The 114,089-nt window shown below is 72.1% G+C and carries 98 protein-coding genes, 3 tRNA genes and 3 pseudogenes (1 of these 104 only partly in view); 46 read left to right on the forward strand and 58 right to left on the reverse strand.

Going from position 1 to position 114,089, the window contains the following annotated elements:
• Window positions 1-263 precede the first annotated feature (263 nt).
• Both ACIPYQ_RS18125 and ACIPYQ_RS18130 read left to right on the forward strand, forming a co-directional pair.
• A complete protein-coding gene (locus ACIPYQ_RS18125) occupies window positions 264-923 on the forward strand; it encodes a response regulator (RefSeq protein WP_401252105.1) in 660 nt (219 codons plus the stop codon).
• A 174-nt stretch (window positions 924-1,097) separates the two neighbouring features.
• Window positions 1,098-1,514, forward strand: coding sequence for a pyridoxamine 5'-phosphate oxidase family protein (locus ACIPYQ_RS18130; RefSeq protein WP_401252108.1), 417 nt, complete (start codon window positions 1,098-1,100; stop codon window positions 1,512-1,514).
• Window positions 1,515-1,617: 103 nt separating this feature from the next.
• Here ACIPYQ_RS18130 and ACIPYQ_RS18135 read toward each other — a convergent pair whose 3' ends face one another.
• Window positions 1,618-3,204 (reverse strand): protein kinase, encoded by a 1,587-nt coding sequence (locus ACIPYQ_RS18135; protein ID WP_401252111.1) that lies wholly within the window; start codon window positions 3,202-3,204, stop codon window positions 1,618-1,620.
• Between the two features lie 230 nt (window positions 3,205-3,434).
• Between ACIPYQ_RS18135 and ACIPYQ_RS18140 the strand changes: the two genes are divergently transcribed.
• From ACIPYQ_RS18140 to ACIPYQ_RS18185, 10 genes are all read left to right on the forward strand, one after another.
• Window positions 3,435-5,117, forward strand: a complete 1,683-nt coding sequence (locus tag ACIPYQ_RS18140; protein WP_401252114.1) for a protein kinase — start codon at window positions 3,435-3,437, stop codon at window positions 5,115-5,117.
• Window positions 5,118-5,267: 150 nt separating this feature from the next.
• Window positions 5,268-5,795, forward strand: coding sequence for a hypothetical protein (locus tag ACIPYQ_RS18145; RefSeq protein ID WP_401252117.1), 528 nt, complete (start codon window positions 5,268-5,270; stop codon window positions 5,793-5,795).
• A gap of 86 nt (window positions 5,796-5,881) precedes the next feature.
• A complete protein-coding gene (locus ACIPYQ_RS18150) occupies window positions 5,882-6,535 on the forward strand; it encodes a PadR family transcriptional regulator (protein ID WP_401252120.1) in 654 nt (217 codons plus the stop codon).
• A 25-nt stretch (window positions 6,536-6,560) separates the two neighbouring features.
• Window positions 6,561-7,313: an ABC transporter ATP-binding protein gene (locus ACIPYQ_RS18155; RefSeq protein ID WP_361752734.1), complete on the forward strand. Its 753-nt coding sequence runs from the start codon at window positions 6,561-6,563 to the stop codon at window positions 7,311-7,313.
• A gap of 5 nt (window positions 7,314-7,318) precedes the next feature.
• Window positions 7,319-10,171: an FtsX-like permease family protein gene (locus ACIPYQ_RS18160; RefSeq protein WP_401252715.1), complete on the forward strand. Its 2,853-nt coding sequence runs from the start codon at window positions 7,319-7,321 to the stop codon at window positions 10,169-10,171.
• An 82-nt stretch (window positions 10,172-10,253) separates the two neighbouring features.
• Window positions 10,254-10,790, forward strand: a complete 537-nt coding sequence (locus ACIPYQ_RS18165) for a bacterial proteasome activator family protein (RefSeq protein WP_361752736.1) — start codon at window positions 10,254-10,256, stop codon at window positions 10,788-10,790.
• A gap of 240 nt (window positions 10,791-11,030) precedes the next feature.
• Window positions 11,031-11,921 (forward strand): NTP transferase domain-containing protein, encoded by an 891-nt coding sequence (locus ACIPYQ_RS18170; RefSeq protein WP_401252123.1) that lies wholly within the window; start codon window positions 11,031-11,033, stop codon window positions 11,919-11,921.
• Complete coding sequence (locus ACIPYQ_RS18175) at window positions 11,918-13,213, forward strand: molybdopterin molybdotransferase MoeA (RefSeq protein ID WP_401252126.1); 1,296 nt, start codon at window positions 11,918-11,920, stop codon at window positions 13,211-13,213. Before ACIPYQ_RS18170 ends, ACIPYQ_RS18175 begins: the two co-directional genes overlap by 4 nt.
• Window positions 13,201-14,301 (forward strand): potassium channel family protein, encoded by a 1,101-nt coding sequence (locus tag ACIPYQ_RS18180; protein ID WP_401252129.1) that lies wholly within the window; start codon window positions 13,201-13,203, stop codon window positions 14,299-14,301. Before ACIPYQ_RS18175 ends, ACIPYQ_RS18180 begins: the two co-directional genes overlap by 13 nt.
• Window positions 14,302-14,328: 27 nt before the next feature.
• Window positions 14,329-15,306: an NAD(P)H-quinone oxidoreductase gene (locus ACIPYQ_RS18185; RefSeq protein WP_361752744.1), complete on the forward strand. Its 978-nt coding sequence runs from the start codon at window positions 14,329-14,331 to the stop codon at window positions 15,304-15,306.
• Here the strand turns inward: ACIPYQ_RS18185 and ACIPYQ_RS18190 are convergent.
• The 4 genes and pseudogenes from ACIPYQ_RS18190 to pdhA all read right to left on the reverse strand — a co-directional run.
• Window positions 15,296-15,610 (reverse strand): annotated as a pseudogene (locus ACIPYQ_RS18190) (TetR family transcriptional regulator C-terminal domain-containing protein); the annotation flags it as partial. The gene ACIPYQ_RS18185 and the pseudogene ACIPYQ_RS18190 sit on opposite strands and share 11 nt — an antisense overlap.
• A gap of 135 nt (window positions 15,611-15,745) precedes the next feature.
• Window positions 15,746-17,068, reverse strand: coding sequence for a dihydrolipoamide acetyltransferase family protein (locus ACIPYQ_RS18195; RefSeq protein ID WP_401252132.1), 1,323 nt, complete (start codon window positions 17,066-17,068; stop codon window positions 15,746-15,748).
• Window positions 17,068-18,036 (reverse strand): alpha-ketoacid dehydrogenase subunit beta, encoded by a 969-nt coding sequence (locus ACIPYQ_RS18200; protein ID WP_361752941.1) that lies wholly within the window; start codon window positions 18,034-18,036, stop codon window positions 17,068-17,070. Before ACIPYQ_RS18200 ends, ACIPYQ_RS18195 begins: the two co-directional genes overlap by 1 nt.
• 50 nt (window positions 18,037-18,086) lie before the next feature.
• Window positions 18,087-19,223 (reverse strand): pyruvate dehydrogenase (acetyl-transferring) E1 component subunit alpha, encoded by a 1,137-nt coding sequence (pdhA, locus tag ACIPYQ_RS18205; RefSeq protein WP_361752748.1) that lies wholly within the window; start codon window positions 19,221-19,223, stop codon window positions 18,087-18,089.
• 205 nt (window positions 19,224-19,428) lie between these two features.
• On the opposite strand from pdhA, the gene ACIPYQ_RS18210 reads away from it, so the two are divergent.
• A complete protein-coding gene (locus tag ACIPYQ_RS18210; protein WP_401252135.1) occupies window positions 19,429-20,010 on the forward strand; it encodes an Lrp/AsnC family transcriptional regulator in 582 nt (193 codons plus the stop codon).
• 66 nt (window positions 20,011-20,076) lie between these two features.
• Here the strand turns inward: ACIPYQ_RS18210 and ACIPYQ_RS18215 are convergent, their stop codons facing one another.
• The 3 genes from ACIPYQ_RS18215 to ACIPYQ_RS18225 form a co-directional block, all read right to left on the reverse strand.
• Window positions 20,077-21,759, reverse strand: a complete 1,683-nt coding sequence (locus ACIPYQ_RS18215) for a hypothetical protein (protein ID WP_401252138.1) — start codon at window positions 21,757-21,759, stop codon at window positions 20,077-20,079.
• Window positions 21,760-21,884: 125 nt separating this feature from the next.
• Entirely contained in the window at window positions 21,885-22,472 is a 588-nt protein-coding gene (locus ACIPYQ_RS18220; protein WP_361752754.1) for a TetR/AcrR family transcriptional regulator, read from the reverse strand.
• A complete protein-coding gene (locus ACIPYQ_RS18225) occupies window positions 22,469-23,980 on the reverse strand; it encodes a 3-hydroxyacyl-CoA dehydrogenase (RefSeq protein ID WP_401252141.1) in 1,512 nt (503 codons plus the stop codon). The genes ACIPYQ_RS18220 and ACIPYQ_RS18225 overlap by 4 nt, the downstream gene beginning before the upstream one ends.
• A 124-nt stretch (window positions 23,981-24,104) precedes the next feature.
• Here ACIPYQ_RS18225 and paaN point away from each other — a divergent pair, with 124 nt between their 5' ends.
• Window positions 24,105-25,787, forward strand: a complete 1,683-nt coding sequence (gene paaN, locus ACIPYQ_RS18230) for a phenylacetic acid degradation protein PaaN (protein ID WP_401252144.1) — start codon at window positions 24,105-24,107, stop codon at window positions 25,785-25,787.
• 10 nt (window positions 25,788-25,797) lie between these two features.
• Here the strand turns inward: paaN and ACIPYQ_RS18235 are convergent, their stop codons facing one another.
• A complete protein-coding gene (locus tag ACIPYQ_RS18235) occupies window positions 25,798-26,457 on the reverse strand; it encodes a MerR family transcriptional regulator (protein ID WP_401252147.1) in 660 nt (219 codons plus the stop codon).
• A 108-nt stretch (window positions 26,458-26,565) separates the two neighbouring features.
• Between ACIPYQ_RS18235 and ACIPYQ_RS18240 the strand changes: the two are divergent.
• Window positions 26,566-27,510 (forward strand): annotated as a pseudogene (locus ACIPYQ_RS18240) (hypothetical protein); the annotation flags it as partial.
• Here ACIPYQ_RS18240 and ACIPYQ_RS18245 read toward each other — a convergent pair.
• From ACIPYQ_RS18245 to ACIPYQ_RS18255, 3 genes are all read right to left on the reverse strand, one after another.
• Complete coding sequence (locus ACIPYQ_RS18245; protein ID WP_401252149.1) at window positions 27,466-28,245, reverse strand: TrmH family RNA methyltransferase; 780 nt, start codon at window positions 28,243-28,245, stop codon at window positions 27,466-27,468. The pseudogene ACIPYQ_RS18240 and the gene ACIPYQ_RS18245 overlap by 45 nt on opposite strands.
• A gap of 189 nt (window positions 28,246-28,434) precedes the next feature.
• Window positions 28,435-29,607, reverse strand: a complete 1,173-nt coding sequence (locus ACIPYQ_RS18250) for an HTTM domain-containing protein (protein ID WP_401252152.1) — start codon at window positions 29,605-29,607, stop codon at window positions 28,435-28,437.
• Complete coding sequence (locus ACIPYQ_RS18255) at window positions 29,595-30,257, reverse strand: DUF5819 family protein (protein ID WP_401252154.1); 663 nt, start codon at window positions 30,255-30,257, stop codon at window positions 29,595-29,597. Before ACIPYQ_RS18255 ends, ACIPYQ_RS18250 begins: the two co-directional genes overlap by 13 nt.
• 135 nt (window positions 30,258-30,392) lie before the next feature.
• Here ACIPYQ_RS18255 and paaA point away from each other — a divergent pair, with 135 nt between their 5' ends.
• From paaA to ACIPYQ_RS18285, 6 genes are all read left to right on the forward strand, one after another.
• Window positions 30,393-31,442 (forward strand): 1,2-phenylacetyl-CoA epoxidase subunit PaaA, encoded by a 1,050-nt coding sequence (gene paaA / locus ACIPYQ_RS18260; RefSeq protein WP_401252157.1) that lies wholly within the window; start codon window positions 30,393-30,395, stop codon window positions 31,440-31,442.
• On the forward strand, window positions 31,439-31,723 hold the full coding sequence (paaB, locus tag ACIPYQ_RS18265; protein WP_030009045.1) for a 1,2-phenylacetyl-CoA epoxidase subunit PaaB: 285 nt from the start codon (window positions 31,439-31,441) through the stop codon (window positions 31,721-31,723). Before paaA ends, paaB begins: the two co-directional genes overlap by 4 nt.
• Window positions 31,720-32,493 carry a 1,2-phenylacetyl-CoA epoxidase subunit PaaC gene (gene paaC, locus ACIPYQ_RS18270; protein WP_401252160.1) on the forward strand — a complete coding sequence of 258 codons (774 nt, stop codon included), beginning with the start codon at window positions 31,720-31,722 and terminating at the stop codon, window positions 32,491-32,493. The genes paaB and paaC overlap by 4 nt, the downstream gene beginning before the upstream one ends.
• The gene (paaD, locus tag ACIPYQ_RS18275) at window positions 32,487-32,993 is read left to right on the forward strand and encodes a 1,2-phenylacetyl-CoA epoxidase subunit PaaD (protein WP_401252163.1); all 507 of its coding nucleotides are present in this window, start codon (window positions 32,487-32,489) and stop codon (window positions 32,991-32,993) included. The genes paaC and paaD overlap by 7 nt, the downstream gene beginning before the upstream one ends.
• Window positions 32,994-34,097: a 2Fe-2S iron-sulfur cluster-binding protein gene (locus tag ACIPYQ_RS18280; protein ID WP_401252166.1), complete on the forward strand. Its 1,104-nt coding sequence runs from the start codon at window positions 32,994-32,996 to the stop codon at window positions 34,095-34,097. It begins immediately after the preceding gene.
• 93 nt (window positions 34,098-34,190) lie between these two features.
• A complete protein-coding gene (locus ACIPYQ_RS18285) occupies window positions 34,191-35,333 on the forward strand; it encodes an acyl-CoA dehydrogenase family protein (RefSeq protein WP_401252169.1) in 1,143 nt (380 codons plus the stop codon).
• A gap of 31 nt (window positions 35,334-35,364) precedes the next feature.
• On the opposite strand, the gene ACIPYQ_RS18290 is transcribed toward ACIPYQ_RS18285, so the two are convergent.
• The 6 genes from ACIPYQ_RS18290 to ACIPYQ_RS18315 form a co-directional block, all read right to left on the reverse strand.
• Window positions 35,365-35,709 (reverse strand): rhodanese-like domain-containing protein, encoded by a 345-nt coding sequence (locus ACIPYQ_RS18290; RefSeq protein WP_319721992.1) that lies wholly within the window; start codon window positions 35,707-35,709, stop codon window positions 35,365-35,367.
• Between the two features lie 81 nt (window positions 35,710-35,790).
• Window positions 35,791-36,639, reverse strand: a complete 849-nt coding sequence (locus ACIPYQ_RS18295; RefSeq protein WP_401252172.1) for a hypothetical protein — start codon at window positions 36,637-36,639, stop codon at window positions 35,791-35,793.
• A 108-nt stretch (window positions 36,640-36,747) separates the two neighbouring features.
• Window positions 36,748-38,148 carry a DUF2252 domain-containing protein gene (locus ACIPYQ_RS18300; RefSeq protein WP_401252175.1) on the reverse strand — a complete coding sequence of 467 codons (1,401 nt, stop codon included), beginning with the start codon at window positions 38,146-38,148 and terminating at the stop codon, window positions 36,748-36,750.
• Window positions 38,149-38,200: 52 nt separating this feature from the next.
• Window positions 38,201-38,860, reverse strand: a complete 660-nt coding sequence (locus ACIPYQ_RS18305; RefSeq protein WP_401252178.1) for a response regulator — start codon at window positions 38,858-38,860, stop codon at window positions 38,201-38,203.
• 8 nt (window positions 38,861-38,868) lie between these two features.
• Complete coding sequence (locus ACIPYQ_RS18310; RefSeq protein ID WP_401252181.1) at window positions 38,869-40,557, reverse strand: sensor histidine kinase; 1,689 nt, start codon at window positions 40,555-40,557, stop codon at window positions 38,869-38,871.
• Window positions 40,558-40,842: 285 nt separating this feature from the next.
• Window positions 40,843-40,925 (reverse strand) — tRNA-Leu (locus ACIPYQ_RS18315).
• A gap of 294 nt (window positions 40,926-41,219) precedes the next feature.
• Here ACIPYQ_RS18315 and ACIPYQ_RS18320 point away from each other — a divergent pair.
• The 6 genes from ACIPYQ_RS18320 to pknB all read left to right on the forward strand — a co-directional run bounded on the left by ACIPYQ_RS18320 (window position 41,220) and on the right by pknB (window position 49,308).
• A complete protein-coding gene (locus ACIPYQ_RS18320; protein WP_401252183.1) occupies window positions 41,220-42,074 on the forward strand; it encodes an FhaA domain-containing protein in 855 nt (284 codons plus the stop codon).
• 10 nt (window positions 42,075-42,084) lie between these two features.
• The gene (locus ACIPYQ_RS18325) at window positions 42,085-42,582 is read left to right on the forward strand and encodes an FHA domain-containing protein (RefSeq protein ID WP_215014477.1); all 498 of its coding nucleotides are present in this window, start codon (window positions 42,085-42,087) and stop codon (window positions 42,580-42,582) included.
• 138 nt (window positions 42,583-42,720) lie between these two features.
• Window positions 42,721-44,178 (forward strand): PP2C family serine/threonine-protein phosphatase, encoded by a 1,458-nt coding sequence (locus tag ACIPYQ_RS18330; protein WP_361752786.1) that lies wholly within the window; start codon window positions 42,721-42,723, stop codon window positions 44,176-44,178.
• A gap of 34 nt (window positions 44,179-44,212) precedes the next feature.
• A complete protein-coding gene (locus ACIPYQ_RS18335; RefSeq protein ID WP_401252185.1) occupies window positions 44,213-45,637 on the forward strand; it encodes an FtsW/RodA/SpoVE family cell cycle protein in 1,425 nt (474 codons plus the stop codon).
• Complete coding sequence (locus ACIPYQ_RS18340; protein ID WP_401252188.1) at window positions 45,634-47,097, forward strand: peptidoglycan D,D-transpeptidase FtsI family protein; 1,464 nt, start codon at window positions 45,634-45,636, stop codon at window positions 47,095-47,097. The genes ACIPYQ_RS18335 and ACIPYQ_RS18340 overlap by 4 nt, the downstream gene beginning before the upstream one ends.
• Window positions 47,098-47,292: 195 nt before the next feature.
• Entirely contained in the window at window positions 47,293-49,308 is a 2,016-nt protein-coding gene (pknB, locus tag ACIPYQ_RS18345) for a Stk1 family PASTA domain-containing Ser/Thr kinase (protein WP_401252191.1), read from the forward strand.
• 182 nt (window positions 49,309-49,490) lie between these two features.
• On the opposite strand, the gene ACIPYQ_RS18350 is transcribed toward pknB, so the two are convergent.
• From ACIPYQ_RS18350 to ACIPYQ_RS18375, 6 genes and pseudogenes are all read right to left on the reverse strand, one after another.
• Window positions 49,491-50,213, reverse strand: a complete 723-nt coding sequence (locus ACIPYQ_RS18350; protein ID WP_361752794.1) for a class E sortase — start codon at window positions 50,211-50,213, stop codon at window positions 49,491-49,493.
• Window positions 50,214-50,227: 14 nt separating this feature from the next.
• Window positions 50,228-50,905 (reverse strand): annotated as a pseudogene (locus ACIPYQ_RS18355) (class E sortase); the annotation flags it as partial.
• 143 nt (window positions 50,906-51,048) lie between these two features.
• On the reverse strand, window positions 51,049-51,687 hold the full coding sequence (locus tag ACIPYQ_RS18360; protein WP_401252194.1) for an aminodeoxychorismate/anthranilate synthase component II: 639 nt from the start codon (window positions 51,685-51,687) through the stop codon (window positions 51,049-51,051).
• On the reverse strand, window positions 51,684-51,860 hold the full coding sequence (locus ACIPYQ_RS18365) for a hypothetical protein (protein ID WP_030707621.1): 177 nt from the start codon (window positions 51,858-51,860) through the stop codon (window positions 51,684-51,686). The genes ACIPYQ_RS18360 and ACIPYQ_RS18365 overlap by 4 nt, the downstream gene beginning before the upstream one ends.
• Window positions 51,861-51,949: 89 nt before the next feature.
• Window positions 51,950-52,714 carry a class E sortase gene (locus ACIPYQ_RS18370; protein ID WP_401252198.1) on the reverse strand — a complete coding sequence of 255 codons (765 nt, stop codon included), beginning with the start codon at window positions 52,712-52,714 and terminating at the stop codon, window positions 51,950-51,952.
• Window positions 52,686-53,459, reverse strand: coding sequence for a DUF881 domain-containing protein (locus ACIPYQ_RS18375; protein WP_361752799.1), 774 nt, complete (start codon window positions 53,457-53,459; stop codon window positions 52,686-52,688). Before ACIPYQ_RS18375 ends, ACIPYQ_RS18370 begins: the two co-directional genes overlap by 29 nt.
• Before the next feature lie 91 nt (window positions 53,460-53,550).
• Here ACIPYQ_RS18375 and crgA point away from each other — a divergent pair, with 91 nt between their 5' ends.
• Window positions 53,551-53,805, forward strand: a complete 255-nt coding sequence (gene crgA / locus ACIPYQ_RS18380) for a cell division protein CrgA (RefSeq protein ID WP_030383881.1) — start codon at window positions 53,551-53,553, stop codon at window positions 53,803-53,805.
• A gap of 115 nt (window positions 53,806-53,920) precedes the next feature.
• Here the strand turns inward: crgA and ACIPYQ_RS18385 are convergent, their stop codons facing one another.
• A complete protein-coding gene (locus ACIPYQ_RS18385; protein WP_401252201.1) occupies window positions 53,921-54,799 on the reverse strand; it encodes a rhomboid family intramembrane serine protease in 879 nt (292 codons plus the stop codon).
• A 150-nt stretch (window positions 54,800-54,949) separates the two neighbouring features.
• Window positions 54,950-55,477, reverse strand: a complete 528-nt coding sequence (locus ACIPYQ_RS18390) for a peptidylprolyl isomerase (RefSeq protein ID WP_361752947.1) — start codon at window positions 55,475-55,477, stop codon at window positions 54,950-54,952.
• 174 nt (window positions 55,478-55,651) lie between these two features.
• Here ACIPYQ_RS18390 and ACIPYQ_RS18395 point away from each other — a divergent pair, with 174 nt between their 5' ends.
• Window positions 55,652-56,344, forward strand: a complete 693-nt coding sequence (locus ACIPYQ_RS18395) for a DUF5324 family protein (RefSeq protein ID WP_361752803.1) — start codon at window positions 55,652-55,654, stop codon at window positions 56,342-56,344.
• A 63-nt stretch (window positions 56,345-56,407) separates the two neighbouring features.
• Here ACIPYQ_RS18395 and ACIPYQ_RS18400 read toward each other — a convergent pair whose 3' ends face one another.
• Window positions 56,408-56,959 carry a LysM peptidoglycan-binding domain-containing protein gene (locus tag ACIPYQ_RS18400; RefSeq protein ID WP_401252203.1) on the reverse strand — a complete coding sequence of 184 codons (552 nt, stop codon included), beginning with the start codon at window positions 56,957-56,959 and terminating at the stop codon, window positions 56,408-56,410.
• Between the two features lie 207 nt (window positions 56,960-57,166).
• Here ACIPYQ_RS18400 and ACIPYQ_RS18405 point away from each other — a divergent pair, with 207 nt between their 5' ends.
• Window positions 57,167-58,072, forward strand: a complete 906-nt coding sequence (locus tag ACIPYQ_RS18405; RefSeq protein ID WP_401252205.1) for a hypothetical protein — start codon at window positions 57,167-57,169, stop codon at window positions 58,070-58,072.
• Window positions 58,073-58,161: 89 nt separating this feature from the next.
• Complete coding sequence (locus tag ACIPYQ_RS18410; RefSeq protein WP_401252208.1) at window positions 58,162-58,326, forward strand: hypothetical protein; 165 nt, start codon at window positions 58,162-58,164, stop codon at window positions 58,324-58,326.
• Window positions 58,327-58,407: 81 nt separating this feature from the next.
• On the opposite strand, the gene ACIPYQ_RS18415 is transcribed toward ACIPYQ_RS18410, so the two are convergent.
• Window positions 58,408-61,665 (reverse strand): AfsR/SARP family transcriptional regulator, encoded by a 3,258-nt coding sequence (locus ACIPYQ_RS18415; RefSeq protein WP_401252211.1) that lies wholly within the window; start codon window positions 61,663-61,665, stop codon window positions 58,408-58,410.
• Between the two features lie 747 nt (window positions 61,666-62,412).
• Window positions 62,413-63,999, reverse strand: coding sequence for a SidA/IucD/PvdA family monooxygenase (locus ACIPYQ_RS18420; protein ID WP_401252719.1), 1,587 nt, complete (start codon window positions 63,997-63,999; stop codon window positions 62,413-62,415).
• Between the two features lie 151 nt (window positions 64,000-64,150).
• On the opposite strand from ACIPYQ_RS18420, the gene ddaH reads away from it, so the two are divergent.
• Entirely contained in the window at window positions 64,151-65,017 is an 867-nt protein-coding gene (ddaH, locus tag ACIPYQ_RS18425) for a dimethylargininase (RefSeq protein WP_401252214.1), read from the forward strand.
• Window positions 65,018-65,069: 52 nt separating this feature from the next.
• Here ddaH and ACIPYQ_RS18430 read toward each other — a convergent pair whose 3' ends face one another.
• Both ACIPYQ_RS18430 and ACIPYQ_RS18435 read right to left on the reverse strand, forming a co-directional pair.
• Window positions 65,070-65,846 (reverse strand): MGMT family protein, encoded by a 777-nt coding sequence (locus ACIPYQ_RS18430; protein ID WP_361752821.1) that lies wholly within the window; start codon window positions 65,844-65,846, stop codon window positions 65,070-65,072.
• Window positions 65,843-66,448, reverse strand: a complete 606-nt coding sequence (locus ACIPYQ_RS18435) for an RNA polymerase sigma factor (RefSeq protein WP_361752823.1) — start codon at window positions 66,446-66,448, stop codon at window positions 65,843-65,845. The genes ACIPYQ_RS18430 and ACIPYQ_RS18435 overlap by 4 nt, the downstream gene beginning before the upstream one ends.
• Before the next feature lie 434 nt (window positions 66,449-66,882).
• On the opposite strand from ACIPYQ_RS18435, the gene ACIPYQ_RS18440 reads away from it, so the two are divergent.
• A complete protein-coding gene (locus ACIPYQ_RS18440; protein ID WP_401252219.1) occupies window positions 66,883-69,072 on the forward strand; it encodes a BTAD domain-containing putative transcriptional regulator in 2,190 nt (729 codons plus the stop codon).
• Between the two features lie 17 nt (window positions 69,073-69,089).
• On the opposite strand, the gene ACIPYQ_RS18445 is transcribed toward ACIPYQ_RS18440, so the two are convergent.
• From ACIPYQ_RS18445 to ACIPYQ_RS18525, 17 genes are all read right to left on the reverse strand, one after another.
• Window positions 69,090-69,716 carry a LysE family translocator gene (locus tag ACIPYQ_RS18445; protein ID WP_401252222.1) on the reverse strand — a complete coding sequence of 209 codons (627 nt, stop codon included), beginning with the start codon at window positions 69,714-69,716 and terminating at the stop codon, window positions 69,090-69,092.
• A gap of 23 nt (window positions 69,717-69,739) precedes the next feature.
• Window positions 69,740-71,017: an ATP-grasp domain-containing protein gene (locus ACIPYQ_RS18450; RefSeq protein WP_401252225.1), complete on the reverse strand. Its 1,278-nt coding sequence runs from the start codon at window positions 71,015-71,017 to the stop codon at window positions 69,740-69,742.
• Complete coding sequence (locus tag ACIPYQ_RS18455; RefSeq protein WP_401252228.1) at window positions 71,004-71,960, reverse strand: alpha/beta hydrolase; 957 nt, start codon at window positions 71,958-71,960, stop codon at window positions 71,004-71,006. Before ACIPYQ_RS18455 ends, ACIPYQ_RS18450 begins: the two co-directional genes overlap by 14 nt.
• A 41-nt stretch (window positions 71,961-72,001) precedes the next feature.
• Window positions 72,002-73,354, reverse strand: a complete 1,353-nt coding sequence (locus ACIPYQ_RS18460; protein ID WP_401252231.1) for an MFS transporter — start codon at window positions 73,352-73,354, stop codon at window positions 72,002-72,004.
• On the reverse strand, window positions 73,351-74,601 hold the full coding sequence (locus ACIPYQ_RS18465; protein ID WP_401252234.1) for an acetyl-CoA carboxylase biotin carboxylase subunit family protein: 1,251 nt from the start codon (window positions 74,599-74,601) through the stop codon (window positions 73,351-73,353). The genes ACIPYQ_RS18460 and ACIPYQ_RS18465 overlap by 4 nt, the downstream gene beginning before the upstream one ends.
• Window positions 74,602-74,742: 141 nt before the next feature.
• The gene (locus ACIPYQ_RS18470; RefSeq protein WP_401252237.1) at window positions 74,743-75,120 is read right to left on the reverse strand and encodes a Rieske 2Fe-2S domain-containing protein; all 378 of its coding nucleotides are present in this window, start codon (window positions 75,118-75,120) and stop codon (window positions 74,743-74,745) included.
• The gene (locus ACIPYQ_RS18475) at window positions 75,111-76,526 is read right to left on the reverse strand and encodes an iron-containing redox enzyme family protein (protein WP_401252239.1); all 1,416 of its coding nucleotides are present in this window, start codon (window positions 76,524-76,526) and stop codon (window positions 75,111-75,113) included. The genes ACIPYQ_RS18470 and ACIPYQ_RS18475 overlap by 10 nt, the downstream gene beginning before the upstream one ends.
• Before the next feature lie 64 nt (window positions 76,527-76,590).
• Window positions 76,591-77,682: a 50S ribosomal protein L11 methyltransferase gene (locus ACIPYQ_RS18480; protein ID WP_401252242.1), complete on the reverse strand. Its 1,092-nt coding sequence runs from the start codon at window positions 77,680-77,682 to the stop codon at window positions 76,591-76,593.
• A gap of 250 nt (window positions 77,683-77,932) precedes the next feature.
• Complete coding sequence (locus ACIPYQ_RS18485; protein ID WP_401252244.1) at window positions 77,933-78,748, reverse strand: 2OG-Fe(II) oxygenase; 816 nt, start codon at window positions 78,746-78,748, stop codon at window positions 77,933-77,935.
• A gap of 28 nt (window positions 78,749-78,776) precedes the next feature.
• On the reverse strand, window positions 78,777-79,331 hold the full coding sequence (locus ACIPYQ_RS18490; RefSeq protein WP_401252246.1) for a methylated-DNA--[protein]-cysteine S-methyltransferase: 555 nt from the start codon (window positions 79,329-79,331) through the stop codon (window positions 78,777-78,779).
• A gap of 197 nt (window positions 79,332-79,528) precedes the next feature.
• Complete coding sequence (aroC, locus tag ACIPYQ_RS18495) at window positions 79,529-80,746, reverse strand: chorismate synthase (protein ID WP_401252249.1); 1,218 nt, start codon at window positions 80,744-80,746, stop codon at window positions 79,529-79,531.
• Window positions 80,743-81,975 (reverse strand): FAD-dependent oxidoreductase, encoded by a 1,233-nt coding sequence (locus ACIPYQ_RS18500; protein WP_401252252.1) that lies wholly within the window; start codon window positions 81,973-81,975, stop codon window positions 80,743-80,745. The genes aroC and ACIPYQ_RS18500 overlap by 4 nt, the downstream gene beginning before the upstream one ends.
• Window positions 81,972-83,249 carry a 3-phosphoshikimate 1-carboxyvinyltransferase gene (gene aroA / locus ACIPYQ_RS18505; RefSeq protein ID WP_401252254.1) on the reverse strand — a complete coding sequence of 426 codons (1,278 nt, stop codon included), beginning with the start codon at window positions 83,247-83,249 and terminating at the stop codon, window positions 81,972-81,974. The genes ACIPYQ_RS18500 and aroA overlap by 4 nt, the downstream gene beginning before the upstream one ends.
• Window positions 83,246-85,414 carry a transketolase gene (gene tkt / locus ACIPYQ_RS18510; protein WP_401252257.1) on the reverse strand — a complete coding sequence of 723 codons (2,169 nt, stop codon included), beginning with the start codon at window positions 85,412-85,414 and terminating at the stop codon, window positions 83,246-83,248. The genes aroA and tkt overlap by 4 nt, the downstream gene beginning before the upstream one ends.
• A 142-nt stretch (window positions 85,415-85,556) precedes the next feature.
• Window positions 85,557-87,452 carry an anthranilate synthase family protein gene (locus tag ACIPYQ_RS18515; RefSeq protein ID WP_401252260.1) on the reverse strand — a complete coding sequence of 632 codons (1,896 nt, stop codon included), beginning with the start codon at window positions 87,450-87,452 and terminating at the stop codon, window positions 85,557-85,559.
• Entirely contained in the window at window positions 87,449-88,117 is a 669-nt protein-coding gene (locus ACIPYQ_RS18520; RefSeq protein ID WP_361752857.1) for an isochorismatase family protein, read from the reverse strand. The genes ACIPYQ_RS18515 and ACIPYQ_RS18520 overlap by 4 nt, the downstream gene beginning before the upstream one ends.
• A 94-nt stretch (window positions 88,118-88,211) precedes the next feature.
• Window positions 88,212-89,384, reverse strand: a complete 1,173-nt coding sequence (locus ACIPYQ_RS18525; RefSeq protein WP_401252263.1) for a 3-deoxy-7-phosphoheptulonate synthase — start codon at window positions 89,382-89,384, stop codon at window positions 88,212-88,214.
• A 245-nt stretch (window positions 89,385-89,629) separates the two neighbouring features.
• Here ACIPYQ_RS18525 and ACIPYQ_RS18530 point away from each other — a divergent pair, with 245 nt between their 5' ends.
• The 7 genes from ACIPYQ_RS18530 to ACIPYQ_RS18560 all read left to right on the forward strand — a co-directional run bounded on the left by ACIPYQ_RS18530 (window position 89,630) and on the right by ACIPYQ_RS18560 (window position 94,960).
• Window positions 89,630-90,118 carry a PhzA/PhzB family protein gene (locus ACIPYQ_RS18530; protein ID WP_361752861.1) on the forward strand — a complete coding sequence of 163 codons (489 nt, stop codon included), beginning with the start codon at window positions 89,630-89,632 and terminating at the stop codon, window positions 90,116-90,118.
• 1 nt (window position 90,119) lies between these two features.
• Window positions 90,120-90,455 (forward strand): hypothetical protein, encoded by a 336-nt coding sequence (locus tag ACIPYQ_RS18535; RefSeq protein ID WP_401252266.1) that lies wholly within the window; start codon window positions 90,120-90,122, stop codon window positions 90,453-90,455.
• Window positions 90,456-90,499: 44 nt separating this feature from the next.
• Window positions 90,500-91,333, forward strand: coding sequence for a PhzF family phenazine biosynthesis protein (locus tag ACIPYQ_RS18540; RefSeq protein ID WP_401252269.1), 834 nt, complete (start codon window positions 90,500-90,502; stop codon window positions 91,331-91,333).
• 10 nt (window positions 91,334-91,343) lie between these two features.
• Window positions 91,344-92,006 (forward strand): phenazine biosynthesis FMN-dependent oxidase PhzG, encoded by a 663-nt coding sequence (phzG, locus tag ACIPYQ_RS18545; protein ID WP_401252272.1) that lies wholly within the window; start codon window positions 91,344-91,346, stop codon window positions 92,004-92,006.
• A gap of 14 nt (window positions 92,007-92,020) precedes the next feature.
• Window positions 92,021-93,298, forward strand: coding sequence for a flavin-dependent oxidoreductase (locus tag ACIPYQ_RS18550; RefSeq protein WP_401252275.1), 1,278 nt, complete (start codon window positions 92,021-92,023; stop codon window positions 93,296-93,298).
• Window positions 93,295-93,648, forward strand: coding sequence for a nuclear transport factor 2 family protein (locus ACIPYQ_RS18555; protein ID WP_401252278.1), 354 nt, complete (start codon window positions 93,295-93,297; stop codon window positions 93,646-93,648). Before ACIPYQ_RS18550 ends, ACIPYQ_RS18555 begins: the two co-directional genes overlap by 4 nt.
• A 166-nt stretch (window positions 93,649-93,814) precedes the next feature.
• Window positions 93,815-94,960, forward strand: a complete 1,146-nt coding sequence (locus tag ACIPYQ_RS18560; RefSeq protein WP_401252281.1) for an IS701 family transposase — start codon at window positions 93,815-93,817, stop codon at window positions 94,958-94,960.
• On the opposite strand, the gene ACIPYQ_RS18565 is transcribed toward ACIPYQ_RS18560, so the two are convergent.
• On the reverse strand, window positions 94,936-96,906 hold the full coding sequence (locus ACIPYQ_RS18565) for a helix-turn-helix domain-containing protein (RefSeq protein WP_401252284.1): 1,971 nt from the start codon (window positions 96,904-96,906) through the stop codon (window positions 94,936-94,938). The genes ACIPYQ_RS18560 and ACIPYQ_RS18565 overlap by 25 nt on opposite strands.
• Window positions 96,907-97,226: 320 nt before the next feature.
• Here ACIPYQ_RS18565 and ACIPYQ_RS18570 point away from each other — a divergent pair, with 320 nt between their 5' ends.
• Both ACIPYQ_RS18570 and pabB read left to right on the forward strand, forming a co-directional pair.
• On the forward strand, window positions 97,227-97,862 hold the full coding sequence (locus ACIPYQ_RS18570; protein WP_361752878.1) for a class I SAM-dependent methyltransferase: 636 nt from the start codon (window positions 97,227-97,229) through the stop codon (window positions 97,860-97,862).
• 32 nt (window positions 97,863-97,894) lie between these two features.
• Window positions 97,895-100,048: an aminodeoxychorismate synthase component I gene (gene pabB, locus ACIPYQ_RS18575; protein ID WP_401252288.1), complete on the forward strand. Its 2,154-nt coding sequence runs from the start codon at window positions 97,895-97,897 to the stop codon at window positions 100,046-100,048.
• A gap of 60 nt (window positions 100,049-100,108) precedes the next feature.
• Here the strand turns inward: pabB and ACIPYQ_RS18580 are convergent, their stop codons facing one another.
• Window positions 100,109-101,062, reverse strand: coding sequence for a helix-turn-helix transcriptional regulator (locus ACIPYQ_RS18580; RefSeq protein WP_401252291.1), 954 nt, complete (start codon window positions 101,060-101,062; stop codon window positions 100,109-100,111).
• A gap of 106 nt (window positions 101,063-101,168) precedes the next feature.
• On the opposite strand from ACIPYQ_RS18580, the gene ACIPYQ_RS18585 reads away from it, so the two are divergent.
• Window positions 101,169-102,650: an MFS transporter gene (locus tag ACIPYQ_RS18585; protein ID WP_401252294.1), complete on the forward strand. Its 1,482-nt coding sequence runs from the start codon at window positions 101,169-101,171 to the stop codon at window positions 102,648-102,650.
• A gap of 49 nt (window positions 102,651-102,699) precedes the next feature.
• Window positions 102,700-103,800, forward strand: a complete 1,101-nt coding sequence (gene aroB, locus ACIPYQ_RS18590) for a 3-dehydroquinate synthase (protein WP_401252297.1) — start codon at window positions 102,700-102,702, stop codon at window positions 103,798-103,800.
• Window positions 103,801-103,945: 145 nt separating this feature from the next.
• Here the strand turns inward: aroB and ACIPYQ_RS18595 are convergent.
• Window positions 103,946-104,018: transfer RNA gene (locus tag ACIPYQ_RS18595), tRNA-Ala, on the reverse strand.
• 162 nt (window positions 104,019-104,180) lie between these two features.
• On the opposite strand from ACIPYQ_RS18595, the gene ACIPYQ_RS18600 reads away from it, so the two are divergent.
• A complete protein-coding gene (locus tag ACIPYQ_RS18600; protein ID WP_030707692.1) occupies window positions 104,181-104,729 on the forward strand; it encodes a transcriptional regulator in 549 nt (182 codons plus the stop codon).
• Between the two features lie 43 nt (window positions 104,730-104,772).
• Window positions 104,773-106,053, forward strand: a complete 1,281-nt coding sequence (locus ACIPYQ_RS18605) for a protein kinase (RefSeq protein WP_401252300.1) — start codon at window positions 104,773-104,775, stop codon at window positions 106,051-106,053.
• Here ACIPYQ_RS18605 and ACIPYQ_RS18610 read toward each other — a convergent pair.
• The 7 genes from ACIPYQ_RS18610 to ACIPYQ_RS18640 form a co-directional block, all read right to left on the reverse strand.
• On the reverse strand, window positions 106,040-107,365 hold the full coding sequence (locus ACIPYQ_RS18610; RefSeq protein WP_401252303.1) for a hypothetical protein: 1,326 nt from the start codon (window positions 107,363-107,365) through the stop codon (window positions 106,040-106,042). The two genes, ACIPYQ_RS18605 and ACIPYQ_RS18610, sit on opposite strands and share 14 nt — an antisense overlap.
• 122 nt (window positions 107,366-107,487) lie before the next feature.
• Window positions 107,488-107,622, reverse strand: coding sequence for a DLW-39 family protein (locus tag ACIPYQ_RS18615; RefSeq protein ID WP_208809277.1), 135 nt, complete (start codon window positions 107,620-107,622; stop codon window positions 107,488-107,490).
• A 144-nt stretch (window positions 107,623-107,766) separates the two neighbouring features.
• Window positions 107,767-107,840: transfer RNA gene (locus tag ACIPYQ_RS18620), tRNA-Ile, on the reverse strand.
• A gap of 117 nt (window positions 107,841-107,957) precedes the next feature.
• Window positions 107,958-108,509 carry a DUF3566 domain-containing protein gene (locus tag ACIPYQ_RS18625; protein WP_401252306.1) on the reverse strand — a complete coding sequence of 184 codons (552 nt, stop codon included), beginning with the start codon at window positions 108,507-108,509 and terminating at the stop codon, window positions 107,958-107,960.
• 114 nt (window positions 108,510-108,623) lie between these two features.
• Complete coding sequence (gyrA, locus tag ACIPYQ_RS18630; protein WP_362234677.1) at window positions 108,624-111,239, reverse strand: DNA gyrase subunit A; 2,616 nt, start codon at window positions 111,237-111,239, stop codon at window positions 108,624-108,626.
• Window positions 111,240-111,282: 43 nt separating this feature from the next.
• Window positions 111,283-113,307, reverse strand: a complete 2,025-nt coding sequence (gene gyrB, locus ACIPYQ_RS18635) for a DNA topoisomerase (ATP-hydrolyzing) subunit B (protein ID WP_361752894.1) — start codon at window positions 113,305-113,307, stop codon at window positions 111,283-111,285.
• Between the two features lie 467 nt (window positions 113,308-113,774).
• Window positions 113,775-114,089: the 3' portion of a DUF721 domain-containing protein gene (locus tag ACIPYQ_RS18640; protein WP_361752896.1), read on the reverse strand. It continues 222 nt past the right edge of the window; only the last 315 of its 537 coding nucleotides appear in the window; its start codon lies beyond the right edge, outside the window; it ends in the stop codon at window positions 113,775-113,777.

Genomic DNA, 114,089 nt, shown 5'->3' on the forward strand with positions numbered 1-114,089 from the left:
GTAACGAGCGCACGGGGTGTGTGCGCGTCGCGTTCGGGATTCAGGCGTGACAGGTGCCCCGGCGAGTGCCCTGCGCAATGCACGTTACCCAGTGCGCCGCATAACTGCGAAACCCCGTTTGACCTGCGTTTTTGCTTGGATTTCCAAGTAAATCCGCGGCAGCGGGAACAACCACTGGTCACAGCCTTGCAGGGGCCGGGAACAACGGCACGTTATCCCGGGTAACTCCGGCAGGGAAGGGGTGAGTGTGTGAAACTGACTTCGTGCACGAAGACGGAAAAATCAAGGTATTCCTCCTGGACGACCACGAAGTGGTGCGTCGGGGCGTCCACGAGCTCTTGTCGGTCGAAGAGGACATCGAGATCGTCGGCGAGGCCGGCACGGCCGCGGACGCGATGGTCCGCATCCCCGCCACCCGCCCCGACGTGGCGGTCCTCGACGTCCGGCTGCCCGACGGCAGCGGTGTGGAGGTGTGCCGCGAGGTGCGCTCCCGGAACGAGGACGTCAAGTGCCTGATGCTGACCTCCTTCGCCGACGACGAGGCGCTGTTCGACGCGATCATGGCCGGCGCCTCGGGCTACGTGCTCAAGGCGATCCGCGGCAATGAGCTGCTCAGCGCGGTGCGCGACGTCGCCGCCGGCAAGTCCCTGCTGGACCCGGTGGCCACCGCCCGCGTGCTGGAGCGGCTGCGCGACGGCAAGAACGGCAAGCGCGACGACCGGCTCTCCAACCTGACCGAGCAGGAGCGGAAGATCCTCGACCTGATCGGCGAGGGCCTGACCAACCGCGTCATCGGCGAGCGGCTGCACCTGGCCGAGAAGACCATCAAGAACTACGTCTCCAGCCTGCTGTCCAAGCTGGGCATGGAGCGCCGCTCCCAGGCCGCCGCCTACGTGGCCCGCCTGCAGGCCGAGCGGCGCTAGACGGCCCCCACGGCCCGGGCGCGGGCCGCCCCCGGCCCCCCTCCGTCACCTGCCGTGACGCCCTGTGGCCGCGTGGTTCCCCGGTGCGCGCCGTGTCATTCGGGACCAACGTCCCCGGTCATCGGGGCGGGCTCCTCTTTTCCGGCGGGATGCCGGTGGCGGACAGTGGAGGGCATGTCCCCCGAGGAACTCCACGCCATCGAACTGCTGCGGCGGGTGCCGTACGGCCGAGTGGCCACCAGCATGCGCGCGCTGCCCTTCCTCGCCCTCGCCCGCCACATCGTGGTGGACGGCGGGGTCGTCCTGAGAATGCACTCCGGCTTCGGCTACCACCAGGCGTGCAACGGCAGCGTGGTGGCCTACGGGGCGGACAACTTCAATTCCGGGGACCCCCGGCTCTGGTCCGTGCAGTTCACCGGAACGGCCCAGCTCGTCGAGCCGACCACCACGGAACTGGAGCTATTCGGTCCGGGTCCGCATTTCGTGGACGGCGCGGTCTTCGACCCCGTCCACATGCGCATCGAACCCCAGTTCATCACCGTGCACTCGCTCGCCGTGAATCCGGAACGGCAGTACCAGCACGCGCTCTGAGCACTTCTGACCGGGTATGACGCGGATACGGGAACGGGCCCGGCGGAATTGATTCCGCCGGGCCCGTTCCCGTACACCCGTACCGTCCGTCAGCCCTCGTCCGTCACTCGTCGAACAGGCCGCCGGCGCCGCCCGTCTCCGGGGGCTTCGTCGCCGGAGTCGTCGCGGGCTTCGTCGGCGGGGTCGTCGCGGGCTTCGTCGTCTGCGTGGCGGACGGCGAGGCCGAACCCGTCGGCGACTGCGAGGCGGTCGGCGAGTTCGTGGGACTGAAGCTCTGCGTCCGACTGCGGGTCGGCGCGGGCTGGTTGTCGTTGTTCGAGGGCGTGTTCTCCGTGACCTGGTGCGAAGGCTGGGCGTCCGGGGACTTGGACGCGGACGGCGCGACGCTGGAGCTCTGCTTGGTGCTTGGCGTCTGCTTCCCGTCGCCCTTGCCGCCCACGCTGTTGACGGCGAAGGCCACGCCGCCCGCGATCGCGACGATCGCGAGCACCGCGAACAGCCACATCTTCCAGCGGCTGCCGCCGCCACGGTCGTCGTAACCGTCGTAGCCGCCGCCGTTGCCGCCGGGGCCGCGGCCGCCGGGGAAGGCCGAGCCGTCGTCCGGGTTCAGCGGCGGCACCATCGGCTGCTGGAACTGCGAGGTCGAGGCGTGCGAGGGGTACTGGTGCTGGCCGCCGGTCCCGGCCACCGGCATGACCGTGGTGGCGGAGGCCCCGCCCCGGCCGTGCGGCAGGGCCATGCTGACCGGACCGGTGTTCCAGGTGCCCGTGTTCGGCCCCTGGTCGTGCAGCATCTGCAGCGCGTACTGGACCAGCCCGCGCATCTCCTCGGCGCTCTGGAACCGGTCGTCCGGGTCCTTGGCGAGGGAGCGCATGACGAGCCCGTCGAGCTCCTGCGGGATGTGGTGGCCCTCCGGCAGCTGCGAGGGGGGCACCGGCGCGTCCTGGACGTGCTGGTAGACCACCGACAGCGGGGTCTCGCCGGTGAACGGGGGTCTCAGCGCGAGCAGTTCGTAGAGGAGACAGCCGGTCGCGTACAGGTCGGAGCGGTGGTCCACGGCCTTGCCGAGGGCCTGCTCGGGCGACAGGTACTGCGGGGTGCCCATGACCATGCCGGTCTGGGTCATCGTCGACTGGACGCCGTGCAGGGCGCGGGCGATGCCGAAGTCCATCACCTTCACCGCGCCGGTGTCGGTGATGATGACGTTCGCCGGCTTGATGTCACGGTGCACGATGCCGTGCTGGTGCGAGTACGCGAGGGCTTCGAGCACGCCCGAGGTGATGATGAGCGCCTGCTCGGGGCCCGGCGCCTCGGCGCTGACCAGCAGGTCGCGGATGGTGCGGCCCTCGACCAGCTCCATCACGATGTAAGGGACCGTGTTGGGGCCGACCCGGTCCTCGCCCGAGTCGTACACGGCGACGACGGCGTGGTGGTTGAGCCCGGCGACGGACTGTGCCTCGCGGGTGAAGCGGGCCTTGGACACCGGGTCCTCGGCCAGGTCGGCGCGCAGCAGCTTCACCGCGACCGTGCGGCCCAGCCGTACGTCCTCGGCCGCGAAGACCTCGGCCATGCCGCCCCGGCCCAGCCGGTGCGTCAGCCGGTAACGGCCGTCTCCCACCAGGCCGCCTGCGCCCCAGTGCTCAGGACCATCGGTCATCCCGGCGCCGTTTCCCTCGGGTTCGGGTGCCATCAGTCCTCGCCGTCGTCTCTCTCGGCCGCCGCTCAGCGGTAGTCCTCTTCCATCGTGCTCCGACGAACGCTACAGCCTCGGAACCGGTCACCGTTCGGACAAGACCACCCTGTGCCCATGTGGTCGCGGAACGGGCACCTGGCTTGACGTGTGCTTGCCCTCGGGCAGACTGGGCGCCATATGCGCCCGGCCAGAGGCGTGGGGACACATCCCGAGGGGAAGCAACAGTCATGAGCCAGGACGGCACTCAGGGCCAGTACGCGGGCGGCTCTCTGGCCGGTGGCCGTTACCAGCTAAGGGACTTGCTGGGTGCGGGCGGCATGGCCTCCGTGTACCTGGCGTACGACTCGGCCCTCGACCGGCAGGTCGCCATCAAGACCCTGCACAGCGACCTCGGCCGCGAGCAGTCGTTCCGCGAGCGCTTCCGCCGCGAGGCCCAGGCTGTAGCGAAACTGTCGCACACGAACATCGTCTCGGTGTTCGACACCGGTGAAGGCGAGGTGACGTTCGCCGGCGCCGGCGCGGGCGACGGCGCCGTGATGCCCTACATCGTCATGGAATACGTGGAAGGCCAGCCCCTCGGCTCGGTCCTGGAGGCGGACATCCGCCAGTACGGGGCCATGCCGGCGGACAAGGCCCTGAAGGTGACGGCCGATGTGCTGGCCGCCCTGGAGACCAGCCACGAGATGGGGCTCGTCCACCGCGACATCAAGCCCGGCAACGTCATGGTGAACAAGCGCGGCGTGGTCAAGGTGATGGACTTCGGCATCGCCCGCGCCATGCAGTCGGGGGTCACTTCGATGACGCAGACCGGCATGGTCGTCGGCACCCCGCAGTACCTCTCGCCCGAGCAGGCGCTGGGGCGCGGGGTCGACGCCCGCTCCGACCTGTACTCGGTCGGCATCATGCTGTTCCAGCTGCTGACCGGGCGGATCCCCTTCGACGCGGACTCGCCGCTGGCCATCGCGTACGCCCACGTGCAGGAGGAGCCGGTCGCCCCGTCCTCCATCAACCGTTCGCTCACGCCGGCGATGGACGCGCTGGTGGCGCGGGCCCTCAAGAAGAACCCGAACGAGCGCTTCCCCACGGCCGCGGCCATGGGCGACGAGGTGGCGCGCGTGCTGGGCTCCGGGCAGACCGGGGCGCCGGTCATCGTGCAGGGCCAGGGGCCGCTGAGCAGCGGTGCGGGTGTGAGCTCGGCCGTGTTCCCGCCGGTGGACTCCGGGTTCCAGGCGCCGCCGCAGTCGGTGCAGCAGCCGTACCAGGCTCCGCACACCCCGACGCCCGCCCCGTACGCGCCGACGCCGGCCCCGCAGGCGCCGCAGGCGCACGCCCAGGGCGGCTACGCCTACCCGCACACGCCCCCGCCGCAGCAGTACGCCCCGCAGACCCCGCCGCCGTACACGATCTCCCCGATGGCCACGGCGAGCCAGTCCGGGGCGGCCGGCGGCGACAAGCGGAACATGCCGGTGGTCGCGGGCGCGATCGCGGTGGCGCTGCTGGCCATCGGCGGTCTGATCGCGGCGATCGCGATGAACGGTGACGACGACAAGGGGGACCCCACGGCGAACCCGGGGAGCTCCACGGGCGCCTCCGCCTCCGCTTCCGCCTCGGCCAAGGCCGGGTTCAAGGGGCCCGACACCACGCGCACGATCGACCCGAAGAAGTGCTCGGAGCCGGTGAAGCACTACAGCGAGGCCGGCAAGTACTCGGCGCCGGACCTCAAGTACAAGAACCTGCTCTCCGTGAAGGAGTGCATCCAGGCCTCGCGCGGCAAGTACAAGATCGAATACAAGGACGAGGCGGTCTACGGCAAGGACACGGTGCTGGTCCAGTTGCCCGCCTCCGGCGACAAGATCGACAAGGAGGGCACGGAGTACACGCTGACCGTGTCCACCGGCAATCCGGAGTAGTCCGCAGGAGCGACTCTTCACGACACACCGGCATCCCGGGCACCCCGATGGGGCGCCCGGGATGCCGGTTTTGTCCCACTATGTAAATCTGAGCCCATATCTCCGACGCTGAGCGAGCGTCTCGGCCGCTCGGGACGGGAGGGGCTCCCCGTGATCCAAGGATTCCGCCCGCCCCGCTGGCTGGCCTGTGCCGCACTGCTCGCCGCCGCCCTCGCCCCCGCCGCCTCCGCGTTCGCGGGCCCCTTCGCCCCGGCCTCCGGCGCCGCCTGGCGCACCCCGCATGCCCCTCCCACCCCGTCGGGCGACGACTTCCGAGAGCTCGCCGGCAGCGCCGCCGGGGTCGGGCGGGAGCGGCCCGGCCGCCCGGCCGGCGAGCCCGCCAACCCGGAGCTGGTCGTGGCCGCCCGGCCGCTGCCGGTCCGCCCGCAGGCCCGGCCCACACCCCCGGTTCCACCGCCGACCCCACACCCGCCCACGCCCCCGCCCCCGCAGGCACACCCGCACGCACAGCCGCCGGTCGCGGTGCCGAGCCCGCCCGGGAGGATCACCGCCCTCGGCACCGAACCGAACGACCGGGCCGCCGATCTGGCCGCGCACATACTGCCCCTCGGCACCGGATTCGCCCTGATGGGACTGGGTTTGGGCTACCTCGGCGTACGCCTGCGCCGGAGCATCTAGCCGGACGGCACAGCCGGGGGTCCCCCTTCCGACGTACGCCCGAGGATGGTTGCCGAGCGTGAACATACTCGGTATACATACTCAGTATGTCGATCCGTCACGGGCTTCTCGCCCTGCTGGAACGGGGTCCTCGGTACGGCTCCCAGCTGCGCACCGAGTTCGAATCCCGCACCGGCTCCACCTGGCCCCTCAACGTCGGGCAGGTGTACACCACCCTCGCCCGCCTCGAACGCGACGGTCTCGTCGCCCCCGACGGCGAGGACACCGCCGGGCACACCCTGTACGCCATCACCGACTCCGGGCGCACCGAGCTGCGCGAGTGGTACGAGCGCCCCGTGGACCGGGCCAACCCGCCCCGCGACGAGCTCTCCATCAAGCTCGCGATGGCCGTGGGCGCGCCCGGAGTGGACATCCGCGCCGTCATCCAGTCCCAGCGCCACGCCACGATCAAGGCGATGCAGGACTACACCCGGCTCAAGGCCACGGCGCTCGCCGCGGTCGAGAGCGGGCAGTCCCGCGAACGCGACGACGTGGCCTGGCTGCTCGTCCTGGAGCAGCTGATCTTCCAGACCGAGGCCGAAGCCCGCTGGCTCGACCACTGCGAAGCCCGGCTCGTCCGGCTCTCCCTGCCGGCCGACCGGAGAGCCGACGAACCCGAACCGACCCAGGCCGCCGCCGCCGAGACCCCGGCCCCGACCGCCACCCACCGGCTCCGTCCCGCCCGCACGCGGCGCGGCTGAACCACCGTCCCAGGGGGGACCCTTGATGCCTGATCAGCCCCAGCCCCAGCGCCAGCAGCCCGTACTGCAGTTGGACCAGCTCGTGCGCACCCACGGCAGCGGCGCCACCGAGGTGCACGCCCTGCGCGGGATCAACCTCTCCGTCTACCCTGGCGAGCTCGTCGCCGTCATGGGCCCGTCCGGCTCCGGCAAGTCCACGCTGCTGACCCTCGCGGGCGGGCTCGACACCCCGAGCAGCGGCCGGGTCGTGGTCGAGGGAACCGACATCACCACGGCGAGCCGCAAGCAGCTGGCCGCCCTGCGCCGCCGCAGCATCGGCTACGTCTTCCAGGACTACAACCTGATCCCGGCCCTCACCGCCGCCGAGAACGTGGCCCTGCCCCGGGAACTCGACGGGACCTCCGCCCGCAAGGCGCGGGTGTCCGCGCTCGCCGCGCTGGAGGAGATAGGCCTGGCCGCGCTCGCCGACCGCTTCCCCGACGAGATGTCCGGCGGCCAGCAGCAGCGCGTGGCCATCGCCCGCGCCCTCGTGGGCGACCGCCGCCTCGTCCTCGCCGACGAGCCCACAGGCGCCCTCGACTCCGAGACCGGCGAGTCCGTCCTCTCCCTGCTGCGCTCCCGCTGCGACGCGGGCGCGGCCGGGATCCTCGTCACGCACGAGCCGCGGTTCGCCGCCTGGGCCGACCGCGTGGTCTTCCTGCGCGACGGCACCGTGGTCGACGAGACCCTGCGCAGCCGGCCCGACTCGCTCCTCTCCGGGCAGGCGGCCGGCCAGTGACCTCGATCCAAGGCTGGTACCACTCCTGGGTCGCGGCCCTGCGCATCGCCCGCCGCGACGCCTGGCGCGCCAAGGGCCGCAGTTCCCTGGTCCTCGCGATGATCGCCCTGCCGATCATCGGCGTGAGCGCCGCCGACCTCACCCTGCGCAGCGCCGAACTCTCCCCCGAGCAGACCCTCTCGCGCCAGATGGGGATCGCCGACGCCCGGTTGACCTCCTCGCACCTGGGGCTGCCCATCTACCAGTTGCCCGACGGCTCCAACTACGCGCCCGTCGGCGGCTACGACAAGTACGACCCCTCGTCGACCTCGCGGGACGAACCGCAGGAGCCGGACATGTCCACGCTCCCGGCCGGGACCCAGGTCACCAAGGACTCCGTGGGCTACGGCAAGGTCCGCACCAAGCACGGGCTGCTCGGCACCGACCTGCGCGAACTCGACACGCAGAGCCCGCTGGTGGCCGGCATGATCACACTCGACCGCGGCCGGCTGCCCGAGCGCGCCGGCGAGGTCATCGCCACCACCGCCTTCCTGGAGAACTCCGGCCTCTTCGTCGGCTCCACGGCCACCCCGCGCGGCGCGACCACCTCGTACAAGATCGTCGGGGCGTACGAGCGTCCCAGCGAGCTCGGCAAGGACGAGATCATCGCCCCGCCGGGAACCCTGATCGCCCCGCTCGACCAGGCACTGCAGGCCTCCGGGGCCTTCGGGATCCGGCCCAACGTCAGCTACCTGGTCAAGGTCGGCGGCGATGGTTTCACGTGGAACATGGTCAAGGCGGCCAACACCAAGTCCCTGGTGGTCGTCTCCCGCACCGTCCGCCTGAACCCGCCCGCCGACGCCGACGTACCGCTCTACCAGCAGGAATCCAAGGAGCAGTACCAGCTGGGCGCGAGCAGCACCTCCGAAATGGCCGTCCTGGCCACCGTGGTGGGCCTCGCCATGCTGGAGATCTGCCTGCTCGCCGGACCGGCCTTCGCGGTCGGCGCCCGGCGCTCGCGCCGCCAGCTCGGCCTGGTCGGCGCCAACGGCGGCGACCGGCGCCACATCCGCTCCATCGTGCTCTCCGGCGGCCTGGTCATCGGCGCCGTGTCCGCCGTCATCGGCACCGCCGTCGGCGTGGTGCTCACCATCGCGCTCCGTCCCGTGCTGGAGGACCAGCTCGGCGTCCGCTTCGGCGGCCTCGACTTCCGCCCGCTGGAGCTGGCCGGCATCGCCCTGCTCGCCGTGGTGACCGGCCTGCTGTCCGCGATCGTCCCCGCCGTCACCGCGTCCCGGCAGACCGTGCTGGCCTCGCTGACCGGCCGCCGCGGAGTGCGCCGCGCCAACCGGGTGCTGCCGGTCCTCGGCCTGCTCGCCGTCGCCGGCGGCGCCATGATCGCCCTGTACGGCACCGCGTCGAAGATGGGCGCCACCGTCGTCGCGGGCGGCAGCGCCATCGCCGAGCTGGGCATCGTCGCCCTCACCCCGGTCCTGGTCGGCCTGTTCGGCCGGCTCGGACGCTGGCTGCCGCTGTCACCGCGGCTCGCGCTGCGCGACGCCGTGCGCAACCGGGGGCGTACGGCACCCGCCGTGGCCGCGGTCCTGGCCGCCGTCGCCGGCACCGTCGCGGTGGCGACGTACGAGCACAGCCGGGACCTGCAGATGCGCCACGAGTACGTCGCCGAGCTGCCGCACGGCACCGGGGTGCTGGAAGCCCGTGAGAACAGCGCCCACAAGGAGGTGCCCGCCCTGCGCGAGGCCCTCTCCAAGGGGCTCCCCGTGGCGGTGCGGGCGGACGTCGACCGGCTGGTCGTCGGCAAGCCGAGCTGCGAATCGTTCTCCAGGGATCCCGGCTGCGGCCGCGTCGAGGTCATCACGCCCAAGGAACAGCGCTGCCCGTTCAACGACACCCCCGGGGGACGTTCCGCCTTCACCGATGCGCAGGCCCGGGAACTGAGCCAGGACTGGCGCTGCGCGGAGAACAGGCGCGGCATCCAGCACTCGCTGGTCGTCGCCGACGAGAAGCTGCTGAAGGTGCTGGCGGTCACCGACCCGGGCTCCGTGGCCGCCCTCAAGGAGGGCCGGGCCGTCTCCTTCGACAAGCGTCAGGTCAAGGACGGCAAGCTCACCCTGCGGGTGATCACGGCCACGGAAGGCGTCAACGCCTTCCCCCAGCCCGGCGAGGACCCGCCCGGCGACGACAAGGTCCTGCCCGTCCACCAGGCGCCCGACACCGCCGACGGCTGGGGCATCGAAGTGGTCCTGCCGCCCGCCGCGGCCAAGACCGCCGGACTGACCACCGCCGCGTCCGGTTCGTACTTCACCCTCGACGGGACGGCGAGCAGCGAACAACGGCAGAAGATCGACGGGGAGATCGACCGGATGGGCGTGGAGGCCACCATGCGCATCGAAGCGGGCTACCAGGGCAAGGACAGCCTGGGGCTGCTCGCCCTCACCGTCTTCGCGGGCCTGGTCACCATCGGCGCGGCCGGCATCGCCACCGGGCTCGCCCAGGCCGACGCCGAGGCCGATCTGAAGACCCTCACGGCCGTGGGCGCGGCGCCGCGGGTGCGGCGGACGCTGAGCGGCTTCCAGTGCGGGGTGGTCGCCCTGATGGGCGTCGTCCTGGGCTCGGCGGCCGGGATCCTGCCCGCGGTCGGGCTGCGCATGGTGCAACGACGGGAACTGGACGCGCTGTACCAGCACTCCCTCAACAAGGGCTACGTGTCGGTGCAGGAGGCCGTGCCCTACGTGCCGATCTCGGTGCCGTGGGAGACCCTCGCCCAGCTGATCATCGTCGTCCCGCTGGGCGCGGCCCTGCTTGCGGCGCTCGTCACCCGCTCCAGCGGCGCCCTGGCCCGCCGGACCACGGGCTGATCCTGGTGCCCCCGTACAGGGTGGATCACGACTGTACGGGGGCACACCGTGTGAGAACGAAGGTGTGCGAGAGAATGACGGCATGGAGATGCCGAGGAGTGAACGGTCGCAGGACAGCCCCCCGCACGTCCTGATCGTGGGACAGGACGGGACGGCGGTCGGCGACGCCGATGACGAGTCGCGCGAGGTCCCGGTGACGGAGATGGTCGAACAGCCCGCCAAGGTCATGAGGATCGGCAGCATGATCAAGCAACTCCTGGAAGAGGTACGTGCCGCGCCTCTCGACGAGGCGAGCCGGGTCCGGCTCAAGGACATCCATGCCGCCTCGGTGAAGGAGCTGGAGGACGGTCTGGCCCCGGAGCTCGTGGAGGAACTGGAGCGCCTGTCCCTCCCGTTCACCGAGGAGGCCATTCCCTCCGAGGCCGAACTGCGCATCGCTCAGGCTCAGTTGGTGGGCTGGCTGGAGGGCCTCTTCCACGGCATCCAGACGGCCCTGTTCGCGCAGCAGATGGCGGCGCGGGCCCAGCTGGAACAGATGCGGCGCGCCCTTCCGCCTGGCGGCCCCCACGACGACGACGATGACGGCCACGGCGCAATCCGCTCGGGCCCGTACCTCTAGCCTTCGGCGGTCCGCAGATACAGCGGGTCCGGCCCACGCCCCCGGCGCGGCCCGGACCCGCTTCTTTTCCGGGCCCGCCGGCGCAATCCAGCCCGGCCGGCCCCAAACCCAGCCCCGCCGGCGTTTGAGGCGCGGGGTCCGGGGCGGAGCCCCGATCTTTTCGGCCGCGGCTGCCCGCCGGATAAGCCCGAGGTAAGTGCAGCCCCCCGCAGGGGACATGGTCCGCGCATACTCATGGGCATGAGCTACGACGCGATCGTCCTGGCCGGCGGCGCCGCGCAGCGACTCGGCGGGGCGGACAAACCCGCGCTGAGCGTCGGCGGCCGCGCCCTCCTCGACCGCGTCCTCGACGCCTGCCCCGACGCCCGGACCACCGTCGTCGTCGGCGGCCGCCGCCCCACCGCGCGCCCGGTCCGCTGGACCCGGGAGGACCCGCCCGGCGGCGGCCCCGTGGCCGCGCTGGACGCCGGGCTGCGCGGGACCACCGCCGAGCTGGTCCTCGTCCTCTCCGCGGACCTGCCGTTCCTGGACCGGGAGACCGTACGGGCCCTGCTCGACGCGCCCGGCCCGGACGGCGCGATGCTGCGCGACCCCGACGGCCGGGACCAGCCGCTGGTCGCCGCCTACCGCGCCGAGCCCCTGCGCCGCGAGATCGCCCTGCTGGCCACCGAGCACGGCCATCTGGCCGGGCTCCCGCTGCGCGCGCTCACCTCCGAACTGGACCTCGCCCGCGTCACGGCGCAGCCGCTCGCCTCCTTCGACTGCGACACCTGGGACGATCTCGCCGCCGCCCGCGCCCGGATCAGGGAGCATGGGACCGTGCTGGACCAATGGATCACCGCCGCCAAGAACGAGCTGGGACTCGACCTCGACGTCGACGTCAAGACCCTCCTCGATCTCGCCCGGGACGCCGCCCACGGTGTCGCCCGGCCCGCCGCCCCGCTGACCACCTTCCTGGTCGGCTACGCGGCCGCCCAAGCCGCCGCCACCGGCGCCGACCCCGCCCAGGCCGTCGCCGAAGCCTCCCGCAAGGCCGCCGACCTGGCGCTGCGCTGGGCGGCCGAGGCCGAGGCCGACGCGGGTACCGGCGCAGGGGGCGACGCCGCCGCCGAACAGAACGGCTCCGGATGACCCCCGCGAACTCCGCCGAGGAGGCCCTCGACGAGGCCCTGGCCCTGGTCAGCCGCGCCCCCGGGGGCGGCGGGGCGGGCGGCCACCGGGCGGTCTCCTGGCCGCGCGCCCGGGAGGCCGCGGTCCGCGCCGGGGCCGGGGTGCAGGCCCGTACGCACCGGGTTCCGCTCGCCGACGCCCTCGGCGAGGTCCTGGCCGCGCCCCTGGACGCGCTGACCGACCTGCCGTCCTTCGACACCTCCGCCATGGACGGCTGGGCCGTCGCCGGTCCCGGCCCCTGGAGCGTCCGTACCGGAACCGGGGTCCTGGCCGGTGCCGACCGTCCCGAGCCCCTCGCGGACGGCGAGGCCGTACGGATCGCCACGGGCGCCCGGATCCCCGCCGACACCACCGCCGTCGTCCGCAGCGAGCACTGCCGCGAGGCCGGCGCCCAGCTCTTCGCCGACCGGCCCGTCCTCACCGGCCAGGACATCCGCCCGCGCGGCCAGGAGTGCCGCTCCGGAGACCTGCTGCTGCCCGCCGGTTCCCTGGTCACCCCGGCCGTGCTCGGGCTCGCCGCCGCCGCCGGGTACGACGAGCTGACCACCCGGCCCCGGCCCCGCGTGGAGGTCCTGGTCCTCGGCGACGAGCTGCTCACCGAGGGCCGCCCGCACGACGGCCTGATCCGCGACGCCCTCAGCCCGATGCTCGGCCCCTGGCTCGCCCGGCTGGGCGCCGAGGTCATCGGCACGCGAAGGCTCGGCGACGATCCCGCGGGGGCCACGGCGCTGCTGGAGGCCGTCGCCACCTCCACCGCCGACGTGCTGGTGACCACCGGCGGCACCGCTTCCGGACCGGTCGACCACGTCCACCCCGTCCTGCGGAAGGCGGGCGCCGAGCTGCTGGTCGACGGGGTGGCGGTACGCCCCGGGCACCCGATGCTGCTGGCCCGCATCGGAGGCCGGGCCGACGGGCGGCACCTGGTCGGGCTGCCCGGGAACCCCCTGGCGGCCGTCTCCGGGCTGCTGACCCTCGCCGAGCCCCTGCTGCGCGCCCTCGCCGGCCGCCGCAACCGCCCCCGCTACACGGCGCCGGTCCAGGGCGACGTACCGGGCCACCCGTACGACACGCGCCTGGTCCCGGTCCTGCTGAGCGACGAGCACGCGGTGCCGCTGCGCTACCACGGACCCGCGATGCTGCGCGGGGTGGCGGCCGCCGACGCGCTGGCCGTCGTACCGCCGAAGGGTGCGCGCTCCGGGCAGGACCTGGAGATCCTCGATCTGCCGTGGGCCTCCGGGGGATGTTTCACGTGAAACTTCACGGTCAGGACGCGATGGCCCGCGAGGCCGACGAGAAGCTCGTCTCCCGCCGCATCAAACTGCCCAAACGCATCGTCGAACAGCCGCTGAGGCAGGTCACCAAGCGTCTGCTGATGGCCCTCTTCGTGCTCTTCCTGACGGTCTTCATCGTGTGGCTGGACCGCGACGGCTACCACGACAACGCCAACGAGCAGGTCGACCTCCTCGACTGCTTCTACTACGCCACCGTGACGCTGTCGACGACCGGCTACGGCGACATCGTCCCGTACAGCGACAGCGCGCGGCTGATCAACATCCTGCTGATCACGCCGCTGCGCGTGCTGTTCCTGATCATCCTGGTCGGCACCACCCTGGAAGTCCTGACGGAACGGACGCGGGAAGAGTGGCGGCTGAAGCGCTGGAGGAAGAACTTGCGTGACCACACGGTCGTCGTCGGCTTCGGCACCAAGGGCCGCTCGGCCCTGCAGACGCTGCTGGCCACCGGCCTCTCCAAGGAGCAGGTCGTCATCGTCGATCCGAGCGCCAAGGTGATCGACACGGCCAACGCGGAGGGGTTCACCGGGGTGGTCGGCGACGCCACCCGCTCCGAGGTGCTGCTGCGCGCCGAACTGCAGAAGGCCCGTCAGATCGTCATCGCCACCCAGCGGGACGACACGGCGGTCCTGGTCACCCTGACGGCCCGGCAGCTCAACCGCGGAGCGAAGATCGTCGCGGCGGTGCGCGAGGAGGAGAACGCCCCGCTGCTGCGCCAGTCCGGCGCCGACGCCGTCATCACGAGCGCGAGCGCGGCCGGCCGGCTGCTGGGCCTCTCGGTGCTCAGCCCGAGCGCGGGTGCCGTGATGGAGGACCTGATCCAGCAGGGCACCGGCCTCGACCTCATCGAACGGCCCGCCCGCAAGTCCGAGGTCGGCAAGTCGGTACGGGACACCGACGACCTGGTGGTGAACGTGCTGCGCGGGCACCGGCTGCTCGCGTACGACGATCCGCACGCGAGCCCGATCCAGCTGACGGACCGTCTCATCACCATCGTCCGGGCGACGCCGCCGTCTTCACCCCACGTGACGCTCGGCTCTGCCGAATAGGGGGCGAGGTGGCGTAGCCTCCGGGCCATGCATGCGATCACCATCGAGCAGCCCGGCGGCCCCGAGGCCCTCGTCTGGACCGACGTACCCGATCCGGTGGCGGGCGACGGCGAGGTCCTCGTCGAGGTCGCGGCGAGCGCCGTGAACCGCGCCGACCTCCTCCAGCGGCAGGGGTACTACGACCCGCCGCCCGGCACCTCGCCCTATCCGGGACTGGAGTGCTCCGGGCGGATCGCCTCGATCGGGCCGGGGGTGTCCGGCTGGTCGGTGGGCGACGAGGTGTGCGCCCTGCTCGCGGGCGGCGGTTACGCACAGCGGGTGGCGGTTCCGGCGGGCCAGCTGTTGCCGGTCCCGGCGGGCGTGGACCTGGTGACGGCGGCCGCGCTGCCCGAGGCCGTCACGACGGTGTGGTCCAACGTGTTCATGGTGGCCGGGCTGCGCCCCGGCGAGACCCTGCTCGTGCACGGCGGGTCCAGCGGGATCGGGACGATGGCGATCCAGCTCGCGAAGGCGGTGGGCGCGACCGTCGCCGTGACGGCGGGCGGCCCGGAGAAACTGGCGCGCTGCAAGGAGCTGGGCGCGGACCTCCTGATCGACTACCGCGAGCAGGACTTCGTGGCGGAGCTCAAGGCGGCGACAGGCGGGGCCGGCGCGGACGTGATCCTGGACATCATGGGCGCGAAGTACCTCTCCCGGAACGTGGACGCCTTGGCCGTGAACGGCCGGCTCGCGGTGATCGGTCTCCAGGGCGGTGTGAAGGCCGAACTGAACCTCGGCGCGCTGCTCTCCAAGCGGGCGGCGATCACCGCCACCACGCTGCGGGCCCGCCCGCTGGAGGAGAAGGCGGCCATCGTCGCGGCCGTACGGGAGCACGTGTGGCCCCTGGTCTCGGCGGGCCGGATCCGCCCGGTGGTCCACGCGTCGTTCCCCATGACGGCCGCCGCCGAGGCCCACCGGGTCCTGGAGTCGAGCACCCACGTGGGCAAACTCCTGCTCACGGTCTGAGCGCGGCGGCCACCAGCCCCTCCAGCGCGTCCCGGGAGACGGTCTCGGAGCCGGTGAGCAGGTGGTCCAGGATCAGACCGTCCACGCAGGCGAGCAGGGTGTCCGTGCGGGCGTCGGGATCCGCGCCGGCGCCCTGCGCGGCGAGGAAGGCCCGTACGACGGCGCGGCCGGCGTTCTCGCGGGGGACCAGGATCTCGCGCAGCTCGGGATCCCGGACGCTCTCGACGGCGCAGGTGTAGCGCGCGAGGGAACGGAGCCGGCCCTCCCCGACGAGCCGGCGGCGGGCCAGGGCGGCGAAGCCGTCGGCCTGGACCCCGCCAGTGCTGCCGTCTCCGTGATCCGCGGCTCCACTGCCGGGGCTCCGCCCCGGACCCCGGCCCTCAAACGCCGGGCAGGCTGGATTTTCCAGCCTGCCCGGCGCTTGAGGGCGGGGGCGGAGCTACAGGCTGCGCAGGAGGACCGCCGGGGATTCCACGCAGTCGGCTACGTAGCGGAGGAAGCCGCCCGCCGTGCCGCCGTCGCAAACCCGGTGGTCGAAGGTCAGCGACAGCTGGACGACCTTGCGGACCGCCAACTGCCCCTCGTGGACCCACGGCTTGTCGATGATCCGGCCCACCCCGAGCATCGCCGCCTCCGGGTGGTTGATGATCGGCGTGGAGCCGTCGACCCCGAACACCCCGTAGTTGTTCAGGGTGAAGGTGCCGCCCGTCAGGTCGGCCGGGGCCAGCTTCCCGGTCCGCGCCAGCTCCGTCAGACGGGCGAACTCCGCCGACAGGGACTCCGGGTTCCGGTTCTGCGCGTCCCGGACCACCGGAACCATCAGGCCCCGCTCGGTCTGCGCGGCGAAGCTCAGGTGCACGGCCGGGAGCCGGACGATCTCCTTCGCCTCCAGGTCCACCATGGAGTTGAGCTCCGGGTACCGGGCCAGCGCCGCCGTGCAGATCCGGGCCAGCAGTGCCAGCACCGAGATCTTGGGGCCGCCCACCGCGTTCATCGCGGCACGGGCCGCCATCAGCTCGGTGGCGTCCGCGTCGACCCAGCAGGTGGCGTCCGGGATCTCCCGGCGGCTGCGCGACAGCTTCTCGGCGACCGCGCCGCGCACGCCCTTGAGCGGGATCCGCTCGCCCTGCGGAGCCGGGGCGGCCGGCGCCGACGCCAGTGCCGGAGCCGGAGCCCGCAGCGCGGCCAGCGCCGCCTCGACGTCCGCCCGCAGGATCAGCCCTTCCGGGCCCGAGCCGTGCAGGGCACGCAGGTCGACCCCGTTGTCCTTGGCCAGCTTGCGCACCAACGGCGAGATGACGGGCACCGGCCCGGCGGGAGCCACCGGAGCCACCGGAGCGACGGCAACGGGAGCCGGGGCCGCCACGGGCGCCGACACCGCGGCGGTGACGGGTCGCACCCGTCGCCGACGCGCCGGGCGCGAGTGGTCCGAGCCGTAACCGATCAGCGGCCGGGGCGCGCTGCCGGAGCCTTCGGCCTCGGCCGCCGGAGCCGCAGGGGCCTCGGGGAGCGACGCCGCACCCACCGCCACGGTGATCAGCGGAGCCCCGACCGGCAGTTCCTGCCCCTCCTCGCCGAAGCGGGCGGTGACCACTCCGCCGTACGGGCAGGGCACCTCCACCATCGCCTTGGCCGTCTCGACCTCGACGACCGGCTGGTCGATGGCGACGACGTCGCCCACCGCCACCAGCCAGCGCACGATCTCGGCCTCGGTGAGGCCCTCGCCGAGGTCCGGCAGCTTGAATTCCATGACCTGCGGCATCAGTTCTCCCACTGCAGGCGTGCCACGGTGTCCAGGATCCGGTCCACTCCCGGCAGGTGGTGCTTCTCCAGCATCGGCGGCGGATACGGGATGTCGAAGCCCGTCACCCGCAGCACCGGCGCCTCCAGGTGGTGGAAGCAGCGCTCCGTGACGCGGGCGGCGATCTCCGCGCCCGGTCCGCCGAAGCCGTTCGCCTCGTGGACGACCACCGCGCGCCCGGTGCGGCGTACGGACTGCACGACCGTCTCCTCGTCGAAGGGGACCAGCGAGCGCAGGTCCACGACCTCCAGGTCCCAGCCCTCCTCGCGGGCCGCCTCGGCGGCCTCCAGGCAGAGCGGCAGCGAGGGCCCGTAGGTGATCAGCGTCGCGCTCGTGCCCGTCCGGCGGACCAGGGCCTTGCCGATGCCCGGTACGGCCGCCGGCGCCTCGGGGGACCAGTCGGACTTCGACCAGTAGAGCCGCTTCGGCTCCAGGAAGACCACCGGGTCGTCGCTCGCGATGGAGGCGCGCAGCAGCCCGTACGCGTCCTCGACCGTCGCCGGGGTCACCACGTGCAGGCCGGGCGTGGCCACGTAGTACGCCTCGGAGGAGTCGCAGTGGTGCTCCACGCCGCCGATCCCGCCGCCGTACGGCACGCGGATGGTGATCGGCAGCGGCATCGCGCCGCGCGTCCGGTTGCGCATCTTCGCCACGTGCGAGATCAGCTGCTCGAACGCCGGGTACGCGAACGCGTCGAACTGCATCTCCACCACCGGCCGCAGCCCGTACATGGCCATGCCGACCGCCGCGCCCAGGATCCCGGCCTCCGCGAGCGGAGTGTCCGTGCACCGGTCCTCGCCGAACTCCTTGGCGAGCCCGTCCGTGATCCGGAAGACCCCGCCGAGCGTCCCGACGTCCTCGCCCATGACGTGGACGGTCGGGTCCTCGGCCATCGCGTCGCGCATGGCCCGGGTCAGGGCCTGCGCCATCGTCGAGGGCTTGGCCCCCGGCTTCGCGGACTTCGCCGCCGCCACCGTCGTCACGCCTGGTCCTCGGCTTCCAGCTCTGCACGGAGCACGGCCGCCTGCTCGCGCAGCCGGTCCGTCTGCTCCGCGTACACGTGCGCGAACAGGTCCATCGGGTCCAGGACCGGGTCCGCGTTCATCCCCTCGCGGAGCGCCGCCGCCATCACTTCGGCCTCGTCGCGCGCCGCCTGGATGCCCGCCTCGTCGAGGATCCCGCGCGCGGTCAGCTCGCGCTCCAGGAGAACGATCGGGTCGTGCGCCTTCCAGGCCTCGACCTCGGCGTCACCGCGGTAGCGGGTCGCGTCGTCGGCGTTCGTGTGGGCTTCCATCCGGTACGTCACCGCCTCGATCAGCGTCGGACCGCCGCCGGCCCGGGCCCTGCGGACCGCCTCGGCCAGCACCTCGTGCACCGCCGCGATGTCGTTGCCGTCGACCAGCCGGCCGGGCATCCCGTACCCGACGGCCTTGTGGGCCAGCGTCGGGGCGGCGGTCTGCTTGGCGAGCGGGACGGAGATCGCGAAGCCGTTGTTCTGCACGAGGAAGACCACCGGGGCCTGCCAGACGGCCGCGAAGTTCAGCGCCTCGTGGAAGTCGCCCTCACTGGTGCCGCCGTCGCCGACCAGGGCGAGGGCGACGACGTCGTCCCCGCGCAGCCGGGCCGCGTGCGCCAGGCCCACCGCGTGCGGCAGCTGGGTGGCGAGCGGGGTGCACAGCGGGGCTATGCGGTGCTCGCGCGGGTCGTAGCCGGTGTGCCAGTCGCCGCGCAGCAGGGTCAGCGCCTGCACGGGGTCCAGTCCGCGGGCCACGGCCGCCAGGGTGTCGCGGTAGCTCGGGAAGAGCCAGTCCTGGTCCTCCAGGACCATGGCGGCCGCGATCTCGCAGGCCTCCTGGCCGACGGTGGAGGGGTAGACGGCGAGCCGGCCCTGCTTGGTGAGCGCCGTGGCCTGGGCGTTGTAGCGGCGGCCGCGCACCAGCTCGGCGTAGCAGCGCCGCATCAGCGCGGGGTCCAGCCGGTCGGCCGCCTCGGTCCCCAGGACCCGGTAGGGCTCGGGGTCCGGCAGCAGCGGAGCGGCGTCCGTACGGGGCCTCCAGGCGGGCGGCGGGGTGGGACGGTGGGATGCACCGGCACCGGGCAGCTCTTGGACCGTCATGGCGGCGTACACCTCCTCGTGGGAAGCGGGCTGGGGGTCCCCCCAGCGGTAGCTGGGGGAGGGGTGCCCCGGGTGTGAGGCCCCTCACCTACCGATTGTTCGGTTGTCCGCGCAATTTGGCTACAGGCGACTCCAGGCTGTGGACAAACGGGCGCCGGGGCCCTGGGATGGATGCAGGACGTCCAGGAGAGGGAGGCATCGGGCAATGCCGGATGAACAAATGGCCGGAGCTGGTTCCGCACCGGTTCCACCGGGGGGCGCACCGGGCACACCCGGTGCCCCGGGAGTCCCTCCGGTCGCACCCCGCCCCCTGGACCCGATCGACCGGTCGATCATGCGGCTGCTGCAGGCGGACGGCCGCGCGTCGATACGGTCGGTGGCGGAGCAGGTGCACGTCTCGCGCGCGAACGCCTACGCCCGCATCAACCGGCTCATCGACGACGGGGTGATCCGTGGGTTCACGGCCCGCGTCAACCACGAACGCGCGGGCCAGGGCGCATCCGCCTACATCACCCTGAAGATCGTCCAGAACTCCTGGCGGACGGTCCGCGAGCAGCTGCGCGAGCTTCCGGGGGCCGCCCACATCGCCCTGGTCAGCGGGGACTTCGACGTGCTGCTGCTGGTGCACACGCCGGACAACCGGACGCTGCGCGAGCTGGTCCTGACCCGCCTCCAGGCCATCCCGGAGGTCCTCTCCACGCGCACCCTGCTGGTCTTCGAGGAAACGGATCTCCTGGACTCGGGGCCGGGCCCTGGCGGCGGGGCCCCGGCGATCGCCGAGGAGTAGGCCGTACGTGCGACAGCGCCCCGGGAAGGGCCGTGAGGGCCGTTCCCGGGGCGCTGTGCGCGGCACCTACGGCTTGATCACCGGGTTCTCGTAGTAGCCGGAGATGTCGACCACGAGGTCGGTCTTCTCCCAGCCCTGGTTCCAGAAGTCCACGATCCCGTGCTTGCCCCCGCTCGCCTGGACCAGGTTCGGGACGGTCTTGCCCTTCGTCCAGTTCAGGGTCGAGGCGCCGGGCCGCGCCGGCGTGACCGCGGTGCCGTTCTCGTACTGCTCGGCCGAGTTCGGGTCCGGGGCGACCGAGAGGAAGCCGCCGCCGGCCGTGTTGGTGACGGTGGTGTTCAGCACGTACGCGGTGAAGACGGCGTCGTCCTCGGTGAAGAACGGCACGGCGGCGTAGCCGCGGCCGGCGATCGGTCCGCGGAGCGGGATGATCGCGCCGTCGGGGTTGCGCGTGTCAACGAACCGCATCGGCGAGAGCGGCATGAAGGCGCCCTGGCCGGCCGGGCTGTAGTAGCCGACGACGTCCACGATGACGTCGGCGCCGGCCCAGGCGCTGTTGCGGATGTTGATGGATCCGTCGGCGCCGACGGGCACGATCACCGAGTTCGCGACGGTCTGACCGGCGGTGAAGTTCACGTTGGACGCGAGCGGGATCTTGCCTCCGCCCGGGTAGACGATCAGGTGGCCGGCTTCCTTCGGGCCGGTCACCGTCACGTTGAGCGCCACGGCCTTGACGCCCTGGGGCACCCCGCGCAGGCCGGCGATCTGCGTGCCGAAGCTCGTCTGGCCGGGGACCTGGCCCTTGTTCGTGCCGAGGCCCTCGCGGGTGTCGACGAAGCGGGTCGGGTCCATCGGCGTGTAGCCGTTGGCCGCCTTCGGCATGAAGTAGCCGGTGATGTCGGCGATCAGGTCGACCGACTCCCAGCCGCCGTTGTAGAGGTCCACGGAGCCGTCGTTGCCGACCGGTACGACGACCAGGTTCGGAACGGTCTGGCCGGGCTCGAAGTTGATGTTCGAGGCGTTCGGCCGCACGTTGCCCGTGTCGTAGGCCGTGATGTGCCCGCCACTGGTCGTGTTGGTGACGGTGACGTTGAGGACCACGGCCTGCACGCCGGCCGGGATCGTGCCGTAGCCGCCGACCTTCACCCGGGCGGAGCTGTACGGGGCGACCTTGGCCTTCGGCGCGCGGAACCCCTCGCGGGTGTCCAGCAGACGCGTGGGCTCGTACGGCGTGAACTCGGAACCCGAGGTCACGACCTCGAGCTCGTTCTCGATGGACACCTTGTTGGCGACGTCGTTCACGACGACCTTGATCTTGTACTCGCCGACCTCGGCGTAGGTGTGCAGCGGCAACAGCTGGGCGGAGCCGGAGGCGGCGAGCTTGTCCACCTTCCCGTCGCCCCAGGAGACGGTGACCTCGAGTGCGGCATCGGCGCTCGTGATGTCCGCCCACAGCTGGAGGGAGTGCGCGCCGGTGTTGGTCGCGCTCAGGGCGACCTTCAGATCAGGATTGCCCGCGACGGCGACGTCCGCCCGGGCGGCGGCGGACGCCCCGACCCGGCGGGTCTTCTCGGCGCCGCTCTTGAAGGTCTTGATGTTCGACGCTCCGGCCTTCTTCAGGTCCGGAGCCTTCGCCGCGGGGCGGGCCACGGGCGCGGACGGATCCGCGGCCTGGGCCGTTCCGGGCAGGAAACCCACGCTGGCCGCGACGATGGCGGCAGCGGAAACTACGAGACGGCGACTACGCACCGGCCCCCCCATTTTCGTTTCGAACATGATTGTCCTGAACACGCCGTTTTGAACGTGCTCAAGACCGAAATCATGATCAGAGTACAGAACCGTCCGACGGTCCGTCGGGGGGGTTTACCCGCTGGTCAGCGGGTGGTGCGCAGGCCGTCCAGGGCCATGCTGACCACCGCGTCCGCGAGCTGGTCCTGGCTGGTTCCCGGGTGCGGGCGGTACCACTCGACGAGGGAGTTGACCATGCCGAAGAGCAGGCGGGTGGCCAGCCGGATGTCCACGTCCGCCCGCAGGTCGCCGTCGGCCGCGGCGGCCTTGAGCAGGTCCGCCACCTGGTGGTCGAACTCGCGGCGGCGTTCCAGCGCCCAGCGCTCGGTCCGGGTGTTGCCGCGCACGCGCAGCAGCAGCGTCACGTACGGCAGCTCGGAGACCAGCACCTCGACCGTGCGGCGCGTGACGTACTCGACGCGGTCGACCGCCCGGCCGCGGACCGCCCCCGGCTCCTCCAGCACCGCGAAGAGCCCGTCGAGGGCGCGGCTGACGGCGCGCCGCAGCAGCTCCTCCTTGCCCGTGACGTGGTGGTAGATCGAGGATTTCGAGATGCCCGCGGCCTTGGAGAGGTGCTCCATCGACGTGCCGTCGTAGCCGCGCTCGTTGAAGACCTGGACGGCCACGGACAGCAGCGTCTCGGGAGTGTACGTGTCGCGCTTGACCGTGGTCATTCGGCCTCCTCCTCGTCACCTGCGGCGTAGCCCAGCTTGAACAGCGCCAGCGAGGGCGCGTACCGGCCGCCGGGACAGCGCTCGTCGAGGTGGTGGAGCAGGTCGTAGGCCCAGTCCCGGCCGAGCCGGTCGTGCCATTCGGCGGGGCCCACCGGGTAGTTGACCCCGAGCCGCATCGCCGTGTCGATGTCCTCGGCGGAGGCCACACCGCGGGCCACGGCGTCCGCCGTGAGGTCGATCAGCATCGCGACGGTCCGGGCGACGATCATGCCGGGGACGTCGCCGATGACGGAGACCTGCTTGCCCAGCTTCTGGAAGAGGCCGATCGCCTCGGCGAGGGTCCCCTCGCTGGTGTCCTCGCTGGCGGAGAGCGCGATCCGGGTGGCACCGCGGTAGTCGAACGCGAGGTCGAAGTACACGACGTCCGCGAACTCGACCGAGGTCTTCCCGTCCGCCAGGACCAGCTGGCCCTCGCCGGGCAGCTGGATGTACGGACCCCCGTGCTCGGTGGCCGTCACCGCGATCCCGGCCTCCTCCAGCAGGTCGGCCAGCTCCGCCGCGGGCCCGAGGTCGCCCACCACGGTGACCTTGTCCGGGGCCTCCTCGGGTCCGGCGGTGTGCGGCTGCGCCGCGACGGCCTCCGGGCCGTACGGGAACCAGCCGTGGCCCGACTTGCGGCCGAGGCGGCCCGACTGGACCAGCCGGCGCTGCGCCAGGGAGGGGGTGAACTTGGGGCTGCGGAAGAAGGACTCCCACACGGAGCGGGTCACGGCCTCGTTGACGTCCTGGCCGATCAGGTCGGTCAGCTGGAACGGGCCCATCTTGAAGCCGCCGCTCTCGCGGAGCACGGCGTCGATGGTGGCCGGGTCGGCGCCCTGCTCCTCGTACACCGCGAAGGCCTCGGCGTAGAAGGGGCGGGCGATCCGGTTGACGATGAAGCCGGGGGTGTCGGCGCAGCGGACCGGCGTCTTCCCCCAGCCGAGGACGGTGCGGTACGCGCGCTCGGCGGCTGCCGGGTCGGTCGCGAAACCGCTGACCACCTCGACGAGCGGGAGCAGCGGGGCCGGGTTGAAGAAGTGCAGGCCGAGGAAGCGGCCGGGGTGCGCGAGCCCGGCGGCGAGCTCGGTGACCGAGAGGGAGGAGGTGTTCGTGGCCAGCAGCGCGTCCGGCGCCACCACCTCTTCGAGTGCGGCGAAGAGCGCCTGCTTGACGGTGACGTTCTCGACCACCGCCTCGATGACGAGGGCGGCCCCGGCGAGGTCCCCGAGGGCGGCCGCCGCACCGATTCGGCCGATCGCGTCCTCGGCCTCGGCCCGGTCGAGACGGCCCTTGGCGGCCATCCGGTCGACGCGGTCCTGCACGAAGCCGACGCCGTCGGCGGCGAGGTTCGCGTCGATGTCGTAGATCAGCACGCGGTGACCTGCGAGAAGGGCGACCTGGGCGATGCCCTGGCCCATGGTGCCCGCGCCGACGACCGCCACAGTGCGGGACCGCTCGATTGCTGTCATGTCCTGATCCTCCCGCACCGACTTATCCACAGGCCCGCCGGGCCCTCTTGTCCCGACCGATCGTTCGGTTACTCTAACTCCAGTCTGCTGTTCTTCGCCCGGCTCAACGAGGAGTTGGTCCCTGATGGCCGCCGAGCTCACCGTCCCCCAGTTGTCCGCCAAGCACCGGCCCACCCTGGACCAGGCCCTGTCGGCGATCCGCAGCCGCGCCTACTGGTCCCCGCATCCCGAGCACCCCAAGGCGTACGGCGAGACCGCGCCGGCCGACGGGCTCGCCGCCTTCGAGGCCCTGCGCGGCACGCGCCTCGACCTCGGCCAGCCCGGCACCGACGGCTGGACGGGCGCCGAGGTGTCCCCGTACGGCCCGGAGCTCGGCGTCGAGTACCCGCACGCCGACCCGGACGTGCTGCTGCCCGCCATGAAGGCCGGCATGGCCGCCTGGCGCGACGCGGGACCCGAGGCGCGCGCCCTGGTCTGCATCGAGATCCTGGCCCGCATCTCCGCCCGCACCCACGAGTTCGCGCACGCGGTCATGCACACCAGCGGCCAGGCGTTCATGATGGCGTTCCAGGCGGGCGGCCCGCACGCACAGGACCGCGGCCTGGAGGCGGTGGCGTACGCGTACGAGGAGCAGACCCGGGTCCCGGGGCAGGCCGACTGGTCCAAGCCCCAGGGCAAGAAGGACCCGCTGAACCTCGGCAAGAGCTTCACGGCGGTCCCGCGCGGCATCGCCCTCATGATCGGGTGCAACACCTTCCCGACCTGGAACGGCTACCCCGGCCTGTTCGCCTCCCTCGCCACCGGCAACGCGGTGCTGGTCAAGCCGCACCCGCGGGCCGTGCTGCCGCTCGCGCTCACCGTCCAGGTGGCGCGCGAGGTCCTGGCCGAGGCGGGCTTCGACCCGAACCTGGTCGCGCTCGCGGTCGAGCGTCCGGGCGAGGGCATCGCCAAGGCCCTCGCGGTCCGCCCCGAGATCAAGCTGATCGACTACACCGGGTCCACGGAGTTCGGCGACTGGCTGGAGGCCAACGCCCGCCAGGCGCAGGTCTACACGGAGAAGGCCGGCGTCAACACCGTCGTCCTGGACTCCACCGACAACTACAAGGGCATGCTGGCGAACCTCGCGTTCTCCCTGTCCCTGTACAGCGGCCAGATGTGCACCACCCCGCAGAACCTGCTGATCCCGCGCGACGGCATCGCCACGGACGCCGGCCACAAGACGTACGACGAGGTCGTCGCCGACCTCGCGGCCTCGGTCGGCGGCCTGCTGGGCGACGACGGCCGGGCCAACGCGCTGCTCGGCGCGCTGGTCAACCCGGACGTCAAGGCCCGGCTGGACGCGGCGGCCGGACTGGGTGAGGTCGCGCTGGCCTCCCGTGAGGTCGTGAACCCCGAGTTCCCGCAGGCCGTGGTCCGCACCCCCGTCCTGGTCAAGCTGGACGCGGCCAAGCCCGACCCGGAGGCGCCCTACCTCTCGGAGTGCTTCGGCCCGGTCTCCTTCGCCGTGGCCGTGGACACCACCGCCGACGCCCTCGACCTGCTGCGCCGCACGGTGCGGGAGAAGGGCGCCATGACGGTGGGCGCGTACACGACGTCCGCGGACACCGAGCGGGCGATCGAGGAGGTCTGCCTGGAGGAGTCCGCGCAGCTCTCGCTGAACCTGACCGGCGGGGTGTACGTCAACCAGACCGCCGCGTTCTCGGACTTCCACGGCTCGGGCGGCAACCCCGCGGCCAACGCCGCGCTGTGCGACGGCGCCTTCGTCGCGAACCGCTTCCGGGTGGTGGAGGTCCGCCGCCAGGCGTAGTCCCCTCCGATCAGGCCCTGGACGCCTCCTCTCCGAAGGTTCGGACGGAGGCGTCCACCTGGGCCATCCTGCGCAGGGCGGCGAAGACCGCGTCGCCCAGCACCGTGCCGACGACCACCGCCTCCACCAGGTCCTCGCGGGCCACCCGGCCGGCGGTGTAGTCCAGGTCCGCGCGGCCCACGCGCTCGGCCGCCTCCGCGTAGTCGTCGAGCACGTCCACGAAGCCTCCCTGCCCCACCCGGTCGAGCGAGGCCAGCGCGGCCACCAGCGCCTCGACCGCCTTGTTGCCGGGATCGATGTGCCAGCCGCGCGACGCGACCAGCCGCGTCACCCGCTCCCGGGCCAGGACGGTCTCCGCGTCCTCCGTACCTTCGCTGCCGCCGGCTTCGCCGTATCCGGGCACCAGGCACCGGGTCGCCGTGCCCAGCAGTTTGTGCACCGGCTGCTCCTTGTCGTCGACGGCCACGAGCACCTCGCCGATGGCCGCCACCGAGAGTCCGCCGACCTCCAGCAGCGCACGGACCAGCCGGAGCCGGCGCTCGTGCACGTCCCCGTAGCTGGCCTGGTTGGGGCTCGTCAGCTCCCCCGCCGGGAGCAGACCCTCCCGCAGGTAGTACTTGATCGTCGGTACCGGCACCCCGGTCCGCCGGCTCAACTCACCGATGCGCACGTGTGTTCACCCTGTTTTCGCTTGCCCTGTCCACCCCCATCATAGATAGTGGCACTATCAGATAGCGGAGAGTGTCGCTATCCATTCATGACGGGGGTATGAATGCTGATGTCCTCTTGGCGTACCTGGCACCGTCCGCTGGTGCTGTTCGCCCTGGTGATGGCCTTATGGGCGGCCGGCTCCGCCGTCGGACTCCTGGTCGACGACCGCGTGCTGACCGGGGCGCCGATCTGGGCCAAGCCCTTCAAGTTCTCGGTCTCGTTCGTCGCGTACTGCCTGAGCCTGGCCTGGATGATCTCGCTGCTGGGCGAGGACCGGCGGCGGCTGCGCCGGGCCGCCTGGTGGGCCGGCACGGTCGTGGTCGCCGCGAGCGCCGGGGAAATGGTGCTGATCACCCTCCAGGTCCTGCGCGGGGTGCGCAGCCACTTCAACAGCGCGACGCCCTTCGACACCCAGGTCTACTCGCTCATGGGCAACACCGTGGTGGTGCTGTGGCTCGCCACGCTCGTCATCGCCGTGCTGCTCTGGCACGCCGGGACCGCCGACCGGGCCACGACCTGGTCGATCCGGATCTCCACGGTCCTCGCGCTGACCGGTGCCGGACTCGCCGTCCTGATGACCCTGCCCACCGACGAGCAGCAGCGCCTCGACGCGGCCGGCGCCGAGGTCCTGGAGAACGGCGGGCACAGCGTGGGCGTGCCCGACGGCGGCCCCGGGATGTTCCTCACCGGCTGGTCCACCACCGGCGGAGACCTGCGCATCCCGCACTTCTTCGGCATGCACGCCCTGCAGCTGCTCCCGCTCCTCGTGCTCGTCCTGGCCGCGCTCGCCCCGCGCTTCGCCCGGCTGCGCGACGCACGCGTACGGGTGCGGCTGGTCTTCGTGGCCGGTGCGGTGTACGCGGCCGTGCTCGCCCTGCTGACCTGGCAGGCGCTGCGCGGCCAGTCGCTGGTCCACCCGGACGGGACGACGCTCGGCGCGGCCGCGCTGGTCCTGGCCGGGGGCGCGCTAGGCGTGCTCGCCGCCCTCTTCGCCGGCCGGCGGGCCGCCCCAGTGGAAGAGGGTCATGGCGACGCTGGTGGCGAGGTTGTAGCTGGAGACCTGCGGGCGCATGGGCAGGGAGACGAGGTGGTCGGCCCGGTCCCGGAGCTCCGGTGAGATCCCGTGGCGCTCCGAGCCGAAGGCGAGCAGGGCGTCGTCCGGGAGGGTGAGGGCACGGATGTCCACGCCCTCCGGGTCCAGTGCGTAGAGCGGCCCGGGCGGCAGCTCGTCCAGTGCGAGGCGCTCGACGGTGGTGGCGTAGTGCAGACCGGCCCCGGCCCGGACCACGTTCGGGTGCCAGGGGTCGAGGTCGCCGCGGGTCACCACGCCGGTGGCGCCGAAACCGGCGGCGAGGCGGACGACGGCGCCGACGTTGCCGAGGTTGCGGGGGTTGTCGAGCACGACGACGGGCGCGGGCCGGGGCATCCGCCCGAGCGCGGCGAGGCCGGCCGCCCGGTCGGGCCGTACGGCGAGGGCCGCGACGCCGGTGGGGTGCACGCGGGGGAGCAGCCCCTTGAGCGTGGCCCGGCGCACCAGCCGGGCCACGTCGGCCTCCACGTCGGGGGCCAGGGTGGCGGCGAGCGCGCGGATCTCGGCGGGGTCCTCTGCGAGGGCCATGCGTACGTCGGCGCCGAAGCGCAGGGCGTGCTTCAGCGCGTGGAACCCGTCGAGCAGCACGAGGTCCGCCCGCTCGGCGGCCTCCCGCCACTCCCGCACCGTCTCGTCCACACCCACCCGCTCACCCATCCCCCGACCCTAAGGCCCACCGCACGTACCGCTGCGCGGAGCCTCTCCCCGCCCCGCCCTTCCACCGTTCCCCGGGCTCTGCCCGGACCCGCTCCTCAAACGCCGGAGGGGCTGGATTTCCAGCCCGTCCGGCGTTTGAGGACCGGGGGTCCGGGGGCTGGTCCCCGGCAGCGGCGCCGCGGGGCGGGCTCAGCGGGGGACCGGCTCGGGTTCTGCCGTTGCCGGGAGCGGCTCGGCGGAGGCCGCGGCGCGGGTCGGGCGCAGGGCCGTGGCGCGGGCGCCCAGCCAGGTCAGGAAGACCGTCGGCAAGAAGACCGCGTCGGCGGCGATCATCGCCAAAGAGAAGAACGGCAGGCCCAGCAGCACCGCGATCCCCGCATGCTCCAGCATCATCACGGCCAGCAGCACGTTCTTGATCCGCCGGTTGAACAGCGTGAACGGAAACGCCACCTGCACCGCCACCGTCCCGTACGACAGCAGCATCACCAGCGTCCCGCTCCCCGCCACCAGCGCCGACAGCCCCGGCCACGGGGTGAAGTAGTCCAGCCCCAGGGGGTAGTACAAGGCCGTCCCGTCCTGCCACCGCGACCCCTGGATCTTGTACCAGCCCGCCGTGGCGTAGATCAGGCAGACCTCCGCCATGATCACCAGCAGGCCCGCGTTGTGCAGCAGGTTGGCCAGGACGTCGAGGACCGCCCGCCCCTCCCCCTCCGGCTCGTGGCGCTCCACCACCCACCACAGCCCGCAGACCACCCACACCGCCGCGAAGGCCGCCAGCCAGCCGTAGCCGAACCCGCCGGTCGCCGCCCCGTAGGCGAACACGAGCCCCAGCACGCCCCACAGCACCGGCCCGGCGGCTCCCGCGGAGGCGGACCCCCGCAGCCGGGCCCGCCGCGCGTCCAGCGACCACACCTGCGCGCACCGGGTCAGCACCAGGTAGATCGCCATCAGGTGGATGACGTTGTCCCCGCCGTCGCCCATGAACACGCTGCGGTTCTGCAGCGACAGCACCCCGACCATGAACACCACGGACGTCGCCCGCGTGCGCCAGCCCAGCAGCAGCCCCACGCTCGCCAGCACCGAGACCGCGTAGACGATCTCGAACCACAGCGTCGAGTCGGACCACATCAGCACCGTGAAGGCACCGTTGGAGTCGGTCAGCCGCTCCGCGAGGCGCCAGCTCCACGGCCCGTCCGGCCCGTAGAGCTCCGCGCGGACGGGGAACTCGCACAGCAGGAAGAAGAGCCAGGTCCCGGCGAAGCCGATGCGCACCACGGCGCTCTGGTACGGGCCCAGCGCCTGCCCGGTGACCTTCGCGGCCGCACGCCCGAGAGCCGCCCGGGCCCGCCTCACACCGTCCACCACGGCAGCTCCCGGTAGTAGGTCTGGGTGTCGGTGGTCTCGGTGCTCCACTCCGGCGCGGGCACCGCCGTGGAGGCCGAGCGCAGCTGGATCCGCAGGATGTGATCGCCCGCGTACCGCGGGGAGAGCCGGTTCACCGCGATCCGCCGCAGGTACTCCTCGGAGAGCTCGCCGCGCTCCCCGGTCGGCTTGTTGTCCTCGTCGTGGGAGCCGGTGAAGAAGTCCCAGGCCCGGCGGAGCTCGTTCTGCCGGGTGTGGCTCGGCAGCAGGCTGTGCCGGATGGCGGCGGTGTCCTCGGCGCTCAGGTCGCGCCAGTCGGTGGTGATCAGCTCGCCGGCGGCGGTCCGCACCTCCGCGCGCACCTCCACGGCGATGTTCTGCTGGAGCGGATTGGGGGCGAAGAGCTTCCAGTTCTGTTCGAACTCGGGATAGATCCAGCTGTCGATCGTCCGCGCGTGCTGCTTGCTGACCGTGTTGGACGGCGCCACGTGGAGGAAGACGAACGCGAGGTGCGTGCAGGCCGCCACGGCGACCGCCCCCAGGGCCAGGGCCGTCACGACGCGGTACGGGGCGGACAGACCGGCTATTCCGGGCGCTCGGGGCGGTGGCGGAGCGGCCTCTTCGGCGAGCTCGTGCCCGTTCGAATCCATCCCGCCCCGATCGTCCGGCGTCCACAGGGTTGACCACAGAGGTTGACACCCTACGGGCCGCCGTCTCACCATTGAAGCGGATGAACCGAACGATCGGTCGGTCGGGCGGACGGAAGACACTGACAAGGGGCCGGAATGGTGGCAGTGACCCCGGAGACGGGACCGGACACGGCCCTCGGGGCAGACAGGACGGACGGGACGGGCATGACTGCTGACCTGGGCACACAGCTCGCGGCGGCGTTCGACGCCGCCGTGGCGGCGGACGAGCGCGTGGAGCCGCGCGACTGGATGCCCGACGAGTACCGCGCTTCCCTGGTCCGTCAGATGGCACAGCACGCCCACTCCGAGATCATCGGCATGCAGCCCGAGGCCAACTGGATCACCCGCGCGCCCTCGCTGCGCCGCAAGGCGATCCTGATGGCCAAGGTGCAGGACGAGGCCGGCCACGGGCTGTACCTCTACAGCGCGGCCGAGACGCTCGGCACCAGCCGCGACGAGCTGCTCGACAAGCTGCACTCGGGGAAGCAGAAGTACTCCTCGATCTTCAACTACCCCACCCTGACCTGGGCGGACGTCGGCGCGATCGGCTGGCTCGTGGACGGCGCGGCCATCACCAACCAGGTGCCGATCTGCCGCTGCTCCTACGGGCCCTACGCACGCGCCATGGTCCGCATCTGCAAGGAGGAGTCCTTCCACCAGCGCCAGGGGTACGAGCTGCTCCTCGCCCTCTCGCAGGGCACCGAGACCCAGCACGCGATGGCGCAGGACGCGGTGGACCGCTGGTGGTGGCCCTCGCTGATGATGTTCGGCCCGCCGGACGACGAGTCGGCGCACTCGGCGCAGTCGATGGCCTGGCGGATCAAGCGCCACTCGAACGACGAGCTGCGCCAGCGGTTCGTGGACATCGCCGTCCCGCAGGCCGAGTCCCTCGGCCTGACCCTGCCCGACCCGGACCTGAAGTGGAACGAGGAGCGCGGGCACCACGACTTCGGCGCCATCGACTGGGCCGAGTTCTGGGACGTGCTCAAGGGCAACGGTCCCTGCAACGAGCAGCGGATCAGCCAGCGGCGCACGGCCCACGAGGAAGGCGCCTGGGTGCGCGACGCCGCCGCGGCGTATGCGGACAAGCAGGCGGCAAGGCAAGCGGCGGCGAACGCCGAACAGAACGAGGAGGCACGGGTATGACGCAGAACTGGCCCCTGTGGGAGGTCTTCGTGCGCTCGCGCCGCGGCCTCTCGCACACGCACGCGGGAAGCCTGCACGCCCCCGACGCGGAGATGGCCCTGCGCAACGCCCGCGACCTCTACACGCGGCGCGGCGAGGGGATCTCGATCTGGGTGGTGCCCTCCACCGAGATCACCGCCTCCTCGCCGGACGAGCGGGACCCGTTCTTCGCCCCGTCCGCCGACAAGCCGTACCGGCACCCGACCTTCTACGACATCCCGGAGGGGGTGAGCCACCTGTGACCAGCACGGACACCGGCACCGGCACGACCGGCACCGCCGGCACGACCAGCACCACCGGCACCACCGCCGCGGCGGCTCTCGCGCTCGGCGACGACGCGCTGATCCTCTCCCACCGCCTCGCCGAGTGGTCCGGGCACGCCCCCGTCCTGGAGGAGGAGGTCGCCCTGGCCAACATCGCCCTCGACCTGCTCGGCCAGGCCCGCATCCTGCTGTCCATGGCCGGCGACGAGGACGAGCTGGCCTACCTGCGCGAGGAGCGGTCCTTCCGCAACCTCCAGCTGGTCGAGCAGCCGAACGGCGACTTCGCCCACACCATCGCCCGCCAGCTCTACTTCTCCTTCCACCAGCACGAGCTCTACGCGGAGCTGGCCCGCGGGGACGGCCCGTTCGCCCCGCTCGCGGCCAAGGCCGTCAAGGAGACCGCGTACCACCGCGACCACGCCCAGCAGTGGACCCTGCGGCTCGGCGACGGCACCGAGGAGAGCCGGCTCCGCATGCGGACCGCCCTGGACGCCCTGTGGAAGTACACCGGGGAGATGTTCCAGCCGGTCGAGGGGATCGACGGCATCGACTGGGCCGCCCTGGAAGAGCGCTGGCTGACCGCGCTCACCGGCGTACTGGAGCGGGCCGGTCTCGCTCTGCCCGAGGGACCGCGCACCGGCGCCTGGGCGGCCGGGGCCGGCCGGCAGGGCCTGCACACCGAGCCGTTCGGGCGGATGCTCGCCGAAATGCAGCACCTGCACCGCAGCCACCCGGGGGCGTCATGGTGACCACCGACGCCGGAGTGACCCGCCTGGAGGCGGAGCTGGCCGAGCTGGCCGGTTCCGTCCCGGACCCCGAGCTGCCCGTGCTCACCCTCGGCGAGCTCGGCGTGGTGCGCGGCGTGCGGATGCACGAGGACGGCCATGCCGAGGTCACCCTCACGCCCACCTACACCGGCTGCCCGGCCATCGAGGCCATGTCGGCGGACATCGAGCGGGTCCTGATCGGCCACGGCATCCCCGAGGTGCGCGTGAGCACCGTGCTGGCCCCCGCCTGGTCGACCGACGACATCAGCGCCGAGGGCCGCCGCAAGCTCGCCGAGTTCGGCATCGCCCCGCCCCGCCCGCACGCGGCCGGCGGACCGGTCCCGCTCACCCTGTCGGTCCGCTGCCCGAACTGCGGATCGACCGACACCGAACTGCTCAGCCGGTTCTCCTCCACCGCATGCAAGGCGCTGCGCCGCTGCACCGCCTGCCGCGAACCGTTCGACCACTTCAAGGAGCTCTAGATGGCCGCCCCCCGCCACGGCGCGTTCCACCCGCTGACGGTGGCGGCTGTCGACCGGCTCACCGACGACTCGGTGGCACTGACCCTCCGGGTTCCCGCGGAACTGCGCGAGGAGTACCGGCACGCCCCCGGCCAGCACCTGACCCTGCGGCGCGCCGCCCCCGAGGGCGGCACCGAGGTCCGCCGCACCTACTCGATCTGCTCCCCCGCCCCGGCGCCGCAGGGCCCGGGCCCGGCGGAGCTGCGGGTCGGGGTGCGGCTGGTGGAGGGCGGGGAGTTCTCCACCTTCGCCCACAAGGAGATCGCGGCCGGGGACGTCCTCGACGTCATGGTCCCGGCCGGCCGGTTCGTGCTGGAGCCCGCCGCCGCCCCGGCCTCGGGGCACTATGCGGCGATCGTCGGCGGCAGCGGCATCACGCCCGTGCTGTCCATCGCCGCGAGCCTGCTGGCCGCCCGGCCCGACGCCCGGTTCTGCCTCGTGCGCAGCGACCGTACGGCGGCCTCGACGATGTTCCTGGAGGAGGTCGCCGACCTCAAGGACCGGTACCCGGCGCGGTTCCAGCTGGTGACGGTCCTCTCCCGGGAGGAGCAGGAGTCCGGGCTGCCCTCCGGACGCCTGGACGAGGAGCGGCTGGCGGCCCTGCTGCCCGCGCTGCTCCCGGTGGCGGAGGTGACGGGCTGGTTCCTGTGCGGCCCCTACGGTCTGGTGCAGGGCGCGGAGCGGGCCCTGAGCGTGCTCGGCGTCGTACGGACCCGGGTGCACGAGGAGATCTTCCACGTCGAGGAGCCCACGGCGCCGGACCGTACGGCGGCTTCGGCGGCCGCCGCGCAGGGGCGGGTCACCGCGCGGCTCGACGGCCGCTCCGGCACCTGGCCGGTCCAGGACGGGGAATCCCTGCTGGACGCGGTGCTGCGCAACCGCGCGGACGCCCCGTACGCCTGCAAGGGCGGGGTCTGCGGCACCTGCCGGGCGTTCCTGGTGTCGGGCGAGGTCCGGATGGACCGGAACTTCGCGCTGGAGGCCGAGGAGACGGAGGCCGGGTTCGTGCTGGCCTGCCAGTCGCACCCGCTGACGGAGGAAGTGGAGATCGACTTCGACCGCTAGGGCCCACGACTCGTGAAGCTGCTCTGTCCAATTTCCAGAACGTGTTCTATCTTGACGCACCGTCAGACCTGAATGCGCGCGGGAGGACAGGCAGTGGACTTCACCTTCACCGAGGAGCAGCAGGCCGCCGTCGAGGCGGCCAGGGCCGTGTTCGCGGACGTCGCACCCGACGGCGTGCCCAGCCCCGCGCTCACCCCGGGCGCCGTCGCCGAAGACTTCGACCGCCCGCTGTGGGCCGGGCTCGCCGGGTCCGACCTGCTGAGCCTGGTCCTCGCCGAGGAGCACGGGGGCGCCGGCCTGGACGCCATCGCCCTGTGCCTGGTGCTGCGCGAGGCGGGCCGGGTGCTGGCACGGGTTCCGCTGCTGGAGCACTGCGCCGCCGCCATGGCCGTCCAGGCCCACGGCAGCCCCGAACTGGCCGCCGCCCTGCTGCCCGCCGCCGGATGCGGCACGCTCGTGCTCACCGCCGCCGCGCACGGCCGCTCCGGCCACGACCCGGCCGAACTCGCCGTCACCGCCCGCCGCGAAGGCGCGGACTGGATCCTGGACGGCACGCAGACCGCCGTCCCCTGGGCGCAGAGCGCCGACTGGATCGCCGTACCGGCCCACACCGGCGAGGGCGACGCCGTCCTCGCGCTCGTCCCGCGCACCGCCGAGGGCCTCGCCCTCGCCGAGCAGGTCTCCACCAGCGGCGAGCGGCTCGCCGAACTCGCCCTGGACGGCGTACGGGTGGACACCGCCCACCTCATCGAAGCCCCGGAAGCCTGGGAGCGGCTCCGCCAGCTCCTCGCCACCGGCACCTGCGCGCTGGCCCTCGGGCTCGGCGAGGGCGTCCTCACCATGACCAGCCAGTACACCGGCAAGCGCGAGCAGTTCGGCTTCCCGGTGGCCACCTTCCAGGCCGTCGCCGTCCAGGCCGCCGACCGCTACATCGACCTGCGCGCCATGGAGGTCACCCTCTGGCAGGCCGCCTGGCGGCTCGACGCCGCGACCGGCGGCGCCGGCGGGCCGCTGCCGAGCTCCGGTGACGTCGCGGTCGCCAAGATCTGGGCCTCGGAGGGCGTGCGCCGGGTCGTGCAGACCGCCCAGCACCTGCACGGCGGCTTCGGCGCCGACACCGACTACCCGCTGCACCGCTACCACGCCTGGGCCAAGCAGCTGGAGCTCCAGCTGGGCCCGGCCGCCGCGCACGAGGAGGCCCTGGGCGACCTGCTGGCCGCCCACCCCCTCGGCTGAGCAGGGACCACAGGGCTTCAGGGCCACAGGGCTACAGCACGAAGGCCGGGCTCCCGCTGTCCGTCACCATCGGGCGTCCGGCACCGTCCCAGGCCTGCATCCCGCCGTCGACGTTCACGGCGTCGATCTCCTGGCGCACCAGATACTGGGTGACCTGCGCGGAACGCCCGCCGACCCGGCACATCACGTACACCCGGCGGCCGTCCTCGACGGCCTCCGTCAGCTCACCGAAGCGGGCGACGAAGTCGCTCATCGGGATGTGCAGCGCACCCTCGACGTGACCGGCCGCCCATTCGTCGTCCTCACGGACGTCGAGGACAAAGCCTTCGGAGGGCACCGCGGCGGCGTCCACCGAGGGAAGCGGTCCGAAGTTCATACGTCGCCTTCTCTCATCGCAGATGGTCCTTCCAACCTATCCGACGGGTGCGTCGTGCCCCGCCGGCGCCGGCCGGCCCGGTCACTCGGCGGCGAGCACCGCCGCCAGTTCCGCCTCGCGCTCGGAAACCTGCGCCAGCAGCTGCTCCGCGATCTCCTCCAGCAGCCGGTCCGGATCGTCGGGCGCCATCCTCAGCATCGACCCGATCGCACCTTCCTCCAGCTCCCGGGCCACCAGCGCCAGCAGCTCCTTGCGCTGCGCCAGCCACTCCAGCCGGGCGTACAGCTCCTCGCTCTCGCTCGGGGCGGCCGCCTCCGGGACCGGGCCGGCCGCCCACTCCTCGGCCAGCTCGCGCAGCAGCCCCTCGTCGCCCCGGCCGTACGCGGCGTTGACGCGCGCGATGAACGCGTCGCGCCGTTCCCGCTCCGCCTCCTCCTGGGCGAGGTCGGGGTGCGCCTGGCGGACCAGCTCGCGGTACAGACGGCGCACCTCCTCCGAGGGCCGCACCCGCTCCGGCGGCCGCACGGGCCGGTCGGTGAGCATCGCGGCGGCGTCGTCGGAGATCCCGTCCGAGCCCAGCCAGTCGTGGAACAGCTCGTCCACCCCCGGCATCGGCATGACCAGCGCGCGCGCCTCCTTGGCCCGGCGCAGATCGTCGCGGTCCCCGCTGCGGGCCGCCTTCGCCTCGGCGATCAGCGCGTCCAGCTCGTCGAGCCTGGAGTACATGGGGCCGAGCTTCTGGTGGTGCAGGCGGGAGAAGTTCTCCACCTCCACGCGGAAGGTCTCCACCGCGATCTCGAACTCGATCAGCGCCTGCTCGGCGGCCCGTACGGCCCGCTCCAGGCGCGCCTCGGGGCGCTCCTCACCGGTGGAGGAGTCGCCGGAACCACCGGGGACTGTCTGCTCGGGCTGCTCGGTCTGCTCGCTCACCCGGCCAGCCTACGGCCCACCCGCACGGGCGACGTCTTCACCGGGGGCACCTCCCGGCGGCGGCCCGGAAAGGGACGCCGCCCGCCCGCACCACGGTCCGGCACGGCCCTAGACCCCGGCTTCCGCGGCGATCCGCCCGCCCCGCACGGCCGCCACCAGGTCGGCGTGGTCGGCCTCGGTCCGGTCGGCGTAGGCCACCGCGAAGGCCGCCATCGCCTCGTCCAGCTCCTCGTTCTTGCCGCAGTAGCCGGCCAGCAGCCGCGGGTCGGCGCTGTGCGCGTGCGCCCGGGCCAGCAGGGCGCCGGTCATCCGCCCGTAGTCGTCGATCTGCTCGACGGCCAGCGCCGCCGGGTCCACGCTGCCCTTGCGGTTGCGGAACTGCCGCACCTGGAACGGCCGGCCCTCCACCGTGGTCCAGCCCAGCATGATGTCGGAGACCACCTGCATCCGCTTCTGCCCGGCGACCACCCGGCGGCCCTCGTGCTCCTCGGGCGGCGAGGTGAAGCCCAGCGCGGGCAGGTGCGGCAGCAGCACCGAGGGCCGCGCCTCCTTCACCTGGAGCACCAGCGCCTCGCCCCGGTGGTCCAGCAGCAGCACCACGTACGAGCGGGTGCCGACGCTCCCGGTGCCCACCACGCGGAAGGCCACGTCCTGGATCGCGTACCGGGCCAGCAGCGGCAGCCGGTCGCCCTGCAGCGTCTGGAGGTAGGTGCCGAGCGAGGCCGCCACGGCCGCCGCCTCCTCGTCACCGACGCGGCGCAGCACGGGCAGCGCGTCGACGAAGCGCAGGGCGCCGTCCGGCCCCGTCACCGCCGACTTGGCGGCGAACCGGGCGGAGGTGTTGTTGCGGGCCTTCTCCGAGACCCGCTCCAGCGTGCCCAGCAGATCGCGGGCGTCCGTGTGCGAGACGAGCTCCTCGTCCGCGATGGCGTTCCACGCGTCGAGGGCGGGCAACTTGGCCAGCAGCCGCATGGTCCGCCGGTAGGCGCCCACCGCGTCCAGGGCGGCCGCCCGGCAGGTGTCCTCGTCCGCGCCGGCCACCCGGCCGGCCAGCACCAGCGAGGTCGCCAGCCGCTTGACGTCCCACTCCCACGGGCCGAACACGGTCTCGTCGAAGTCGTTCAGGTCGATCACGAGCCGCCCCTGGGCGTCCCCGTACAGGCCGAAGTTCGCCGCGTGGGCGTCACCGCATATCTGCGCGCCGACCCCGGTCACGGGACCGCCCGACAGGTCGTGGGCCATCAGCCCGGCCGCCCCGCGCAGGAACGCGAAGGGGTTCGCGGCCATCCGGCCCACCCTTATGGGAGTCAGCTCGGCGACCCGCCCCGCGTTGGACTCCTCCACCGCCCGGACCGCGTCCGGCCGCCCGGCGGGCGCCACGAAGGCGGCGTGCGCCGACCGCGGCACGCGCACGCGCAGCGCCTTGCCCTCCTCCTTGGGCGAACCCGCAGCCACCCGCGGCGCGAAGCCCGCCACGTCCGGAATCCGCTGCCCCGCTACCGCCGCCATCGGCGCCGCCCCCACCCGTTCATCGATCGCTTTTCGAACGGGCTGACCGTATCTACAGCCCGGCGTCCCTGGCCAGCAGGGCGGCCTGCACGCGGTTCTCACAGCCCAGCTTGGCCAGGATGCGGCTCACGTACGTCTTCACGGTCGCCTCGCTCATGTGCAGCCGCCGGCCCGCGTCCGCATTGGACAGCCCCTCGCCGAGCAGCGCCAGCACACCGCGCTCGCGCTCGCTCAGCGCCGCGACCTGGCGCCGGGCCTCCTCGCCGCGCACGGCGGCCTTCCCCGACGCCAGCTGGTCCACCACGTGCCGGGTGGCTCCCGGCGAGAGGTACGCGTCCCCGGACGCGGCGGCCCGGACGGCCCCGATCAGCTCGCCCGGCGCCGAGTCCTTCAGCAGGAAGCCCGCGCCGCCCTGGCCCAGCGCCCGCAGCACGTTCTCCTTCTCCCCGAAGGTCGTCAGGATCAGCGCGCGCACCTGCGGCGCGGCACGCCGCAGCTCCCCCAGTGCGGTCAGCCCGTCCATCACCGGCATCTGGATGTCGAGGAGCATCACGTCGGGCGCGTGCGAGCGGGCCAGCTCCACCGCCTCCCGGCCGTTCGCCGCCTCCGCGACGACCTCGATGTCCTGCGCCGAGGTCAGGATCATCCTGATCCCGGCCCGGATCAGCGGCTCGTCGTCGGCGATCACCACGCGGATCACTTCGGCTGTCACCCGTGCTCCTACTGCTTGACCTCGTAGACCTGCTTGTCGACGAGCTTGCCGTCCTGGAAGCAGAACCGGTAAATCAGGTCCGTGCCCCAGCTTCCCGACCCGTCCTCGGCGAGCAGGGCCAGGCACTGCGAGCCCGGCGGCTTCGCCGGCCCCTTGCGCTCCGCCCCCGCCGTCATGAAGTTCTCGCCGCTCGGCAGCCGGTCGCGGACGGACGCCTCCGCCTCGCCCACCTGCACCGCGTCGAACTCGTCCCGGCCGATCATCGCGTCGCCCGCCGAATCCGCCAGCAGCACCGCCCCGGCGCCGAGCACGATCACCAGCAGCACCACCGCCGCGAAGGCGATCCCGCAGCCCACCGCGACGCCGCCGGTCCGGCTGCGCACCCGTACGGCCAGCTCCCGGTCGACCGCCGCCCAGTCCATCGGCTGCTCCCCGGCCGACGCGTGCGTCTGCGCGTGGGCCCGCTGCCCGAAGTCGTCGGCCACGTCCTCCACGCCGGCCGGCTCGGTCCCGTACGGGAGCACCCCGGCCACCCGGAACCCGCCGCCCTCGGCGGCGCCCGCGTGCACCATCCCGCCGACCAGCCGCGCCCGCTCGCGCAGCCCCGTCAGGCCCTGCCCGCCCGAGACCACCTCGGCGTCCGCCGGACCGGCCGCCGGCCCGTTGGCGATCTCCACCACCAGCGAGTCGTCCTCGTACCGCAGCTCGACGGCGATCGGCGCCCCCGGAGCGTGCTTGTACGCGTTCGTCAGGGCCTCCTGGACGATCCGGTACGCGGCGTGGTCGCACGCGGCGACCAGCGGCCTCGGCCGCCCCGACGTGGTCAGCCGTACGTCGGTGCCCGAGCCGCGCGCCGCCTCCACGACCCCCGGGATCCCGGCCACGCCGCGCGCCGCGGGCTGGGCCTCCTCCACCGGTGCGGGAGCCTCCACGCCGTCGCGCAGGATGCCGACGACCTCGCGCAGCTCGTGCATCGCGGCCACCGAGGCCTGCCGCAGCACGCCCACCGCCTCGCGCTGACGGCCGGTGAGTTCCGGATCCACCTCCAGCGCCCCGGTGTGCACGGAGATCAGGGCCAGCTGGTGCCCCAGGCTGTCGTGCATGTCCTGGGCGATGCGCTGCCGCTCGCGCAGCCTCGCCTGCCCGGCGACCATGGCCCGCTCGCGCAGCAGCTGTCCGTTGCGCTCGTGGAGCGCCCGCAGCAGGGTGCGCCGCTGCGACCAGTACCGGCTGGCCAGACCCGGCATCACAATCATGGCCAGGAACATCAGCGTGGAGAACACGATCACCAGCAGCGGCCGCATCTGCGCCGACTGGTCCGCCACGCTGGCGCCGACCGCCGCGACGAAGGCCAGCGCGAAGGCGGCCACCGCCCGGCCCACGCCGACGATCCGCCGCCCCGCCGACCAGGCCAGCACGGGCGTGACGAAGAACGTCCCCGGGAGGAGGGCGCCCACCGCCGAGGCGAGCACGAGCGCGGTCCCCGGCAGCCGCCGTCGCATGAGGGTCAGCGCCACCACGACCACGGAGCCCACGAGCATCCGCGGACCGGACCCGCCGCTGAGCTCGTCGACGCCCAGCCCGAGGATGGCCAGCACACCGCCGACCGCCAGGTCCGCCGCCAGCATCCGCCGGGTCCACGGCTCCGGCCCCCTCAGCCAGGCCCATCCCGCACGCGTCTTCGCCGTCACATCCACCCGACCGACCCTAGACACCCGCCGCCCCACCGGACCGCCCTCTTTCGTCGCGCCCGCCGCAACGAAAGTCGTCCGCCGGCCCGCGCGGCCCCGCCGGCCGCAACTGGTCTCGCCATGCGGACAGTTGATCCCGTCCCACCGGGTCCGCCGGCAAGGCCGCACGTCAGGGGCGCCCGGGAGGGACGTACGTCACACCTGCGGGCGGGGCCGAGAAGGGCCGGGAAAGGAGAGGAAAAACACGAAACGGCCGCCACCGCTTGCGCAGTGACGACCGTCTCGTCGATGTGGGCGAGGGGGGATTTGAACCCCCACGTCCCGAAGGACACTGGCACCTGAAGCCAGCGCGTCTGCCGTTCCGCCACTCGCCCGAGCAGCGTCCCAGTGGTTCTTCCCTTTCGGGCCGTTCCCCTGGCGACGTCGAAACATTAGCACGGTGGACGGGGTGGTTTCACATCGCTTTCCCGGCACCCCCGCACCCCTCGTCGGACGGGCCCCTCCCGCACTCCGGTCCGGGTGCGGGACACTGTTCCTGCGGCGCCCCTACGATCCCTTGTGAGGACCAACACTCGTCCTCACAGGAGCGATGGGGAACCACCCGAATCCGCCACGCGTGGATACGATCAGTAAGCAGTACAGGGCGACAACGACGGAGGAGGTGCCCCATGGGAGTTCTGAAGCGGTTCGAGCAGCGACTCGAAGGTCTGGTGAACGGCACCTTCGCCAAGGTGTTCAAGTCCGAGGTCCAGCCGGTGGAGATCGCCGGAGCCCTCCAGCGGGAGTGCGACAACAACGCCACCATCTGGAACCGCGAGCGGACCGTCGTCCCCAACGACTTCATCGTCGAGCTCAGCGCCGGTGACTACGACCGTCTGAGCCCCTACTCCGGGCAGCTCGGCGACGAGCTCGCGGGCCTCGTCCGCGACTACGCCAAGCAGCAGCGCTACAGCTTCATGGGCCCCATCAAGGTCCATCTGGAGAAGGCCGACGACCTCGACACCGGGCTCTACCGGGTCCGCAGCCGCACCCTCGCCTCCAGCACCTCCCAGCCGCAGGCGGGGCCGCCCTCACCGCAGGGCGGCTACGGCTACCCTCCGGAGAACCAGCCTCAGGGCGGCTACGGCTATCCGCCGGTCGGCGCCCCGCCCATGCCCAGTGCGCCGCCTCCCAGCGGCGCGGGCGTGCGGCGTCCCGCCCCCGGACCCGCCGGAGCGGCCCCCGCGGCCGGCCCTGGCGGTCCCAAGCGGCACTGGATCGAGATCAACGGCACCCGCCACCAGATCTCGCGCCCCACGCTCGTACTCGGCCGAAGCACGGAAGCCGACGTGCGGATCGACGACCCCGGCGTATCCCGCCGGCACTGTGAGATCCGGACCGGAACGCCCTCGACGATCCAGGATCTCGGGTCCACCAACGGCATCGTGGTGGACGGGCAGCACACCACCCGCGCTACGCTCCGCGACGGCTCGCGGATCGTCGTGGGCAGCACGACCATCATTTACCGGCAAGCCGAAGGGTGAAGCGGGGGCAATGTCAGAGCTGACCCTGACGGTCATGCGGTTGGGTTTCCTAGCCGTTCTGTGGCTGTTCGTCATCGTGGCCGTCCAGGTCATCCGCAGCGACCTCTTCGGAACGAGAGTGACGCAGCGCGGCTCCCGCCGCGGCGGCGCCACCAGCGCACCGCAGCAGGCGGGCCGCCAGGCCGCGCCTCCGCAGCAGCGCCAGCGCCGCGGTGCGCCCACCAAGCTCGTCGTGTCCGAGGGCACCCTCACGGGAACCACGGTGGCCCTCGCCGGCCAGACGATCACGCTGGGCCGCGCCCACGACTCCACGATCGTGCTGGACGACGACTACGCGTCCAGCCGCCATGCCAGGATCTATCCCGACCGTGACGGCCAGTGGATCGTCGAGGATCTCGGGTCCACCAACGGCACGTATCTCGACCGGACCCGGCTGACCACCCCGACGCCCATTCCGCCGGGCGCACCGATCCGCATCGGCAAGACCGTCATCGAGCTGCGGAAGTAGTACGAGAATGAGCGAGCGGAGCGAGCGCGCGGCAGTGATCCGTCCCACCGAGGACACGGACACGTGCGCGCTCCCGACCGGAGGGTGGGCAGTGTGGCTCGAGACCGGTTGTACCCGGAGCCGACCGGCGAGGTGCGCATGAGTCTGTCCCTGCGGTTCGCCGCCGGATCACACAAGGGCATGATCCGCGAGGGGAACGAGGACTCCGGCTACGCCGGTCCCCGTCTCCTCGCGATCGCCGACGGCATGGGAGGCCAGGCCGCCGGCGAGGTCGCGAGTTCCGAGGTGATCTCCACCCTCGTGCAGCTCGACGACGACGTCCCGGGCTCCGACATCCTCACCTCCCTCGCCACCGCCGTGCAGCGGGCCAACGACCAGCTGCGCGTCATGGTCGAGGAGGACCCCCAGCTCGAGGGCATGGGCACCACCCTGACCGCCCTGCTGTGGACCGGCCAACGCCTCGGCCTCGTCCACGTCGGCGACTCCCGTGCCTACCTGCTGCGCGACGGCGTCCTCACCCAGATCACCCAGGACCACACCTGGGTGCAGCGCCTCGTCGACGAGGGCCGCATCACGGAAGAGGAAGCCACCACCCACCCGCAGCGCTCGCTGCTGATGCGTGCGCTCGGCAGCGGCGACATCGTCGAACCCGACCTCTCCATCCGTGAGGTCCGCGCCGGCGACCGCTACCTGATCTGCTCCGACGGGCTCTCCGGCGTCGTCTCGCACCAGACCCTGGAAGAGACCCTCGCCGACTACCACGGCCCCCGCGAGACCGTGCAGTCCCTGATCCAGCTCGCGCTGCGCGGCGGCGGACCCGACAACATCACCTGCATCGTCGCCGACGTCCTCGACACCGACAGCGGCGACACCCTCGCCGCCCAGGTCAGCGACACCCCGGTGGTCGTCGGCGCGGTCGCCGAGAACCAGCACCAGCTCTTCGACGGCGGCAACGCCATGCAGACCCCGGCCGGCCGGGCCTCGGGCCTCGGCCGCCAGTCCCCGCCGCCCGGCGCCTTCGGCCCCCCCGGCAGCGGCGACGCCCCCGGCTACGGGTACTCCGAGCAGGGCCAGGGCGGCGGCGGTTACGGCAGCTTCGGCGAAGCCGAACGCTACGACGCCGACTCCGGCTACGAGGACACGTACGACCACCCCCGCAGGCGCCGCAGCAAAGGGCGCAAGTGGACCACCCGTACGCTGACCCTGCTCATCGTCGTCGGTGTCATCGGCGGCGGCCTGTACGCCGGCTGGCGCTGGACCCAGACCCAGTTCTACGTCGGCAAGAACGGCGAGCACGTCGCGCTCTTCCGCGGCATCAGCCCGAAGCTCGGCCCGCTGAAGCTCTCCAAGGTGGAGACGGACCGCCCCGACATCGAACTGAAGTACCTGCCGCCCTTCAAGCGCAAGCTGGTCGAGGCCACCATCAGCGAGGGCAGCCTCGACGCCGCCAAGAGGAAGCTCGACGACCTCGGCGTCCAGACCACCGCCTGCAAGAAGGACGAAGAGCGCCGCAACGCCGAGGCGCAGAACACTCCGACACCCGGTCCCAGCCTGACTCCCGAGGAGCAGCAGCTGGTCGGGCTGTGCGAGAAGTAGCAGTCACACGCGGGCGCAGGGGGCCTGCCACACCATGAGCGTTGTCACCAACACGACCACCATCGGCGCCATCGAGCTGCCGAGCCGGCGGAACACCGAGCTCCTGCTGCTCGTCTTCGCCGTGGTCATCCCGATGTTCGCCTACGCCAACGTGGGCCTCGCGATCAACGGCACCCTGCCGCCCGGCATGGTGCTCTACGGTCTCGGCCTCGGCGCCCTCGCCGGGATCGCGCACTTCGTCGTGCGCCGGTACGCCAAGTACGCCGACCCGCTGCTGCTGCCCCTGGCCACGCTCCTCAACGGGCTGGGCCTCGTGCTGATCTGGCGTCTGGACCAGTCCGAGCGGCTGCAGAACCTGGCGAAGCGGTCCTTCGGCGCCTTCTCCCCGTCCGCGCCCCGCCAGATGATGTACACGGCGGTGGCCATCGCCCTGTTCGCCGCCGTGCTGCTGATCCTCAAGGACCACCGCGTCCTGCAGCGGTTCACGTACATCTCCATGGCCGGCGCCCTGATCCTGCTGATCCTGCCGGTCATCCCGGGCCTCGGCGCCGACGTCTTCGGCGCCAAGATCTGGATCAGCGTCGGCGGCTTCTCCATCCAGCCCGGCGAGTTCGCGAAGATCGTCATCGCCATCTTCTTCGCCGGCTACCTCATGGTGAAGCGCGACGCGCTCGCGCTGGCCAGCCGCCGCTTCATGGGCCTCTACCTGCCCCGCGGCCGCGACCTCGGCCCGATCCTGATGATCTGGGCGATGAGCCTGCTCGTCCTCGTCTTCGAGAACGACCTCGGCACCTCGCTGCTCTTCTTCGGCATGTTCGTGATCATGCTGTACGTGGCCACCGAGCGCACCAGCTGGATCGTCATCGGCCTGCTGATGTCGGTCGGCGGCGCCACCGTCGTCGGGGCCACCGCCAGCCACGTCAAGGCCCGCGTCACCGCCTGGCTCGACCCCTTCGCCTGCTACTCCACCTCCGGCGCCTGCGAGCAGGTCGGCCAGTCGATCATGAGCTTCGGCTCGGGCGGCGTCCTCGGTGCCGGGTGGGGCCAGGGCAACTCCGACCTCATCGGCTTCGCCGCCAACTCCGACTTCATCTTCTCCACCGTCGGCGAAGAGCTCGGGCTCGCCGGTGTGATGGCCTTCCTCCTGATCTACGGCCTGATCATCGAGCGGGGCGTCCGCACCGCCCTCGCGGCCCGCGACCCCTTCGGCAAGCTGTTCGCCATCGGCCTCTCCGGCGCCTTCTCGCTCCAGATCTTCGTGGTCGCCGGCGGGGTCATGGGCCTCATCCCCCTCACCGGCATGACGATGCCCTTCCTCGCGTCCGGCGGTTCCTCCGTCCTGGCCAACTGGATCCTCATCGCCGTCCTCATCCGGATCAGCGACACCGCACGCCGCCCCGCACCGGCCCCCGCCCCGTCCCCCGACTCCGAGATGACCCAGGTGGTCCGCCCGTCATGAACAAGCCCCTGCGCCGCATCTCGCTGTTCTGCGGGCTGCTTGTCCTCGCCCTGCTGATCCGCACGAACTGGCTGCAGTACGTGCAGGCGGAGGAACTCAGCACGCGCAAGGAGAACCGCCGGGTCCAGATCGCCCAGTACGCGACCGAGCGCGGCAACATCATCGTCAACGGCAGCCCGATCACGGGCTCCAAGATCACCGATGGCAGCGACTACAAGTTCAAGCGCACCTACACGAACGGCGAGCTGTGGGCGCCGGTCACTGGCTACGCCTCGCAGGCCTTCGGCTCCACCCAGCTCGAATCGCTCGAGGACGGCATCCTCACCGGCAACGACGACCGGCTGTTCTTCGACCGCACCATCGGCATGTTCACCGGGGAGAAGAAGCAGGGCGGCAACGTCGTCACCACGCTCAACCCCGCGGCCCAGACGGCCGCCTTCGAGGCGCTCGGCAAGAACAAGGGCGCGGTCGCCGCCATCGACCCGCGCACGGGCGCCATCCTCGCCCTCGTCTCCACCCCCTCGTACGACCCCTCCAGCTTCGCGGGCAACTCCAAGACCGACGAGAAGGCCTGGGTCGAGCTGAAGGACAGCGAGGACAAGAAGCTCGTCAACCGCGCCCTGCGCGAGACCTACCCGCCGGGCTCCACGTTCAAGGTGGTCACCGCGGCCGCGGCCCTGGAGCACGGCGTCGTCAAGAACATCGACGACCCGACGGACACCCCCGAGCCGTACATCCTGCCCGGCACCCAGACCCCGATGGAGAACCACGCCAAGGGCTGCGAGAAGGCCAGCCTGAACAAGGCGATGGAGGTCTCCTGCAACTCCGTCTTCGCGAGCCTGGGCGACAAGGTCACCCGCGACAAGATGGTGGAGACCGCCGAGAAGTTCGGCTTCAACAACGACAAGATCGACATTCCGGTCCGCGCGTTCGCCAGCATCTACGACAAGAAGATGGCCCGTGACGGCAACGCCCTGAGCTCCATCGGGCAGTTCAACACCGCCGCCACCCCGCTCCAGATGGCCATGGTCACCGCCGCGATCGCCAACGACGGCAAGCTGATGAAGCCGTACATGGTCGACCATCTCACCGCCCCCAACCTCGACATCATCGAGAAGCACGAGCCGCAGGAGATGGGCCGGCCGCTGTCCGCCGCCAACGCCCAGAAGATCCAGCAGATGATGGTCAACGTCGTCGAGCACGGCACCGGCCCGAAGGCCAAGATCAAGGACGTGACGGTCGGCGGCAAGACCGGCACCGCCCAGCACGGCGAGGGCAACAAGAAGCGGCCGTACGCCTGGTTCATCTCCTACGCCGAGAACCCGGACAACTCCTCGCCCGTCGCCGTCGCCGTCGTCATCGAGGACAGCGGCGCGGAGCGCGAGGAGATCAGCGGTGGCGGTCTGGCCGCCCCCGTCGCCAAGGCCGTCATGGAAGCGGTGCTCAAGAGCCAGGGGTGACCAAGCAATGACGGGCCGGAGCGGAGTGACGCACCTCACTGATTTCCGCCCGGAACCGAGCGTACGGTACCGGTCCAGTATCAGCCTGTGGCCACGAACCGATCACGGACGATCGGCCGGTAGCCTTTGCGCGAACAGCACACCGCCGGACCACACACAGGTGCGGTCGGGACTGACGGAGAGGGCTGCAACGTTATGGAAGAGCCGCGTCGCCTCGGCGGCCGGTACGAGCTGAGCCACGTGCTCGGCCGTGGTGGCATGGCCGAGGTCTACCTCGCCCACGACACCCGGCTCGGCCGTACCGTCGCCGTCAAGACCCTGCGTGCCGACCTCGCCCGCGACCCGTCCTTCCAGGCCCGGTTCCGGCGCGAGGCCCAGTCGGCCGCGTCGCTGAACCATCCCGCGATCGTCGCCGTCTACGACACCGGCGAGGACTACGTCGACAACATCTCCATCCCGTACATCGTGATGGAGTACGTCGACGGCTCCACCCTGCGCGAACTGCTGCACTCCGGCCGCAAGCTGCTGCCCGAGCGCACCCTGGAGATGTGCATCGGCATCCTCCAGGCCCTGGAGTACTCGCACCGGGCCGGCATCGTGCACCGCGACATCAAGCCCGCGAACGTGATGCTGACGCGCACCGGCCAGGTCAAGGTCATGGACTTCGGCATCGCGCGCGCCATGGGCGACTCCGGCATGACCATGACGCAGACGGCCGCCGTCATCGGCACCGCCCAGTACCTCTCCCCGGAGCAGGCCAAGGGCGAGCAGGTCGACGCGCGCTCCGACCTCTACTCCGCGGGCTGCCTGCTCTACGAGCTGCTCAGCGTGCGGCCCCCGTTCGTCGGCGACTCCCCCGTGGCCGTCGCCTACCAGCACGTACGGGAAGAGCCGCAGCCGCCGTCGAACTTCGACCCCGAGATCACGCCCGAGATGGACGCCATCGTCCTCAAGGCGCTGGTCAAGGACCCCGATTACCGCTACCAGTCGGCCGACGAGATGCGCGCCGACATCGAGGCCTGCCTCGACGGCCAGCCCGTCGCCGCCACCGCCTCCATGGGCGCGGCCGGCGGCTACGGCTACCCCGACCAGGGCCACGGATACGGGCAGCCGGGCTACGACCAGCCCACCGCCGCCCTGCGCGCCACCGAAGGCGGCCAGACCGCGATGATGCAGCCGATGCCCCCGGGCGACGGCTACGGCTACGGCGACCAGGGCCACGGCGGCTACGACCAGGGCCAGGGCCGTCGGCAGCAGAAGAAGAGCAAGGCCTCCACGGTCCTGCTCGTCACGGCCGGCATCCTCGTCCTCGTGGGCGCGATCCTCATCGGCCGCTCTCTGTTCAGCGACACCGCCGACAACCGGCCCGCCGTTCCCAAGCTCATCGGCCAGACCCTGGATCAGGCGCAGACGAGCGGCAACAACGTCGGCCTCAAGGTGGTCAAGGGCGGCGACGCGCCCTGCGACGACCAGCCCAAGGGCAACGTCTGCAAGCAGGACCCGGCGGCCGGCCTCAACGTCGACAAGGGTTCCACGGTCACGGTGACCGTCTCCTCGGGCGCGCCCAAGGTGCAGGTCCCCATCGTCACGAGGCTCAGCTTCGAAGAGGCCGAGAAGACCCTGAGGGAGAGGGGCTTCCAGGTCGACCGCAAGACCGAGGAGTCCGACCAGACCCCCGGCCTCGTGCTGGAGCAGGACCCGAAGGGCGGCGAGGCGGAGAAGAACTCCGTCGTCAAGCTGACGGTGGCCAAGGAGCCGACCAAGGCTGTGGTCCCGGAGCTCAAGGGCAAGACCAAGGAAGACGCGGAGAAGGCGCTCAAGGAGGCCAAGCTCAAGCTCGGCAGCGTGACGGAGGGCGAGCAGCCCGGAGCCGCTCCGGGCACGGTGACCTTCCAGCAGTTCTCGGCGGGGCAGCAGCTCGAAGTGGGCAAGACGGTGAACATCACCATCGCCAAGGCCTCGACGGCGACCGTGGTGCCGAACTTCGCCAACCGGACCCTGGGCCAGTACAAGGACGATCTGCAGCGCGCCAACCTGAGGGTCGGCATCGTCGGCGGCCCGACGGACGACAACGCGCTGGTGGTGGGTACCAACCCGCCGCCCGGTACTCCGCTCGCCTCGGGCCAGGCCGTCAACATCGCCACCACGCAGGGCCAGCAGGACGGCGGCGGCATCATCTCCGGCCTGACCGGAGGCAACGGCCGCCGCTAGCGCACCGGCCGGCATGAAAAGGGTCCGGCCCTTCCCCCGTCGACCGGGGGAAGGGCCGGACCCTTTTCCGTACCCGCGGCCGCGTGGCCGCCTGCGCCCCGCCCCGGGCCTCCCGGGACCCCGTCGGCCCCGGGGGGCCCGTGAGGCTCAGGAGGCGGCGCAGGGGCCCTCAGGGGCCTTCCTCAGCGCAGCTCCGCCGGCAGCGTCCGCTTCGCGTCCACCTTCTCCGTGCGGACGAGCTCGCCCCACACGATGTACCGGTACTTCGAGGTGTAGACCGGCGTGCAGGTCGTGAGCGTGATGTAGCGGCCCGGGGCGGTCCTGCCCGACTCCTTGGGGACCGGGTTGATCACGTCGGTGTTGTACTTCGACGTCTGGCGCAGCTCCGCGAAGACCTTGTAGACGTACCAGGTGTCCCGGGTCTCGAAGACGATCGCGTCGCCGTTCTTCACCTTGTCGATGTTGTGGAACTTCGCCCCGTGTCCGTCGCGGTGCGCGGCGAGCGAGAAGTTCCCCTTCTCGTCCCACGGCAGCGCCGACTTCACCGGCTCCGTGTAGTACCCGGCCACACCGTCGTCGAGGATGTCCGGCGCCGTGCCCGGCTTGACGAGCACCTCGCCGTTCTTCATCGCCGGTACGTGCAGGAAGCCGACGCCGTCCCCGGTGTCCAGCGCCCCGGGTTCGGCCGGCTGCGAGGGCGTCTGCCACTGCTGGCGGACCTCGTCGCCCTTCGCGGAGGCCTGCCGGTCCGCGAGCACGTTCGTCCACCACAGCGAGTAGGCCACGAACAGGCCCAGAACCAGGCCCACCGTGATCAGGACCTCGCCCAGCAGGCTCAGGAATCCGGCGAGCACACTGCGGTTGCCGGCGGGCGGGGCCGCGGCGCGGCGGCGGGCTCGAGACACTGCTTGATTCGTCCTTAACTGGTCAGCGCGGGCGGCGGGCCCTGGCTGCGGGGCCGTTCCTCGGCCATCCTGCCCCATACGATCATCCGGTAGGTGCTGGTGAACTCCGGGGTGCAGGTGGTCAGCGTGATGTACCGGCCCTCGGTGGTGAACCCGGACCCCTCCGGCACGGGCTTGAGCACCGCCACGTTCGTCGGCGGCGTCTGCGCCAGCGCCGAGGTCATCTCGTACGTGTAGTACGCGTCCCGGGTCTCGACCACGACGGGATCTCCCGGCACCAGCCGGTTGATGTAGCGGAAGGGCTCGCCGTGGGTGTTGCGGTGGCCGGCCACCGCGAAGTTGCCCTGCTCGTCCGAGGGCATCGCCGTCTTCAGCGCGCCCTCGCCGTAGTGCCCGACCATGCCCCGGTCCAGCACCTTGGGCTTGCTGACGCCCTCCGCCACCGGGACCTTCACGTCGAGCTTCGGGATGTGGAGGATGGCGAAGCCCTGGCCGGGCTCGAAGGCGGTCACCGGCGGCGCCGCGGCCCCGTCGCCGCCCGGCGGGTGCTCCCAGGTCTGGCGCAGGGAGCCGGCGGCCCCGTTCGCCGCCCGCTCCGCCACGACGTTCGTGTACCAGAGCTGGTAGGCGACGAACAGCAGCATCACCAGCCCCATCGTGATGAACAGCTCTCCGCCCAGCCGGCTCGCGATGACCACCGGGCCGCCCGACGCCGGCCGCCTGCGCCGCCGTCCGCCCCGCCTCCGGGTGTGTCTGGCGGCCCGTTTCGCGGCCTCCTGAGCTGCCCTGCGTCGCGCGGCCCGGCCCTCCGTGGGCGCGGACGGCGCGACCGTGGTCACGCGACGGCCTTGCCCACCACCGGGGCCAGCCCCACCGAGCGCTCCACGGCGCCCGCGTCACCGCACCGCACCAGCCAGTTCGCGAGCATCCGGTGGCCCCACTCGGTCAGCACCGACTCGGGGTGGAACTGCACGCCCTCGACGTCGTGCTCCCGGTGGCGCAGGCCCATGATGATCCCGTCCTCGGTGCGCGCCGTGACCTCCAGCGCGTCGGGCAGGGTGCCGGGCTCGGCGGCGAGGGAGTGGTAGCGGGTCGCGGTGAACGGCGACGGCAGGCCCTCGAAGACGCCCAGCCCCTCGTGGATCACGGGCGAGGTCTTGCCGTGGAGCAGCTCGGGCGCCCGGCCCACGACCCCTCCGTAGGCGACCGCCATCGACTGCATGCCGAGGCACACGCCGAAGACGGGAACGGCCGTCCGCGCGCAGTGCCGGACCATGTCGATGCAGACGCCCGCTTCCTCGGGCGTGCCCGGTCCGGGGGACAGCAGGACGCCGTCGAAGCCGTCCTGCGCGTGCGCGAGCCCGACCTCGTCGTTGCGCAGCACCTCGCATTCGGCGCCGAGCTGGTAGAGGTACTGGACCAGGTTGAAGACAAAGCTGTCGTAGTTGTCGACAACCAGAATGCGCGCGCTCACGGAGTGGCTCCCGATCCCTCGTCCACCGTCACATCGTTGAACGGCAGGAGCGGCTCCGCCCACGGGAAGACGTACTGGAACAGCACGAAGACCACCGCGAGGACCAGTACGAGTGAGATCAGCGCGCGGACCAACGCGTTGCCCGGCAGGTGCCGCCAGATCCAGCCGTACATGCCGCCTGTTTCCTTTTCGTCCACATTCGTTCAACGCACCGCGGGGGCGGTACGCGAACAGACTAAAGGCAGCGGCCCGACGGGGTGGGTCACCCGGACAAACCCTCCGGCCGGCCCTGCCCCACGGGGCGGGTGCCGGTCAGCTCCGCCCAGACGACCAGCCGGTGGCTGTGGCCCCACTCCGGATCGCAGGTCGTGAGGGTCAGGTACCGGCCGGGCGTGGTGAACGGCGACTTCTCCGGGACCGGGGCGACCACCCCGACCTGGGTCGGCAGCGTGCGCAGGGGCCCGCCCCGCACGGTGTACGTGTACCAGGTGCTCTCGTCCTTGAGGATCACCTCGTCCCCCTTGCGCAGCTGCGGGAAGTCCTTGAAGGGATCGCCGTAGGTGCGCCGGTGTCCGGCCACCGAGAAGTTCCCGGTGGCGCCGAGGCGGGCGGTGGCGGCGTAGTGGCCCAGCCCCTTCTTCAGCAGTTCGGGGTCCGTGCCCTCCAGGACGGGCTTGACCCAGTCCGGGCCGAAGCGCGGAACGTACATCTCGGCGAAGGCCCGGCCGGCGGGATAGGGCGGCGGTCCGGCCGGTTCTGCCGGTTCGGCGGGGGCCGCCGACGGGGTGGGCCCCGCGGTCTGCGGGGCCGCCGCGGGGGCGGCCGCCGCCCAGCGGTCGCGCAGCCCGGCCCTCTCGCCGTCCATGGCCCGGTCGGCCTTGACCCCGGTCCACAGCAGGACGTACGCGACGAAGAGCACGATCAGCGTGCCGGCCGTCAGGCACACCTCGCTGAACGTCCGTACCACCAGGCGCAGTACGACGTCGGGACGGACCCGTTCACGGGGTGGGAGCCACCGGCTTCGCATAGTGGAGGTCCACTGTGCCGGAGTAGCCGGGAAGTGTCAGCGCCTTGTGCTCGTCCACTTTCCAGCCGAGCCCGTACGCGTTCACGTACAGCTGGTAGTTCTGCAGGGCCGGCGAGGCGGCGAGGGCCTTCTTCATCGCGCCCGGGTCGCCGACCGCCGAGATCTTGTACGGGGGCGAGTAGACGCGGCCCTGGAGGATCAGGGTGTTGCCCACGCAGCGCACCGCGCTGGTGGAGATGAGCCGCTGGTCCATGACCTGGATGCCCTCGGCGCCGCCCTGCCAGAGGGCGTTCACCACGGCCTGCAGGTCCTGCTGGTGGATCACCAGGTCGTTGGGCTGCGGCTCGGGCACGTTGGGGATGCGGGCGGTGGCGTTCGGCGGGGCGTCGTTGAGGGTGACCGTCAGGCCCTTGCCGGACAGCTCCTCGGTGCCCGAGGCCGCGCGCAGGGCGGCCAGCTTCGCGTCCTCGGCCTTGGTGCTGCCGTCGTCACGGTCGGCGAGGACGTCCACCCGGTGGCGGGCCAGTGCGGTGCTCTGCTCCAGCTCCGCGTTGTCCTGGCTGCGCTCCTTGATCAGGTCGGACAGCTTGAGGAGGGACGCGTCCGTCCGGATGTTCGTACCCTTGGAGGTGTTGAAACTGGTGACGAAGAGCAGCCCGGCCAGGGCGAAGACGGCGGCCGTCAGCAGCCGGACCGTCCTGGCCCGGCGACGGGGACCCACGGAGGAGTCGTCGGAATTGCTCAACGTACCCTTCTCCTTCAACGCCACAGGTCCACTACGCTAACGGACGCCCGGGGCAGGCAAGGTCCCCAGCGCATCGACAGGAGAGCCCCTCGTGCCGAAGTCACGTATCCGCAAGAAGGACGACTACACGCCGCCGCCCACGCGGCAGCCGCAGAGCATCCGGCTGACGAACCGCAGCTGGGTCGCCCCGGTCATGCTGGCGTTCTTCCTGATCGGACTCGCGTGGATCGTCGTCTTCTACGTGACCGAGACCCAGCTGCCGATCGAGGCGCTGGGCAACTGGAACATCGTGGTCGGTTTCGGCTTCATCGCCGCGGGATTCGGCGTGTCCACTCAGTGGAAGTAGCACCTCCCAGCCTATGACGGAAGCTCTCCCCATGAGTTATCCACAGCGTCATCCACACCTGAGGAAAAGACAGAAGATCTGTGGATAACTCTGTGGAGAGTTGACGCCGGTGTGATCAGGTGAGTTCCGCCGTTCGGATCAGGACCAGGGCCGTGGCCAGCAGGAACACCCCCGCACAGGTCCCCCACTGGACGAGTGTGCGCGTCCTGCCCGTGGCGGGCGTGAGCATGCCCAGCCCCAGCAGGGCGCCCGTCACCAGCCCGCCCACGTGGGCCGGCCACGACACGCTGATGCCGCCGAGCGGGACGAAGGTCAGCACCAGCATCAGCACGACCATGACGATGACCGGCCGCATCTCGTACCGCAGCCGGCGGACCAGGACGACCGTGGCGCCCAGCAGGCCGAAGACGGCTCCGGACGCGCCGAGGGTCGGGGTGTTCGGCGCGCTCACCAGATAGACCAGGGCACTGCCGCCCAGGCCCGACAGCAGGTAGACCGCCAGATAGCGGGCCCGGCCCAGCGCCGCCTCCAGCGGGCCGCCGATGACCCACAGGGCGATCATGTTGCCGGCGATGTGCCACAGCTCGGTGTGCAGGAACACCGAGGTCAGCAGCCGGTAGTACTCACCGGTGGACACGCCCTCGATGGGGCCGACCACGTACGCGAACTCGCGGTACCGGCCGATCAGCTCCAGCTGGACCACGAGGGCCGGGTTGATCGCACCCACCAGGAACACCAGCAGGTTGATCCCGATGAGGATCTTGGTGGCGCGGTGGGGGTCGGCGGCGACCACCCCGCCCGCGATGGTGCGCGGCGCGTTCGCGGTCGGCCGGTGCCCGGTGCCGGAGCCCTCGCGGACGCATTCGGGGCACTGGAAGCCGACCGAGGCGCTGATCATGCACTCGGGGCAGATGGGGCGCTCGCAGCGGGTGCAGCTGATCCCCGTGTCACGGTCCGGGTGGCGGTAACAGCCCGGCAGACGGTCGGTGTCCATCGGTTCCCTCGATCGGCGGCGAGGCAGGGGTGTGCCCCGCCGGTCCGGTATGCCCCATCACTTCATACGCATGCAGGACGGACGGGCGGGGCGGAAAGGTTCCCGGGGCCGGCCGGGGCCGGCCGGCACGCGGGTCGGCGCGTGGGCCGGTCAGCGCCTCTCGACGACCACGGACTGGATGATCACGTCGTCGAGGGGGCGCTCGGTGCGCGGGTTGGTGGCGCTGCCGGCGATGGCGTCCACGACCTTCTGGCCGGCCGGGTCGGTGACCTCGCCGAAGATGGTGTGCTTGCGCGTCAGCCAGGCGGTGGGCGCCACGGTGATGAAGAACTGCGAGCCGTTGGTGCCCGGGCCCGCGTTGGCCATGGCGAGCAGGTACGGCTTGGTGAAGGCCAGGTCGGGGTGGAACTCGTCGGCGAACTGGTAGCCGGGGCCGCCGGTGCCGTTGCCGAGCGGGTCGCCGCCCTGGATCATGAAGCCTTTGATGACGCGGTGGAAGACGGTGCCGTCGTACAGCGGGTCCGTGGTCTTCTGGCCGTCGGTGGGGCGGGTCCATTCGCGGGCACCCGTGGCGAGCTCCACGAAGTTCCGGACGGTCTTCGGAGCGAAGTTCTCCAGCAGCTCGATCTCGATGTCGCCGTGGGTGGTCTTCAGGGTGGCGTAGAGCTTCTCGGCCACGGATCTGCCTTCCATAGTCATCACTGTCGGTCCAGATGGTCGCACGGAGCGCTCCGCAGCACTGAAATCGTCCACCCGTATGCCCTGTCACGCATGCCTGTAGGCGATAGGAGAGGCATGATCCGACAAAGGGTGGAAAGGTGAACTGTGTCCGCCACCGAGGAGGAGGATCCCGTGACCCGCAAGGACAGCGTGCGCCTGGCAGCCGAGAGCGCCAGGGAGAGTTTCCTGCACGCGGCGGAAGCTGTGGCACCGTACGCGGAATCCGCCAGGGACGCCGCGGTGCACTACGCCCAAGAGGCGAACGAACTGCTGGCGCCCAAGGTGTCGTACGCGGCCGACGCGGCCGCCCGGCAGGCGCGCACGACCTACGACTGCCATCTGCAGCCCCGGCTCAAGGCGGCGCGCGCGCATGTGCCGCCGAACGTGGACCGGGCGGCAACGAAGGCGGTGCACCAGACCCGCATCGCGGCGCGGCAGGCCGCCGACTACACCCAGCCGAAGATCGAGAGCGCGATCGCGGCCGCCACCCCGGTGGCCGAGGAGGCCGCCTCGCGGTCGGCGGCGGCGTTCGCGGCGCTGCGCGGCCAGGTGTCGGCCAAGGAAATCCAGAAGCTGGTGCGGCGCCACGAGCGGCGGGAGCGCTGCAAGGGGCTGGTCAAGGGTGTGGTGGTCGTCGGCGTGCTGGCCGGCGTCGCCTACGCGGCGTGGAGGTGGTGGGACCAGCAGTCGAACCCCGACTGGCTGGTCGAGCCGCCGGCCGCCACGGAGCTGTCGACGCAGGACGCCGCTCCGGCGAGCTTCGACGACGAGCTCGCGGCGAAGGAGCGCGAGGCCGGCCCGGCTTCGGACGACACGCAGCGCTGAGACGCGTGGAAGGGGCCCGGATCCTGCTGGATCCGGGCCCCTTCCACGCGTGCGCTGCGGGTCTCAGCCGGGGAGGGTGAGGACCATGCCCGGGCGGATCAGGTCGGGGTTGGAGCCGACGACGCCCCGGTTCATGGCGTAGAGCTCACGCCAGCGGGCCTCGTTGCCCAGCTCGCGGCCGGCGATCGCGGGGAGCGAGTCGCCGGGCCGGACGGTGTACGTGCGCTTCTTCGCGGTGGCCCCCGGCTTGGGCATCGGGGCCGCGGGCACGGCCTTGTGCGCGGCCGACGCGGGGGAGGGGGTGTGCGCGGCGCCCGGCGCGGCGGCCGGGGGCCCGGGCTTCGGCATCGCGGCCGGCTTGGGAGGGGCCGGCACGGCCTTGTGCGCGGCGGACGTCGGGCTCGGGGTCGCGGGGGCGGGCCCGGGCTTGGGCTTGGGCGGTGCGGAGGCCGCCATGCGCTCTGCGGCGGCCCTGGTGGCCGCGGCCGCGTCGGCCGCCGAGCTCGCGGGAGGCGTCGCCCGCGCGGCCGACTGCTGCTCCACCTGCTCCTTCGCCTTCTCGGCGGCCTCGTGTTCCTTCTTCTTGTCGGACTTCAGGAAGTCGAAGAGTCCCATGTGCGTACGCCTCCGGCGTGATGGTGCCCCCCTGGGCTCGGTGCCTTCCCCCACTGTCGGACACGGGGCGCCGGGTGGCCCTGTGACGGGGCCATCCGGGGGACCTTCGGTGCCCGTGGAACGCTGCCCTCCGGCGCCGGGAACGCGGCGGGAAAGGAGCGGGAACGCACGGCGGCAGCATCGTGGGACACGATGGAGGAGAATTTTGTGATCATCAGACAGTCCGCGGCGCGGGTCGTCCTGGTCAGGCCCGGACCAGGGCTCGTACACGCCGCGGTCCTGTCGGGTCTGGACGTCTGGGTGGTGTCGGATCCGGGCCCGTGGCCACCGGACGGACGGCTTCCCCCCGAACTGCCCCCGCAACGCCTCCTCCGGGTGGACTTCGACGACACGGACGCGCTGCGCGCCCTGTTGACGGACACGGTCGTCCGGCACGGGATCGGGCACGTCCTGTACCTCGCGGGCGATCTCGAACGGGGCCTCGGCAGCGGGGCGGCGGCCGCCGCCGGGGAAGTCCTGCGGGAACTCTCCGCGGGGCGGGAGACCCCCTCGGACCCGCTGCCGGACGCCGTGACGATCCGGCGCATCCTCAACGAGAGCCGGACCTCGGCCGTACGCGCCGAGGAGGCGGGCTCCGTCGCCGAGGCGCGCTCACTGGCGGAGCACTTCCCGCTGCCGGTGGTCATCAAGTCGGCCGACAAGGCGGGCTGTTGGTGGACCGTTCCGGTGCACGACCGGCCCGGACTCGACCGGTGGGCCGAACAGGCCGTCACCGCCCGGCATTCGGCCCCCTATCTCGTCGAAGAGCTCTTGACGGGAGCCAAGTTCCATGTGGAGACGCTGACCGTCGACGGCATGCACCTCGTCGCCGGCATCACCCCCGAGGGGAACGCCGTACCGCTGCACGAGACGGAGCGGGCCGGGATCCGCGCGACGGTGCGGGCCCTGCTGGACCTGGCCGGCTACGAATCGGGCACCACGCGGACGGACGTGCTGGTCAGCGCCCGGGGATCGCGGATCGCGGCGGCCACGGAGCCGGAGCGGGAACGGACCGGTACCGGCCGTCCCCGGCCCCTTCCCGCGAGCGGTATCGAGAGGGGAACGGACCGGTAAGGGCCTCGGCCAGTATGTGTCTTGTCGAGAGCGGCCACCGCACCACACGGGAACCGCACACCGGGTACGCAAACCAGGGGGATCAACTCATGCGCAGCAAGCTGGCTGGACTGATCGGGATCTTCGCGGCGGCTCTCGTGATCGGCGTCGGTGTGACGGTCCAGTCGGCGGACGCCGGTCAGCCTTCCGGGTACGAGATCCTCGCGGACAACAAGGGCCCGGGCACCCCCTCCCCGGGCCCCACCGCCCGCTGAACCGGCCGCCCGCCGCCTGCCGCCCACGCCGTGGATGTGCCCCGCACCGGAATCCGGTGCGGGGCACATCCGCGTACGGCGTCAGTACGTCCGGCGGTGCGCCGGCAGGCCCATGAACTCGGACAGGTCCTCCGCGGCCGCACGGTGCCCGGCCGCCGCCGGGGAATCCCCGAGGGCCTCGGCCGCACGGGCGAGGCCGACCAGCGCGGACGCCTCCTCGGCACGGAAGCTCATCGGCGCCGCGATCTTGAGGGCGTGGGCGTGCAGGGCCAGGGCCTCCTCGTGCTCCCCCCACGTCATGTGGAGCCGGCCGAGGACGTTCTCGACCTTGGCGAGCCGGATCGGTGCGCCGCTCGTGCGGCCGAGGAGCAGGGCCCGCCCGGAGAACGCGCGGGCCTGCACACCGTCCCCCCACTCATGCGCCACCTGCGCCGACACCGCGAGCACCAGGGCGACGTCACCCGGCGACCTGGTCTCGTCGCACAGGTCGCGGGCCCGCTTCAGGGTGTCGTGCGCGTCCTCGTACTCGCCGAGGCCCACCTGGGCGAAGGCCAGGTCGGCCAGGGCCACGATCTCGTTGCTGCGGTAGCCGAGGTCGCGGCTGAGCTCGATCGCCCGCCGGGCGGAGGCGGCCGCTTCCGGATAGCGGCCCCACCGTTCGTACAGCGTGCTGAGGGTGGTCAGGCTCTCGGCCTCCGCGCGCGGGTTGTCCAGTTCCCTGGACATGGCGAGGGAGCGCTCCAGCAGCGGCAGGGCCTCCCCGTACCTCCCGAGCATCGACAGCAGCAGCCCGATGGTCGATTCGCTGTGCGCCTCGGTGTGCCGGTCCCCGGCGCGCACCGCGGTGTCGCGCGCCTCCCTGGCCACCTCCAGCCCTTCCTCGAAACGGCCCAGCTTCCAGCAGGCCGCGCCCAGGTTGGCCAGGCTGATGCCGAGGAGCGCCGGGTCGTCGAGCCGGCGGGCGGCGGCGACCGCGAGGCGCCCGACGCTCCAGAACTCGTCGAGCTGTCCGCGCGCGTGCAGGTGGAAGCCGACGTTGCGGCTCAGACAGGCCGCGTACCGGTCGTGGCCGGACCGCTCGGCGAGGGAGACGGCCGCCAGCAGTCCCGCCTGCTCCCGGTCGAACCACAGCACGGCCTGGTCGGCCAGCGTGAAGGTCGGCCGTTCGCCCTGGTAGGGCGGGAGACCGGTGGGCCGGCGCTCGCGGCCGGGGAACAACACCTCGCAGGCCGCGTCGGAGGTCGTCAGGTAGTAGCCGAGCAGCCGCTCGACCGCCGCCGCGTCGTCCTCCGCCGTCGCCGGTCCCCGCAGGCTCTGCGCGAAGCTGCGCACCAGGTCGTGGAAGGTGTAGAGGCCGATGTCGGGCTGCTGCACCAGGTGGACGTCGAGCAGGAACTCCAGGGCGTCCTCGGCGTCCCGGACGGCCGTGCCGAGCAGGGCCGCCGCCGAGTGGACGTCGGTTCCGGCACACGGGTACAGGCTCAGGATGCGGAACGCCGTGCGGTACTCCTCGTCCATCGCCAGGTACGACAGGCGCAGGGTCGCCGCGACGCTGCGCTCGCCCGAACTCAGCTCGTCCATCCGGCGCTTCTCGTCGCGCAGCCGCTCGACGAGGTAACGCACCGTCCAGTGCGGCCTGTTGCGCAGCCGGGCGGTCGCGATCCGCAGGGCCAGCGGCAAGTGGCCGCACAGCTCGGCCAGTTCGGCGGAGGCCTCCGGCTCGGCGGACACCCGGGTCGTGCCGAGCGTCTCGGTCATCAGGCTGGTGCTGTCCTCGGGCTCCATCATCCCGATGGACACCCACTCGACGCCGTCGAGGTCCAGCAGCCGACCCCTGCTCGTGATCAGCACCAGACAGCCGGGCGAGGCCGGCAGCAGGGGCCGGATCTGCGCGGCGTCGACCGCGTTGTCGAACAGCAGCAGCATCCGCCGGCCGTCCAGCTTCGAGCGCCACAGGGCCGTGCGGCCCTCCAGGTCCTCGGGGATGCGGTCGCCGGGCGTGCCGGCGGTCCGCAGCAGGCTGTCGAGCGCGCTGGCGGGCGACACGGGCTTCCCGCCCGGCGTGAATCCGTGCAGGTCGATGTGGAGCTGCCCGTCGGGATATCCCCCGGCCAGGCGGTGGGCGGCGCGTACGGCCAGGGTGGTCTTGCCCATGCCGCCCATGCCGTCGATGGCCACGATCCGGGAGTACCGCTCGGCGCCCCGGCCCTCGTCCTGTACGTAGTCGAAGAGTTCGGCGAGTTCCCTGGCGCGGCCGGTGAAGTCGGGCAGGTCGTGCGGCAGGGTGCAGGGCGCGTCGGCCGGTGCGGGCGCCCCGGCCCGCGTCCGCGGCTCCTCGGCGGCCGGTACCGCGGGGGCCGGCAGTCCGCCGGCCGCGGCCTCGGGCACCGCGCATACGGGACCGGCCGGCCCGGGCAGCGGCCGTACGGGGGCTGCCCGCCCGGCCGGTTCCGGACGTACGGACGCGGTTACGGGCGACACGGCCGCGGGCGCCACGGGTACGGGCGCCACGGGTACGGGCGCCGGGCGCTCGGGCGCGGCCAGTTCGGGGCTGTCCCGCAGGATCGCCTCGTACAGCCGGGCCAGCCGCGGTCCCGGATCGATCCCGAGCTCGTCGACGAGGAGCTCGCGGACCTCCCCGTACTCCTTGAGCGCCTCGGCCTGCCGCCCCGAGCGGTACAGGGCGAGCATCAGCTGGCCGCGCAGCGTCTCCCGCAGCGGGTGCTCGGTGATCAGCGCGCGTAGTCCGGCGATGAGCTCGCCGCTCTCGCCCAGTGCGAGGCACAGGTCGAAGCGCTGCTCGGCGGCGGCCAGCCGGCGCTCTTCCAGCGCGGTCGCCGCGGCCTCGATCACCGGTCCGCCCGCGCCGGAGAGCACCGAGCCCCGCCAGAGCGCGAGAGCCGCCCGCAGGGTTTCGGCGGCCGCGGACTGCCGGCCCTCCCGCAGGGCCTGACCGGCCGCCCTGGTCAGTGCGTCGAACTCCAGCAGGTCGACCTGGTCGTCCGCCACCACCACGCGGTATCCGGGCCCGTCGGTCGCGATGACCTCGTTGCCGGCCGGTATGCGCCGCCGCAGATCGGCGACGGCCTTGCGGACCTGGTGCGCCGCGGTCACCGGCGGGCCCTTCTCCCAGGTCGCCTCGACGAGCCGGGCAACGGGCACCACCCGGCCGGCTTCGAGGAGGAGCATGCACAGGACCCGTTCCTGGATCGCTCCCCCCAGTCTCAGCCGTACTTCCCCCATCCATGCCTCAAGCGATCCGAGCACCTTGAAGCGCGGTCTTCCCCCCACGGGATCCGCGCTCGGTCCCTCTCCGGATTCCGCATCCGCCCGCGGCATCGGCTATCCACCCCCAATGAACACAGCCCCTGGCCAGGCCATGTCAACTGGATCATAGGGGTTCCCCCTAGCAGGCTGTAAGCATCCGATAGCAGATCAGGAAGGGCGACACAGAAACTTCATGGGCAGGCCGGAGCAGCCGGCAGCACACGGAACGAGTGCCGAAGGAGCATGGTGTGGGAAGACTGGAGCGACCCCTGGCCCCCGATGCCGGACCAGTCACCGCGTTCGCACGGGATTGCGCAGGCTGAGGACGGCGGCCGGCAGTCCCGGCTACCGCGACATGGCCACGCGGGCCACGTTCTCCGCCTCGGTGCTCTCCGACGCGGCCGCCGGCTACCGCCTCCCGACCCTCCAGGTGGCCCTCGCCTTCGCCTAGGCCTGCGGCCGTGACCGCGCCACCTGGGAGCGCCGCTGGCACGAGGCGGCGCGCGCCGAGGGTGACGAGGGCGCGGCCCGCCCGGCCGCCAAGGCCGTGCAGCAGCACCAGGAGAACGAGCTGCGCGCCGACGTGCGCGCCGTCCTGCCACCACCCGCCCAGCTGCCGATGAAGCCCCGTCCCCTGGTGGGACGGGCCGAACTGCTCCGGCGGGCCAGGGCTCGCCCACGAACTGGCGACGGGCCTGCCGGACGGACAGCTCTACGCGAACCTGGACCCGGCCGCCGACGGACCCCGAGAGCCGCATCCTCATGACCAGCCGGTCGCGGCTCCTGGGCCTCGACGGAATTGGCCGAATAAGGCTGCCCTCACTGGACCGCGACGAGTCCATGGAGCTGCTCGCCGAGCTGATCGGCAGGGACCGGGTCGGTGCCGAGCCGGCCGCTTCCTGAGCCGGCTGCAGATCGGGGACGAGGGCCTGGGCAGCCGCCTGGACAGACCAGGTCGGCGGCCCGGTGGAGGCTGAAGCTCTCCAGCTCGTAGTGGGAGCGGAAGCGCTCGACGAGGATGCCCGCGTGGTCCGCGCCGGTCCGCGACACCGGGACGGCGGCGAGCAGCTCCTCCACGCGGCCGGCGAGCCGGTTCCACGGCTCGACCAGCCGATCGCTTGCCAGGGTGTCGAGCGCCTCGCGGCTGAAGTTCGTCCGGGAGTGCTCCGGCGCGGTGAGCGCCAGGTAGAAGCGCACCAGGTCCCGCGGCACCTCGGCGACCAGATCGGCGGCCCACACCACGTGGCCTTTACTCGTTGAGAACTTCTGGTTCTCCAGTTCGTAGAACTCGTTCGACACGATGGCGTGGGGCTCGACGTACCGGTCGCCGTGCGCCATCAGCAGGGCCAGGTGCGTCATTCCCCAGAAGTAGACGTTGTCGAATCCGAGGAAGTACACGAGGTCGATGCCGTGCTCGGACAGCCAGTGCTCGTCGTAGCGGTCGGTGTGCTCACCGAGCTGCTCCGCCGCGTACCAGGTGCAGTACATCGAGGCGCCCATGCCCTCGGCCCAGGCATTGAGGACCTGGCCCGGCATCTCGACGAAGGGCGCCGGGATGCCCCAGCCGGTCGGGTAGGTGATCGGGAAGTCCGGCAGCGGGCGCTCCAGCGCCTCGCGGACCCGGTGCGTGACCACGGCGGCCGGGTCGACGGTGGAGCGGGGACGCAGCAGCTCGTCGAAGTTGTTGGGGTGTCCGCAGGACTCGCAGAGTCCGCCGCGGATCTGCCCGGCGGAGCGCAGGGCCGGCTCCTCTGGCACCAGACCGGCCCTCGCCGCGCTGGACACCACGTAGATCTGGCTGTCGTCGGTGCCGCTGGTGAAGATCACCGGACGGCCGGAGGCCCGCAGGTAGCGTGCGTGCACGTCGCCGGCCAGCTCGGCCGCGCTCTGCGCGCCGCCGGTGACGGCGACCCGGGGCGGCAGGTCGGCGCGCACCCCGGCGATGCGCTGCGTGTACTGCGTGCTGTGGATGACGCGCTCGGTCGGCAGGCCGTCGAACACCGCGGGGACGTGGGCGTCGCGGCCGGCGCCGATCACCGCTTCGACGGAGGTGCACTCGCGGCCGTATTCGACCTTTACCGCGGCGAGTTCACCGGCCACCCATTGCAGGTGCTCGGATATCTCGCTGCGGTACGGAACGAAGCCGGCCAGGTTGACGAAAGCGTCGAGCCGCTCCTGCGAGTGAAGGAAGTTGACAAAGGAAAAGCGGCTGCACGGATTGCGCATGGTGACCAGGTCCATGAGGAAGGAGACCTGGCTGCGCGCGTCGGGCAGCAGCATGCCGCGCTGCCACACGATGTCCTGCCCCCGCTCGATGAGCAGGGTGCCCCCGGCCGGCTCGGGAGCGAGCTCCTCGACGGCGACCGCCGGCGCGAGGTTCGCCGGTCCTGCACCGACTGCGAGCAGTTCGACGTTGGCCGGTGTTCCCGATTACTTCCGGTCAATTCGGGACGCCTTTTCCATGGGTCCCAGTGATCAGTCGCGTTCGCGCTTCCGGCCGGCCCGAAACATCCCTCGGGCGGCCGGGCTTCCCTCCCCACCCCATGAAGGAGCCCTCGTGCCGCTCACCGAGCCCATCACCCCCGCCGGCGCTCTCTACCGTTCGGAAAGCCCCACCCGGGTCGCCACTCGTCGCCGTCTGCTGATGTGCCGCCCCCGGCACTACGACGTCACGTATTCGATCAACCCGTGGATGAACCCGCAGCACGCCACGGACAACGCGCTCGCGGTCGAGCAGTGGGAGGGGCTGCGCGAGCTGTACCTCGAACTCGGCCACGTGGTCGAGGAGATAGACCCCATCGAGGGCCTGCCCGACATGGTGTTCGCGGCCAACGGCGCCACCGTGGTCGACGGCAAGGTCTACGGGGCCCGTTTCCGGCACGCGGAGCGCACCGCGGAGGGGCCCGCGTACCTGAGATGGCTGGAAGGCCGCGGTTATACGGACACGCTGTGGCCGGAGTTCGTCAACGAGGGCGAGGGCGACATCCTCACCGTCGGGCGGCGTCTGCTGGCCGGCACCGGCTTCCGCACGGACCCGCGCTCACACGCGGAGGCGCAGGAGTTCTTCGGTCTCCCGGTCACCTCGCTGACGCTGGTGAACCCGGAGTTCTACCACCTGGACACGGCGCTCTCCGTCCTGTCGGACGACGAGGTCATGTACTACCCGGAGGCCTTCTCCCAGGGCAGCCAGGCGGTGCTGCGGGCCATGTTCCCCGGCGCCGTCCTGGCCGACGCCGAGGACGCCGCCGTGTTCGGGCTCAACGCCTTCTCCGACGGCCGCCACGTGCTGCTGCCCGCCGCGGCCACCGGCCTGCACGCCAAGCTGCGCGCACGGGGCTTCGAGCCGATCGGGGTCGAGCTCTCCGAGCTGCTCAAGGCCGGCGGCAGCGTCAAGTGCTGCACGCTCGAACTCCGGGACCGCTGAGCGGGACCGGACCGGGAGCGGCCGGCGGACGCCCCCGCGCCGGCCGCTCCCGTCACACGGTGGCCGGCCGGCAGCTGCGGCAGCCCCGGAACCCGGCGGCGGCGGCCTCGTCGGCCGAGGTGAACGGCACCTCGTGCCGGGCGGTGATGCGGCGCGCGTGCGCGCACGTCGGGTAGCAGAAGATCCGCGTGGTCCCGCTGCCCAGGAAGCGGGCCCCCAGGCGTACGAACCGCTCCACCCGCTCGGCGTCCACGCCCTCCCAGTCCCGCAGCCTCCCCTCGAACGCGGCGGGCAGCCCGCAGTCCGCCGGCAGCCCGTCGTCCCGGCACACCCGGTGCGCCGGGACGAGTACGGGCACGGGGTTGGCCCGGACCGCCGCCATCACCTCCGCGGGGGCGAGAGCGGGCAGTCCGGCCTCGCGGGCCAGCCAGCCCGTCGGACGCAACTGCCCGAACGGGATGAGCCGGGTGGCCTCCAGGACCGCGCTCTGCTCGTCGGGCAGCGGTCCGAAGTCGTAGCGCAGGGTCCGGTCCCGGCCGCGCAGGGCCCGCGCCAGACCCGGCGGGGGCTTGGTCCCGGAGAGCACCGACCGCCGGGTCCGGGCCCGGTAGGCCTCCTCGAACGCCGTGTCGTCGGCGTACCAGCCGGTGGCGGCGGCGCCGGTCACCGCTCCCCGCCCGTGAGCCACGTAGAGGGGGCCGACCGGTGAGTCGGTGCGTACGTAGCAGTCGTAGCGGTGCGCCGGCACACCGGCGCGCTCCAGCACGCGGGCCGCGAACCCCGCGGGTGCCACCTGGCGCAGGGTGCTCAACTCGTCCGGCAGTCTCATCCCGCCGCCTCCTTCCGTTGCTCTCGGGCCGGCCCGTGCCGCGTACGGTCGGCGGCCAAGACGGGCTCGGCGCGCAGAGTGGCCAGACCCCGCGACACCTGCGCCTTCACCGTTCCGACCGGACAGTCCAGGACCTCGGCCATCTCCTGGTAGGTCAGCTCGCCGATGTACCTCAGGACCACGGGCAGCCGGTGGTGGTCCGGCAGGCCCGACAGCGCGGCCACCAGGCGGGCCCTCCGTGCCCCGTCGAGCGCGCGTTGTTCGGGCCCCGGAGCGTCGTCCAGGGTCTCCACGCACGTGACTTCGACGCCGTCGGCCACGCCGGGCCGGCGGCTCAGGGTACGGAGGTGGTTGCGCCACACGTTCGCCGCGATGGTGAGCAGCCAGGCGCGCGGCTGGAGCTGCCCGCGGCGCTCGGCGGAGTACTCGCGCAAGGCGGAATAGGCGCGCAGGAAGGTTTCCTGGCCCAGGTCGTCGGCTTCGCGCGCGGAGCCCGAGAGGCGCAGCAGGACGGACCGCACGGCACCGGCCTGGGTGCGTACGAGTTCGGTGAACCCGTCGTCCAGGTCGGTCGCGAGCAGTTCCGTCAGTGGCAGAGCCATCTCGTCCATCGTCCTGGTAAACACCGGGCCGCGCGAGACCGTTGCACCGGACGCGGGCCCGCACACTCGATTTTTCGGTTATGGCCAAAACAGCGGTGTTCTTGGCCAGAAGCGACACGTGGTCATCAGGGTTTTGGAGTTACGGTCGGATCGGGGGCGCCGAACCGCCCCCGATGTTCGAATTGGTCATGGTCCTGCGGGATTTCAGGGGGGCACGATGTCGACCCTGGTGCACGGGGAATTGGGTAAACCTTTTTCCCGGCGTTGTCCTCTCGCCCTCTTTCCCGTCGTGCCGCACCGTCCGCCACCGCACGGTGACCCGATATCCGAAGATCCCGACGGACCGCGCCCCGCGCGTTCCGTCGCCGCGCACCTTCCGCTCGCAGCCGCTGGAAAGGCACCACCGAGCTGCACCTCAGCCACCAGGGGGAACGTTGGAGAACCGCGTATTCGGGACGAGATCCACCGAGGACTGCAGCTGGTCGTTCGGTGAGCGGATCCGCTCGTTCCGGGGGCGGGCCGGCCTGCCCCAGCACGAGCTCGCGGAACGCGCCGGAGTGAGCGTGCGGACCCTGCGCGACATCGAGCAGGGCCGGGTGCGCCGCCCGCAGAGGCGGACGCTGCAGCTGCTGGCCGACGCGCTGGGCCTCGACGCGGACGCGGCACGGCAGCTTTCGGCGCCCGCGCGCGACGCCGTGTGCCCCGATGGCGCGCGCCCCGCCGACGGGCGCCTGCGGATCGGCATCCTCGGGCCGCTGTCCGTCCGGTACCGGGGCGCCGAGACGCCCGTGCAGGCCACCAAACTGCGGCGATTACTCGCCCTGCTGGCGCTCCAGCACCCGGAACCGGCCAGCCTGGGAGAGATCACCCACACCCTGTGGCCGAACGACCCCCCGCGCTCGTACCAGAGCCTGGTCCACACGTACGTCAGCCAGGCGCGCCGGCTGCTGCTCCCCTCCGACTCCGCCACGGGGGTGCCGGCCGACTCGTTCCTGACGCGTACGCACACGGGCTACGCCCTGGCCCTGGACCGCGATCAGGTCGACCTGACCCGCTTCCAGGACCTGTCGCTGCGGGCCCGGCAGGCGCACCGCGCCGGAGACGCGGCGGCCGCCCACGAGCTGGCCGGACGCGCCTACAAGTGCTGGCGCGGCCCCCTCCTGGCGGGCGAACCGCTGCTGCCGCACCATCCCGCCGCCACGGCCGCCGCCCGGCAGCGGGTGGAGAGCCTGCTGCTGTACGCGGACCTCGCCCTGCAGCTGCACCGGCCCGGGCAGGTGGTGCAGGCGCTGCGCAGCGCCAGCGAGGAGGAGCCGCTGCACGAGGGCCTGCAGGCCTCGCTGATGCTGGCGCTGGCGAGCTGCGGGGAGCAGCAGGAGGCGCTGAGGGTCTTCTCCGGGGTGACGCGCCGGCTCGACCAGGAGCTGGGCGTCCAGCCGGGCGACGAACTGCGGCGCGCCCACCTCCGGATCCTGCACCAGGAGCTTCCGTGGCCGAGGACGGGACCGGTGGCCGACCGGTCGGCGCCGGGGGCGGGAGCACCGCCCGTACGGCGGCCGGCCGCCACCGCGGCGCCGCCGAGGCCCCGGCCGTCCCAGATGCCGGCCTCCAGCACGGGCTTCGTCGGGCGCGGCGCCGAGCTGGACCAGCTGGACCGGCTGCTCCTGCCCACCTGCGAGCGCGGCGGGCAGGTACCGGCGGCACTGATCACGGGTTTCCCCGGAGTGGGCAAGACGGCGCTCGCCGTGCGCTGGGCGCACCTGGTCAGAGAGCGCTTTCCGGACGGGCAGTTGTACGGCGACCTGCACGGTTACGGCGACCGGCGGCCCCTGCGCCCGGAGGAGGTGCTCGCCTCCTTCCTGCGGGCGCTCGGCGTTCCGGACGGGGAGCTCCCCGACACCCTCGACGAAGCCGCGAACCTGTACCGCACCCTGCTGTCGGACCGGAGGATGCTGATCGTCCTGGACAACGCGCGGGAGGAGGGCCAGATCCGGCCGCTCGTCCCGGGGACGGCCGGGTGCGCGGTCCTGGTCACGAGCCGCAACACCCTGCCGGGGCTGGTGGCCCGGGACGGCGTGCCCCGGCTCGACCTCAACGTGCTCGACGGGGACGAGGCGCTGGCGCTGCTGGGCCGGCTGTTGCGGAGCGGCCGCGTGGAGGCCGAGCCGCTGGCCGCGATGGCGCTGGTCCGGCACTGCGGCGGTCTGCCGCTGGCGATCCGGCTCCTCGCGGCCCGGCTCGCGGAGTATCCGGGGAGCAGCATCGCGCAGCTCTGCGTCGAGTTGCAGGAGGTCGGGGCGTTCTCGGACCTGCCGGTCGCGAGCGACGACCTGTTCGCCGCGGCCCACGCGGCGTTCGAACTCTCCTACGTGTCCCTGCTGGAGCCCGTGCGGCGCTGTTTCCGGCTGCTCGCGCGGACCGAGGGGCGGCTCGTCAACGCGTACGCGATGGCGGAACTGGCCGGCACGACCCCGATGGAGGCGGCGCACCTGCTGCGGCGCCTGGTCGGGGCCGGCCTGCTCCGCGAGTGCGTGCCCGGCCGGTACGCGCTGCCCGCCCCGCTCCTGCGCTACGCGCGCAGACTGGCGCTGCAGGGCGACACGGAGCGCTTGCACGCCGTGTGACGCGGGTGGCGGCCACGTCAGCCGCCGAGTGCCAGCCGGACGGCGAACACGCCGAACACGACGGCGGTGAGCCCGTCGGCGATCCGCAGCGTCCGCGGGGACCGCAGGTGCCGGGCGAGCCGGTGGACGAGTCGCATCCAGGTGAGCAGCCAGATCAGCCCCAGGGCCAGGTAGCACGCGGCCAGCAGCGGGACGCCCGCCTCGGGAGCCATGCCCGTGGGCACGAACTGGGGCAGGAAGGCCATCAGGAAGATGCCCACCTTGGGGTTGGACCCGGTGCACAGCAGGCCTTGTACGAAGGCCTGCCGGTCGGAGGGTCCGGCCGGGCCGGCGGCCCGGACCGCGGCGGCCCCGGCCGCCGGCGCCCCGGCGTCTGCGCCGGCCGGCCGGGAGAACCGCCGCAGGGCGAGCACGGCCCATCCGAGCAGGACGAGCGCGCCGGCCCACCGGAAGGCCGCGAACAGCTCCGGGCTGGCGGCGAGCAACGCGGCCAGCCCGGCCGCACCCAGCCCGGCCTGGGCGGCCCCGGCCGTGATCATGCCGAGGGCGGCGGCGGTGGCCACCCTCAGGGACCCGTTCAGCACCAGACCGGTGATCAGGACGAGGTCGGGGCCGGGCATCATGATCACGATCAGGGAACTCACCAGGAACGCGGCGGTGTTGATCTCTACTCCTCGATGGACAGGAGGCGTTCCGCGGCGCGGACCGCCTCGTAGTCGCGCCGGATCTGCTCCTCGTCGGGGTGGGCGAGGATCACGAACCCGAAGTTGAGGCTGTCGACCAGGTCCCTGGTGGCGCGGACGTGGTCGCCGTCCTTCAGGCTCTGGACCGAGAAGTGGTGGCTCGGGAGGTCGCGCAGGGCCTCCAGGGCCGCCGTGCCGGAGACGGTGCCGGTGCGGGGCGCGATGTGGAAGACGCACATCTGGTGCAGCAGCAGCTCGTAGCCCTGGGGGAGTTCTCCCCCGGTCAGCCAGCGCACCGTCCGGTCGATCTGGCTGTCGGCGGTGGCGTTGCGGTTGAAGCGCGGCTGGCCGCCGCCGTGGGGGCGGGCGCCGAGCTCGATGAGCAGCGGCCCGTCCGCGGTGCCCATCACCTCGACGTGGGCCGAACCGAAGCGCAGGCCCACCGCGTCCAGGACGCCGAAGACGTACTCCGTGAGGCCCGGGATGGCCGGGTCGTCCGGGGGGAGCCACCGCATGGTGTCGTAGACGGCCATGTGCGGACCGTTGTCGACCTTGCGGTAGGCGCACACGTCGACCACGGCGTGCTTCCCGTCGTGGCTGAAGGTGTCGATCACGTACTCGGTGCCGGTGACGAACTTCTGCACGATGAGCCGGTCGTCGGTCTCGCCGAACTGGTTGGTCCGGCCGAGCTGACGGCCGAAGACCGCCCGCCAGTCCGTCCCGCCCGCCAGTTTGATCACGCCGTCGGTGCTGGCGCTCTTGGGCGGCTTGACCACCAGGTCCGCCCCGGCCAGGCCCTCGCGCTCCAGCCAGGCCGCGACCTCCTCGGCGTCGTCGGTGCAGATCTGCGGGATGACCGGCAGGCCGGCCGCCGCGACGGCCTCCGCCATGCTGCTCTTGTCCCGCCGGGCCGCCGCGAGTCCGGGCACGTTGCTGCGGTGGGGCACCACCCGGGGGGCGAGGCGCTCGGCCAGTTCCACCCCGGACTCGCAGCCCGCCAGGACGGCGCGCGGGCCCAGCACCCGCAACCGCTCCACGACCGGCTCCAGGTCGCCCTCGTACACGATGACCTCGGCGAAGTCCTGCGGCCGGTAGGAGGAGGCGTAGGCCTCCGGCGGGCGGGGGCCCGTGACCACCGCCACCACCGGTACGCCGTGCCCGGTCAGCGGCTCCGCGAAGAGGGCTCCCGAGGAGTAGGGGTCGACGATCACGCAGGGCCCGCCGCCCTGCGGTGCGCCCGGCGCCCGTTCAGCGTCCGTCACGGCCGGCCGCCCTTCCGGCCAGGGCGGCCACGGCGTCGCAGTAGCGCGCGAAGAACTCCCCGGCGGGTTCGCTGATGCGGCGGGCGCGCACCGGGGCGTGCACCATGCCCTCCTCCATCACGTACGTCACCGGCGTCCCGTTCTGCTCCAGCCGGGCGGTGTACTTCTCAGCGTCGACGCGCAGCGAGTCCATCTCGCAGCCCACCACGTAGGCGGGCGGCAGGTCGTGGAAGTCGCCGGTCAGCAGGGGGGAGACGTACGGGTTCTCCGCCTGCTCGGGCTCGGGGCAGTAGCAGGCGGTGTAGAACTCCATCTCGCCGCCGGACAGCAGGGGGGCGTCCTCGCCGCCGTGCCGCCAGCGGGTGAAGTCCAGCACGGGGCTGATCACTGCCTGGCCGCGCAGCCGGGGGCCGCCGCGGTCGCGCGCCATCATCGAGAGGACCACGGCCATGTTGGCCCCCGAGCTCTCCCCGCAGAGCACCGCGGCCTCGGGGTCGATGCCGTCGAGCCCGAGCGCGGGCAGGTCGGCCAGGGTTCCGCAGAGTCCGGCGTAGCAGTCCTCCAGCGGCCCGGGGTACGGGTTCTCCGGGGCCATGCCGAAGTCCAGGGCGATCGCCACCAGGCCCGTACGGTCGGCGAGTTCGGCGACCAGACTGTGGTGGCTGTGGAGCGAGCCGATGACGAAGCCACCGCCGCGTATGTAGAACAGCACGGCGTCGCCCGCGCGTCGGGCCGGTTCGTAGATGCGGATCCGGGCGGTGCGGCCCCCGTGGGTGACGGTCGCGTCCCGGTGGACGACCCCCTCGGGCACCGGGATCGGCAGCACCTCGGTCAGCGCGTCGTACAGGGCGCGCTGTCGTTCGACGGGATAGGTGTAGAAGTCGGGTGGCAGGGCGCCGTCGACGGTCTCCACGAACTTCTCGATGCCGTCTGCGTAGGCCATGGGCAGCTTCGCTCACTTCCGGATACGGGGCGGGGAGGGGCTCAGGGGGTTTCTGCGGTTGCCGGTGCGGCCGGGCCGGAGGTCGCCCCGGTCGGCTCGGCGGGACGGGCCTCGGCCGGACCGGACCCGGCGGGACGGGCGTCATCGGACGCGGCGGCCGCCTCCTTGTCGGCGGCGGCCGGCTCCTTCATGCCGAAGAGGATGGCGACGACCGCCACCGCGGTCAGACCGCCGCACAGCCACCAGACGGAGGCCGCCGACGCCTGCCAGGCGGCGATGCCGATCACCGGGCCGACCGCGTAGCCGATCTGCATGGGGAACGCGCAGGCGGCGATGTACCGGCCCCGCAGGTGTGCCGGGGCCACCCGGCCGGGCCAGGCGGAGGCGGTCGGAGTGCCGATGATCTCGCCGATCGTCCAGACCACCGTCGCCACGACGAACATCGCCATGCCGGGGCCGGCCACGTACAGGTTCATGCCGACACCCACCAGACCGATGCCCAGGGCGACCGCGACCCGGGCCGGGAGGTGCTGCACGTACTTGGTGAACAGCAGTTCCAGGCAGATGACCATGGCCGCGTTCAGCGACAGCAGGACCGAGTAGAAGGTCGGGCCGTGGCCGTCGGCCTTGAGCTGGAGCGGCAGGGCGGAGGTGTGCTGGATGTAGACGACGGCGTTGAGGAACAGCGCCAGCAGGAACAACAGGTAGCGCTTGTCCTGCAGCACGGCCAGGTACGACCGGCTGCCCTCCTCCGGCTTCGGCCCCGCGGAACCGGCGGTCGTGCCGGTGCGGACCAGGACCAGCGCGAGCAGGGCGAAGCCCGCCTGCGCGCCCGCCTCGGCGTAGAACATCAGGTTGTACGAGTAGGTGATGAGCAGGGCGCCGATCAGCGGGCCCGCGGTGGTGCCGAGGTTGAACGCCATCCGGTAGACGGCGAACACCATCACGTGGTGTTCCTCGGGGGTGGCCTCCACCAGCAGCGCCGAGGAGGCGGGCCGGTAGGCCTGGGCCACCACGCCGATCACCGCGGCCACCGCGATCACCAGGGGCAGGGTGTCGAGGTAGACGAGGCTGAGGGTGAGCAGGCTGGCGAACGCCATGGAACCGACGATGGTCCGCGCGTAGCCGATCCGGTCCGAGACCGAACCGCCGACCAGGACCCCGACGACCGAGCCCACTCCGTACGCGCCGAGCGCGAAGGCCGCCGCGGAGGTGCTGAAGCCCTTGTCGGTGAGGTAGAGCACCAGGTAGATCTGGAGGAAGGTGCCCAGCCGGTTGATCAGCATGCCGACCAGGACCAGCCAGATCGGGCCGGGGATCCCCCGCAGTGTCTCGGTGACGGAGGGCCGGACGGCCTTCCGTCCCTCCGGGGAGCCTTGTCCGGTGCTGCTCACGGAGCCGGCACCTCCACCGGCCGGGAGGCGACTTCCACGATCTCCGGGGTGCGCAGCAGTGCGGCGCGCGCCCGCTCGGCGGAGTCGGACAGGGCGATCACGCGGGCGTAGCGGGAGATGTAGCCGCGGGGCGGCAGGCGCAGCACCGCGCCCGGGTCGACCATGGGCTCCGCGCTGTGCACGTCGGGACCGAAGCGGTCCTCGTGGACGGTCACGGCCTCGATCTCGACGTCCTCGCCGGGGTAGAGGAACGCGATCGCGGCGGCCTTGCGGTGCCGCGCCGTGGTGTCCGGCGTGCGGCCCGCGGCGGTGTCGGCCGCCGCCATCGCGACGTCGACACCGGTGGCCAGGTGCCCGAGGTAGGGGATCATGTCGCCGCCGAGACGGGCGTTGACCTCCATCAGGCGCAGACCGCCGGCGGTGATGCGGAACTCGGTGTGGCTGACTCCCGTGTGGAAGCCGAGCGCGGCGTGCGCGGCGCGCAGCGCCTCCAGCAGTTCGGGGTCGGTCAGCAGCGGGTCGGCCCCGTCGACCTCGTGGCCCGTCTCCTCGAAGAAGGGCGCCAGGCCGACCTGCTTGCGGGCCACGACGAGCGGCACGCACGCACCGTCGAAGAAGACCGCGTCGACGCTGATCTCCGGGCCGTCGGCGTACTCCTCCACCAGGACCGACACGTCGAAGACGGGTACGCCGGGGTAGGAGGCGCCGGAGGCGGCCCGGTAGGCGTTCTCCATGTCCTCGGGGCCGTCGGCCCTGCGCACGCCCATCCCGCCGGCCAGGCCGCGCGGCTTCACCACGACGGGGAAGCCGATCTTCTCCGCCGCCTCCCGCGCCTCGTCCAGGGAGCGGACGCCGATCGAGACCGGCTGCGCGACCCCGGCCGCGTCCAGCGCGATCCGGGTGGCGTTCTTGTCCCGGCAGGCGGTGACCGCCTCGGGGGAGTTGCCGGGCAGCCCGAGCGCCTGCGCCACATGGGCGGCGGGCGTGACCAGTCCCTCGTCGTAACAGAACACCCCGGCCACCTCGTGCGCGGCGGCCACCTGACGGGCGGCCTCGACCAAGGCGTGCGGGTCGGTGTTGTCGACGACCGTGCTCCCCACCACGTACGGGTCCTCCCAGCCCACCGGTGCGGGCTGGAGCAGCCATAACGCATAGCGCCGGCTCACCGTCCGCAGGATGAACTCCCTGCTGCGCCGGCCACTGCTTCCGATCAGCAGCAGAAGGGGCTTCTCCCCGTCCCACGCCATGGTCCACTCTCCTCGTTCGTCGTCATGCGTACGGCGGGTGCGGTGCGAGCCCCTCACGGTCCCGTACCGCACCCGCCATCACCTGTAGAACACCGGCCGGGCCCGGGGCGTTGCAGCCCCCGCGGACTTGGCCGGAAGGGGTCAGACCGCCGCGCCCGGGCGGGCGAGTCCGGGTGACAGGGGCCGGTGTTCGCGGCTCGTGACGCCGCACGGACGGCTGGATTCCGCCGGCCGTCCGGCCGGCCGGCGGTCGGGGAAGACCGCGGTGACCCGGCTGCCGGTCCGTACCGCCGGGATCTCGGCGCGCAGCCGCGCGGCGGACGTCTTGCGGTCGTGCCAGGGGCAGACGAGCCGGGAGGCGTCCGGGGTCACACCGGCCAGGTGCAGCGGGCCGCCCCGGTGGGGGCATTCGGCGTTCATCACGAAGCCGCGGCCGTCGACCGTCGCGTACACGTACGAAGTGCCCGCGACGACCACGCAGTTCTCCCGTCCGGCGACGGGGAAGCTCACTACAGGCATTTCCGGTAGTCCCCCACCGAGTGGATCTCGTAGACGCACTCCTCGGACAGGATGTCGGCGCCGTGCAGCCGGTTGCGCCGGATGACGACGCCCTCTCCGGCCTCCAGGGTCAGCGAGGAGCCCAGCCCGCTCTCGAAGCGCATGGTGCCGGAGACGATGTGGCAGAGCTCGTCGCCCTCGTGGCAGTGGGTGTTCGACAGCTCGTTGAAGGGCTCGACCAGGTGCGCCACCGGCGCCTCCACCCGTCCCTCCCGGATCGCCTCGTAGACGCGGCCGTGCAGCTTCTTGAGCTCCGGCTGGTCGTCCATCCAGCTGATCTGCGCGCAGAAGTCCTGGTCGGCGACCTCCAGGAGCACCCGGTACTCCTCGATGCCCCGGACGATCTCGGGGATGATCCCCTCGCCGTGGGCCTCGATCAGCGGCGCGATGATCTTCTCGCGCGCCATGCGGCCGTGGTGCTGGTCGATGTGGACGTGCTCGGTGAAGTAGGTGGTGTCGACCGAGTCGCCGAAGACCCCGTGCAGCAGCCGGTCGGCGCGCCGGCAGAAGTCGACCAGCGAGCTCTCCGTGTAGAACAGCGCGCCCACGTAGCGGAAGAACAGCTCGTGGTTCTTGCCGAGGTAGTGGAAGTAATTGTTCAGCAGCAGGCTGCTGTTGAGGTAGTACTGCCAGTACCGGTGGAGGTCGGCCTCGAGGCCGACGGACTCCAGCGTCCGCTCGAACAGGGTGCTGTGCTTGGTGTCGTGGACGCCGTAGCCGTACTCATCGATGACGACCTTGAACCACTCGGACTGGACGGGACCGTAGTAGCCGAGCACGTTGCGGATCATCGGCGACGCCTCGGAGAGGAAGTCGGCGGCGAACTGCACCAGCCACATGCGCGCCGCGCGCTCGGGGTCGGCGGAGCCGGTGATGGCCTGCTCCACCGGCGTCCGCTCCTCGCCGCCGCCCATGTCGAGGGAGTCCAGGTAGCTGTCGAGGCTGGCCCTGGTCCACTTGCCCGAGGTCTCGACCTCGTCGTCGAGGAAGCCGAAGGCGTACCGCTCCAGGGCGGGGCGGACCCGCTCGCCGAGCGCCCGGTTGGCCGGGCTGTAGAAGGCACGGAAGTCCTCCTCCTTGCCCTTGAGCCCGGACTTGGGGAAGAACACCAGGTCGGCCTCGTATATGGAGGTGAGCAGGCGCTGCACGGCCAGGCTGGTGTAGTCGAGGATGTTCTCCCGGCCCGGCACCTTGTCGAAGTCGAGGTACGGGAGCACCTGCGGCCGCAGCTGGCGCCGGTACGGGTTGTCGTGGTTCTGCCAGTCCGTGTTGTCGAGGAAGATCGGATTCGTGGCGTACTGCACGATGGCGTCGCGCAGGGCGGTGCCGCTGAGCTCGAACGGGATGTGCTCGGGTACGTGACTCATTGCGTGCTCCTTGGTCCGGATCGCAAGACGTGCGGCCCTGTGCCTGGTGGGCGGGCCGGGTGGGTCAGATGTGCGCGCTGAGGGAGAAGTCGCTCCAGCGGAGGCGGACGGGGACCGTCTCACCCGCCTTCACCTGCACCGGCTTCTCCAGGGGGACCCATCCCTGCATCCAGTGCGAGCGGGTGTCCTCCGGGGAGTTGCGCAGCGTGGTGCCGTTCCCCATGTCCAGTTCGAACCAGACGACGAGGGCGTGCGCCTCCCCGTCGGCGCTCGGGACGAGGTCGACCGGGCGCTCGCCCGGCTCCAGGTCGTCGTCGGCCAGGTCGAACGCCAGCACCTCCGCGGTGTCGGACAGGAACCGGTGGGGCCAGGTGTTGAGCCGCACCGGGAGGTGACCGCGGGTGGCCAGCACGTTCATGAGGGAGACGTCGAAACCCCCGGCCGTCGTGACCTGGTTGAGCCGCAGGATGTCCTCGCTGCTGACGAGACGGCCGTGGAGCCGGCCCGCCGAGGGGAGCATGATGCCGTCGGGTTTCAGCAGGTGCCGGCGCGCGTGCCGGATCGACGGCAGGAGGCCCTCGCCGATGAGACCGCAGTCGACGATCTCCGAGATCAGCACGTCCACCGGGCCGTCGAGGTCACGGCCGATCTCCAGCAGGTTGGAGGGCTTCCCGATCACCGTGATGACGTCGCCGAACCCGTGGGCGTCGACCACCTGACGGGCGACCTCCGCGAGCATCGGGTTCATCTCGCAGGTGATCACGCGGGCCGCTCCGGCCCGCGCCGCGGCCATGGCCAGCAGCCCGCTCCCGGAGCCGATGTCCAGGACGGTGGCCCCGGCCGGTATGCCCCGCTCCAGGGCGCCGACGAGGGCCTCGTTGCGCTCGACGTCGTTCAGCATCGCGAAGTGCCAGCGGGGCACGGTTCTGCGGGCGATCTGACCGAAGACCTCGGAGTCGGTGGCCGCGCCTCCGGCCGGCGTCGCGAGCAGCGCGGACGCCTGATCGGCGATCTCGTTCATCTGCTGCGCCAGCGTCTGCAGCGAGGCCGTGATCAGGCGGTGCTGCGAGCTGGCGGGCGCCGGACCCGGACCGCCCGGTCCCGGATCGTGCCCCGTTGTCGCGCCCCCTGCGCCTTGGACCTGGACCTGCTGCATGTTCGCTCCTCCCGTTGAACCGCCGGATCAACCGTGGTGCACGAGCGGCGGGCAAGATCCCCGCGCCGTCGCTAGGTCGACCGTACGGAAGGTCGGTGGTGCGAAACTCCAGCGATCCTCCAGTCGTACCGGCGGTTCTCCCAGGCATTGGATCCTGGTGGGTAGGGGTTGACCTGCGAACGTGTCAGTGCTGCCGGTTCACTGGAAGCAGGCGGCAGAAACCGGGTCCCCGCGCCGGTTGATTCCGCCGCTACCGGGCGTCGTGGAAGATGACGCCCAGCACGTGGCGCTGACCGCTCGTCACGGAGCTCACCCCGTGCCTCAGGGTCACCCGGCTCCAGCCGCGCACCGAGCGCACCGGGCGGTGGCTGACCGTGAAGATCATTCCCTGGCCCTGTACGGGCCTCTTGACGAGCGGGCGGGACTGGGCCCGCGGGCGCTGCTCGACGAAGACGCTCTCTCCGCCTGTGAAGTCCTCGTCCGGCCGGTCGAGCATGATCGCCACCTGGAGCGGGAAGGTCAGGTCGCCGTAGACGTCCTGGTGCAGGCAGTTGTAGCCGCCCCGCCCGTACCGGAGCAGGAGCGGCGTCGGGCGGTGCTGCCCGGCCGCCGCGCACGCCGCGATCAGTCCGTCGAATTCGGGGGCGAACGCCGGCTGCCCCAGGCGCCGCGCCCAGTCGTTGGCGATTCCGGCGAGCGGCGGATACAGCTGCTCCCGCAGGTTCTGGACGAGCTCGGGCAGCGGGTGGGAGAAGTAGCGGTAGAGGCCCTCGCCGAAGCGGTGCCGCGCCATCGTCACCGTGCTGCGGAACGCGCCGGGATCGTCGAAGAGCTCCCGCAGGTCCGCGCACTGCCCGGCCGTCAGCAGCGGCGGCGTCAACGCCACTCCCTCCCGGTCCAGTTCGGCGGCCAGCGTCCGCCAGTCGAGGTTCTCCAGGGCCGGCACGTCGCCCTTCGCCGCCGCGCCTTCCGGTAAGGACGTGGGGGAGGCCGGGGTGGAGGCCGGGGTGGAGGCCGGACCGGGCAGGTCGAAGCCCGGAAGCTGCGGTGGCTCGTGGACGCTCACGTGCTCTCCTTTCTGTGGCGGGGGAGGGTCAGTGCGCGGGCCGTGCGCCGGCCGCTTCGAGGGCGAGCAGATCGCGCTTGGCCTCCGGCCCTCCCGCGTACCCGCTGAGACTGCCCGTGGAGCCGATGATCCGGTGGCAGGGCAGCACCACGCACAGCGGGTTCGTGCCCAGCGCCGTGCCGACGGCCCGCGCCGCCCGGGGGCGGTCGAGCGCCTGGGCCAGCTGCCCGTAGGTGGCGGTCCGCCCGTACGGGACGAACTCGGCGAGCATCAGATTGGTGCGCCGGCTGAACGGGGTGGCCAGTCGCAGGTCCACCGGCACGGTGAAGGCACGGCGCCCGCCGCTCAGGTAGGCGTCGATCTGCTCCCGGGCCTCGTCCAGCACCTTGAGCCCCGGCGCTCCGGCCTCTCCCGGCTCCACCGGGCTCAGTCCCGCCCGGCTCAACCGCTCCGCCGCCGTATCCGCCGTGCCGTAGCAGCACAGCACGAGCGCGTCGTCCGTCGCTGCCAGCACGAGCGACCCCACGCGCGTGGCATGGAACGCCACCGTGGCGACGCCGGTGGCAGGGCTGGTGGTCGGCATGGCACGACTCCTTCGTTCGTCAGATCCTTGTGCAGCGCGCTCGCGTCCCGCTCGGGAAACACACGATGCGGCCGACGGTAGAAACACCGCCTCCGCGCGAACAGTTGCGAAACGCACCGCAAAAGGTCCCCCGCCCCGCGTTTGCGCAGGTAGAGGGACCTTTGAGCAGATCGAGCAGGTCAAGCAGATCCAGCAGGTCAAGCAGGCAGGGCCGTCACCGCCCCGGCGCGTACGCCGGGGCGGAGGTGGGCCAGGTAGGACCGCACGTTGCGGCGGGTCTCGGTGACGCTGTCGCCGCCGAACTTCTCCGCCACGGCGTCCGCCAGCACGAGTGCGACCATCGTCTCGGCGACGATGCCGGCCGCCGGGACCGCGCACACGTCGGAGCGCTGGTGGTGCGCCCGGGCCGCCTCGCCCGTGGTGACGTCCACCGTCGCCAGGGCGCGCGGCACGGTAGCGATCGGCTTCATCGCGGCTCGTACGCGCAGCAGCTCGCCCGTGGTCATCCCGCCCTCGGTGCCGCCGGAACGGCCGGACGCACGGCGGATGCCGTTCTCGGTCGGCACGATCTCGTCGTGCGCCTTCGAGCCGGGCGTGCGGGCGAGCTCGAAGCCGTCGCCGACCTCGACGCCCTTGATGGCCTGGATGCCCATCAGTGCACCGGCGAGCCGGGCGTCGATGCGGCGGTCCCCGTGGACGTGGGAACCGAGGCCGACCGGCACTCCGTAGGCGAGCACCTCCACCACGCCGCCCAGGGTGTCGCCGTCCCGGTGGGCCCGGTCGATCTCCGCGGTCATCGCCTTCGACGCGTCCGCGTCCAGGCAGCGCACCGGGTCCGCGTCCAGCCCCGCCTCGTCGGCGGGGGTCGGAAGGACGCCGTACGGAGCCTTGACGCCGGCGAGCTCGACGACGTGCGAGACGATCTCGATGCCGGCCGTCTCCTTGAGGTACGACCGCGCCACCGCTCCCAGCGCCACGCGGGCCGCCGTCTCGCGGGCGCTCGCCCGCTCCAGGACGGGGCGCGCCTCGTCGAGTGCGTACTTCTGCATGCCCGCCAGGTCGGCGTGTCCGGGACGGGGCCGGGTCAGCGGGGCGTTGCGCGCCAGCTTCGCCAGTTCGGCGGGGTCGACCGGATCGGCGGCCATGACCTGCTCCCACTTCGGCCACTCGGTGTTGCCCACGAGTACGGCGACCGGTGAGCCCATCGTGAGACCGTGTCGCACGCCCCCGAGGAAGGTGACCTCGTCCCGCTCGAACGCCATCCGCGCGCCGCGCCCGTGGCCCAGCCGCCGCCGGGCCAGCTGGTCCGCCACCATCTCCGTGGTGACCGGCACACCGGCGGGCAGCCCCTCCAGGGTCGCCACCAGCGCGGGTCCGTGCGATTCCCCCGCCGTCAGCCAGCGCAGCCTGCTCAAAGTCCTTCTCCCTCGGTGAAATCGCGTGTTCCGTACAGCCAGGCGCACCGGTCGTACAGCTCGTCCAGGGTCATCGCCGCCAGCATCGCGTCGCGCGCCCCGGCCGCCTCGCCCGCCGGGTGGAAGAGCCGCGCGCCCAGCTCGCGTGCCACCAGCTGGGTCTTGGCCGTACGGGCCCGCCGCGCCGCGTTGTACTCCGCCAGGCGCCGGGGCGCGTCCCGCCCGTCGCAGTCGAGCAGTTCACCGAGCACCGCGGCGTCCTCCAGCGTCATGGACACGCCCTGGATCGCGTACGGCAGCATCGGGTGGGCGGCGTTGCCGAGCAGCGCGACCCGGCCGTCGGTCCAGCGGTCGACGGGGTCGCGGTCGCAGAGCACCCACGTCCGCCACTCCTCTCCCAGCTCCAGCAGCTCGCGGGCCGGGTCGGCCAGCTCCGGGAACTCGGCCAGCACCTGGGACTTCTCCAGCGGCAGTCCGACGGCGGCCTCCGGCGCGCCGTGGTCGTGGGTGGCGGCGAGGTTCAGGTACTCAGCGCCGTCCGCCGTGCGGTGGACGAAGTGGACGACGTGCCAGCCCGGGCCCGCCCAGGCCGTCACGCCGTCGGGTGACAGCTCGGCCGGAAGGTGCTCCTGCGCGATGCCTGCGAGGGGGACGACCGAGTGGTAGATGGTGTGGCCGGAGACCTTGGGGTCACCGTCGCCCACGAGCCGGCGGCGGACCGCCGAGCGGATGCCGTCGGCGGCGATCAGCGCGGAGCCCGTGAAGCGGCGGCCCGCGGCGGTGACCGCGGTGACCCGGTCCGGGGTCTGCTCGTACCAGGCGACCGGCTCGGCGGTGAGCAGCTCGATGCCGGGGGCCGCGCGGCAGGCGTCCAGCAGTGCCGAGTGGAGCTCGCCGCGGTGCAGGACCGCGTACGGGTTGCCGAACCGCTCCTGGTAGCGGCCGGTCAGGGACATGGCGGCGATCCGGTCACCGGTCGTGGCGTCCATGAGGCGCAACTCGTCGGTGAAGCGGGCGTGCCGGCGCACCGCCCGGACCACCCGGTCCACCCCGATCCGGTCGAGAGCGTGGAACGCGTTCGGTGACAGCTGAGTGCCCGCGCCGGGTTCGGCGATGTCGGCCCGGCGCTCCAGCACGGTCACGCGATGCCCCCGGGCGGCGACGCTCAGCGCCGTCGCCAGGCCGCCGATGCCCGCGCCGACGACCAGGATGCGATCGGCCTCGCTCACGTCAGGACCTCCTGGGGGAAGAGCCGGGTCAACTCGGCGTGGAATCCGGGGAACGTCTTGCCCACGCACGCCGGATCGTCGAGCGTGAGGCGGCCCGGAGCGCGCAGCCCCAGGACCGAGAACGCCATCGCGATCCGGTGGTCCCGGTGGCATGCGATCCGCGCCGGCCGGACCACCCCCGTCCCCGCTCCGGTTCCCGCTCCCGGGTACACCGTCAGCCAGTCGCGGCCCGTCTGCGTCACCACCCCGCACGCGGCCAGGTTGCCGGCGACGGCGGCGATCCGGTCCGACTCCTTCAGCCGCGCGTGCCCGATGCCGCGGATGGTGATGGGCGAGTCGGCGAGCGGGGCGATCGCGGCCAGCGTCATGAACGTGTCCGAGATCGTGCCCATGTCGACCTCGAAGCCGCCGCGCAGGGGGCCCGTTCCGGTGACCGTCGTCGAGTCCGCTCCGATCTCCACCCGGGCGCCCGCCCTGCGCAGCGTCTCGACGAAGCCGAGGTCGCCCTGGAGGCTGTCGCGGCCCAGACCCGGCACGGTGACCGTGCGTCCGGTGACGGCCGCGGCCGCGAAGAAGTACGAGGCCGTGGAGGCGTCCGGCTCGATCACCAGGTCGGCGGCGGTGTAGCCGCCGCCCGCGGTCGCGATGACGCCGGGCGCGTCCTCGTCGACGCGCGCGCCGAAGCGGCGCATCAGCGCGAGGGTCATGTCGATGTACGGCCGGCTGACCAGGTCCCGTACGGTCACGGTCAGCGGGTCGGCCAGGAGCGGCGCCGCCATCAGCAGCCCGCTCAGGAACTGGCTGCTGAGCCGGCCGTCCACGGCCAGTTCGCCGCCGCGCAGGCCGTCGGCGTCCACCCGCAGCGGCAGCCCGCCGGCCCCCTCGGTGCTCACCTTCGCCCCGAGGGCGCTCAGCGCATCGGCCAGCGGGCGCAGCGGGCGGGCCCGCAGCTGTTCGGATCCGTCGAAGACGTACGTGCCCCGGCCCGTGGCGGCGAACGGGGGCAGGAAACGGGCCGCCGTCCCGGCGTCGGCGCACCAGACGCGGGCTCCGGCCGTGGGGCCGCGCCCCGCTCCGGTGATCTCCCAGGACGTTCCGTGCTCCGACACCCGTACGCCCAGGGCCGTCAGCGCGTCCCGGAAGGCCACCGTGTCGTCGCTGACCAGTGGGGCCCGCAGGGTGCTGGTGCCGGGCGCCGCTGCGGCCAGCAGCAGGGCCCGGTTCGTGATGCTCTTGGATCCCGGGATCCGGGCCGTGAGCGGCGTGGCGCTCATCGGGCCCGTCCCCGCGTCGGACCGGCGGCACCCGGACCGGCCGCCCCGGCCGCCCCGGCCGCCCTGGCCACGCTCGCCCGGACCGCCTCCGCCACGCGCTGCCCGGTCAGGCCGTGCCGCTCGTACAGGGTGCGGAAGGGCGCGGACGCCCCGAACCCGTCGATGCCGACGGCCTCTCCGGCGTCGCCGGTCAGGGCGTGCCAGCCGAGGGTGGAGCCCGCCTCCACGGAGACCCTGGCGCGCACCCGCGGCGGGAGTACGGCGTCGCGGTACTCCCGGCTCTGCTCGGCGAACCACTCCAGGCAGGGCAGCGACACGACCCGGGTCGGCGTCCCGTCCTGTTCCAGGATCCGGCGCGCCTCCAGCGCGATGTGCACCTCGCTGCCGGTGGCCATCACGATCGCCGCCGGCTCGCCGCCCGCCGCCTCCGCGAGCACGTAGCCGCCGCGGGCGACCGCATCGGGGCCCGGGTCGGGGAGCACCGGGACGTTCTGCCGCGTCAGACAGAGCCCCGCGGGCCGGTCGCCGCGGGCCAGCACCGCCTGCCAGGCCGCGGCGGTCTCGTTGGCGTCGGCGGGACGGACCACGTCGAGGCCGGGGATGCCGCGCAACGACCACAGGTGCTCGACGGGCTGGTGGGTCGGCCCGTCCTCGCCGAGGCCGATGGAGTCGTGGGTCCAGACGAAGGTGACGGGCAGCTTCATCATCGCGGCCAGCCGCACGGCGGGCCGCATGTAGTCGGAGAAGACCAGGAAGGTGCCGCCGTAGGGGCGGGTGCCGCCGTGCAGTGCGATGCCGTTGAGCACGGCGCCCATGCCGTGCTCGCGGATGCCGAAGTGGAGGGTGCGGCCGTAGCGGTGGCCGGGGAACGCGTCGGTGGCGAACTCCTCGGGCACGAAGGACGGTTCGCCCCGCATCGTGGTGTTGTTGGACTCCGCGAGGTCGGCCGACCCGCCCCACAGCTCGGGCAGTACGCCCGCCAGCGCGGACAGCACCTCGCCGGACGCCTTGCGGGTCGCCATCTCGCCGCCCGGCGCGAAGCCCGGCACCGCCTGCGCCCACCCCTCGGGGAGCCGGCGCGCGTCGATCCGGTCGAAGAGCGCGGCGTGCTCGGGCAGTTCGCCGCGCCAGTCCTCGTACCGCTTGTCCCACGCCCGGCGGGCCGCCCGGCCGCGCTCGGCGACCAGGCGGGTGTGCGCGAGCACGTCGGCGGGCACCTGGAAGGAGGCCTCCGGGTCCATCCCCATCGCCGCCTTGGTGGCCGCCGCCTCCTGCGCGCCCAGCGCGGAGCCGTGGATCTTCCCGGTGTTCTGCCGGGTGGGGGCGGGCCACCCGATGACGGTGCGCAGCGCCACGATCGACGGGCGACCGGTCTCCTCGCGGGCGGCGTGCAGGGCGGCGTGCAGGGCCGGCACGTCCTCCTCGTACGCCCCGTGCTCCCCGTCCGCGCCGCCCCCGGTCCAGTCCACGCGCTGCACGTGCCAGCCGTACGCCGCGTACCGCGCGAGGACGTCCTCGGAGACCGCGATGGACGTGTCGTCCTCGATCGAGATCCGGTTGTCGTCGTAGAGCACGACGAGGTTGCCCAGCCGCTGGTGGCCCGCGAGCGAGCTGACCTCGTGGCTGATGCCCTCCTCCAGGTCGCCGTCGGACGCGAACACCCAGACGGTGTGGTCGAAGACGGAGGTGCCCGGCGCGGCGTCCGGATCGAAGAGCCCGCGCTCGCGGCGGGCGGCCATCGCCATGCCGACGGCGTTGCCGAGCCCTTGGCCGAGCGGGCCCGTGGTGGTCTCGACCCCCGGGGTGTGCCCGTACTCGGGGTGGGCCGGGGTGAGGCTGCCCTCGGTGCGCAGCGCCTTGAGGTCGTCGAGCTCCAGGCCGTAGCCGGAGAGGTAGAGCTGGGTGTAGAGGGTCAGGCTGGAGTGACCGCAGGACAGCACGAAGCGGTCGCGCCCGGCCCAGCGGGGGTCGGCGGGATCGTGCCGCAGCAGGCGCTGGAAGAGCAGGTACGCGGCGGGGGCCAGGCTCATGGCGGTGCCCGGGTGGCCGTGGCCGGCGCGCTCGACCGCGTCGACCGCGAGGGCGCGCGCGATGTCCACGGAGCGCCGGTCGAGATCGGTCCACTCGAAGGGAGGGGGGCTGGGGGGCGACTGGGTGGGGTTCACCGGCCGGTCAGGGCTCCTTCGTAGGTGAGGTGCGGGGGTCGGCCCGGCAGGCGTGCGGGGCGTGCGGGAGGTGCGGGGCGTGCCGGCCCGGGCCCGGGGCCGGGGCCGGGGCCGGGGCCGGGGCCGGGCCAGGGGACCGCCGTCAGGACGGCTGCCGGTCGCACGAGCGCACCACCCCGGTCAGCAGGTCGCCGGTGATCCGTACGCCGTCCGCCGTGAGCACCGACTCGGCGTGGAACTGCATCGACGCGAAGCCACGGCCGCGCAGCGCGTGCACCTCGCCGGTCGCCGTGTCCCGGCTGACCTCGACGACACCCAGCTCCGGGTGGCTGAACTTGTCCTCGTCGCACCGGACGGCGAACGTGTTGTAGAAGCCGACCCGTTCGCGCGCGCCGAACAGGTCGATCTCCTTCGCCACGCCCTGGTTGGGCACGTCCCGGGGAGCCGGTTCGAGGCCGAGCAGCATGGACAGGACCTGATGGCTGAGGCAGACGGCCAGGAAGGGCCGCCGCTCGTCGAGGAGCTGCGAGAGCGCCGACCGCAGATGGGCGATCTTGGGGTTCCCGATGTCGCGCGGATCGCCGGGCCCCGGTCCCATGACGACCAGGTCGTGGTCGTCGAAGTCGTACGGCTCGTCGAAGCGGCTGACCGTGACGCGCAGCCCCATGGCGGTCAGCTGGTGGCCGATCATCGAGGTGAAGGTGTCCTCGGCGTCGACGATCAGCACACTGCGCCCGGCGAGTTCGGCCACCGTGTCGGACCGCTCCCCGGACTCCCGCAGCCAGAAGCCGGCGATGGCGTCGTTGCGCCGCTCCAGCGCCTCGCGGACCTGGGCGTGCCCGGCGAACCGGCCCGTGCCGCCCGCCGCCAGCGCGGACAGCAGGCCCGCCGCCTTCGCCCGGGTCTCGGCGACCTCGCTCACCGGGTCGGAGTGGCGGACCAGGGTCGCGCCGACGCCGATGCTCAGCCGGCCGGAGTCGCTGATGTCGGTGGTGCGGATGAGGATGGCCGAGTCCATGGTGCGGCCGCCGCTCCCGTCCCGGCCGATGAGCGCCATGACCCCGCTGTAGTAGCCGCGGCCCTCCGGCTCGTACCGGTTGATCACCTTGCAGGCGCTCTCCAGCGGGCTGCCGGTGACGGTGGGGGCGAACATCGTCTCGCGCAGGACGTCCCGTACGTCGTGGGAGGTCCTGCCCTCGATGAAGTACTCCGTGTGCGCGAGACGGGCCATCTCCTTGAGGTAGGGGCCGACGACCCGCCCGCCCCCCTCGCAGATCCGCGCCATCATCTTGAGCTCTTCGTCCACGACCATGTAGAGCTCGTCGGCCTCCTTGCGGTCCGCCAGGAAGGCCATCACGCCCGGCAGGTCGGGTCCGGCGGCGGGGTAGCGGTACGTACCGCTGATGGGGTTCATCACGGCCGTGCCGCCGTGCAGGCTGACGTGCCGCTCGGGGCTGGCGCCGACGAAGGTGCGGCCTCCCACACGGACGAGGAAGGTCCAGTACGCGCCCGACTCGCGCTCCAGCAGGCGGCGGAAGAACGACAGGGCGCTGCGCGGCGTGTAGTCGCCGATCTCCGCGACGAACGACCGCTTGATGACGAAGTTCGCGCCCTCGCCGGTGCCGATCTCGCGCTCGATGACGTCCCGCACGATGGCGGCGTACTGGTCGTCGTCCACGTCGAAACGGCCGCCGGACAGGGTGATCGGCTCGTCGGGCAGCCGCCGCAGGGCGTCGGCGAGCGGCGCGGTGCCCTGCTCGGCGACGGCCATGGTGATCAGCGGTTCGCCGTCGTCGGTACTGGCGAAGCCGCGTTCGGAGATCTGGCGGTACGGGATCACGGCGAGCACCTCGTGGCGCCCGGCGGCACCTTCGGCGGGCGGCTCGTCGGCCAGCGGGATGCCGGCCAGCGTCTCCACCGCGGAGACCTCGCCGATCAGGACTTCGAGCACGTCCCGGCCTGCGGTCTCGGGCCGGTGGAGCAGGGCGTACGCCGCGGGCGGCGAGGCCAGCACCCGGCCCAGCAGGTCCTCGCTCATCGGCCGCCGTCCTTGGTCGGGCCGGCCGCTGCGAGGCCGGTGAGCACCGACTTGGCGGTGGTGACCACCGCGCAGCGCTCGGCCGCGTAGTCGAGTGCCAGGTGGTGGTACTCCTGCGAGAAGTCGGCGACCGCGTCGGCGACCAGGAACGGCCGGATGTCGTTGGTGAAGGCCTCGACCGCCGACATCAGGACGCCCACGTGGGCGTACACGCCGCAGATGATCAGCTGGTCGCGGCCGTGCGCGCGCATCCGCTCCAGCAGGTCCGACTTGAAGAAGGCGCTGTAGCGCCATTTGGTGAACACCCAGTCGGCCGGAGCGGGTGCGAGCTCGTCGACCACCTTGCGGTCCTCGGCGGACACCTTCATGCCCGGACCCCAGAAGTCCTTGAGCAGACCGCGCTCCTGGTCGGTCATGCCGCCGGGCTGGGCGGTGTAGGCGACCGGAACACCGAGCGCGGAGCACTGCTCGCGCAGCAGCGCGGCGTTGCGCACCAGGTCGCTGCCGGGGGACTGGTCCTGCGGGAACGGCCGCAGGAAATAGCGCTGCATGTCGTGGACGAGCAGCACCGCCCGGTCCGGGTCGACGGTCCACTGTGCGGTGTTGGCCGGAAGGTCGCCCTCGGAGGGCATCGGGTAGGGGTCGATGGGCGGAATTCCCCCCATGGCTGTCCTTTCGCTCGGAGTGCGCTGGATGGCTGCGGACGTACGGGACGGCCGTACGGCGGTACGGCGTACGAGGTGGCGGTGGCGGTGCCGGTCAGCCGAGCCAGGCCGAGGCCACCGCGATCGCCTGGCCCGGGTTCAGCCGCGGGTCGCAGAAGCTCGTGTACTTGTCGCCGAGCCGGTGCATCCGCTCCACGTCGGTGACGCACTCGGTGACCTCGTCGGGAGTGGTCTCCAGGTGGATGCCGCCGGCGACGCCGCCCGCCGCGGTGACCGCGCGCTGGAACTCGACGACCTCCCGTACGACGGTCTTCACCAGCCGCGTCTTGAGCCCTTCGGGGCCGCTGACGGTGTTGCCGTGCATGGGGTCGGTCAGCCAGACGACGGGGTGGCCGGCCGCACGGGCCGCCTCGACCAGGCGGGGCAGGCGCTCGCCCACCAGGTCGGCGCCCATGCGGGCGATCAGGGTGAGCCGGCCGGGCGTGCGCTCCGGGTCGAGCTTCCCGCACAGCGCCAGCAGCTCGTCCGGCGTCATCGTCGGGCCGACCTTGCAGGCCACCGGGTTGGCCACGGCGGCGAGCAGCGCGACGTGCGCGCCGTCCACCTGGCGGGTGCGCTCGCCGATCCACGGCCAGTGGGTGGAGGTGAGCAGCAGCCGGCCGTCGGACTGCCGGCGCGTCATCGGCAGTTCGTAGTCCAGCAGCAGCGCCTCGTGGCTGGTCCACACGGGGGTCTCGGGCCGGGTGCGCCGGCCCTCGCGGCTCCAGCCGAGGTATTCGAGGACGCTGCGGGACGATGCGTAGCCGGTCAGCATCCGGGTCGGGTCGGGCCTGCGCAGTTCGGGGTCGGGCTCGGGGGCGTTGACCATGTGGCCGCGGTACACCGGTAGTTCCACGCCGCCGACGGTCTCGGTGGGGTTGGACCTCGGCTTGCCGTACTGCCCGGCCATCCGGCCGACGCGCAGGACCGGCTTGTGCGAGGTCATCTTCATGACCCCGGCCAGCACCTCCAGCAGGCCCGCCTTGCGGGCGACATCGCTCTGGTTGCTCTCGGCCCAGTCCTCGGCGCAGTCGCCGGACTGGATGATCTGGACCTGGCCGGCGGCGGCCTCGGCGAGGCGGGCACGGAGCGCGTCGGTGTCGGCGGCGTCGACGAGCGGGGCTGCGGAAGCGAGTTCTTCCCTTACCCGTGCGAGTTCCGCGTGACCTTCCCAGTCCGGCTGCTGAACCGCGGGCAACGAGCGGAGGAATGCGTGGACATTGTTCACCTGATACCTCCCGGGGTGGATTGATGCCGTGAACGCCCACCGACTCTTACGGACTCACGGGAAGGACCAGAAGCCCCGCCGGCGGACTCCGTCAAATGCCGTCGCATTCTCGTTCCGACTTGACGGAGTACTGCTTTCGGCGTTGCGGAAGGCGGGCGCCGCGAAGAGAGTCCAGCGGTGCGGCGGCCCTCCGGGACGCGCCGTGGATCAGTCCCCCGACGTGTCCAGATATGTGGAGGTCAGTGATGTCCGAGACCGCGCGACCGCAGGCGTTCGCCGACGATGCGGAGCTCCGGCGCAACAACCGGGCGATCGTCGAGCAGTACATGAACACCCGTGGCCAGGACCGCCTCAAGCGCCATCTGCTGTTCACCGAGGACGGCAGCGGCGGTCTGTGGACCACCGACACCGGGGAGCCGATCGTCATCCGCGGCCGGGACACGCTCGCCGAGCACGCGGTGTGGTCGCTGAAGTGCTTCCCCGACTGGGTCTGGACGAACATCGAGATCTACGAGACCCAGGACCCGAACCGTTTCTGGGTGGAGTGCGACGGCGAGGGAAAGATTCTCTTCCCCGGCTACCCCGAAGGCCACTACAAGAACCATTTCATCCACGCCTTCGAGTTCGAGAACGGGAAGATCAAGCAGGAGCGGGAGTTCATGAACCCCAATCAGCAGCTGCGCGCACTCGGCATTCCCGTGCCGTCGGTGAAGCGCGAGGGAATTCCGACCTGACATGAAGGCCGACATCGCCTGGTGGGATCTGGGGGAATCCCCGGAGACGATCGAGTCCCTGCGCGAGCACCTGCGGGACGGTGGCGTGGACCCCTGGGCGGACGTGCCCGGGCTGCGCCTGAAGTTCTGGATGGCCGACGCGGACAACAACCGCTGGGGAGCGGTCATGGTGTGGGAGACCGGTCCGCCCGCGGACCGGCCGCTGCCGCCCAATCGCGCGGCCGAGCTGATCGGCTTCCCGCCCACGCACCGGACGCGCTTCGACATCGAGGCCACCGTCGAGGGCGTCCACTCCCTTCCGGTGCTGCACCGCCTCGGTCCGGCGCTCGCGCAATGACGCCGGCCCGGCAGACCCGCCGCACGACCTCTTCAGGAGAACCCATGCACGACTACATGGTTGTCGACGCCTTCGCCCGCAAGCCGCTCGAAGGCAATCCGGTGGCCGTCTTCTTCGACGCCGCCGACCTCACGGGCGAGCGGATGCAGCAGGTGGCCCGCGAGATGAACCTCTCCGAGTGCACCTTCGTCCTCCCCGCAGAGCAGGGCGGCGACGCGCGCATCCGGATCTTCACCCCGGTCAACGAGCTGCCGTTCGCCGGTCATCCCCTGCTCGGCACGGCGGTCGCCCTCGGCCTCACCCTGCAGCGGGACCGGCTGCGCCTGGAGACCGCCATGGGCGTCATCCCCTTCGAGCTGAGCCACGAGGAAGGGGCCACCGCCGTACGGATGCGCCAGCCCGTGCCGACCTGGGAGCCGTACGAGCACAGCGCGGAGCTGCTGGCCGCGCTCGGCGTCGACGACCCCGTCACCCCGGTCGTCGCCTACCGCAACGGCCCCCGCCACGTCTTCGTCGGCCTGGAGAGCGTCGAGGCGCTCTCCGCGCTGCACCCGGACCACCGCGCCCTGTCCGCGTTCCCGGACATGGCCGCCAACTGCTTCGCCGGTGCGGGTACGCAGTGGCGCACCCGGATGTTCTCGCCGGCGTACGGCGTGGTCGAGGACGCGGCGACCGGTTCGGCGGCGGGCCCGCTCGCGATCCACCTGGCCCGGCACGGACTCGCCGCGTACGGCCGGGAACTGGAGATCCTCCAGGGGGTCGAGATGGGCCGTCCCTCACTGATGCGCGCCCTCGCGGAGGGCGAGGGCGACACCGTCGGCTCGGCGCACGTCGGCGGCCACGGCGCCGTCGTCGCCCGCGGCACCATTTACGTCTAGAGAGGCTCCAGTGAGCACGACCACCAGCACCCCCGGCAGCAGCAGGTTCGAGTCCCTCAGCGGCGAGACCGACCTCGACTTCCCCGAGTACGACAACCCGGCGGCCGACCCGATCGAGCTGTTGCGGACCTGGCTCGGCCAGGCCGTCCAGCGCGGCGTCCGCGAGCCGCGGGCCCTCGCGCTGGCCACCTCGGACGCCCGCGGCCGCGCCTCCACCCGGATCATCGCGATCACCGCCGTGACCGACCGCGGCCTGGTCTTCATGAGCCACACCAGCAGCCAGAAGGGCCGCGAGATATCCGAGACCGGCTGGGCCTCGGGCCTGCTCTACTGGCGCGAGACCGCCCAGCAGATCAGCATCTCCGGTGCGGTCGAGCAGCTCGGCGACGCCGAGTCCGACGCCCTGTGGCACGGGCGCCCGGTTCCCATGCACGCGATGTCGACGGCCGCCCACCAGAGTGACCCGCTGGACGACGTGGCGGCGCTGCGGGCCACGGCCGCCCGTCTCGAGGCGGCCGGTACGCCGCTGCCGCGGCCGGAGCGCTTCGTCGGCTACCTGCTCGTCCCCTCGGCCGTCGAGTTCTGGGCGGCGAGCTCCGACCGGCTGCACCGCAGGCTCCGCTACGACCGGCTCGGCGCCGGGAGCTGGAGCACGAGCCGGCTGCAGCCGTGAGGGAGGACGGGCCCATGCACGTGGTCGTCATCGGGGGCGGGATAGGTGGTCTCACCACCGCTCTGGCCCTCCACGAAGCGGGCATCCGCGCGACGGTACTGGAGCGGACCCGCGAGATCCGGCCGCTCGGCGTGGGGATCAACCTGCAGCCGCACGCGGTCCGCGAACTGACGGAACTGGGCTTCGCCGACGAGCTCGCCGCCATCGGCGTGCCCACCGCGGAGATGGTCTGGGTCGACCGGTCCGGCCGGCGCCTGCACCACGAGGAGCGCGGCACCACCCGCGGGTACCGGTGGCCGCAGTACTCGGTGCACCGCGGTGAGCTGCAGATGATGCTCCTCGCCGCGGTGCGCGAGCGGCTCGGCCCGGAAGCGGTCCGTACCGGAACGGTCTTCGAGGACGTGCACGAGCACCCCGACGGGGTACGGGTCCGCGCCACCGGCCGGGAGACCGGCGAGGTGGTGTACGTCTCCGGGGACCTGCTCGTCGGCGCGGACGGCCTGCACTCGGCGGTGCGCGCCCGGCTCCACCCGGACGAGGGACCCCTGCGCTGGTCGGGGACCATGATGTGGCGCGGGGTCACCGAGACCGACGCGTTCCTGACCGGCCGCACCATGATCCACGCCGATGCCGGCCGGGGCGCCCGGCTGATCGCCTACCCGATCCGTACCGGTGCGGCGGGGCAGGGACGCTCGCTGACCAACTGGGTCTGCATGGTGTCGGTCGCCGAGCCCGGGCCCCTCGACGGGGCCGCGGGCTGGAACCGGGCCGGCCGGATCGAGGACGTGCTGCCCCACTTCGCCGACTGCGCTCTCGACTGGCTCGATGTGCCCGGGATGCTGGCCGGCGGCGGGGAACTCCTCGAGTACCCGATGGTCGACCGCGATCCGCTGCCGAGCTGGGGCGAAGGCCGGGTGACGCTCCTCGGCGACGCCGCGCACCCGATGTACCCGGTCGGTGCGAACGGCGCCTCGCAGGCCGTCGTCGACGCGCGCGTCCTCGCGTACGCACTCGCGACGCGCGAGGATCCGGTCGCCGCGCTGCGTGCGTACGAGGACGAGCGCCGGGCCGCCACCAGCGCCGTCGTGCTCGCGAACCGGCGGATGGACCGGTCCAAGCCCAGGAACCCCGCGCACGCGGACGGCTCGGGTAGCGGCCCGGGTGACGGCCCGGACCAGGGGATTTACACCAGGATCGCCAACACGTACCGGAACTCCACCGGAGACGACGTGGCCGAACTCAACGCGCGTGCCTCGCTGCACCCGCCGATCCGGAAGGGAACACCGGCATGACATTCGAGCCCAAGCCCACGGACGTGACCTCCACGTATTACGCGGCATGGAAGGTCAAGGACTTCGACACCCTGCGCTCGGTGCTCGCCGAGACCGTGGACTTCGTCGGCCCGTACGGCAGCGCGACCAGCGCCGACGAGTTCCGCGCGAAGATCGAGGTGGCCTCGGAGATCAACACCGACATCGTGGTCAAGAAGGTCTTCAGCGACGGACCCGACGTGCTCACGTGGTTCGAGATGCACACCAGCGTCGCCGAGCCGGTGCAGGTGGCCACCTGGAGCCATGTGGTGGACGGCAAGATCGCCCGCCAGCGGGTGGCCTTCGACCCGCGCCCGATCACCGGCCAGTGACCGGTGGTTCCCGTGTGACGGGACAATCACCGGGCCGTGCAAGGTAGTGGCCCCTGCACCTCGTCCCCGGCGTCCCGGTGCGGTCAGGCTTTTGAGGACAGCTCAAGAGAGTTGACGGGACAGTGCACGGAGGGGGGGTTCTGTGAGCGTTCACGCTGACGGGATCATGTCTGTACGGGAACTGCGGCGCGGGGCTTCGGCGTTGGGATCCGAACGGGAACAGGTGCTCCGGGACCTGAGCACGGCCCTGTTCGCCTCGCTCCCCCGCAGGGACCAGCGGCGCAAGGGCGAGCAGTACCTGCGCGGCCTGCTGGCCGCGCAGGGCCGCAGGTCCATCAGGAACGTCGCGGTCTGCCTCGGCGACCCGACGCTGGAGCAGAGTCTGCACCACTTCATCTGCAACTCCACCTGGGACTGGATGCAGGTGCGCGAGGCGCTCGCCGACTGGCTCGGCCAGGCGATCGGGCCCATGGCCTGGGTGGTGCGGCAGATGTCGATACCGAAGTCGGGCCGGCATTCGGTGGGCGTGGGCCACGGCCTCGACCTGCACCGGGACCAGCCCTTCCACGGGCAGCAGGCGTTCGGCGTGTGGGCCGCGTCCGAGCAGGCCAGTGCACCGGTGAACTGGCGGCTGCTGCTGGAGGAGGCACAGGGCGAGACGCAGGAGGAGTGCGCCACCGCCGCGGCCCTGAACTTCGCCCGCCTCCACGACGCGTCCCGCCGTCCCGTCGTGCTCGACACGCCCACTGGCGACCCGGAGGCCACGCTCCGGCGCTTCAGCGAAGCCGGCGTCCCGGTGCTCGTACGCACCCAGGGCACCGCACGGCTCACGGTCCGGGAGACGGCCCTGCCCGGATACGGCCACGGCGCGCATCCGGCCCAGCGGATCGTCGAATCGGTCAAGGGACTGCGCAGGCCCGCCGGATGGCGCGACGCGACGGCGCCCTCCGGCGTACGGCACGCACCGGCCGTGAAGGTGCGCGTGGGGCTGCCCGGCAGGAAGCAGGACCCGGCGGGCGGGCTCGTGCTCCTCGGGGAGTGGGGCGACCCCCGGCGTCCCGCCACCCGGCTGTGGGTCACCAACATGGCCAAGGTGCCCGCGTCGACGCTGCTGCGTCTGACGAAGCTCACCGACCGGGTGGGGCAGGACCTGTCGGGCTTCGGGGACCGGGCCGGGCTGCGGGACTTCGAGGGGCGGTCCCTGCGGGGCTGGCACTGCCACATCACGCTGGCGTCCGCCGCGCACGCCGTGGAGGTGTTGACGGCGAGCCGCAGCGGCAGCGCGCGCTACTTCCCCGGGATCCCGGCCTGAGCGTGCGACTCGCGCTGGCGCCGCAGGACGTCCCGGGCCCGCAGCACCCGCAGCGCGAGCTGCACCTCGACCGCACGGCCGGGCTTCTGCCAGCCGGGGCCGAGGAGTTCGGTGATCCGCTTCAGCCGGCGCGCGACCGTGTTGGGGTGGACGTGCAGTTCCTTGGCCGCGCCGGTCGGGCTGTTGCCGGAGGCGAAGTAGGCCTCGACGGTCCGGACGAGGCCGGTCGTGCCCCCGGCGTCGTGGTCGAGCACGGGGCCGATGGCGGAGGAGACGAATCCGTCGACGTCGTGGTCGTTGGAGAGCAGCAGCCCGAGGAATCCGAGGTCGCTCATCGACGCGGCACTGCCCGCACCGTCCAGGGCGATCAGGGCGTCGAGGCAGCGCAGTGACTCCTGGTACACCTTGGCGACCGAGGCGAGCCCGCCGGCGGGGCCGGAGGCGCCGACCGTGAGGGGCCGCCCCAGCAGCGGCGACAGTTCCTCGGAGACGGCCTTGGCGGCGGCCGAGGCGTCCGAGCCCGGCAGGAGCAGCACGATGCAGCCCCCCTGGACCGTCTTGAGCCCGGAGTGCCGATAGGCGTACGAGGAGGCCCAGACGACGGCCTTGCCGTGCTCGCCGCCCTCGGGGCGGGCCAGCACGACGACGTACGAGCCCTCCGGATCGATGCCCAACTGCGATGCCCGGCGCATGAGTTGGCGCCGGGCCCGCAGCGGGGAGACGAGGAGGTCGTCGAAGAGCTCGTCACGGACCGGCCCCGCGGCCACGGCCGCACTGCGCTGGACCACCAGCAGCAGCCCGACGGCCTGCCCGACGAAGCCGAAGAACCGCTCGGCCTCGGGGCCGGGCGGCTGCGTGACCTTGAGCAGGACGACTCCGAGGTACTCGGCCCCGGCGGTGACCGGGGTCGCCCACAGGTTCCCGGCGAGCTCGCCGGGACCGCGGAAGGCACGCGCCTCCAGCCCCGCCCGGCCGGTCAGCGCCTCCTTGAAGAGGCCCTCGGTCTCACCGGACGTCCCGGCGTCCGAGGCGGTGGACGTCAGGATCTGTCCTTGCGGGTCGCCCACCGCGAGCGTCCCGCCCAGCGCGTCGGCCGCCGTCTTCGCGAGGTCGTACAGATCGCCGCCGTCGAGCACCTGGGCGATCAGCCGGGACTGGACCTCGTTGAGATACGCCATCCGCGCGATGGTGCCCCGCGCCTCGAAGCCCGCCGACTCCAGTTCGGCGATCTCGGTCCGCGTACGGTCGAGGAGCCTGGCCTTCTCCAGCGCGACCGACGCGAAGTCCGCCAGGGAGCGCATCACGCTGATCTCGTCGGGCGTGAAGTGGCGTACGACCCGGTCCGCGCCGTACAGCGCGCCGATGGGGACGTCGCCCTGGAAGATCGGCACCGCCATGATGGCGTGCAGACCCTCGGCGCGCACGACCTCGTCGACGCCCTCCCCGTGCGGTATCCGGTCGTCGTTGAGGTAGTCCGCGGTCCAGAAGGGCGCACCCTTGTCCTGCGCCATCTCGCCGAGCCCGTGGCGCTCCTCCACCACGAGTCCGACGTTGAGCGCGGTCGTGTCACCGTCCGAGCTGTGGACGTACGAGCCGCCCACGGACCTGCGCAGACTGATGTAGGCCATGTCGAAGCCGAGCAGCCTGCGGGCCCTGCTGGTGATGACCTTCAGCAGGGTGTCCGGGTCGTACCGCGTGGTCATGTCGTGGACCGTGTCCACGAGGGCGGCCATGACCACCTCGCGCTGCCGGCGCTGGTTGGCGGAGGCGTGGATGCCCATCGCCAACTGGGTCGCCCGCTCCAGCTCGGCGAGCTGCTCCGGTGGCAGGTTCTGCCGTCGGCCGCGTTGCAGCAGGTCCTGGAAGTGACCCGGTGGCGACTCCTGCGCGAGCAGTTCCAGCACTGCCAGCGCCGGGGCGTCGGCCACCGCCTCGTCCTTAGCCATGATGCTTCCCCCGTGCTCTCGGCTCGCCGCCATCGTCGAACGTACGTTTCTCCCTAGGGCGGGTCAAGTTTCTGACCTGCGGATTTGCCGTGGTGAGTGTGGCCTCGGCATCACTTTCACGGTGGCGCGTGTTGTCCCGCCACCTTCCGTGGCCCGACCGGCTCGGGTAACGATTCAAGAAGGGCGTCGGCGGTAAGCGGCGCCCATCAGTGTGCAACGGGGGCACGATGACCGAGATCGAAAACATCAAAAGCCATGTGCGGTCACTGGAGCGGAGCCGAGCGGCGCTTTCGCACAAGGACCGGCCGCGGACCTTTCCCATGGCCGGCCGCGAATGGGATCTGCTGGACGGCGTGTTCGCACCGACGTTCACCGCATCGACGGGGGCGGCCATGGAGCTGCTCGGCCTCCTCGGGCCGGCCGGGCGGCCGTGGCACGGCTCGTTCCTGGAGATCGGATGCGGCACCGGCGTCATCGCCGTGTCCGCCGCGCTGGCGGGCTGCGATCGCGTGACCGCCGCCGACATCAGTGAAGCCGCCGTACGGAACACCGCGATGAACGCGGCACGGCACGGTCTGACGGACCGTCTGAAGACCGTGCACAGCGACCTGTTCGACGGACTCGGGACCGGCCGGGCAGCGGGTGAGCGGTTCGACACCGTCTACTGGCATTCCAATTTCGTCCTGGCCCCGCCCACCTACCGCTACGCGACGGTCCACGAGCGCGCCTACGTGGACCCCGGATACCGGGCTCACCGCCGCTTCCTCGCCGAAGCCCCTTCGTACGTGGCCGCCGGAGGCAGGATCCTGCTGCACTTCAGCGACCGCGGGGACATCCCGGCGCTGCACACGATCGCCGCGGAGTGCGGACGGGAGCTGCGGGTGCTGCGGACCCTCGTCGTCCGTGAGGACGAGGAGACCGTCGAGCACATGCTCTTCGAAATCACCGTCCGCTGAATCACCGAGAACCCGTGATGGCGAAAGAACCCGTGCGAACTCTTCTCATAGACAACTACGACTCCTTCACGTTCAACCTTTTCCACTACCTCGCCGAGGTGAGCGGGTCCGAGCCGGTGGTGATGCGCAATGACGATCCCGCGTGGGACCCGTCCCGGCTCGCGGAATTCGACAATGTGGTGCTGTCCCCCGGCCCCGGCGACCCGGCCCGCGCGGCCGACTTCGGAATCTGCCGCGACATCATCGACGGCCCGGACATACCGCTGCTCGGCGTCTGCCTCGGACATCAGGGAGTAGCGCTGCTGCACGGCGGAACGGTCGCCCGGGCCCCGGAGCCGCGGCACGGCCGCACCTCTCCGGTGCTGCACCGGGGCACCGGTCTCTTCCGTGACGTCCCCTCGCCCTTCGAAGTGGTGCGCTACCACTCGCTGACGGTGACGGACCTGCCCGACGGGCTGGAGGCCACCGCATGGACGCCGGACGGCGTGCTGATGGGGCTGCGGCACCGGCACAGGCCGGTCTGGGGGCTCCAGTTCCACCCCGAGTCGGTCCTCACGCAGTACGGACATGCGCTCCTCTCCAATTTCACCGGGCTGAGCCGCCGGTGGCACGCGGAACGGGGCTCGGGAACGTCCCGGACGCCGCGGCCCGCCGTCGCGACGAAGTCGCCCGGCGTCCGCACCCCGTTGCCCGCCCACGGCAACGGGCGGCGGCTGCGCGTCCTGGCGGAGCAGACGCCGACCGGCTGGGCGGACGAGACCGCCTTCCACCGGCTCTTCGGGGCGAGCGAGAACGCGTTCTGGCTGGACAGCAGCAAGACCGATGCCGATGCGGGCCGGTTCTCCGTCATGGGTGACGCGGCGGGCCCGTTCGCGCGGGTGGCCAAGGCCGATGTGCGCAGCCACACCGTCACCGTGCGCTCGGCCACGGGCTCCGAGATCATCACGGGCGGCTTCCTCGACTGGCTCGACCGCGACCTGAAGACGATGCGCACCGAACTCCCCGCCGTCCCCTTCGACTTCACCCTGGGCTGGGTCGGCTACCTCGGCTACGAGCTGAAGGCGCAGTGCGGCGCCGACGCGGCCCATCAGGCGCAGGACGCCGACGCCACCATGGTGTTCGCCGACCGCGCGGTGGTCCTGGACCACGCCACGGGCACCACCTACCTGCTGGCCCTGGCCGAAGACGGCGACGAGGCGCCGGCCCGTGCCTGGCTCCGTACCGCCGCACGGACGCTGGAGTCGATCGCGGGAGAGCTCCCGGGCGACCCCCCGGACGCACCCGCTCCACGCGCTCCGGCCGCCGGCATCCGGCTGCGGCACGACCGTGACGCGTACCTGCGGCTGATCGACGCCTGCCAGGAGGAGATCTCCGCGGGCGAGACGTACGAGGTCTGCCTCACCAACCTCGCCGAGGCCGAACTGGACCTGGACCCCTGGGACGCGTACCGCCTGCTGCGCCGCTTCAGCCCGGCTCCGTACGCCGCTCTGCTGCGCTTCGGGCAGCTGTCCGTGCTCAGCACCTCGCCCGAACGCTTCCTGCACGTCACCGCCGACGGCATCGCCTCGTCCAAGCCGATCAAGGGCACCCGGCCGCGCGGCACGACGCCGGAGCAGGACGCGGCGATCGTCGCGGACCTGCGCGCGGACGAGAAGGACCGGGCGGAGAACCTGATGATCGTCGACCTGGTGCGCAACGACCTCGGCCGCCATGCCGAGCTGGGGTCGGTCGAGGTCACGGGCCTGTTCGACGTCGAGACGTACGCGACCGTGCACCAGTTGGTGAGTACGGTCCGGGCCAGGCTGCGCCCGGACCGCAGCGCCGTGGACTGCGTGCGGTCCGCGTTCCCCGCAGGTTCGATGACGGGCGCCCCGAAGCTCCGCACCATGCAGATCATCGACCGCCTGGAGGCCGGACCGCGCGGGGTCTACTCCGGTGCCATCGGCTACTTCTCGCTGTCCGGCTCCGCGGACCTGAGCGTCGCGATCCGTACGACGGTGATCACCCCGGGCCGGGTCCGCTACGGAGTCGGCGGGGCGATCGTCTCGCTGTCGGACGCGGAGGCGGAATTCGAGGAGACGGCGGTCAAGTCGGCTCCGCTGCTGATGCTCACCGGGGCCGCATTCCCCGGCCGCCGCGGGACGCCGGAGCGCAGCCGGAGCGGCGGGGCGGCGCGCGGACAGTGAGCGGGGCCGCCCCTCGGGGCCGCCTCGGGACCGGTGAGCGGGCCCCCCGGGCGGCGCCGGTCAGGGGGCGGCGGGCCGGCCGGTGCGGGCCCCCTGCCGCAGCAGCTCGGCGGGGCCCAGCTCCTGGTAGCGGCCGACGAGTTCACCGAGCAGCCGCTGCGACCGCGCGTCGTCGGGCGTGTAGATCCACATCTTGGTGTCGGGGGCGGAGGCCACGGCGAAGCCGGCCGCGATCATGCTGAGCTCGTCCCCGTCGACGGTCCAGAACGACTTGCGCCGGGTGACGGACGAGGCGACCTCGTGCCTGGCCCAGATCTCGGCGAAGCGCCCGTTCGCCTCGGAGAACCGCCGGATGAACCCGGTCCAGTGCGGGTCGCCCAGGCGGCGGCCGGACTCGGCCCGCAACTGGGCGACCATGAAGGAGACTTCGCGCTCCCACTCGACGAGCGGCTGCAGATGCTCCTCGGCGGTGAACAGGTGCCACAGCACATTGCGATCCGCCGCCGGCAGCAGCGCCAGACCCGGATCGAGCGCCGCGTACGCGTCGTTGAAGGCGAGCACGTCGTAGCGGGCCGTCACGATGGTCGCCGGAAGCGGGATCAGGGCGTCGAGGATGGTCTGGTGCTCCGGCGGCTGCGGCTGCCTCGCCGACACGTCGAGCGGCACGCCGGGGACGTCCGCCAGCCGGTAGAGATGGTCCCGCTCGGTCCGGTCGAGCCGCAGGGTCCGGGCGATCGCGTCGAGCACCTGGACGCTGGGGTTGATGCGACGCCCCTGCTCCAGCCACGTGTACCAGGCGACTCCGATGCCGGAGAGCTGGGCGACCTCCTCGCGGCGCAGCCCGGGCGTACGCCTCCTGGTGCCGCGTGAAATGCCCGCGTCCTCCGGGCTGGTGCGCTCCCGGCGCAGCCTGAGGAAGGCCCCCAGTTCGGCGCGCCGCTGGGCCTCGCTGCCTGCGGAACCGCTGGTGGGAGCGCTGGTGGGACCGTTCGCGGCGTCGATGTCGTCGGGCATCACCACCCCAGTGTGCGGGACCGCCGCAGGGCGCAGCCAGATACCCCCGGTACCGGGATAAGTGGATATCTGGTACCCGCATGTGACCACCGGGATCATCACCGTCATGAGTGAGACGACACAGAACCGGGCGGTCGCTCCCCCCTCCCGGGGGAGCGCGTCACCGGCCCCCGACCCCGCCGTGAAGCGCCGGAACAACGGCATGCTGGTGGTCATGCTGGGCGCGGTCTTCATGGCCCTGCTCGACTCGACCATCGTCAACGTCGCGACGCCGACCATCCGCACCGACCTGGGCACCACCGGCTCGGCGCTGCAGCTCATCGTCTCCGGCTACACCATCGCGTACGCCACGCTGCTGGTGACCGGCGCCCGTCTCGGTGCCCGCAACGGCTTCCGGACCATGTTCCTGTTCGGACTCGTCACCTTCACCGTGGCCTCCCTCGCCTGCGGTCTGGCACCCGGCTCGGCGACGCTGATCGGCGCCCGCGTGGTGCAGGGCGTCGGAGCGGCGACGATGATGCCGCAGATCTACAGCCTGATCCAGCTGAACTTCGAAGGGGCCGCGCGGGCCCGGGCACTGAGCCTGTACGCGGCGGTCATCGGGCTCGGCGTCGTGGTCGGCCAGGTCGCCGGCGGCCTCCTGGTCAGCGCGGACCTCTTCGGAACCGGCTGGCGTCCGGTCTTCCTGATCAACGTGCCGGTGGGCGTGGTCCTGGTGATCGCCGGGCTGCGGCTGCTGCCGCAGGGCAAGCCCGCGAAGCCCAAGGGCCTGGACATCCCCGGTCTGATCACGCTGACCGCGGCGCTGCTGCTGCTGGTCGTGCCGCTCGTCATGGGCCACGAGCAGAACTGGCCGCTGTGGATGAAGATCTCCCTGGTCGCCTCGGTCCCCGCGCTCGTGGTGTTCGTCCTCGTCGAGCGTGCGGTCGCGCGCCGCGGCGGAGCGCCGCTGGTGCCGGGCCGGGTGCTGAAGACGCCCGGTCTGGTGCCGGGAGCGTCCGCCAACTTCTTCGCGATGGCCGGGTACGCGGGTTTCCTCTTCGCCTTCTCGCAGCACATGCAGTCGGGGCTCGGCGAGTCCGCGACCCGTACCGGTCTGACGTTCGCGCCGCTCGCCATCGGCGTCGCGACCGGCAGCCTCACCTGGCAGAAGGTGCCCGAGCGGCTGCACCGGCCGATGATCGCCACCGCGTGCGTGATCGCGGCCGTCGGCTACGCGGCCATCGGCTTCGACATGCGCCCGGGCGGCCACGGCGGCATCGCGCTCCCGGCCCTGCAGCTGGTCGTCGGCATCGGGATGGGCTACATCACCAGCCCGCTGCTCACCGTGGCGCTGGCCCAGGTCAAGCCGGCCGACGCGGCGGACGCGAGCGGCGTGATGACGACCGCGGCGCAGATCGCGCAGGTTCTCGGCGTTGCGGCGTACGGCAGCGTCTACCTCGGCGCGGCCGACGGCGGGGCGGCCGACTCCTCGGCGCACGCCATCTTCGTGACCGCCCTGCTCGTCACGGTCGGGGCCCTGCTCAGCGCACTGGCGGCCCTGAGGCTGCCCCGCAAGCAGCAGACGGCCCGAGCCCATCGCCCGTGACACCGACCACCGACCGACCACCGACCGACTCCCCCGGAACGAGGCCCCCATGGCAGTCGCCGGTCTTGTGACCGCACGCATCCCGGTCGGCGGTTCGCCCGGCACCGATCCGTACGAGGTACTGATCGGACGCCAGCTGCTGAGCGAGCTCCCCGGGCTGCTCGGCCCGGCGGCCGCCCGGGTGGCGGTGATCCACGCGGGGCCGCTCGCCGGCACCGCCGAGCGGATCCGGGCGGACCTGGCCGCGCTGGGCCGTGAGGCCATCACCCTCCAGGTGCCCGACGCCGAGGCGGCCAAGAGCGCCGAGGTCGCGGCGTACTGCTGGAAGCGGCTGGGGCAGGGCGGCTTCACCCGTACCGATGTCATCGTCGGCGTCGGCGGCGGCGCCACCACCGATGTCGCCGGGTTCGTCGCGGCGACCTGGCTGCGCGGAGTGCGGTGGATCGCGGTGCCTACGACCCTGCTGGCGATGGTGGACGCGGCGGTGGGCGGCAAGACGGGCATCAACACCGCCGAGGGCAAGAACCTCGTCGGGGCCTTCCACCCGCCCGCCGGGGTGCTGTGCGACCTCAGCGCGCTGGACTCGCTGCCGGTCGACGACTACGTGAGCGGCCTGGCGGAGATCATCAAGGCCGGTTTCATCTCCGACCCGGCGATCCTCGACCGCGTGGAGGACTGTCCGGCCGGTGCCCGCTCGCCGGCCGGTCCGCACACCGCGGAGCTGATCGAGCGCTCGATCCGGGTCAAGGCGCAGCTCGTCTCCGGCGACCTGAGGGAATCCGGTCCGCGCGAGTTCCTCAACTACGGCCACACCCTCGCCCACGCCATCGAGAAGAACGAGCGCTACACGTGGCGGCACGGAGCCGCGGTGTCGGTGGGCATGGTCTTCGCGGCCGAACTCGCCCACCTGAGCGGGCGGCTGGACCGGGCCACCGCCGACCGCCACCGCTCGGTCCTGGAGTCGGTCGGGCTGCCGCCGGCCTACCGCGGCGCCCCGTGGCCGGCGCTCCTGCGGTCCATGAGGGTCGACAAGAAGGCGCGCGGCACCCTGCTGCGCTTCATCGTCCTCGACGGACCGGGCCGACCGGCCGTGCTGGAGGGCCCCGGCCTGCCGGTGCTGTCCGCGGCGTACGCAAGGGTGACGGCCTGACGCCGTACACCCCCCAAAAGACGAGCAGCTCCGCATTCCCCCGGCGGAGCTGCTTCTTTTTTCCCCGACCCCACCGTGCCGGCGGCCAGGACGCGAAAAAGCCCCTCTGAACTGCGTCGCCGCAGGTCAGAGGGGCTGAAGAGAGTGGAGCCTAGGAGATTCGAACTCCTGACATCTGCCTTGCAAAGGCAGCGCTCTACCAACTGAGCTAAGGCCCCGTGGAACTGGACGCACCCGTCCCACGCGCGACAGGGGGTCGTTCCGCAGAACAGAGTACCGGGTGTACCCCCTCATCTCGCAAAATGATAGGGACTCCCGTCGTGCGACCACTCTCCGTAAGATGCTCGCGAGGTTCGCACCAGCGAAGGGGAGTAGTAAGAGTGGACGCAGTACAGCAAGAGGCCACGGCCAGAGCCAGAGAGCTTCAGCGCAGTTGGTACGGGGAACCGCTGGGAGCGCTCTTTCGCCGGCTCATAGATGACCTCGGCCTGAACCAGGCCCGCCTCGCTGCCGTCCTCGGTCTGTCGGCGCCCATGCTGTCCCAGCTGATGAGCGGCCAGCGCGCCAAGATCGGGAACCCGGCCGTGGTACAGCGCGTCCAGGCCCTCCAGGATCTCGCCGGCCAGGTGGCCGACGGAAGCGTCAGCGCCGGGGAGGCCACCGACCGGATGGACGAGATCAAGAAGACCCAGGGAGGATCCGTCCTGAGCAACAGCGGCCAGACCACCATCAGCTCCGGTGCGCCCACGGTCAAGCGGGTCGTCCGCGAGATCCAGTCGCTGCTGCGCTCGGTCTCCGCGGCCGGCGACATCATCGACGCGGCGAACACCCTCGCCCCCAGCCACCCGGAACTGGCAGAGTTCCTCCGGGTGTACGGCGCGGGCCGCACCGCGGACGCGGTCGCCCACTACGAGGCGCACCAGAACTGACGGCACGAGGGCGGACTACGGGGGACGGGGGACGGGCGCAGCGATGGGTGAGATCTTCGCCGGTCGGTACGAGCTGATCGATCCGATCGGGCGCGGTGGCGCGGGTGCCGTGTGGCGGGCCTGGGACCACCGCCGTCGCCGCTACGTCGCCGCGAAGGTCCTCCTGCAGAGCGACGCCCACACCCTGCTGCGCTTCGTGCGGGAACAGGCCCTGCGGATCGACCACCCGCACGTGCTCGCTCCCGCCAGCTGGGCGGCCGACGACGACCAGGTCCTCTTCACCATGGACCTGGTCGGCGGCGGCTCCCTCGGCCACGTGATCGGGGACTACGGCCCCCTGCCGCCCCGCTTCGTGTGCCTGCTGCTCGACCAGCTCCTGTCGGGGCTGGCCGCGGTGCACGCGGAAGGCGTGGTCCACCGCGACATCAAACCGGCCAACATCCTGATGGAGGCCACCGGAACCGGGCGGCCGCACCTGCGGCTGTCCGACTTCGGCATCTCCATGCGCAAGGGCGAGCCCCGGCTGACCGAGACCAACTACGTGGTCGGCACCCCGGGCTATTTCGCCCCCGAGCAACTGCTGGGCGCCGAGCCCGACTTCCCCGCCGACCTCTTCGCCGTCGGGCTGGTCGCCCTGTACCTCCTCCAGGGCGCCAAGCCCGATTCCCAGGGCCTCGTGGAGCACTTCCTGGCCCATGGCACCCCGGGCGCCCCGCAGGGCGTTCCCGCCCCGCTGTGGGACGTCCTCGCCGGTCTCCTACAGCCGGACCCCCAGAGCCGGTTCCGTACGGCCACAGGGGCGCGCAAGGCCCTTGCCGAGGCCGTGGAACTGCTGCCGCCGCCCGCCCCGGACGAGGGCCCGGTGGAGGTGTTCGACCAACTCGGCCCGCTCCCGCCCGGTTTCGGCCCGCAGGGCCCCCTCGCCACGGCGGCGGTGACCCCGCAGTCGCCCACCGCCGGCGTGGTGCCGCCCGGCGCGTCCGCCTCCGTGACGCAGGCCGCGGAGCCCGCCCCCGCCGATCCGCGCGGTACGGCGGCGACGACGGCGGGAACCCCGTCCACGGCCGCGACGGCCCCGGCCGGGCCGACCGCCCCGCACCCGGCCGTCCCGGCCCAGGTGCCCGCGTACGGGCCCTCGGAGACGGGCAGCTTCCACCTGCCGCCGCCCTCCCCGGCGGGCCAGCCGTCACCGGCGACCGCCTCCGCCCCGCCGGTCCGGGCGGCCGGCGGCATCGCCCCGCCTCCGGCGAAGGCGGTGGCCTCGATCCTCGCCGCGGCGCTGCTCTGCTTCGCCGTCGGCGTCTGGGCCCTCACCCAGCTGTAGGACCGCGCCCCCGCCGCCCGAGCAGGGTCCAGCCGCCCAGCACGAGCAGCAGCACCGTCCCGGTGCCGAAGCCGGCCCCGGCCACGACCCGCATCACGGAGCGCCTGTCGGCCGCCGCCGCGGCCTCCGGGGCGGTCAGCCCCTCCCGGGCGGCGGTCCGGTCCTCCGCGCCGACCCCGAAGCCGCCGGCGGCCGGACTCTCCTTGTAGGCGGGCGCCCCGGCCGGGGTCCCGCCGACCTCCAGCCGCAGGGTCAGCGGCACGGGCACCGCGTCCTCGGTGAAGCCGGCGACCCTCGTGCCCATCGTCACCGCGACGTAGTACCAGCCCGCGACGGCCACGGGCTGCACGGCCCGGTCACTGGCGAAGCGGTTCTCGTAGGCGACGGGAGGGGTCTTCCCCAGGGTGATCCCGGCCTGCTTGCCGTCGTACGAGATGTCCTTGCCGGCGATCAGGCCCCGGTACGGGGTGTAGAGCGCGACCGAGAGCCCGCCCGAGGCGGAGCCGTACTTCTTGGTCATCCTGGCGGCGGCGAGTTCGGCGCCGACCCCCAGCTGCTGTCCCCAGTCCAGCGGGACCCGGTAGTAGCGGGTCTGGCCGGGCCTCAGCTCGTCGCGCCACACCCCGGCGCCCAGGGCGCGCGCGTCGTTGAAGCCGGTGCCTCCGGTGCGGCCCACCGCCTCGGTGCCGGGCAGGGCGGGGGACCCGGAGGGCCAGCTGCTCGGCGCGGTGGTGGGAGCGCCCGCGCCGCGCCCCGGTTCCCGCTGCACCTTGATCTCCAGCGGCCAGGGGCTCTGGTCGTAGCCCTTGGCCGACGTGCGGGTGATCTTGGCGTAGTACACGCCGGCGGGCGCGCAGTTCTCGTCCTCCGCGCCCCACCGGACGCCGGCCGCGCCGATGGGGTAGGGGTCGTAGCCGAAGTTCGCCCGGCCGACACTGGCCCGGCAGGAGCTCCCGGCGGTGGTCATGATCTCCACCTCGATGCCGTCGCCGCCGGACACCTTCGCGCCCGCCGCGGGCCGGACCACGGCGGAGACGTAGACGTTCGAGCCGTCCTTGTCCAGGACGAGCCGGTACACGCGCTCCCCGGGGCCGAGGGTGTCCTCGTAGACGCTCCCCGGCTCGATCTGCGGGGCGTCCGCGGTGGAGGGCGTGCCCTCGATCGCCTTGGCGCCGTCCGCGGCCCGGTACGTCGGGACCGGCTGCGGCTGCGTCCCCTCCGCGCGGGCGGCCGCCGGCGGGCCGGCCGTCAGGCCCAGGGCCGCCGCCCCCACCACGGCTCCCAGCCGCACCGTCGTCCGTACCCGACCCATCACGCCCACCCCGAGTTTGCTAGCGCAAGCCAAATCTTTGCATAACGGAAGTTTTCGTCACAGAACAGCACAAAGCCCCGGCCGCAGCGGCAGCCGGGGCTTCATGGGATCAGCCTTGGGTCTCACACACCGGAACCAGAAGGCACGGAGTCGGTTGCCTCCGTCCACAGGTCCTGCTCGGCGCGGTCCGCCTGGATCTGGCGGTACACGAGGAGCCCGCCGATGGCGGCCAGTGCGACCAGGAGCAGCTTCTTCACCGCGCGACCTCGTCTTTCGTTGACGTAGGGGACTTCTGGCAGCCAACAATACACACCGACCGATACCGATCGGTGACCTGCCAACCCACCAACTGGCCCTACGACAAAGACCCCCAGGCCTTGGCCTGGGGGTCTTCGACACTGTGGGGCTAACAGGATTTGAACCTGTGGCCTCATCCTTATCAGGGATGCGCTCTAACCAACTGAGCTATAGCCCCATCCGCGCTGCGCGCTGACTCCTGAAGGTTAGCGCACAGACCCGGTCAGGCCAAAATCCGTTCCGACCGGGCGTCTGCGCAGGTCATCCGGCCCCTTGCAGGCCCCTCCGCGAGGACCTACTCGTCCTCGGCGAGGGTCAGCTCCACACCGCCGACGAAGCCCGCCGACAGGTTGTAGATGAAGGCGCCCAGCGTGGCCAGTGCCGTGGCCAGCACCACGTCGATCACCGCGATCACCGACGTGAAGGTCAGCACGCGCGGCAGCGACAGGAACGACTGGAGGTCGAAACCGTTGCTCTCGTTCGAGCCGGTCGCCTCGCTGATCGTGCCGCCGACGGTCGAGAAGACGCCCATCGCGTCCATGACCATCCACAGCACCGCCGCCGCCACGATGGTGCAGATGCCCAGCGCGATCGACAGCAGGAAGCTGACCTTCATCACCGACCAGGGGTCGGCCTTGGCCACCCGCAGCCGTGCCTTGCGCGTCCTGGGCGCCGTACGGACCCCAGGACGCGGCTTGCGCTGTGCGGCGCCGCCCCCGTTCGCCCGCGGCGTGCCCGCGCCCGAGGGCGCCGCGTAGGCCTGCGGCGGCTGGTACGGCGGCTGCGCGGGCCGGTCCTGGCCGGCTTCCGCGCCGGCCGCCGGCTGCGGCCCTCGGGTGTCCGTCACGACGATCCCCCTGCCCTCGGAGGTGGCATCGCCACCTTGGGAGTCCGCGGCGGGGCCACGGGCACCGTTCGCCCCAGTCTTGGCCGGTCCGGCGCCCGTGGCTCCACTCACGACTTACTCCTCGTGCTCCCCGGCCGAAGGCTGCGTGCCCTCGGCGGCCTCGGCGGCCTGTCCGTCGGCCACCTCGGTGTCGTTCTCGTCGGCCTCGACCTCGTCAGCTTCCTGACCGGCCTCGGCGTTACGGGCGATGCCGACCACGGCATCGCGCTTGCCCAGGTTGATCAGCTGGACGCCCATGGTGTCACGGCCGGTCTCCCTGACTTCGTTGACGCGCGTACGAATCACACCACCGCCGAGCGTGATGGCGAGAATCTCGTCCGTCTCGTCCACCACGAGCGCCCCTACGAGCGACCCGCGGTCCTCCACGATCTTGGCGGCCTTGATACCCAGACCGCCACGGCCCTGGACGCGGTACTCGTTGACCGGCGTCCGCTTGGCGTAGCCGCCGTCGGTCGCGGTGAAGACGAACGTACCCGGCCTCACCACGCTCATGGACAGCAGTTCGTCACCTTCGCGGAAACTCATGCCCTTCACGCCCGAGGTGGCGCGGCCCATCGGACGCAGCGCGTCGTCGGTCGCCGTGAAGCGGATCGACTGCGCCTTCTTGCTGATCAGCAGCAGGTCGTCCTCGGCGGACACCAGCTCCGCGCCGATCAGCTCGTCGTCGCCACCGCTCTCCGTCTCCCGGAGGTTGATCGCGATCACACCACCCGAACGGGGCGAGTCGTAGTCCTTCAGCGCCGTCTTCTTCACCAGGCCGCCCTTGGTGGCCAGGATCAGGTAGGGCGCCGCCTCGTAGTCGCGGATGGCGAGGATCTGGGCGATCTTCTCGTCCGGCTGGAAGGCCAGCAGGTTCGCCACGTGCTGCCCGCGGGCGTCACGGCCGGCGTCCGGGAGCTCGTACGCCTTGGACCGGTAGACCCGGCCCTTGTTCGTGAAGAACAGCAGCCAGTGGTGCGTGGTGGACACGAAGAAGTGGTCGACCAGGTCGTCCTGCTTCAGCTTGGTGCCGCGCACGCCCTTGCCGCCGCGCTTCTGCGAGCGGTAGTCCTCGGTCTTGGTGCGCTTGACGTAGCCGCCGTGCGTGATCGTGACGACGATGTCCTCTTCGGCGATCAGGTCCTCGATGGACATGTCACCGTCGAAGGGCACCAGCTTGGAACGCCGGTCGTCGCCGAACTTGTCGACGATGGCCGCCAGTTCCTCGCTGACGATGGAGCGCTGACGCTCCTCCGAGGCCAAGATGGCGTTGTACTCGTTGATCTTGGCCTGGAGCTCGTCGTGCTCGGCGACGATCTTCTGCCGCTCCAGGGCCGCGAGGCGGCGGAGCTGCATCTCCAGGATCGCGTTCGCCTGGATCTCGTCGATCTCCAGGAGGCCCATCAGGCCCTCGCGCGCGATCTCGACCGTGTTGCTGCGCCGGATCAGCGCGATGACCTCGTCGATCGCGTCCAGCGCCTTGAGCAGACCGCGCAGGATGTGCGCGCGCTCCTCCGCCTTGCGCAGGCGGAACTTCGTGCGCCGGACGATGACCTCGATCTGGTGCGTCACCCAGTGGCGGATGAAGGCGTCGATCGAGAGCGTGCGCGGCACGCCGTCCACCAGCGCCAGCATGTTCGCGCCGAAGTTCGTCTGCAGCTCGGTGTGCTTGTAGAGGTTGTTCAGCACGACCTTGGCGACGGCGTCGCGCTTCAGGACGATCACCAGGCGCTGGCCGGTCCGCGACGAGGTCTCGTCACGGACGTCGGCGATGCCGCCGACCTTGCCGTCCTTCACCAGGTCCGCGATCTTCTGCGCGAGGTTGTCGGGGTTGGTCTGGTACGGGAGCTCCGTGACCACCAGGCACTGGCGGTTCTGGATCTCCTCGACCTCCACCACCGCGCGCATCGTGATGGAGCCGCGACCGGTCCGGTACGCCTCCTCGATCCCCTTGCGGCCCACGACCAGGGCGCCCGACGGGAAGTCGGGGCCCTTGATCCGCTCGATGAGCGCGTCCTGGAGCTCCTCGTGCGAGGCCTCCGGGTGCTCCAGCGCCCACTGGGCGCCGGCCGCGACCTCGCGGAGGTTGTGCGGCGGGATGTTGGTCGCCATGCCGACCGCGATGCCGGCGCTGCCGTTGACCAGCAGGTTCGGGAAGCGCGCCGGCAGGACCGTCGGCTCCTGGTTGCGGCCGTCGTAGTTGTCCTGGAAGTCGACGGTCTCCTCGTCGATGTCCCGGAGCATCTCCATGGCCTGCGGCATCAGCTTGCACTCGGTGTAGCGCATCGCGGCCGCCGGGTCGTTGCCCGGAGAGCCGAAGTTGCCGTTCGAGTCCACGAGCGGCATGCGCATCGACCACGGCTGGGCCAGGCGGACCAGGGCGTCGTAGATCGAGCTGTCACCGTGCGGGTGGTACGTGCCCATGACGTCGCCGACGACGCGGGCGCACTTGTAGAAGCCCTTCTCGGGCCGGTAGCCGCCGTCGTACATCGCGTACAGCACGCGGCGGTGCACCGGCTTGAGGCCGTCCCGCACGTCCGGCAGGGCGCGCGAGACGATGACGGACATCGCGTAGTCGAGGTAGGAGCGCTGCATCTCCGTCTCGAGCCCGACGGGCTCGATGCGCAGCACGGGCTGCTCCTCCGCAGCATTCTCGGCGTTCTCTGCGGTGGGGGTGGTTTCGTCGGCCATTGCTGGTCAGAAGTCCTTTCAGGCGGCGGTCAGCGGAGCCGACTCAGATGTCGAGGAACCGGACGTCCTTGGCGTTGCGCTGGATGAAGGAGCGCCGCGCCTCGACGTCCTCGCCCATCAGCACCGAGAACAGGTCGTCGGCCTGCGCCGCGTCGTCCAGCGTGACCTGGCCGAGGACGCGGTGGTCCACGTCCATGGTGGTGATGCGCAGCTCCTCGGCGTTCATCTCGCCCAGACCCTTGAAGCGCTGGACCGAGTCGTCCTTGATCCGCTTGCCGTTCTGCTTGCCGAGCTCCACCAGCGCGTCGCGCTCGCGGTCCGAGTACGCGTACTCGAAGTCGTCCCGGCCCCACTTGATCTTGTAGAGCGGCGGGCGCGACAGGTACACGTGACCGGCCTCGACCAGCGGGCGCATGAAGCGGAAGAGGAAGGTCAGCAGCAGGGTGTTGATGTGCTGGCCGTCGACGTCGGCGTCCGCCATCAGGATGATCTTGTGATAGCGGAGCTTCTCGATGTCGAAGTCCTCGTGCACACCGGTGCCGAAGGCGCTGATCAGCGCCTGGACCTCGGTGTTCTGGAGGATCTTGTCGATACGGGCCTTCTCGACGTTCAGGATCTTGCCGCGGATCGGCAGGATGGCCTGGTACATCGGGTTGCGGCCGGACTTCGCGGAGCCACCGGCCGAGTCGCCCTCGACGATGAAGATCTCGCACTTGGTCGGGTCGTTCGACTGGCAGTCGGACAGCTTGCCCGGCAGCGAGGCGCTCTCCAGCAGACCCTTGCGGCGGGTGAGGTCGCGGGCCTTGCGGGCCGCGACGCGCGCCGTGGCCGCCTGGATCGACTTGCGGATGATGTCCGCGGCCTCGACCGGGTTGCGGTCGAACCAGTCGTTCAGGTGCTCGTGGACGACCTTCTGCACGAAGGTCTTGGCCTCCGTGTTGCCCAGCTTGGTCTTCGTCTGGCCCTCGAACTGGGGCTCGCCCAGCTTGACCGAGATGATCGCCGTCAGACCCTCGCGGATGTCCTCGCCGGCGAGGTTGTCGTCCTTCTCGCGCAGCAGCTTCTTGTCGCGCGCGTAACGGTTCACCAGACCCGTCAGCGCCGCACGGAAGCCCTCCTCGTGCGTACCGCCCTCGTGCGTGTGGATCGTGTTCGCGAAGGAGTAGACGCCCTCCGTGTACTGCGAGTTCCACTGCATCGCGATCTCGACCGAGAGCATCCGCTCCTTGTCCTCGGCCTCGACGTCGATGACGGTCGGGTGGATCAGCTCGCCCTTGCGCGAGTTGAGGTACTTCACGAAGTCGACGATGCCGCCCTCGTAGTAGTACTTCACGGTGCGCGCGGTGGGCTCGGCGGTGTCCGCGTCGGGGTCGTCCGCGCCGACCGTGGCCTTCGCCGACTCGCGCTCGTCGGTCAGCGACAGGGTCAGGCCCTTGTTGAGGAAGGCCATCTCCTGGAAGCGGCGCGAGAGCGTCTCGAAGGAGTACTCGGTCGTCTCGAAGATGTCGCCGTCGGCCCAGAAGGTGACCGTGGTGCCGGTCTCGGCGGTCTCCTCGTTCTTGGCCAGCGGCGCCGTCGGGACGCCCAGCTTGTAGTCCTGGGTCCAGCGGTGGCCGTCCGTCTTGACCTCGACCGCGACCTTGGTCGACAGGGCGTTGACGACGGACACGCCGACGCCGTGCAGACCGCCGGAGACGGCGTAGCCGCCGCCGCCGAACTTGCCGCCCGCGTGCAGGACCGTCAGGACGACCTCGACGGCCGGCTTGCCCTCGGACGGGACGATGCCGACCGGGATACCACGACCGTTGTCGACCACGCGCACCCCACCGTCGGCGAGGATCGTCACGTCGATGGTGTCCGCGTGCCCGGCCAGCGCCTCGTCGACCGAGTTGTCGACGACCTCGTAGACGAGGTGGTGCAGACCACGCTCGCCTGTCGAGCCGATGTACATACCCGGCCGCTTGCGGACCGCGTCCAGGCCCTCGAGGACCTGGATCGCACTGGCGTCGTAATTCTTCTCGTTGGAGTCGCCGGAATCGGCCACGAAGCGCCCTTTCTGGCACAGCACAGGCCGTACTCCGGGCCAGCAGGCATGCAAGCAGGAGCGGCTGCGTCGATCTGCGTTGTCAGCTTTTGTCAGCGGGATCCCGCAAGCGGGCGGGATTTGCTTCAGTCTACCGGTACCACCGACATGAATGGGGGTTTGCCGGTACCTGAGTCCGCATGTGCCGCCCTGAACCTCCTCTCTCCGACTCCCCACATCCGGGAAGGGGCTCAAAGAGGCTCACACGGGCATCCAGCGCTTCGGCCTGTCAACCTCCGGCTACCGTGAGGGACACCACCCAAAACACCCCCGCCGGCCCCTCCAGCCCCGCCGACCACTCCAGCCCCTCCGGCGTTTGAGGAGCGGGGTCCGGGGCGGAGCCCCGATCTTTCAGCCCCGCCGGCGTTTGAGGCGCGGGGTCGGGGGCGGAGCCCCGGGTCCCGCGGAGCGGGCTGTGTGTATCCGCACGGGCAGCCCGCAGGGACACGGCGTCAGCCGTAGGTGTCCCCCGGCCCCGTACTCCCCGGCGCCCGCCACGGCCCGTACCCCTTCGGCCGGCCGCCCCCAGGCCCCCGCACCTTGATCATCCGCACCGTCCCCTGCCCCAGGTCCGCGTTCAGCCGCGCCACCAGCTGCGGCGCGAGCAGCTTCAGCTGCGCCGCCCACGCCGAGGAATCGCACCGCACGACAAGCTCACGGTCCTCGTACCGCTCCGGTTCACAGTGCGCCGCGATCTCCGGCCCGACGATCTCCGGCCAGCGCTCCATCACGCCCGCCACCGCCATCGGCATCTCCCAGCCGCGTTC

The sequence above is a fragment of the Streptomyces sp. NPDC090045 genome (assembly GCF_044747975.1).
Lineage (GTDB): Bacteria > Actinomycetota > Actinomycetes > Streptomycetales > Streptomycetaceae > Streptomyces.

Excerpts from the sequence above, each read along its gene's own strand:
- ACIPYQ_RS18220 (WP_361752754.1), bottom strand. The coding sequence starts at position 22,472 with ATGACCACGGTCAAGCGCGACACGTACACTCCCGAGACGCTGCTGTCC.
- ACIPYQ_RS18130 (WP_401252108.1), top strand. The coding sequence starts at position 1,098 with ATGTCCCCCGAGGAACTCCACGCCATCGAACTGCTGCGGCGGGTGCCG.
- ACIPYQ_RS18540 (WP_401252269.1), top strand. The coding sequence starts at position 90,500 with ATGCACGACTACATGGTTGTCGACGCCTTCGCCCGCAAGCCGCTCGAA.
- ACIPYQ_RS18245 (WP_401252149.1), bottom strand. The coding sequence starts at position 28,245 with ATGGGTGAGCGGGTGGGTGTGGACGAGACGGTGCGGGAGTGGCGGGAG.
- ACIPYQ_RS18150 (WP_401252120.1), top strand. The coding sequence starts at position 5,882 with ATGTCGATCCGTCACGGGCTTCTCGCCCTGCTGGAACGGGGTCCTCGG.
- ACIPYQ_RS18175 (WP_401252126.1), top strand. The coding sequence starts at position 11,918 with ATGACCCCCGCGAACTCCGCCGAGGAGGCCCTCGACGAGGCCCTGGCC.
- ACIPYQ_RS18320 (WP_401252183.1), top strand. The coding sequence starts at position 41,220 with ATGGGAGTTCTGAAGCGGTTCGAGCAGCGACTCGAAGGTCTGGTGAAC.
- ACIPYQ_RS18605 (WP_401252300.1), top strand. The coding sequence starts at position 104,773 with ATGGGTGAGATCTTCGCCGGTCGGTACGAGCTGATCGATCCGATCGGG.
- paaB (WP_030009045.1), top strand. The coding sequence starts at position 31,439 with ATGACGCAGAACTGGCCCCTGTGGGAGGTCTTCGTGCGCTCGCGCCGC.
- ACIPYQ_RS18200 (WP_361752941.1), bottom strand. The coding sequence starts at position 18,036 with ATGGCGCAGGCCCTGACCCGGGCCATGCGCGACGCGATGGCCGAGGAC.
- ACIPYQ_RS18455 (WP_401252228.1), bottom strand. The coding sequence starts at position 71,960 with ATGGCCTACGCAGACGGCATCGAGAAGTTCGTGGAGACCGTCGACGGC.
- ACIPYQ_RS18370 (WP_401252198.1), bottom strand. The coding sequence starts at position 52,714 with ATGCGAAGCCGGTGGCTCCCACCCCGTGAACGGGTCCGTCCCGACGTC.
- ACIPYQ_RS18475 (WP_401252239.1), bottom strand. The coding sequence starts at position 76,526 with ATGAGTCACGTACCCGAGCACATCCCGTTCGAGCTCAGCGGCACCGCC.
- gyrA (WP_362234677.1), bottom strand. The coding sequence starts at position 111,239 with ATGGCCGACGAAACCACCCCCACCGCAGAGAACGCCGAGAATGCTGCG.
- ACIPYQ_RS18400 (WP_401252203.1), bottom strand. The coding sequence starts at position 56,959 with ATGGGACTCTTCGACTTCCTGAAGTCCGACAAGAAGAAGGAACACGAG.
- ACIPYQ_RS18300 (WP_401252175.1), bottom strand. The coding sequence starts at position 38,148 with ATGGCGGCGGTAGCGGGGCAGCGGATTCCGGACGTGGCGGGCTTCGCG.
- paaD (WP_401252163.1), top strand. The coding sequence starts at position 32,487 with ATGGTGACCACCGACGCCGGAGTGACCCGCCTGGAGGCGGAGCTGGCC.
- ACIPYQ_RS18170 (WP_401252123.1), top strand. The coding sequence starts at position 11,031 with ATGAGCTACGACGCGATCGTCCTGGCCGGCGGCGCCGCGCAGCGACTC.
- paaN (WP_401252144.1), top strand. The coding sequence starts at position 24,105 with ATGGCCGCCGAGCTCACCGTCCCCCAGTTGTCCGCCAAGCACCGGCCC.
- ACIPYQ_RS18490 (WP_401252246.1), bottom strand. The coding sequence starts at position 79,331 with ATGCCGACCACCAGCCCTGCCACCGGCGTCGCCACGGTGGCGTTCCAT.
- ACIPYQ_RS18325 (WP_215014477.1), top strand. The coding sequence starts at position 42,085 with ATGTCAGAGCTGACCCTGACGGTCATGCGGTTGGGTTTCCTAGCCGTT.
- ACIPYQ_RS18570 (WP_361752878.1), top strand. The coding sequence starts at position 97,227 with ATGGCCGGCCGCGAATGGGATCTGCTGGACGGCGTGTTCGCACCGACG.
- pdhA (WP_361752748.1), bottom strand. The coding sequence starts at position 19,223 with ATGACGGTCCAAGAGCTGCCCGGTGCCGGTGCATCCCACCGTCCCACC.
- ACIPYQ_RS18280 (WP_401252166.1), top strand. The coding sequence starts at position 32,994 with ATGGCCGCCCCCCGCCACGGCGCGTTCCACCCGCTGACGGTGGCGGCT.
- ACIPYQ_RS18515 (WP_401252260.1), bottom strand. The coding sequence starts at position 87,452 with ATGAGCGAGGACCTGCTGGGCCGGGTGCTGGCCTCGCCGCCCGCGGCG.
- ACIPYQ_RS18555 (WP_401252278.1), top strand. The coding sequence starts at position 93,295 with ATGACATTCGAGCCCAAGCCCACGGACGTGACCTCCACGTATTACGCG.
- ACIPYQ_RS18140 (WP_401252114.1), top strand. The coding sequence starts at position 3,435 with ATGAGCCAGGACGGCACTCAGGGCCAGTACGCGGGCGGCTCTCTGGCC.
- ACIPYQ_RS18210 (WP_401252135.1), top strand. The coding sequence starts at position 19,429 with ATGCCGGATGAACAAATGGCCGGAGCTGGTTCCGCACCGGTTCCACCG.
- ACIPYQ_RS18565 (WP_401252284.1), bottom strand. The coding sequence starts at position 96,906 with ATGGCTAAGGACGAGGCGGTGGCCGACGCCCCGGCGCTGGCAGTGCTG.
- ACIPYQ_RS18480 (WP_401252242.1), bottom strand. The coding sequence starts at position 77,682 with ATGCAGCAGGTCCAGGTCCAAGGCGCAGGGGGCGCGACAACGGGGCAC.
- ACIPYQ_RS18550 (WP_401252275.1), top strand. The coding sequence starts at position 92,021 with ATGCACGTGGTCGTCATCGGGGGCGGGATAGGTGGTCTCACCACCGCT.
- ACIPYQ_RS18195 (WP_401252132.1), bottom strand. The coding sequence starts at position 17,068 with ATGCCGCAGGTCATGGAATTCAAGCTGCCGGACCTCGGCGAGGGCCTC.
- ACIPYQ_RS18225 (WP_401252141.1), bottom strand. The coding sequence starts at position 23,980 with ATGACAGCAATCGAGCGGTCCCGCACTGTGGCGGTCGTCGGCGCGGGC.
- ACIPYQ_RS18340 (WP_401252188.1), top strand. The coding sequence starts at position 45,634 with ATGAACAAGCCCCTGCGCCGCATCTCGCTGTTCTGCGGGCTGCTTGTC.
- aroA (WP_401252254.1), bottom strand. The coding sequence starts at position 83,249 with ATGAGCGCCACGCCGCTCACGGCCCGGATCCCGGGATCCAAGAGCATC.
- ACIPYQ_RS18135 (WP_401252111.1), bottom strand. The coding sequence starts at position 3,204 with ATGGCACCCGAACCCGAGGGAAACGGCGCCGGGATGACCGATGGTCCT.
- pknB (WP_401252191.1), top strand. The coding sequence starts at position 47,293 with ATGGAAGAGCCGCGTCGCCTCGGCGGCCGGTACGAGCTGAGCCACGTG.
- paaA (WP_401252157.1), top strand. The coding sequence starts at position 30,393 with ATGGTGGCAGTGACCCCGGAGACGGGACCGGACACGGCCCTCGGGGCA.
- ACIPYQ_RS18535 (WP_401252266.1), top strand. The coding sequence starts at position 90,120 with ATGAAGGCCGACATCGCCTGGTGGGATCTGGGGGAATCCCCGGAGACG.
- ACIPYQ_RS18580 (WP_401252291.1), bottom strand. The coding sequence starts at position 101,062 with ATGCCCGACGACATCGACGCCGCGAACGGTCCCACCAGCGCTCCCACC.
- ACIPYQ_RS18585 (WP_401252294.1), top strand. The coding sequence starts at position 101,169 with ATGAGTGAGACGACACAGAACCGGGCGGTCGCTCCCCCCTCCCGGGGG.
- ACIPYQ_RS18365 (WP_030707621.1), bottom strand. The coding sequence starts at position 51,860 with ATGTACGGCTGGATCTGGCGGCACCTGCCGGGCAACGCGTTGGTCCGC.
- ACIPYQ_RS18255 (WP_401252154.1), bottom strand. The coding sequence starts at position 30,257 with ATGGATTCGAACGGGCACGAGCTCGCCGAAGAGGCCGCTCCGCCACCG.
- ACIPYQ_RS18435 (WP_361752823.1), bottom strand. The coding sequence starts at position 66,448 with ATGGCTCTGCCACTGACGGAACTGCTCGCGACCGACCTGGACGACGGG.
- ACIPYQ_RS18180 (WP_401252129.1), top strand. The coding sequence starts at position 13,201 with ATGTTTCACGTGAAACTTCACGGTCAGGACGCGATGGCCCGCGAGGCC.
- ACIPYQ_RS18290 (WP_319721992.1), bottom strand. The coding sequence starts at position 35,709 with ATGAACTTCGGACCGCTTCCCTCGGTGGACGCCGCCGCGGTGCCCTCC.
- ACIPYQ_RS18185 (WP_361752744.1), top strand. The coding sequence starts at position 14,329 with ATGCATGCGATCACCATCGAGCAGCCCGGCGGCCCCGAGGCCCTCGTC.
- ACIPYQ_RS18520 (WP_361752857.1), bottom strand. The coding sequence starts at position 88,117 with ATGGGGGGAATTCCGCCCATCGACCCCTACCCGATGCCCTCCGAGGGC.
- ACIPYQ_RS18465 (WP_401252234.1), bottom strand. The coding sequence starts at position 74,601 with ATGGCGTGGGACGGGGAGAAGCCCCTTCTGCTGCTGATCGGAAGCAGT.
- ACIPYQ_RS18530 (WP_361752861.1), top strand. The coding sequence starts at position 89,630 with ATGTCCGAGACCGCGCGACCGCAGGCGTTCGCCGACGATGCGGAGCTC.
- ACIPYQ_RS18470 (WP_401252237.1), bottom strand. The coding sequence starts at position 75,120 with ATGCCTGTAGTGAGCTTCCCCGTCGCCGGACGGGAGAACTGCGTGGTC.
- ACIPYQ_RS18430 (WP_361752821.1), bottom strand. The coding sequence starts at position 65,846 with ATGAGACTGCCGGACGAGTTGAGCACCCTGCGCCAGGTGGCACCCGCG.
- ACIPYQ_RS18385 (WP_401252201.1), bottom strand. The coding sequence starts at position 54,799 with ATGGACACCGACCGTCTGCCGGGCTGTTACCGCCACCCGGACCGTGAC.
- ACIPYQ_RS18155 (WP_361752734.1), top strand. The coding sequence starts at position 6,561 with ATGCCTGATCAGCCCCAGCCCCAGCGCCAGCAGCCCGTACTGCAGTTG.
- ACIPYQ_RS18165 (WP_361752736.1), top strand. The coding sequence starts at position 10,254 with ATGGAGATGCCGAGGAGTGAACGGTCGCAGGACAGCCCCCCGCACGTC.
- ACIPYQ_RS18410 (WP_401252208.1), top strand. The coding sequence starts at position 58,162 with ATGCGCAGCAAGCTGGCTGGACTGATCGGGATCTTCGCGGCGGCTCTC.
- ACIPYQ_RS18335 (WP_401252185.1), top strand. The coding sequence starts at position 44,213 with ATGAGCGTTGTCACCAACACGACCACCATCGGCGCCATCGAGCTGCCG.
- ACIPYQ_RS18610 (WP_401252303.1), bottom strand. The coding sequence starts at position 107,365 with ATGGGTCGGGTACGGACGACGGTGCGGCTGGGAGCCGTGGTGGGGGCG.
- aroB (WP_401252297.1), top strand. The coding sequence starts at position 102,700 with ATGGCAGTCGCCGGTCTTGTGACCGCACGCATCCCGGTCGGCGGTTCG.
- ACIPYQ_RS18330 (WP_361752786.1), top strand. The coding sequence starts at position 42,721 with ATGAGTCTGTCCCTGCGGTTCGCCGCCGGATCACACAAGGGCATGATC.
- ACIPYQ_RS18415 (WP_401252211.1), bottom strand. The coding sequence starts at position 61,665 with ATGCCGCGGGCGGATGCGGAATCCGGAGAGGGACCGAGCGCGGATCCC.
- ACIPYQ_RS18560 (WP_401252281.1), top strand. The coding sequence starts at position 93,815 with ATGTCTGTACGGGAACTGCGGCGCGGGGCTTCGGCGTTGGGATCCGAA.